Origin of the sequence: Pontibacter pamirensis (genome assembly GCF_010015475.1) — a bacterium.
GTDB lineage: Bacteria > Bacteroidota > Bacteroidia > Cytophagales > Hymenobacteraceae > Pontibacter > Pontibacter pamirensis.
This window is the reverse complement of record NZ_SSNI01000006.1, coordinates 115,343-210,524: the sequence shown is the minus strand read 5'-3', so window position 1 is coordinate 210,524 and position 95,182 is coordinate 115,343. Positions and strand designations below refer to the sequence as shown.

Below are 95,182 nucleotides of genomic sequence, written 5' to 3'. Positions count from 1 at the left end.
AACCCGCCCCAAGATGAGATCTCCCTTAAGGGCCGTGGGAGACTACCACGTCGATAGGCCGCAGGTGTAAAGTCAGAAATGGCACAGCCGAGCGGTACTAATTGCCCGAGCGCGTTCTCAGAGTGGAGACACTAGCCGTAAGAACGGCCCGCTGCTTTCATGCTCTCCCTCTTTCCCAAATCATGTTGATGAAACTACTAAAGCATCATTGCGGTCAGCATCGCAGAACGACAATGGTGGCTATGGCTCCGGTGAGCACCTCTTCCCATCCCGAACAGAGAAGTTAAGCCCGGACGCGCCGATGGTACTGGGGTCACACCCGGGAGAGTAGGTGGCCGCCAACCCTACAAAAAGACGCCCCCTGTTAGAGATAGCAGGGGGCGTTCTTGTGTTTGAGGAATACTAACTTTTGTAAATGTCTTGAGATTTTGAGCATCGATGCTTCTGAAATAATCTAACAGATCAACATGATATATCATATCATTCATGAATGGTAACAGAGCGAATAATTCTACCTGTAGCATTACTTGATCTGGCTAATAACGGTTGATTCTGCCCCTTCACCTTTAGGACTAGCATTGCGAAACTTGAGATTACTTCTACTTCTGTGAAAGTACAGTGGCCATAGCGCGGAATCAGGATTGGAATAAACTTTTCGCTGTTTCCCTGGCTGCTTGTCTTTTCCTGGTATAAGGGTAGATGCCAAATGAGTTGTACAGGGTCCTTTGTAGTTTGTATGCCCACTAAAGGTATAGCTAGTTTACCTGTTGTTTCATAATCTTCTTGAATATTCTGTAAAGCTGTTGGATCTGCTGAAAAACGTTGCACCTGTAGGTTCAGACGTGCATCTTCCAAGAAGTTTCCGGTTCCAAAGTAGACTTTTTTACGGTTATCAAATGGCTGCCCTCCCAGTATTTGCTTTGCGTTATTCATGTAATGTACATCGTAAGTCAACACATCTATCACTGTTGAATCAATTGTGCTGGTGTTACTTGGTTCATAAGGGGCTTGGGCCGTTCTAAGAAGCTTCAATGCAGCCTCCGGGTTCTTGTTGATGGCTTCTAAAACAGCAGGAACATAAACTGTTTTCCAGTTTTGAAACAGGTCATCTGGAATATTTACTGCATCTCCTGGCAGTATGCCCGGGAAAAAATAGTCAAATAAAACCCTAAAGTTTCCATAGTAGTTGATCTGCCCCTGAAAACTCCCGCAAGGGCTACAGAGTGCGAGGCCACCACTAAATGTGGGTATCGTTCGATGGCAAGTGTCGTAATAATGCCTCCCTGTGAAGCCCTGTTAAGTATATTTCCTTAGGTTCTCCAAACTGCTGAATATACAAGGTTCGCAAGTTGAGCATGTCGGCAATACCGCTTTGGATAGCTAAACCATTTTGAGCATAGCTGGTAGTGGCAAAGGCAAAACCTACGCTTGTGAAAATATTTTTATAAACATCGGCTTGATCAGGAAGGCTGAGTGGTTCAAATTCAGGAACATACCCATGTGCATACATGATTAACTCGCCGTTCCACTGAGCGGGTATACAGATTTGTATGATTTCTCCTGACGGTAATGTTTCCTGGCTGCATTCTACTTGTGTAACGGTTCCATCCATTGTTGTAATAGTATGCGTAGTGGAAGCCATTAAATCGGTGGCTTTTGGAGTGGCATCTGTTACTTGATTTGGCTCCTGATCTGTTAGAGTCTCGCAATGAGTAAATAATAGGAGCATACCTAGCAAGGCTGTAGTTGTACCTAATCGAAATGTAGTTTGGATGTATCGAAGGATATGCTTTTGTTTAAAGAAGCAGGTCGTTTTGCTATTTGTTTTGAGCCCTGTACCCTCAGCGTTGGAATTATGAGTTTGTAGTTTCATATGTATGAAAATCAAAAAGTTGGTTTAGAAGAGAAACTTATTACATTGGTATGGAAGAGATAGAGAATAAGCGAGCAGTGAAAACAAGTAAAGTGTAGGGTGCTTGTATGAAGTAGAAAGACCAAGAAGACTTCACGTCAGTAATTCAACATGTCAGATCAGCAGGAAATGTTGTATTCTTTACTTAATTAAGTAACCCGAATTATCTTTAAGTAATTTTAAATAATCTGTATTTCAACAATGACAGCTGTGCATTAACTGTAGGGTTTAGCTTTTTTCGAGCTGTAAGGCCTCAAATGCTCCACGATATTATGGGGTGTAGGCACGCTTAAGGGCTTGCGTGGCTTTGCATTGAATATGCTTTAGTAATAGGAAGTATCAAATAGTATACGGTATTGTATTGTATAAAGAAGTGTTTATTTTGTATTTAAATATGAGTGTTCAGTGATTTATAGTGTATGTGCAGAAACTGCTAGTGTACTGTTAAATCTTTGAGCGTTATCCATAATGAAGCTTACTGATTAAAGTACTGTTGTTTAACCACAACAACAGTCAAACTAGTTTTCGAGTATAGCAACAGACTAGTTGTTGTTTTTCAAGGCTTTCCTCTATAACTTGTCTTATGGCTTTTTTATACCCGTCTTTTCTTTTTGCGCTTGCTGCTATCGCTGTGCCTGTTGTGCTACATTTGGTGCAGCTGAGGCGGGCAAAGCGGGTTATATTCAGTAATGTCCGGTTTATTCAGGCTTCTAAAGACCTGACGGCCAGCCAGCGTAACCTAAAAGAACTGCTGATACTGCTGTGCCGTATTCTATTTGTCGTTTTCCTGGTGCTGGCTTTTGCGCAGCCTTTCCTGCCTGCTTCTAATGCCGTTGCTCCTGCGGATGCGTCCCAGGTGGCCATTATAGTGGATAATACCTACAGTATGCAGAATGTGCACGAGCAGCAGGATTTATCCCTCCTGAACGTGGCCTCCGACAGGGCGAAGGATATTGTGGGTATGTTTCCTGCGTCCACTGCTTTTAAAGTGGCCTCCAGTAACCGGGCAAAGCATGGTGCTGCGGTGCAGGCTTCGGAAGCCACAGGATACCTGGAGGAACTCGATTTTTCAGCTAAGCAATATTCGGCTGTTGTAGCCTCCGCTATTAGCCAACCGGCACATACGTTTGTTCTTTCCGATTTTCAAAGAAGCACGTTCCAGCTTTCGGAACTTGCGAAGTATGACAGCACCACACAGATTCACCTGGTGCCTATTGCTGCTGCAGCCACTGGAAACGTAGCCATCGACTCTGTTTATCTTGAAGACGAGTTTATCCGGCCATCAGCGGAGAATATCCTCCACGTGAGCCTTTTTAATGCCGGAGAAGAGGCTGTAGAGGGGGTTCCGGTAAAATTGATGATTGAAGACCAGCAGGTGGCGGCGCTAAGTGTTGATTTGCCGCCACAACAGGCAACAGAAGCCGTTATGAACTTTAGAGTAAATGGGGACGGTGCCAAAAAGGCTTATGTGTTGGTAGAGGATTACCCGGTGGAGTTCGATAATACTTATTATTTTGTTTTGTCTCCTTCCACGGAAGTAAATGTTACAGAAGTAGCGGAAAGCCCCGGTAGTTCACTTCAGCGCCTGTACCAGAATGAGTCTTTCTTTAGCTTTACTTCTTATAGTGCGGGCAACATCAATTATGCACAGGCGGGTACTTCTGATATTATCATCCTGAACGGCGTGTCTGACCTTTCTGCTGCCTTGGCTGCTACAGTTACTAACTTTGTGGAGGCAGGAGGTACGGTGGCCGTCATTCCTCCGGCAGGAGGCGAAGTGGCGGGCTATACTACCTTGTTTCAGAACCTGAACATACCTGCCAGTTTTACAGGAGCAACAGCGGCAAGCAGTAAAACAAGCCTGGCTGCTCCTGACCCGAATAATCCTTTTTTCCGGAGCATTTTTTCTGATTATGATCCTAAGATGCAGATGCCTGCTGCTGTTCGTAGTGTGGCCTGGAACAGAGCATCAGAAGATATTCTGAAATACAGGGGAGGGGCATCTTTTATGTCAAGGTTTGATAGGGGCAGCGGCCATGTATACCTGATGGCGGCGCCGCTTCAGGAAGATTATAATGCGCTGGCTAACCATGCCCTGTTTGTGCCCATCATGTATAAGTTGGCCATCAGTAGCTATAAGCAGCAACAAGCGCTGGCTTATACGTTGTCTGCCAACACCGTACAAGTGCCGGCCATCAGCAGAAGGCAGCAGGAAGGGGTATATGCCTTACAAAAAGATAGCCTTGCCTTTATACCGGAACAGCAGGTACGGGGCGGACGGCTATACTTTAACACACCCGCCGACATGGATGAAGCTGGTTTTTACACCTTGCAGCTTCAGGACTCCACTATCACGACGCTAGCCTTTAACTATGGCAAAGACGAGTCTTACCTGGCACAGTATACGCCGGATGAACTGAAGGCCTTAGTTGGTGCAGACCGCCAAAACGTGCATGTCTACGAAAGCGGGGACGCGTTTTCAGTGAAGGGCGAGTTCGAAAAAAGTTATTTTGGAGTAAAGCTTTGGAAATATTGCCTAATATTGTGTCTGTTTTTCCTGATGGCCGAAATAGCACTTATTAGATTCCTCTAAAATGAAAATACTTCTCCAAGCAGCAACAATCTACCACCCACAATCTGAACATCATCTACAAAAAAAGAATATCCTGATCCAGGATGGCATTATCACGTACATAGGCTCCGAAACGCAGGAAGCGGATGAGACCATTGCGACTGAAGGGCTGTGTGTGTCGGCAGGTTGGGTAGACATGTTTGCCTTCGTGGGAGAACCAGGGCTGGAGTATAAAGAAAATCTGCATTCCTTAGCTGCTGCTGCAGCGGCTGGTGGCTTCACGGAAATAGTGTGCCTGCCAAACACAGAGCCGGTTGTGCAGACGAAAGGAGCCGTGAATTATGTGAAAAGCATTGCACAACAATTGCCTGTGAGCCTTTTGCCTGCAGCGGCTATCACAGTAGATACCCATAGCAAAGACCTGACAGAAATGATAGATCTGCACCGGGCAGGAGCAGTGGCTTTCACAGATGGCACAAAGCCGCTGCAGGGGGCGGATGTACTGCTCAAAGCACTGCAGTATGTGCAACTGTTCGATGGCCTGCTAATGAATAAAGCCGAGCATACACGTCTGACAGAACACGGGCAAATGCACGAGGGCGAAGTAAGCACCCGCTTAGGGATGAAAGGCATTCCTGCGCTGGCAGAAGAAGTAATGGTAGCCCGCGACCTGCAGTTGCTTGCCTACACAGGAGGAAGGATGCACTTTTCACTTCTTTCTACGGCAGCGGCCATAGAGGCAGTCCGGAAAGCGAAAGCGGAAGGCCTGCACGTCACCTGTGATGTCGCCAGTTACCAGGCAGCTTTTACAGACGAGACAATTACTCCTTTTGATACAAACTATAAAGTAGCTCCGCCTTTCAGAGGCGAAACAGATGTGGCCGCTATAAAGCAAGGGCTGCAGGACGGAACCATCGATGCCCTTGTATCGGCGCACATGCCGCACGACACAGAAGCGAAGCGGCTGGAGTTTGACCTGGCTGATTTCGGCATCATCAACTTAGAAACTTCCTTTGCTGTGGCAAACAGCACCCTTTCAGGCGTATTATCGACGGAGCAATTGGTAGCGAAGTTTACCTCTGGCCCACGCCGGATTCTGCGCCTGGCCGAACCGCAGATAGAAGAAGGAGAGGCCGCCAACCTGACGCTCTTCAACCCGGATACCTCCTGGACGCCATCTGAAGCAGCTACAAAATCTAAGTCTAAAAACAGTCCTTTCTTTGGCCAAGAGCTAAAGGGGAGGGTTATCGGCACGATACACAAAGGGCAGGCAGTGCTTAATCAATATTTTTAATATATTTATACTTATATTGAGCTTGTGTTGGCAAAAGACCAGCAGGGGCGAATTAGCAAAATGCTGAATCAGACAATTATTAGGGTTGGAATACGCTACGGCGTACTGTGTAGTCTGGCTTGTTTCTTATTGGTGGTAGTCCTTTACTTTATGGGGTATAACCCCTTTGGTGGCGCAGGTCGCCTGACGTACCTGCCAATTCCCGTATTTATATTTCTTGCCATCCGCTACTTTAAGTTGTTCAACGACGGCAACATGAGCTTTGGCAAAGGCTTTAGAGTAGGGCTGTCAGTAGCATTCTATACTGCCATGACGACCGCCATGCTAATTTTTCTTTTCATTTACCTGGTAGGGCCAGAGGTGATACAGACCCATGTGGCGGAGATGAGGGCTTTACTCGAGGAGACGAGAGAAGAGCAGGTGAGAATGTTAGGGGAAAGCCTGTATGAAGAGGGGTATAAGGCACTGGATTCTTTAACGCCAAGTATGCTGGCAGCAGATGATTTTGTGCGGCGGATGTTTGTGGGAGGGCTTTTTTCATTGATAGCGGCCGTTTTCTTTCGTAAGTAAAAACGTAAACCTATAAACAGCTAACAACTATGACCACTATTGAAAAGCAACCCTCTGTAGCATCTGTAGCCCTTAAGTATGGCTTACTCTTTGGTTTGGTAGGTGTCGTCTATCAGGTTATCATCATGGTAACCGATTTAGGCGATAACCGTTGGCTTAGCAGCCTTGCGTATATCATTCTGATTGCGGGTATCGTGCTGGCCATGAAAAACTACAAGGAGCAGAACTTCGGCTACATGTCGTATGGGCAGGGGCTTGGAATCGGCACCTTGTTAGCAGCGGTTTTCGGCTTTATGACCGGCTTGTTCACCTGGGTATATACGGCATTTATAGACACCGAATACATGGCGCGCATGATGGAGAAGCAGCGTGTGCAGATGCTGGAGCAGGGCCTTTCAGATGAGCAGGTGGATGCAGGTATGGCGATGGCGGAGAACTTCCAGGGCCCGTTAACAATGGTTATTGGCGGGACTGTCATCACGTTAATTTTTGGCTTTATCTTTTCTTTGGTCATCTCAGCAATAATGAAGAATAGCCGTCCGGAGTTTGAGTAAAACATGCAGTATCCTTATGATATTTCAGTAGTGGTTCCCCTCTTTAATGAGGAGGAATCGTTGCCTGAACTTGTGCGGTGGATTAAACGTGTGATGCACGCGCACGAGTTTTCTTATGAAGTAATTTTAGTTGATGACGGCAGTACCGACCGCTCCTGGGACGTAGTGTGCAGTTTAGGTGCCGAAGACAACACGGTAAAGGGCATCAGCTTTAACCGCAACTATGGCAAATCGGCAGCCTTGAACGAAGGCTTCCGACGTTGCTCTGGTGAAGTGGTGATTACCATGGACGCTGACCTGCAGGACAGCCCGGAGGAGATCCCGGCGCTGTATGATATGATCAAGAACCAGCGCTATGACCTGGTGAGCGGCTGGAAAAAGAAACGCTTCGACCCACTGAGCAAAACAATCCCTACCAAATTTTTTAACGCCGCTACCCGCAAGTTGTCAGGCATCCAACTGCACGACTTTAACTGCGGCCTGAAAGCATACCGGCAGCTGGTGGTAAAAAGCATTGAGGTGCACGGAGAAATGCATCGTTATATACCTGTTATAGCGAAGTGGAACGGTTTTACCAGAATAGGGGAGAAGCCCGTGCAGCACCAGGAGCGCAAGTATGGCACCACCAAGTTTGGCCTGGAGCGCTTTGTTTATGGTTTCCTAGACCTGCTTTCTATCACGTTTGTCAGCCGCTTTAAGAAGCGCCCGATGCACTTCTTCGGTACCATGGGTACGCTTATGTTTGTGGTGGGTCTGGGAATTACTGTCTGGCTGATAGCCCAGAAAATGCTAGGCGTTTATTTGGGAGGCCGTGTGCGTGATATTGTGGACCAACCGCTGTTCTTTCTGGCATTGGTAGCTGTTGTACTGGGGGTGCAGCTGTTTCTGGCAGGGTTCCTGGCTGAAATGATCTCCATGGCCTCCAACAAACGCAACGAGTACCTTATCCGGGACAGGGTAGGAGCGCTCAGGAAATAAAAGAACATCAATAATGAGACAGCGGGTTGTTATAGTAGGGCCGGCACATCCGTTGCGGGGCGGTGGCATGGCTACTTTTAACGAGCGCCTGGCCTACGCCTTTCAGGAGGCAGGCGATGAGGTGGAGATTGTTACCTTTAGCCTGCAATACCCTTCCTTCCTGTTTCCGGGCAAAAGCCAATACACGGACGATCCTGTCCCGGAAGACCTCCAAATCAAAGTACTCATCAATTCAATCAATCCTGTCAGTTGGTGGCACACCGGCAACTACATCCGGAAACAGAAGCCAGACCTGGTTATCTTCCGCTATTGGCTTCCTTTTATGGGGCCTGCCCTTGGCACGATAGCCCGCATCATCCGCAGAAACAGGCACAGCCGCATACTGGCTATCACAGACAATGTGGTGCCACACGAGAAGCGGCCGGGGGATGTGCCTTTTACAAAATATTTCCTCAGTGCCTGCCACGGTTTTATCACGCTCTCACGTTCAGTGTTGCAGGACCTGAAGCGTTTTGAACCCGACAAGCCAGCAACATACCTGTCGCACCCGCTGTATGATAACTTTGGCGAAGCAGAAACTAAAGCAGCAGCCTGTGCCGCTTTAGACCTCGACCCGCAGTACAATTACCTCCTGTTCTTCGGTTTTATCCGGGCCTATAAAGGCCTAGACCTGCTACTGCAGGCCCTGGCGGAACCAATGCTGCAACAGCGCCCGGACATAAAGCTGATTGTGGCAGGTGAATTTTACGAGGATGCAGCTCCATACCACGCCCTCATTCAAAAACTGAACCTGCAGCACCGCCTGGTGCTGCACACTGATTTTATACCTAACGCAGCTGTACGCCACTATTTCTGTGCTGCTGACCTGGTGGTGCAACCTTATAAGCATGCCACGCAAAGCGGTGTAACGCAGGTTGCCTATCACTTCAATAAACCTATGGTGGTGACAAATGTAGGAGGACTACCGGAACTGGTGCCGGATGGGGAGGTGGGGCATGTTGTGGAGCCGCAGCCACAAGCAATAGCGCAGGCTATTCTTCAATTTTATACTTCAAAACAAGGAGAGGCATTTTCTCAGCACATACAAGTCTACAAAAAGCGCTTTAGCTGGTCCCTCTTTGTGCAGGCTATCTGGGAAATGGCAATTAAGCTGTAGCCCAATTAATGCACTCTCTGTTCTGTAAAATTTTATGAGGAGGCAAATGATGCTTTACCCATAAATGTGCCTTCCATTCTCTCTTTGGCTGTTTTTTAGCCAACTAAAATGCTCGTATGAATTTTGAAACAGAATATTTGTTATAACACTTGTCTATATTTTATAATGAACTTAACTTACTGAAGAATTCATTCAAATTATACAATATAGAAAATGCGGCCGGTAAAACTAAAGTGCCTGTTTCTGATGGGCATAGCGCTACAGCTTTCCTTTTTATTTACAGGCATCACGCATGCACAAAGTAGTCCGGTAGATACTGCGTTCCTGCAGAGTTCAGTGCAGCACGCGCTGGCAGCCTATGAGGAAGCTGTAGGTGTTCAGACGCATTTATATAACGGCACAGAGTATGTCGACTATAAAAAGCCTCATTTCGAAGGCGATCAGTTTTTTATTTCAAAGGCGGTAGTGCGGGGGAATGTATTTTACGATGGCGCCTGGTATAAGCAAGTACCTCTGCTGTATGATGTAGTAACCGATGAAGTGATACTGCCTCATAACAGCAGCGGCTTGATGTTGAAGCTCATCAACGGGAAAGTTGACACGTTTCAACTGCACGGGCACACATTTGTGCACCACAAAGCAGATAGTGCCGGCCAGAATATACTACAGCCCGGGTTCTACGATTTAATGTATAGCCAGGACACCCAATTCCTGGTGAAGAGAATAAAGGAGATGCAGGACAGAGCCACGCCGGACGGTATGGAGGGCGAGTTTAGGATGGTAGATAAATTTTACATCCGGAAAGACGGGCAATTCCATCAGGTGAACAGCAAGCGGTCTGTGTACAAGGTTTTCAAAGACAAAAAGAGACAACTGCAGAAATATGCTTCTGCGCAGCGCTTCAAATTCCGGAAACAGCGGGAAGAAGCCATACTTGCCTTAACCAGGTACTACGATAGCCTTTCTGATGAAGAGGCACAGAGCAGTGGTAAATAAGCCTGAGCTACTTCTTATACTTCCATACTTAAATTAACCCGGCAGAAGTGCCAGCTGTAACGAACAAACTTATGACCCACCTGTACCGCCCCATTTTATCTCTTCTTGTGGTTTTGTGTTGTGTAGCGCAGGGGCAGGCGCAGCAAACAGAAGCAGCCTTCATTAGCGGCAATTTTAAGTCAGCTACTTTTGAGGAGTTTGCCCGTGAGGTGGAGGCGCAGACTAATTATCAATTTTACTTTGACGCTACTGCTGTTGACAGCCTTTCCATCACGCTGCAGGTAAAGGAGCAGCCGCTTTCTAACGTACTTAGCCAGGTTTTCCGAAATACAGACTTACAGTTTGCCATAGACGCTGCGCAGCGGGTATTTGTCACGAGGGGCACGCAGCTTAGTGTAAGCCTGCCAAAGAATTTCTTCGAGCCTGTAGAAAACACAGGGGATAGCGCACCACAGGTAGCCGCTAACCGATTACAGGGCGAGGAGAAAGAAGTTAAAAAAGCGGGATCAGAGCTGAAGCTCTACGAGATAGGTGTAAAAAGAGAGGGTGCAACTGGTAAAGCGAACCTAGCCGGGCACCTGCGCGATTTTAAAACCGGCGAACCGATCATTGGAGCGGCAGTATACATTGAGTCCCCGCTGATAGGCACCACCTCCGACCAGTACGGCTACTACTCCCTCACGCTGCCTGTGGGCCGACACGAGCTGAAAGTAAAAGCCATCGGGCTGCAAAACACTAGGCGCCACATCATGCTGTACTCCGAAGGAAAACTGAACATTGACATAGCCGAAGATGTACGGACGCTGAAAGAGGTGCTGGTAGAGGCGGAAAAAGACAAAAACGTGTCGGGGCTGCAGATGGGTATGGAAAAGCTGGACATCCGCACCATCAAACAAGTACCCACGGCTTTCGGAGAAACCGACATTTTGCGTGTGGTGCTTACGCTGCCGGGGGTGAAGTCTGTGGGAGAGGGTAGCACCGGTATGAACGTGCGCGGAGGTAGTACCGACCAAAACCTGATTCTGTTTGACGATGCTACTATCTATAATCCATCGCACCTTTTTGGTTTCTTCTCAGCCTTCAACCCCGATATTCTGAAAACGGTGGAGCTCTATAAAAGCGGAATCCCGGCCAAGTATGGAGGTCGCCTGTCGTCGGTGCTGGAAGTGACGAGCCGCGACGGTAACAAAAAAGAGTTTGCCGGGTCTGGTGGCATCGGCTTGCTCACGAGCAGACTTACCCTAGAAGGACCCATTCAAAAAGACAAAACTTCCTTCCTCATCGGGGGCCGCAGCACATACTCCGATTGGCTGCTGAAAAAACTCCCGAACAAATCATTTAACGAAAGCTCAGCAGGCTTCTACGATATCAACGGGCACATCAGTCATGAAATAAACGAGAAGAACACATTATACCTGAACGGCTACCTGAGTAAAGACAGGTTTCAATTGGGCGCCGACACCCTGTTCCGCTTCAGCAACCAAGCGGCAAGCCTGAAGTGGAAGCACATCTTCCAGAACAAACTGTACGGCGTGCTCACAGGTGTATACAGCCACTATGATTACGACGTAACCAGCAAGAAAAATCCGGTGAATGCTTCCAGGCTTACCTTTGGTATAAACCAATCGAACCTGCAGGCCGACTTCAGTTATTTCCCTACGTCCAAGCATACCGTAGATTTTGGCGCAAGCTCTATCTTATACAATGTAAATCCCGGCACTCTGACGCCTAACAGCCCGGAGTCGCTGATTGCGCCGGACCGGCTACAGGCAGAGCGTGCCCTTGAAAGTGCCATCTATGCCTCCGACCGTTTCGATATCACCCGCCGTTTCTCAGTTTCTGTGGGTCTGCGTTACTCCTTCTTTAATGCCTTGGGGCCACGGTCAGTGAACACTTACGCTCCCGGAGCTCCTAAAACGGAGGGCACGATACAGGATACGGCTGTTTATAAATCAGGCGATGTGTTTGCTACCTATCACGGGCCAGAATATAGGCTGTCGGCAAGGCTTGGGCTAACAGATAACTCTTCGGTAAAGTTGAGCTTCAACCGCATGCGCCAGTACATTCATATGCTTTCTAATACCACATCCATGTCGCCCACGGATGTGTGGAAGCTGAGTGATGCGAACATCAGGCCACAGGTAGGCGACCAACTGGCATTGGGCTATTACAGAAACTTCAGGGCCAATACGATTGAGTTCTCTGTGGAAGGATACTACAAAAAGATGCAGGATTTCCTGGACTACAAGAGCAGTGCTACCCTGGTCATGAACCATCACATAGAAACGGATGTGGCTGGCGCAGAAGGCAAGGCCTATGGTGTGGAAGTGATGCTGCGAAAAGCAACCGGCAAAATGAATGGCTGGGTGAGCTATACCTATTCCCGCACGCTGGTGCGCCTGGATGACGCGGAGACCGGCGAAAAGATAAACAACGGCGAGTACTACCCCAGTAATTTTGACAAGCCGCACGATTTTACCCTTATCAGCAACTACCGTTTCAGCCAGCGTTTCAGCACCTCGGTTAACTTTACCTACAGCACCGGCCGGCCTATCACCCTGCCGCTTGCCAAATATACCCTGGGCAACAGCCAGCGCATTTATTACTCTGACAGAAACGCCTACCGGGTGCCAGACTATTACCGCCTGGACCTGGCGCTGAACATAGAAGGCAACCATAAAATTAAAAAACTGGCGCACAGCTCCTGGACGTTGGCTGTCTATAACCTGACCGGGCGACGAAACCCTTATTCCATTTACTTCAAAGCAGAGGAAGGCAGAATAAACGGGTATAAGATGTCCATCTTCGGCCAGCCTATCCCTACCATCACCTATAACTTTAGATTTTAATGCAGATGTATACCCGACGTTTTAAAAGTATAATTTGCTGCTGTTTACTGCTGCTGGGTGGTTGTGTGGAGCCCTATGCACCGGAGGTAATTGAAGGCCCGAATCATTATTTGGTGGTGGATGGCTTAATAAACGGAAACGGTATCACTACGGTAAAGCTGTCGCGCACGCAAAACATCTCAGAAGAGAGTATGCCTATGGCAGAGATGGGCGCTACACTACTGCTGGAAGAGGAGCAGGGGGCACAGTATCCGCTGCATGAGGCTGTTCCTGCCACATATGTCAGCAGCAGCCTTAACCTGGACCTCACCAAGAAGTACAGGCTCTACATCAGGTTGTCTACCGGCAGGGAGTATGCATCTGAATTTGTTGATGTAAAGCAAACGCCGCCCATTGAGAAGGTTGGCTGGGAGGCGCTGGATAACAGTCTGCAGCTATATGTCAGCAGCCGTGACCCGCAGAAGAATACGCAGTATTATCGCTGGGAGTATGAAGCCACCTGGGCCTATACGGCAGCCTTGAATTCAAATATAAAATACGATGAAGCCACCGGGACCATTGTTCCCCGCACCCGCAGCGACGAAAATATCTATAACTGCTGGAGAACAGACTACTCCACAGGTATAAAACTGGGCTCCTCCGCTAAGCTAAGCGAGGATGTTATTCATGAGTATCCCATCCTGACGCTGCCTGCTGCCTCGGAGGAACTGCGCATTAAGTACAGCATTCTGGTAAAACAGTATGCGCTCACGCAGGAGGCGTACCAGTACTGGGAGGCGCTCCGGAAAAACACCGAGAGCATTGGCACTTTGTTCGACCCGCTGCCCGCGCAGCTGACGGGGAATGTGCATAGCCTGGCAAACCCTGACGAGCCTGTGATTGGCTATGTAGGGGCCTCGTCGGTGCAGGAGGAGCGGCTTTTTGTGAGCCGGGAGGAGCTTCCGAAAGAGTGGCGGTACTTTTATCCTACCTGCCAGATGGACTCACTAATGCCAGCAGAAGGGCAGACTTTAGCAGATTTAGCGGAGCGTTTCAAATATGATGCTTACATGCCTGTCACTGAAATATATGCTCCTGATGGGCCTCCTGCTCCCATCGGCTATATGGGTGCGGTAAAAGGCTGCGTTGACTGCCGGACACGCGGCACCAACGTGAAGCCTGATTTTTGGGAGTAAAGCAACACCGACACATGAAAACAAACCAGATGAGAACGCTACATAGTATGGCACATACTGCTGCCAGGAGAGGCTTATATCTTTTACTAGGTGCTGTGCTTATGATAACTGCAACAGTCCCTGCACTTGCCCAAACCGAGACACTAAGGAGCTTGGTGCAGGACTTTGACGCCTACCGCAGCAAGGCTCTGCAGGAGAAATTGTACCTGCACCTCGACAGGCCCTTCTATGCATGCGGGGAAACCATGTGGTTTAAAGTCTACAATACAGACGGGACTTTGCACAAGCCGCTGGACCTGAGTAAAGTAGCTTACGTAGAGGTGCTGGATGAGGGCCTGAAACCGGTGCTGCAGGGGAAAATAGCCTTGAAAGACGGCACAGGCAATGGTTCTTTTGTGCTGCCAGTCTCGCTGACCTCTGGCAACTACAAAGTGCGGGCCTACACCAGTTGGATGAAGAACTTCGGGCCCGAGTTTTATTTTGAAACACCAGTTACCATTGTTAATTCCTTTACTAATCTTGGTTTTGCACCTGTGCAGGACTCAGCAGCTTACGCGGTCCAGTTTTTCCCGGAAGGCGGAAACCTGGTGCAGGGGATATCCGGCACAGTAGCTTTCCAGGGAGTAAACAAAAAAACAGGCAAGGGTGTAGACTTCGCCGGAAAAGTAGTAGACAACAATGGTGTGGAGGTGGCGCAGTTTCGCTCCCACAAGTTTGGCATCGGGCAGTTTACTTTTACACCAGCTGCCGCTGCCACGTATACGGCTATTATAGAACTCCCAAACAGGAAAGTGCTCCGGCAAAAACTGCCCCAGGTATACGAACAGGGGTATAGCCTGCACCTGGAGGAGTATAATGCAGACCAGCTACAGCTTACAGTTGCAGCCACCGGTCAGCAACCAGAGGCGGTGCACCTGCTAGGGCATGCCCGGCAAATAATAGGAGTGGCTGAAAGTGCGAGGCTGCAGCAAGGTGCCGCTACATTTGTGGTGGACAAAAACAAACTGGCAGAGGGTATAAATCATTTCACCGTTTTCAACAATCAGAAACAGCCGGTGTGTGAACGCTTATACTTTAAGCGCCCGACACAAAAGCTGCAGGTGGAGGCTAGTACAGACAAAGACCTTTACACAACAAGAGAAAAGGTAACCACTAGCCTCCTGACGCAGGCGCAGGCAGGGCAGGCGGTACCAGCTAACCTGTCAGTGTCTGTTTACAAACTGGATGCCTTACAGGGAGAAAGTGCAACCGATATCAATCCCTATCTATGGTTAACTTCTGACCTGAAGGGAACAGTGGAACAGCCGGGGTATTATTTCACAGCATCCGGGCCGGAGGTTGATGAAGCTGTAGACAACCTGATGCTCACACACGGCTGGAGCCGTTTCCGCTGGGAGGACGTGTTGCAGGAGCAAAGCACCAACTATAAATTTCTGCCGGAGTACAATGGCCACTTTATCAGGGGTAAGGTTACAGACGCTGAAACGGGTGCTATTGCCCCCAGTATTACCACCTACTTAGCTGCCCCTGGCAAACACGTGCGCTTCTACAGCGCCACTAGTGATAAAGAAGGGCTGATGCAATTTGAAGCAAAGGACTTTTACGGACCGAAGGAAATTGTGGTACAGTCAAACTTTCTGAAAGACAGCACCTATCATTTTGAGATTTTCAGTCCCTTTTCAGATAAGTATGCAGCCAGGCCATGGCCTGGTTTTGATATAGAAGAGCACCTGCAGCAGGAGTTGACACAGCGGCATATCGGGGTGCAGGTGCCCTATACCTATCACGAAAAGCACCTGAATGTATACCGGGCCCCGGGCATTGACAGCACGGCCTTTTATGGTAAAGCAAATGCCACTTACCTGCTGGACGACTATGTTCGCTTTAAGGTAATGGAAGAGGTAATGCGCGAGTATGTGCCGGGGGTGCAGGTGCGCCTGCGAAAAGGTAGTTTTCACTTCAATGTACTAAACTCTCCGCATTCTTCCCTTTTCTATACAAACCCGCTGGTGCTGCTGGATGGTGTTCCTGTGTTTGACATTGACAAAATTATGGCGTTCGACCCCCGAAAGGTTCGGAAGTTAGAGGTGTTTACCAGCAGGTACTTCCACGGGCCACACGTATACACCGGCCTTGTCAGCTACACTACCTACCAGGGCGACCTGGCAGGCTTTCAGCTGGACCCGCGCTCGCTGTTGATTGAGTACGAAGGCCTGCAACTACAGCGGGAGTTCTATGCACCTTCCTACGAAAGTGATGAGCAAAGGCAAAACCGCCTTCCTGATTTCCGAAACCTGCTTCACTGGTCTCCCAATGTAGTGACCAAAGCAGATGGTAAGGCAGCTCTAAACTTTTTCACCTCAGACGATGCTGGCAGGTATATAGTTGTAGTGCAGGGAATGACGAGGAGTGGCCTGGCAGGCAGCAAAACTTTTACATTTGAGGTAAGGCAGCAGGCACTTTAGAGACTGTTCCGCAATATCAGTCACAAAGTGTATCGTGACTGATTGTAGAGGCAACACTCAAATTGATGCTGTGAACTTTACCCTGGCCATGTAAAGTAAAAGGTGGTGCCCTGGCCAGTATCTGATTCTATCCAGACGCTACCGCCTTTGTCTTCTACTATTTTCTTTACAGTGGCGAGTCCGATACCAGATCCGTGCTTCTTGCTGGCATCCCGGAGCAGGCGCTCAAACATAGCAAAGACTCTCTCCTGGTGCTGCAGTGGAATACCCGGGCCATCATCCTTCACACAGAAGGTATAATAGTTCTTTGACTTCTTTTCTGCACTGATCCATAAGTTTCCTTTGCCTGTGTGATGATATTTAAAAGCGTTGGAGATAAGGTTTGCGAAAACCTGCTGTAACAGCACTTTCTCAGTGGTTAGTACCGGTAAGTCAGGCGAAATGTGCGTCTTCATTTCAGGGCCTCCGGAATGCTCCGCTACCAAGCCCTTTACCAGGCTTTGTACATCAACTTCCTCTTTCGGCAGGTCTTTTACCTGCGTCATGGAATACTGCAGGAGCCCCATCACCAGTTCTTCCATAGCTGCGGCGCTGTCTTTTATCAGGAGCAGGTTACTGGCCATATTGTTTAAGTCCTTTGCAGCTAAATCATCCTGCAGCCATTCTGTAATCGTGCTGATGTTCATGATAGGCTCTTTCAGGTCATGCGAAACCATGCGCACAAACTGTTCAAGCTTTACGTTTGCCGCCTTCAGCTGTAGCTTCTCTTTTTCCAGTTGCTCTTTTTTCAGGCGTAGCTCAAAACTAGCAACTACCTGCCGTGCCAGTGTATTTAAGGCTTTCCTTTGTATTTCCGTGAGCTGCCTTGGAACAGTGTCAAGTACACAGAGGCTGCCGAGATTATAGCCTTTTTGGGTAATAAGCTGTGCACCAGCATAAAACCTGATATGCGGAGGGTTGGTCACAAGAATATTTTCCCGGAAGCGCTCATCCTGCAGCGTATCCTCAATCTCTAAAATATTATTCTGAAGTATAGTATGTTGGCAAAATGAGATAGAGCGGGGTAACTCGCATACCTCTGTACCTACTTTGGATTTGAACCACTGTCTTTCTTCTGTAACCAGCGTAATAAGTGAGATGGGAGAATTACAGATATGTGCGGCAAGTGCCGTGATGTCATCAAATTCTTTTTCGGAAGGAGTGTCAAGAATATTATATGCTTTCAGCGCCCTCAGTCTTTCTACTTCCTGCTTTTCAATGATAGCCATTTTTAATTTCTCCTGTATAAATGTAATATCATACTAATTACATTTATATTTATATACGTAATTTTAAACATTTGTGTATAATAGGTATGTCTTTCGGAAAGGCAGAAGAGTGAAAGATGCCCCTGGTCAGGCATTCCAGATACATGACGATATTTTTATAACGTAGTAGAGGTGCATTAAATTATAGCTCAGGAAGCTTGTGAGCTACAAGTCAGAAAACGAAAAAGCCTCTGTGGGTATTCCACAGAGGCTTCCTGTATAAATAAATTCAAGTCTACAGCAGTGCTACACCTGTATAGTTGAAAGGAGATATTTGCTTCAGTTCTGCTTTAATCTGATCAGTTACCTGCAGTGTTTGAATGAAATCATGTATGCGCTGTTCTGTTATCTTCTCATTTTTCCGGGTCAGCTCTTTCAAAGCCTCGTACGGCTGCGGATAGCCTTCGCGGCGAAGCACTGTCTGAATACCCTCTGCCACAACAGCCCAGTTATCCTCCAGGTGCCTGCTCAGAGCGGCCTCGTTCAGTTCTAACTTTTCAATACCACGCTCCAGCGATTTAAGGGCAACGATAATATGCGCTAATGGCACCCCGACATTGCGAAGAACAGTAGAGTCCGTCAGGTCGCGTTGCAGGCGGGAGATAGGCAGTTTGGCGGACAGGTGTTCCAGCACGGCATTGGCAATGCCCAGATTTCCTTCGGCATTCTCAAAATCAATCGGGTTTACCTTGTGTGGCATTGCTGATGAGCCTACTTCACCTGCCTTAATCTTTTGTTTGAAGTAACCCATCGAGATGTACTGCCATATATCGCGGGAGAAGTCTGTCAGAATCGTATTCAGGCGCTTCAGACCATCAAAATAAGCGGCCAGGTTATCGTAGTGCTCAATCTGGGTAGTATACTGGCTGCGGTGCAGGCCCAAAGCCTCCTGCACAAAGCGGTTGCCGAACTCAGGCCAGTTAATGCCTGGGTAAGCTACATGATGCGCGTTAAAGTTACCTGTGGCTCCGCCAAACTTTGCCGAAAAGGGCACCTGCCGCAGCTGCGTCAGTTGCCCCTCCAGCCGCTCTGCAAATACCATAAACTCTTTGCCGAGGCGGGTAGGGGAGGCCGGCTGGCCGTGCGTATGTGCCAGCATCGGGATGTCTTTCCAGGCCTGTGCCAGCGTCGCCAGCGTCTGCTGCAGGTTCTGGTAAGCCGGTTGCAGTACCTGCTCATCTGCCTCGCGCAGGGAGAGTGGAATAGCAGTGTTGTTTACGTCCTGCGAAGTCAAACCAAAGTGGATGAACTCTTTGTACTCGCTCAGACCAAGGGCGTCAAACTTGTCTTTGATAAAGTACTCCACTGCTTTTACGTCGTGGTTCGTTACCTTTTCAGTCTCTTTTATAGTGAGGGCGTCTTCTTCTGAGAAGCTTTCGTAAATTGCGCGCAGCTCTGGAAAAAGGCTGCTGTCTACCTGCTGTAGCTGCGGCAGGGGCAGTTCGCACAACGCAATAAAATACTCCACCTCTACCAGCACCCGGTAGCGGATAAGCCCGAATTCTGAGAAATAAGCGGCAAGTTCAGTTGTATGGCGGCGATAGCGGCCATCCACCGGCGAAATAGCAGTAAGGGATGTCAGGTTCATACTGTAGAAAATTCTTTGTTCAAAGATACATAGCTTTGCCACAGGAAGCCAAAGGCATGCCAGCTGATTTAACGTTTAAGTTACTTTTTAAAGGAATTAGATACGCTAAGGGATTGTTAGCTATCTAGTTAAATAAACAGTAATTGTGCAGCTTTGGCATTATGCTTGTATAAAGGGCTTATAACATATATCTTAAGCTACATACACCCGTAATAGAGGAGGTTGTTGTAATATTGTAGCGCTGTATGTGTTCATCAGGGACAGCATACACTGTAGTAGAAACAAATTTATTTTAATTCGCATCAGAATATTTTGGACCATCGATTAAGAAACAGACTTACAGCCGTGTTTGGAGGTATCATTGCCTTCTTCCTGCTACTTATTGTACTTCTTTTTATTTTCAGAAGCAGAGTGTTAGAGTATACCATCAACCGTGTTGTTACGAAGGTGGAAAATAAATACCCTGTTGATTTTAACATAGGCAGTGCTGAGTTCACGGACTGGACCTCTGTGGTGCTTACTGATATCTCTTTTGTGCCGCATAGCCTCGATACGCTCTTTACTACAGATAGCGTCAATGCCACTGTCTCCTTCCGCTCTATTTTTGCCGGACGTGTTGTATTCAAGCGCCTGGAGGTGGCTAACAGTTACCTGACTGCCGTTAAAACCGGAGACGAAACCAACTTTGGCTTCCTGTTCAAAAAAGAGGAGCCCAAAGCGCCAGTAGATACAACCGGCGAGGGCCGCAACTATGGCGAATTGCTGAACCGCGTGATTGAAACGGCTTTCGAAAACGTGCCGGACCAGGTGGATTTCAGAAACCTGAATGCTTCGTACGTTTCTACGAACCGCACCATCGACTTAAAGATGCCGTACCTGCGCATGGATGACGGTGAAATAGACTCCCAGGTTTCTGTCCGCACAGATTCACTGGTGAACAACATGCGCGTGCACGGCACCATCAACCCGCGCGATTACCGTATTGCAGCTAGCCTGTACGGTTTTGATGACAGGGGAATACGGTTACCATATGTAAAAAATAAGTTCGATGCACAGGTGGCTTTCGATACGGCACATTTTAGCCTAGATAGCAAAGAGTTCAGAAACAACAGGCTGACGGTGCGCGGAAGTGCCATGGTGAACGACCTGATTCTGAACCACCAAAAACTGGCAGGCGAAGATGATATACATGTGGAAGAGAGCGCAGTGGACTATGTGGTTACACTGGGGCCGAACCTGTATGTGATAGACAGCCTGACGGAGGTACGTGTGAATAAGGCTAAGGCCAACATTTATGCCGCCTATCAGAATGAAGACTCCAAAATTATTGACCTGATGGTGAAGACAGAGCAGATTCCTGCCAATGACTTCTTCCAGTCTCTGCCGACAGGTTTGTTTGAGAACCTGGAAGGTATAAAAGCACAGGGCCAGCTGCAGTATGACATGAAGTTCCACGTAAACATGGATAGCCTGCGGCAGGTAGCCTTTGATTCTGACCTGGATGCCTCTGAAGATTTTAAGATTCTGGAGTGGGGTAATACGAATATTGAGAAGATTAACAGTACGTTTATGCACACGGTGTATGAGTACGGTAAACCCGTCCGCACCTTTCCGGTAGGCCCTTCCAATCCGTTTTATAGTCCTATTAACCAGATATCCCCTCATTTGCGCAATGCCATTCTTTCTGCCGAGGATGCCGGGTTTTACAGCCACGACGGCTTTCATGAGGAGGCATTCCGGCAAGCAATTGCGGAGAACCTGGAAGAGGGTGAATTTGCCCGTGGAGGCAGTACCATCTCTATGCAGCTGGTGAAGAATGTGTTCCTGTCCCGTAAAAAGACGGTGGCCAGAAAGGTAGAAGAGGCTATTATTGTGTGGCTGATAGAAAACCAGGATCTTGTTTCAAAGCACCGTATGTTCGAAGTATACCTCAATATTATTGAGTGGGGGCCTGATGTGTATGGTGCCAAGGATGCGTCCAGGTTCTACTTCGGAAAGCAACCCTCAGAGCTGAACGTGGCAGAAGCCATCTTCCTGACAAGCATCATTCCAAGCCCGAAACGATTCCGCGCCTCCTTCGACAGCTATGGCAACCTCCGAAGCCATAAGCACGGCTATTACAGGCTGATTGGCGGGCACATGCGCCGCCGTGGCCTTATTTCGCAGGAGGAGTACGAGAACCTGTACCCGAACGTGCGCCTCTATGGCCGCGCCCGCGATTTGATTGTAACAGCACAGGATACTTCTGTTGTGGAGGAAGACACCACACAGTATGAACTTGAAACAATAGACCTGCTGGATTTTTAAGCTTAACTGGCAACCTATACCTAACGGCCCCGCATTTAAACTGCGGGGCCGTTATTCATTTAGCGTGGCAAAGGATTTAGTTTTATACTTGCTGTATGAAAGAAGAGCAAAAGGTAGCAGAAGATGCTGTAGGCCTTATTCCCAGAGTGGGCGCTCTGGCTGCCCGCATAGGTCTGGATTGGTTTCTGCTGGCCCTGATAGGTATGATTGTGCTGGCTTACCTGTTCCCGCAGGCAGGCATAGACCGTGAGCCATTGTCCTTAGGCGACGTGGCAAACTACGGCGTGTCGGTGATTTTCTTATTCTATGGACTGCGTCTGAGCCCTGAGAAGCTGAAAGCTGGCCTCAGCAGCTGGCGACTGCATGTGGTGGTACAGCTTAGCACCTTTGTATTGTTTCCGCTGCTGATTTTGCCGCTGCATACGTTTTTTGAGGGTGGTGACAAAGAGATGCTTTGGCTAGGCACGTTTTACCTGGCTGCCTTACCCTCCACGGTTTCCTCTTCGGTGGTGATGGTGTCGATAGCGGGGGGGAATATTCCGGCAGCCATTTTCAACGCCAGCATCTCCAGCCTGCTGGGCATTTTTATCACGCCTCTCTGGATGGGCCTCTTCCTGACTGCAAGCACGGAGGGGTTTGATATCTGGAGTGTGATGGGAAAGCTGGTACTGCAGGTGCTGCTGCCGGTGGTGCTGGGCATTATACTGCACCGCTATTGGGGCAGCTTTGCGGAGCGTAACAAGAAGAAGCTCCGTATTTTTGACCAAATCATTATTTTGCTTATCGTATACACCTCCTTCTGTGAGTCCTTTGCCCGCAGAATGTTCAGTGGCTATAGCTTTACAGACCTGCTTCTACTTAGCGCAGCTATGATAGGGCTGTTCTTCCTGGTGTACGGCATCACAAGCGGTATCAGCCGCTTGTTAGGCTTTAACCGCGAGGACAGGATTACAGCTATCTTTTGCGGCTCTAAGAAATCACTTGTGCATGGCACGGTTATGTCGAAAGTGCTTTTTCCGAATGCCAAGATGGTGGGAATCATCCTGCTTCCGATTATGATGTACCATGCGCTGCAGCTCCTGGCAGCCAGCATCATTGCACAGGCTACCGCACGTAAAGCCGGGCTAGAGGTGCAGGGGGAGTAGGAGCAAGCCAACTGTTTTCAGGAGTTACCAATTAAAAAGAGCCTATCAGCAAATGAATGCTGATAGGCTCTTCTGTATGAATGATACCCTTACGCTACTTTCTTCTGCAGCAGCGCCTTCTCTTCTTCAGTGTGCAGCAGTTTCTTGTCCAGTATAAACGGACCAAACGGCAGCAAAGAAGCGATGACACCGGCTGCCACTTTCATGATAGACCAGCGGTGCACCAGCGTTACCTGTAGCAAGGCCACCATGTAAAGTATAAACAGCACGCCATGCGCCCAACCTACATACTTCACGACTTCAGGTATGCCAAACATGTATTTCAGCGGCATACCGATGCCTAAAAGAAGCAGGTAAGAAATACCTTCGTAAATGCCCACAGTCCGGAGCCGGGAAATAGGAGTTTTCATGAGATAATCAGGTTCTAAGTTTATGCTGCTACGCAACAGCGCAAAGGTAAAAAACGTGCCCTATGTCCCACAACAAAATAGGCTATTGACTAAGTCGGTTACTGCTTTTTTACTTAACGGCCTCTTTTTTAGGCGAAGTAGCAGCTGCGTTCATCACTTCGTTCTGCACACCGATGGAGTGCTGGTGGATAGCATCTAAGATAGCTCTGATGAAGCTCTCATCTACACCTACCTCGTTCGCCAGTCTTACTCTGTCTTCCACAAGTTCCTTCCAACGGCCTGCCTGAAAAATATCCAGTGCGTTTGCGCGCTTATACTCACCAATTCTCTTAGACACGTCAGAGCGAAGGAACAGCAAGTTGATAAGGTCGTGGTCCAGGCGGTCAATCAGGCTACGCAAATCTTTCAACTGCTCTGCACTTGCTATATGCTCGTGGTCAAGGTCTAAGGCATTTAGTAGATTCGTGAGTCCGTCTGGAGTTACCTGCTGCGATGCATCGCTCAGTGCTACATCGGGGTTGATGTGAGACTCTATCATCAGACCATCAACTCCTAAGTGCAGTGCCTGCTGGCTTACAGTCTCTAGCAGATCGCGGCGGCCTGCAATGTGGCTTGGGTCGCAGAACAATGGAATACCCGGTGCAAGGCTGCGGATTTGCTGAATGGTTTCCCATTTCGGGTGGTTGCGGTACGGCTTGTTGTTTGGTGTAGAGAAGCCCCTGTGTATCAAACCCAAGTCAGTAATACCGGCACGGTTCAGGCGCTCCAGAGCACCTAACCACAGCTGGATGTCGGGGTTAACCGGGTTCTTCACCAGCACAGGAATGTCAACGCCTGTTAGAGCGTCAGCCAACTCCTGCACCGAGAACGGGTTAACCGTGGTGCGTGCGCCAACCCACAAGATGTCTACGCCATACTCCAGCGCCTCTTCCACATGCTGCGCATTAGCTACTTCTACAGCCGTTGGCAAACCTGTTTCCTGCTTTACAGTGCGCAGCCACTCTAATCCAACTCTACCTACACCTTCGAACAGACCCGGACGGGTACGCGGCTTCCAGATACCTGCTCTGAATATGTGCACACGGTGGTCGTTTATCAACCCGCGGGCTGTCTGGAGCATCTGTTCTTCACTCTCGGCGCTGCAAGGGCCACTGATGAGCGTAGGTATTGTACTACTCTTCAATATTTTTGAGTCGGTAGTAATGTTTAGGTTTGAGTTATTTGAGCTCATGGCTAACTGTAAGTATAGTATGTTGTTTAATTCTTTTAATTGCTTCTTCTAACTGGCCCGCTGATACACAAAGCGATACGCGCAGATATCGTTCCCCCTGGGTGCCGAAAATTTTGCCTGGCGTGATAAAAACACCCGCTCCGTAAAGGATGTCATCGAGGTAAGCTTCCACATCGGCTATATGGTCCGGCACGCGCCCCCACACGAACATGCCTACGGTGTGCTTTCGATATTGGCACTCCAGCGTATCCAACAGCTGGTGCACGAGTACTTTACGTTTGGCATACTCCTCGTTGCGGGCTGTATGCCACTCATTATCATTTTGCAGCGCTTCTATGGCTGCCTGCTGTACAGGCAAAAACATGCCTGAATCCATGTTGCTCTTCACCGCCAGGATGGTTGAGAGGTATTCGGGGTGGCCCAGCACCATCCCTACACGCCAGCCAGCCATGTTATGCGACTTGCTCAGGGAATTCAGCTCTAGGCAGCACTCCTTCGCACCTGCTATGCTGAGCAGGCTGAGCGGCGACTGGTTTGGCAGCACAAGGCTGTATGGGTTATCATTAATCAGCAAAATCTGGTGCTGCCGGGCAAAGGCTACCAACCACTCGAACATGTTGGCGGTGGCTTCTGTGCCCGTAGGCATGTGGGGATAGTTTATCCACATCACCTTTACATTCCCCTCTTTTACTAACTGCAGCAATTCCTCCTCTTGTGGCAGCCAGCCATTATCCTCATCAAGGGTATAAGAAATAGGCTCAGCACCAGCCAGGCGGGCCGCAGCGGCATAGGCAGGATAACCGGGATTCGGCACCAGCACTTTGTCGCCGGGGTTCAGGAAAGCCATGGAGATATGGGCGATGCCTTCCTTCGAGCCCATCAGCGGCAGCACTTCTGCCTCTGTGAGAGCTACACTGTAGGCCTGCCCATACCAGGTGGCAATAGCCTCCCGCAACGATACGATCCCGTTGTAGGACTGGTAGCCGTGGCTTTGAGGCGCCTCCGCACTATTAGTGAGTGCTGCCACTGTAGCTGCGGAAGGCAACTGGTCGGGGTTGCCGATGCCCAAGTTGATAATCTGCTTCCCTTTGGCGGCAAGTGCCCGCACTTCGGCCAGTTTCCTGGCGAAGTAGTACTCCTGCACGTTCTGGAGGCGGTTTGCTTTCGGTATAATCATGATTTTACTGCTGTAGTAAGCTGTTTACCTTTTTCTTAGGGTTCGGGTGCTCCGGGTACTTTGTCTTCTGATAAAGCCCCAGTAACCGTTGGTATTCCACGAGTGGCTTCAACGTGTCAATTGTTTCCTGCAAGTTGTCGCTCGATGCTCCCTCCAGTTCGATGACCATATAATGTGCGTGGCTGCGAGCAGTAGCCGGTAGCGTCTGTATAAGCGCTACATGAATGCTGTGGGTATGCAGCTGCGAGAAAACATCTGCCAAAGACCCTTCGTGCGATACCTGCAGGAGGAGCGTAGCTTTGTTAACAAACGCCTCTCTTTCCTGTGGCTGCTTCCGGTTCACCACCAGGAAGCGGGTGAAGTTATCGCGCCGGTCTTCTATATTTTCTGCCAGCATCTCCAGGCCGTATAGGGCAGCGGCCTGCTTGCTGGCAATGGCTGCTACGCCTTTCAGGTCTTTCTCTCTTATCTCTTTTGCGCTATCAGCTGTATCGTGGCTTTCCTGCAGCTGCAGCTGTGGCTGTTGTGTCAGAAACTCCATGCACTGGTTCAGGGCCATCGGGTGCGTCACTACTTTTGTCAGGTCCTGCAGTTGCTGCCCCGGCAGCGCCATCAGGTTCTGCTCAATCGGCAGCCACAGCTCACCGGTCACAAACAGGTTAAACTGGTGCAGCAGGTTGTAGTTAGGCAGGATGCTGCCGGCCAGGGTGTTTTCCACGGCCATTACGGCCTGTTCGGCTTTTCCCTGCTCCAATAGCTCGCACAGCTGCCGGAACGACTGGCACGGCACACTCGCCACTTCATGTTGCGGAAAGTACTGCTGGGCGGCCACCTCGTGAAAAGAGGCCGGCCCTCCCTGAATCGCTACTTTTAGTTTCTGTGTCATATAAAGAAAAAGCCCCGCTTTAGGCGGGGCTCTCTGAGTTCTATACTTTGATGCACTTACGCAATAGCATATCTCTGGAGCCCCGGCGGAGTACCAAAAAAGTAATAGCTAAAGTAAAATGTAATGTGCTGAATCATGTCTTGTTCTAATTGCTGTGCTAAACTTACGCATCTAATTTTATAAAATCAAAACTAGAGTCAATATTTTTCTGATAAATTCGGAAAAAGTGGGGAGACTGCTTAATTCCCATGTAAAAAGAAGGCATTTTTTAAAAGCAAAAGCACCTTCCTTTCCTTTGTTGGTGGAGGCGCTTTTGCTTTTAAGCTACGGCAGATCCTAAACCACCGCTTTGGCTGTTATGCTGTTGCAGTGCACTTAGCACGGACAATACAAATCCTTTGTCTACGGCGTTCGGGTCAGCCTGCTGCAGCCAATCATTCATTTGCTTCTGCCATTTCTGCGTTATCTGCAGGTTTGGCTGCAGGTCGCCCATCCGGCGCTGACTTATCTTTTTGGAAACCTCAGTCCGGCGCAACAGCAGTTCCAGTAGCGCGTCGTCGAGGCTGCCTATCTGCTGGCTCAGCTCGTCGAGTTGCTCTACCAGTTCCGTAGTGCCTCCCAGTTTAGCATTGGAGACTACAGCATTTACGAGCAAATCAAGTTCCTGCGGCAACAACTGCTGCTGCGGGCTGCTCAACGCAGCAGCCGGGTTCATATGCGATTCAAACAGCAATCCATCTGTCCCTAAATCCACCGCCTTCTGGCTTACTGGGTAAAGCAGGCTGCGGCGACCAGCAATATGGGCCGCATCACACAGCACCGGAAGCTGTGGATACAACTCCTTAAGCTTCAGCATGTGGTCCCAACGCGGGTGGTTGCGGTACGGCGACTGCTCATCACTGGAGAAGCCTCTGTTTATCACCCCAAAATCAGTTAGTCCGGCATATTGCAGACGCTCCAGCGCCCCAATCCATAGTTCCAGGTTTGGGTATACCGGGTTATTTACCAGCACAGGGGTGTTCGTGCCTCTCAGTACAGCGGCTATTTCTTCTATGGCAAACGGATTTACGGTGGCTCTGCCGCTGATAGTCAATATATCGACTCCGTGCTTCAGGGCCTCTTCCGCGTGCTGAGCGTTGGCTACCTCGCAGGCAGTTTGCAGGCCTGTCTCTTTCTTTACCATCGCAAGCCACTGTAGTCCCACCGTGCCTACTCCCTTAAAGGAATCAGGGCGCGTGCGCGATTTCCAGATACCCGCCCTGAAGACTGACATACCCTGGATGCTCTTTAACTGCTGGGCAGTCTTTAGCATCTGCTCCTCGCTTTCGGCACTGCATGGGCCAGCAATCAGCACTAATTTACCGTCTGCGTTCCGAAAGCTGCTCTCTGGTGCTAAACTGATGGTGGTTCTAGTTGCTTTCATGGTTAGGTATGTTAATAATTTTACTTTCTGAGGCTTGTTGTGTAAAGAATTGATAAATGGTTTAAATAAAAAAGCCCTGCATTATGCGGGGCTTCCTAGGTGTTGTTAGTCCGAAAACTTTGTGCAACGCACTACCATGGGAGCCCCGCGTGGGGAACCTTAAACGAATTGGTGAGAATTTGCGCGACAAGCCTGTTCATATATTGCTTATTTTGAATCAAAGTAAATAAATATTTATTATGTATACAAGTAAATTTAAAATTTGTTGATTAATTTCTAATAAATTTTAATGATGTTTACTAAATTATTATTTATTACTCTTTTATAGGTGGTTCTGGCATCTCCTCCTCCGGCTTAGGATACAGAAGTGAGGCAGTAACTGAAATAGCCAGTATAGCACCTACCACCAGCAAAGCATAGCGCATGTCAATTTCCACAATGTCGCTTAGCAGCAGCTTGGCGCCTATAAACACTAAGATAGCTGACAAGCCATAGTGCAGGTAATGGAACAGCTGCATAATGCCTGCCAAGGCAAAGTACAGCGCCCGCAGCCCTAACAAGGCAAACACGTTAGAGGTGTATACAATAAAAGGGTCTTTCGAGATAGCCAGAATAGCCGGAATAGAATCGGCAGCAAATACCACATCCGTGCTTTCCACCATGATGAGCACCAGGAAAAGTGGTGTGGCGTAGATCTTGCCGTTACGTTTCGTGAAAAATTTGGCTCCATCCGGAGTTTTCGAAATGCGCATGTGCTTGCTTACCCAACGCACCAAGGGGTTGTCTTCAGGGTGTACCTCTTCAGCGCCGTGCGAGAAAAGCATCTTTACTCCTGTAAAAATCAGGAAAGCTCCCAGGATGTAGATGATAAAGTGAAACTTAGCGATAAGTGCTACACCTACCAGGATGAATATTCCCCGTAGCACCAGCGCCCCGATAATACCCCAGAAAAGGATCTTGTGCTGAAACTTGAGCGGTACTTTAAAGTAGCTGAAGATCATGATAAAAACGAAGAGGTTATCGACACTCAGGGATTTCTCAATCAGATAGCCTGTCAGGAACTCGAGGGCCGGGCCAGGGCCCTGCCAATAATAGATGACCACATTAAAGCCCAGGGAGAGCATAATCCAGAAAAGGCTCCAGAGCAGTGCCTCTTTTATCTTTACTTCGTGCTCTTTGCGGTGAAACACAAACAGGTCCAGCCCAAGGAGCAGGAGCACGAAAGCGTTAAATAAAATCCAGAAAAGGATATTGTTCATAATAGCGGGGTAAACAGGTGTTACTTCTAAAAACCAGAGGTACTGTTTTATTTTGTAACCCGTAAATTTAGTGGAAAAGGCTACAGTTCTAAAGAAAGAGGAAGAATTATAATTTGAACTGAAGACGAGCAGGAAAAGAGGCAGGTAGGTAATATGCTACTGATCAACAAGTAAGACAGGTACCCCAGAGGCACCTGCTGATGAACTGACGAAAGCACTGCAGGAAAACGTAATGACATGCCATTCATCGGCACAATCAAACCAGGGCAAAAGAAGAACGGAGGATATTATTTAGTACCTGTCGAAGTGGCGGAAATAGCTGTTGATTTTCATTTGCAGCACCCCCAGCACAGCCTCCTTAAAGATGCCGGACGACATTTTGGATACGCCTTTGGTGCGGTCTGTAAAAATGATAGGCACTTCCTTTATCTTGAAGCCGTATTTGTAAGTCAGGAACTTCATCTCTATCTGAAAGGCATAGCCCACAAAGCGGATATTATTCAGCTGTATAGTTTCGAGCACTTTGCGGCGGTAGCACTTAAAGCCTGCAGTTGTGTCGGCTATAGGCATACCGGTAACCATGCGCACGTAAGCGCTTGCAAAATAAGACATCAGCACACGGCTCATTGGCCAGTTTATCACGTTTACACCCTGTATGTAGCGGCTGCCGATGGCCATGTCGTAGCCGTCGACGGCGCAGGCATGGTAGAGGCGAATCAGGTCGTCAGGGTTGTGCGAGAAGTCGGCATCCATCTCAAAAATAAATTCATAGCCCCGGTGCAGGGCATATTTAAAGCCATGGATATAGGCCGTGCCTAGGCCTAACTTCCCTTTGCGGGTTTCGAGGTGCAGGCGCCCGGGGTACATGAACTGCATGTCCCGGACAAGGTCAGCTGTGCCGTCCGGTGAGCCATCGTCGACAATCAACAGGTCGAACGGGTGGGCCAACAGCATGACCTTCCGGATCATTGCCTCAATATTCTCACGCTCATTATAAGTTGGGATGATCACCAACGAGTCTTTCATACCTCAAATATAGGTAATCAGCTATTGAGGACATGAGGGCGCTTTAAATTAATTTTGTGAGCGAGCTCCTTTGCATAGTGAATGCAGTTTGCCACAGACACCCCCGATTGCCAGTTAGCAGAGATGAAAAGGCCTTCCTGCTCCAGGTCTTTGGCCGTTGTATGGGCGTCTTCTATGTGCATGTCGTATTGCGGAATAGAATGCTTCCAGAGGTAGGCGTGCTGGAAGTTCGGCTTATCGGCGGAAATACCATGGAGTGCCGACAGCTCCTCATGCACAGCCTGAAGCAGCTTCGGTCGCTCCATCAGCGCTTTCTCCGGCGCCTGGCTTCCACCTACAAAGGTCGTAAACAGCACTTCGTGCGGGCGGCAGCGCCCGTCAAATACAGAGCTGCTCCAGACAGAGCCTGTGGCAAAAGCGGGCTCTAACTTCGGGTGCAGGGCTCCAAATCCCATGGGAGAGTATGTGACATCTTTGCGGTTGTAAACCGTGTGCACCACTGCCAGGGGAGGGTAATGGATGTTCTGCATCGCTGCCGAAAAGCCAGGAAACGTGTACTGCAGGAGCTCTGCTGCCTGGTAGGCGGGAAGTGCAAGCACCAGCAGGTTGTACTCTTCGGTGTCGTAGTCGCCGGGGGAGGCGCAGGAAACAATATACTTACCCTGGCTGCGCGTAATCATCTCCACGCGGTGCTCGGTATGCAGCGAGATGAGCTTTTCGGCAATGGCTTTGGGCAAGGTGCGCATGCCTTTGGCAAACGAAAACGTCTTCTGCCGGGTATAGCTGTTTTTCTGCTGCACTAGCCCCTTCAGCACGGAGCCGTACCGCATCTCCAGTTCTTTCAGCTTGGGAAGCGCCTTCTTAATAAGCAACTTCTCCGGGTCTCCCGCATAGATGCCGGACATAGAAGGGCTGACGGTGTACGCTGCTGTTTTACCGCCGAATCGCCGCTCGAAGAACTGTGCTACTGTTTCATAGTCGATGTCGGCAGGCGGTACGTCCTTCTCCTTCAGAATACGGTACTTTGACTTCCAGGAGAAAAAATCGCTGGACAAAAGCGAAAAAGGGGAAGACGGCAGCCTGGTATAGGTGCCGGCGCGCAGAACATAGCGGTGATCACTTTCAGGGGCGGCATACATCACTTCCCGCTCCAGTTTCAGTTCCCGCACCAGGTCTTTCAACTCAGGCGTGCTTTGCAGCGAGTTAGGGCCCATCTCGAGCAGGTACTCGTGCACTTTCATTGTACGGATGTTGCCGCCCACGTGTGCGGTAGCCTCAAACAGATCATATGGGATACCCAGCTTCTGTAAGTAGTATGCCAACGCTAACCCCGATATACCAGCTCCTATTATTGCTACTCTCATTTCGAACTAAACTTGTAAATGTGCCTCCGTAGTATAACCAGTTAAAGTTTTACAGCTGCCTCTCAAACCTTGTGCCGCGTTGGCTGCTTTACCTAAACGTAATATTTTATAATTTAGCGCCTCAACCGTACCTGTTCACCCATGAAAAATAACAAATGTGTCTTCCTGGATCGCGATGGTGTTTTGAACCGCGAGCGGGGAGACTATACCTATAAGTTAGAGGAGTTCGAGGTGCTGCCACGTGTGCCGGAGGCCCTGGCGTTGCTGAAGGAAAACGGTTATTTGCTGATAGTGGTTACAAACCAGGCGGGCGTAGCCAAAGGATTGTACCAGCGAACCGATGTGCTTGCCTGCCACCAAAAGCTGCAGGAGTCATGTAATACACTGATTGACGCCATCTACTATGCTCCTCACCACCCCAATTACTCAGAGTCACTGTCGCGCAAGCCGGACAGCCTGATGTTTGAGAAGGCAATTGCTAAGTATAACATCGATGCAGGAGCGTCGTGGATGGTGGGAGACACGCTACGCGACCTGCAGGCCGCGGCCAAAGTAGGCGTAGCTTCTATTCTGGTGGGAGAGCAGCACCCTGCGCAGACACACCCTTGGCAGGCGCAGGACCTGTGGGAAGCTGCACAACTTATACTGCAGAAAACAAAAAAGCCGGCGTAGGCCGGCTTTTTATATGGAAAAGAATGTGGTTCAGTTTAGCTTTTAGCTACATCAGTTGCTTCGCCTGCAGGGGTGGTAGCCGTTACTTCTTGCTGTGCCGGTTTTTCAACAGTTGCATAGTTATAAGCCGGACAGTAAGTCTTGCAAGAGGCCATACCCAAAGCTAAGCACAGGGAGCCAAATAAAATAACTTTCTTCATGATAGTATACTTTTCAGAGGATTTCAAATCAAAAATAATTCAATTAGTTTAAAAGCCAAACAATTTTGCCATAATATTCCGTTCCTTTAATTTAGAATTTAGGCTTCTACTTCGTAGCCCAGAATTTTCAGCATAGATTCAGGCGTTTGCTCCGGAGCAAACTGCCAGTGCTTTAGCTCGCCGTTCTCATCGCGGTCCACCAGAATGTGCTGCGGCGAAGGAATCAGGCAGTGTTTGATGCCGCCGTAACCACTCAACTGCTCCTGGTAAGCCCCAGTATGGAAGAAACCAATGTAAAGCGGCTCATCCTTCGGTATCTTCGGCAGGAACACCTGGAATGAGTGCATCTCCGAGTTATAGTAGTCCTGGCTGTCGCAGGTCATGCCACCTAATTGAATTCTACGGTATTCTTTGTCCCAATGGTTTACTGACAGCAAAGGCCAGCGCTGGTTCAGTGCCCATGCGTCCGGCAGGTTTGTGATAAAAGAACCATCAATCATATACCATAGTTCCTTGTCGTTCTGCAGCTTTGCGTCCAAAACAGAGTAAATGTTCGCGGCGCTTTCGCCTACCGTAAAAATTCCGAACTCCGTAAAGATGTTTGGCTCCGGCACCCCCTCTTCGGCACAGATACGCTTGATAATGCGCAGAATCTCCTGTATCATATAGCCGTAGTCGTAGTCTACCTGAATAGAGGTTTTGATAGGAAAGCCTCCACCGATATCCACTGTGTCGAGTTCCGGGCACAGTTTCTTCAATTCACAGTACTTGCGCAGAAACCGGCTTAACTCAGACCAGTAGTAAGAGGTATCCTTGATGCCTGTGTTAATAAAGTAGTGGAGCATCTTTAGCTCAAACTTAGGGTTTGGCTTTATCTGCTGCTCATATAGCTGGTTCACATCTTCGTAGCGCACACCGAGGCGGGAGGTATAGAACTCAAACTTTGGCTCTTCGTCAGAAGCCAGCCGGATGCCTACCTTAGTCTTCACGTTCACGTTCTCCTTGTAATACTCTATTTCGCCCAGGTGATCGAGTATCGGCATGCAGTTTACGAAGCCATCATTCAGCAATTCTGAGATCCACTGGCGGTAGCGCTCACGCTTAAAGCCGTTACATATAATATATGTGTTCTTGTCTATCTTGCCCTTCCTGTGCAGCGCCCGCACAATCTGCATGTCGTAACCGGAAGAAGTCTCGATATGAACACCGTTTTTCAAAGCCTCTTCCATCACAAAAGAAAAATGAGAAGCTTTGGTGCAGTAGCAATAGGTGTAAGAGCCTTTATAGTCCAGTTTCTCTATATTCTCTGCGAACAAGCGCTTTGCCTTCTGAATCTGGGAACCGATTTTGGGTAGGTATGTTAATTTAAGAGGAGTGCCATATTCTTTGATGAGGTCCATCAGTGGAATACCGTTGAACTGCAGTTCATCATTTACTACCTGAAACTCATCTGTAGGGAAATCAAACGTCTGATGTATGAGGTCTGTGTATTTATCCATTTATAGGGGTCGTGATATAAGAAAAAATGCAATATTGACTGTTATTTACCATCTTTGCAAAAAGTTTGTTCAGATAATGTAAAACGCAGTCTGATATACTGTGATTCAAACAAAAAAGCTCATAAAATAAATTCACCGGCGTTTTGCATGTAGCAACGACAGCTTTTTGCAAAACAGGTGCCAGTGAAGAGCTAACGTGATAATATGAAGAAAATTAAACTGATAGAAGTAAGATCGGAGTTGGGTGCCGGAACGAGGGGGGCGAGTATGGGCATTGAGGCCTTGAAGGTGGCGTGCCTAGACAAGGGGTCTGACTATTTCAAGCGTTTCAACTCTGTCAGCGTTCCCGACCTCAACTACACCCTTTTTGACAAGGATGTCTTCCCCAACGCGCACCGTATTGATAGTATCCTGACGGTGCAGAAGAACATTGTGAATGCCGTAGAGCAAACTATTGGCATGGGCATGTTCCCGCTGGTGCTGGCAGGCGACCACTCGAACGCCCACGGCACGATAGCCGGCGTAAAAGCCGCTTACCCGGACAAAACGCTGGGCGTTATCTGGATTGATGCACACGCTGACATCCATTCGCCGTATACCTCTCCATCCGGCAACGTGCACGGTATGCCGCTGGCCATGGCCCTGAACATTGATAACCTGGAGCGCCAGATAAACGACCCTGCCCAAGAGACTGTTTTCTTTTGGAACTCGCTTAAGAAACTGGGGTATGAGGGACCAAAACTAAAGCCGGAGCACCTGGTATACATTGTAGTGCGCGACACGGAGGAGCCGGAAGACTACCTGATGGAGAAGCACGGCATCAAGAACTTTACCTATAAAGAGTTTGCGCAAAAAGGAGCCCAAAAGGTGGCCGAAGAAACGCTCGAGCGCCTGCGCGATTGTGATATTCTTTACGTGTCGTTCGACGTCGACAGCCTCGACTCCAAGTTCTCTAAAGGCACCGGAACCCCGGTAGAGGTTGGCTTAACTGTAGAGGAAGCACAGGAACTGAACTTCGCCCTGCTGCAGGACCCCCGCGTGGTATGCTACGAAATGACGGAGATAAACCCGACGCTGGATACGGAGAACACCATGGCCGAGAATGCCTTCGAGATTCTGGAGACGGCTACCACTGCTATTTTACACCGAGAGTTAAAAAGTACAACGATACATTAATGCAACTTCAAAACGTTCTTAGCCAAAGCATCAGTCAGGCGCTGCAAACTTTGTTCTCTATTTCTGTTGATGCCTCACAAATTGCCCTGCAGCCTACCCGCAAGGAGTTTGCCGGCACATTTACCTTTGTTACTTTCCCCTATACCAAGCAAGTAGGCAAAGGCCCGGAGCAGATTGGCCAGGCACTGGGAGAGCACCTGAAGGAAAACACGACGGAGGTAAAAAACTTCAACGTAGTGAAAGGTTTCCTGAACCTGGAGATAGAAGAGAAGGAGTGGCTGCGCTTGTTCAAAGGGCTAATGCAGGACGAAAACTACGGGCAGGGGGAGCCGAGCGGCCGGAACGTGATGGTGGAGTACTCCTCCCCCAACACGAATAAGCCTTTACACCTGGGCCACCTGCGCAACAACTTCCTGGGTTATTCCACAGCAGAAATACTGAAAGCGAACGGCCACGAGGTGATGAAGGTGAACCTTGTAAACGACCGGGGTATACACATCTGCAAGTCGATGCTGGCTTATGAGAAGTTTGGTAATGGCGAAACACCTGAGAGCAGCGGCATCAAAGGCGACCACCTGGTGGGCAAGTACTATGTGCTGTTCGACAAGGCTTATAAAGGGCAGGTAGACGAACTGGTGGCGCAGGGCATGGAGAAAGAGGAAGCCAAGAAAAAGGCTCCGCTCATGCTACAGGCACAGGAGATGCTGCTGAAGTGGGAGCAGGACGACAAAGCCGTGGTTGACCTCTGGAAACAGATGAACAGCTGGGTGTACGCTGGCTTCGACCAGACCTACCGCAACATTGGCGTTGATTTCGATAAATACTACTACGAGTCGCAGACCTATACCTTAGGCAAAGAAAGGGTAGAGGAAGGCCTGCAGAAAGAGGTTTTCTTTAAAAAGCCGGATGGTTCTGTGTGGGTAGACCTGACAGGTGAAGGGCTGGACGAGAAACTGCTGCTGCGCGCTGACGGCACCTCCGTATATATTACCCAAGACCTGGGCACAGCTGAGCTGAAGTATAACGACTTTCCATACAACCAATCGGTTTATGTGGTGGCGGATGAGCAGAACTACCATTTCCAGGTGCTGCAGGCTACGCTGAAGAAACTGGGCAAGCCCTACGCTGAAGGCATTTACCACTTGTCTTACGGCATGGTAGACCTGCCTTCCGGCAAAATGAAATCCAGAGAGGGCACGGTAGTAGACGCAGATGAACTGGTGCAGGAAATGATTGACACCGCGCGCCAGCAGACGGAAGAACTGGGGAAAATTGAAGGCTTCACCGATGAACAGGCAAAGGAACTTTACCATACCCTGGCGATGGGTGCCCTGAAATACTTCCTGCTGAAGGTAGACCCGAAGAAGCGCATGCTGTTCAACCCGCAGGAGTCCATTGACTTCCGGGGCAACACAGGTCCATTCATTCAATACTCACACGCACGTATTTCCGCTATACTTCGCAAGGCAGGCGAAATGGGTATAACCGTGGATGTTTCCGCTTTTGATAAAGTAGAAAGCCTGCACGAGACGGAGCAGGAGGTGATTGTGCAACTGGTGAATTATCCGGCTGTGGTCAAAGAAGCCGGGAACCTGTTTGCGCCGTCTGTAATTGCAAACTATGGATATGAGTTGGCGAAGGCATACAACCGCTTTTATCAGGAGGTGTCTATCTTCAACGAAACTGACGAGCAGGCGCGAAATTTCCGTATTGCACTGTCTGCCATGGTAGCCCGCTTTATCCGGCACAGCATGAGCCTGTTGGGTATTGAGGTGCCGGAGAGGATGTAAGATTTCTTGTTAATTATAAGGGTTAATTTGCCGCACATTTTACGAAACATGTGGCAGACTTTTCTGTTAGAAGAGCAGCTTAAGAGGTATTTTGTTAAATTTAGTCGTATAGCATGACCAGAACTTTTACTTTCATGTTACAGGCAGCAGCGTTAATGGGCCTGCTTGCTGTTTTTGTAGCTTGCCAGAACAGTGCAAGCCAGAACTTAACCTCAGATTCAGAAACGATGGCAACAGAAACTACCTCAAACCCGAATGCACAAACCAGCGATTTCTATGGTTTTCAGATGAAGACGCTGGATGGCAGAAACGTGAATTTTTCTGATTACAAAGGCAAAAAAGTGCTGCTGGTGAACACCGCCTCTGAATGCGGCTATACACCACAATATGCCGAGTTGCAGCAACTGCACGAAGCACATGGCAACGAGGTGGTGGTGCTCGGTTTCCCGGCAAATAACTTTGGCGGCCAGGAGCCAGGCAGTAACGAGGAGATTGCTTCTTTCTGCCAGAAGAACTATGGTGTTACATTCCCTATGTTCGAGAAAGTATCCGTGGTAGGCGAGGACAAGCACCCGCTCTTCACGTGGCTGCAGCAAAACGCCCCTAACAAGGAAGAGCCATCCTGGAACTTCAGCAAATACCTGATTGATGAGAACGGTAGCGTAGTAGCCTTTTACCCATCTAAAGTAAAGCCGATGGATAAGAAACTATTAGCCGCTATCAGACAATAATCATATAATGTGTGGAGGCATCAGGTTGCCCTCACTTTTCTGTTAATACAAGTTGAACAATACATCTCAACAAACCACTTCACCGAATCCAGGTCTGGCAAAGGCCTGGATTTCGGCTTTTAGGCCACGCACGCTTCCGCTGGCGCTTTCCTGTATCGGAATGGGAGGCTTTATGGCTGCCGCTCACAATACGTTCGACGCAACGATTGTCAGCCTCTGTGTACTGACTACCCTCTTTCTGCAAATACTCTCAAACCTTGCAAACGACTACGGCGACACCAAACATGGTGCCGATAGTGTGCATCGTGAGGGACCGAAGCGGGCAGTGCAGGCCGGGTATATAAAAGCGGAGCAGATGAAGAAGGGGATGCTGGTTTTCAGCCTGCTCTCACTGGTGTCAGGGCTGCTGTTGCTGTGGGTAGTATTCGGAACAGAGGGTATACTGCTGTTCCTGGTGTTCCTGGTGCTGGGGCTGGCCTCTATCTGGGCTGCCATCAACTATACCGCCGGCGACAAACCTTATGGCTATGCCGGCTTAGGCGATATTTTCGTGTTCATCTTCTTTGGCCTGGTGGGTGTGCTGGGAACCTACTTTCTGCAGGCGCAGGAACTGGAGGCGGTGGTGATACTTCCGGCGTTGGTCTGTGGTTTTTTCTCCACAGCCGTGCTCAATGTCAACAACATCCGCGATATTAAGTCTGACACCCTGGCCGGTAAAAACTCTATACCAGTGCGGCTGGGGCCAAAGCGGGCGCGCATCTACCACGTGCTGCTGCTGCTGGGTGGCGTGGCAAGTGCTTTTGCTTACGTATTAATGAATTACGAAAGCCCCTGGCAGTTCCTGTTCGTGTTGGCACTGCCGCTGGTGCTGGTGAACGGAGCAAATGTGTGGCGCAAGCAGACTTCCCAGGAACTGGACCCATACCTGAAGCAAATGGCCCTAACCACGTTGCTGTTCGTGTTGCTGTTCGGGATAGGTCAGGTGGTGTAGTTGGTACAGCTTTAAAAGGCTGCCAGTGTTTGTTTTAACTCATTCTGAAGCAGGTGCTCATGAAAGTGCATGGGTCAAACTGACTTATACCTTCAACTATCCTGCTTCAGAATGAGACAGTGCATAAAGCTTCTGTAGCAAGCATCGGCTTTAGACGCCCAGGTTGGTGGAGAACTGTAGCAATTTCTTCAAATCCTCCTCGTTGCTCAGATTAGGAGAATGTTCCTTTAAATAAGCGTTTATTTCTTTTCTGTGCTTAGGGAATAGCTTCAGGATACTCGGTTTAGTCACTTTATAGAACTGGTTTCTTTCGTCTACCAGAAAATAGGCTACCTTCTCTGAAAATACCACATCGCCTTTTTGCTGCAGCGCATAACTTTGGCTGTTGCTGCCTATTACCGTACTTGTATTTCTGATAGAGGAGGCTCCGGAAGCCTGACCATAAGCTCCTACCTTGTCGGCTCCGGCGAATTCAAGCTTTTGTTTCTTTCCCAGTTTTACGGCGTTAAAATCTGCCACAACTTCCAGAAATTCCTCTTCCTTGTTATGCAGATAGGTGCTTTCGCCTACCAAAACGGATACAAGCGAAGGTTCACCAGCTAGGGCCATGGTATCTCCTTTGGGAGTGATGAACTGCACCTCTCCAAGCAGATTACTATAATTGAATGTAGCCGCCGTAAAGTTGCCGTTCATGTAAGTTACCTTTCCCTTTTGAAAGGAAGGGTAGCGGTACTGAAGCTCAACCGGAATCACCTTGACGGGATCTTCCCCGGGTTTTACCCGGAAAGTTGAGGCAGCCTGCTGGGCCTGTACAAGGCTGCCGCCGCTTAACAACATACATATAACAATGCCCGTTCCTGTTCTTTTCATAGCTACACAATTAAGATTAATTAAGCGAACCTGTTTTAAATCAAATGTTTATGAATTTAGTTTTTTTTAGGAATAAATGATCTACAAACAGGTATAAATTTTAACTATTTAGCAGGTGCTGAATCTTCTCAGGTACTGGTGCAGGCAGGTGTTTTAGATTAAGGTATGGCTCTGCACCAGTTTGCCTCCTTTGCTTTCTATGTCTGCCTTCGCTTTGTCAAAACCTTCCGGACTGATGGCGCGTGTGGCATCTTCTATGACATAAGCTTTAAATCCTTCCTGTAGCGCGTCTTTCGCGGTAAAGTATACACAATAGTCAGCGGCCAGGCCGGCCAGGTATACCTCTGTTACTTCTTTGCTCCGTAGGTAATCTGTCAGTCCGGTGCTCTTGAGATGGCCGTTGTCGTAGAAGCCGCTGTACGAGTCAATTTCAGGGTTCATACCCTTCCGGAAGATGGCTTCCACTTTGCGCATATCTGCCGCTTCTGAAAATGCGGCACCGGTTGAACCCTGCAGGCAGTGGTCCGGCCAGAGTACCTGCTTCAGGCCCTGCAGCTCAATTACCTCAAAAGTTTTTTTGCCGGCGTGGTTAGAGGCAAAGCTTTTGTGGCCTTCTGGGTGCCAGTCCTGCGTCGCTATTACCAGGTCAAACTGCTCCTGCAACCTGTTTACAACCGGGATAATGGCGTCGCCTTCAGGCACAGCCAGTGCGCCACCCGGTAAGAAATCGTTTTGTATATCGATCAATAATAAAGCCTTCATATTTTTCAATTACTGTTTTACCTGCGTCAGTGAAGAGAGGTTTGTTCTGATTACAGAAGTGAGCGAGCAACCTTTGGTAACGCTATAAAACAGCCAGAGCCGCTTTATAGAGCGGCTCTGGCTGTCAATGTTTTGTTTACTTTACGATGCCGGCTGGTTTTCCTCTTTCGGCCCCTGACCTGATGCACCGCCCCCACGGTTGCGGTTTCGGTTGTTGCTTTTGCGCCTCTTGTCGCCGCTTCCTTCGCCTGATACAGCTGCCTTGTCTCCTCCTTCGGGGCGAGGACGAGGCGTATGGTTCGCAGCCTTTATGGGCCTGTTGTTGCCTTCGTCGAGACGCGGGCCTGCGGGCTTACTGCCTCCCCTGTGGTGCTTGCTGCGGTGGCCTTTATCGCTGCCTCCTGAACCAGGGCGGTTGCCACCCCGGTGGCGGGAGCTGCCACCATCATGGCGTTTGCCAGGGTCATATGCCGGGCCAGGACCGAAATCTTCCGGAAGTGGCAGCTTGGGCACTTCCCGCTCAATCAGGCGCTCCACTTTCTGCACGCGGTACATGTCTTTCTCGTTTACAAACGTGATGGCCATACCAGTAGAGGAGGCACGTGCCGTACGGCCCACGCGGTGCACATAATCCTCTGCATCCTGCGGCATGTCAAAGTTTACCACGTGGCTCAAGCTGTCGATATCGATGCCCCTGGAGAGGATGTCGGTGGCGACTACAATCTGGTATTGCTTGTTCTTAAAGCCCTGCAGTGCCTTTTCACGTTCGTCCTGCGTCATATCCGAGGAGATGCCCTCTGCAGTGAATCCCATCTTCAGCAGCGACCGCACAATCTGGTTCACATTCGATTTGCGGGAGGTGAAGATAATCATGCTCTGCACGTCCAGCTCACGCAGCAGGTGCTCCAGCAGGGGCAGCTTCTGGTTGTCGTAAGTCAGGTAGATGCGTTGGTCTATTCCCTCGGCTGGTTTTGCAACCGCCAGGTTTATCTCAGCGGGGTCTTGTAGAATCTGCTGCGCCAGGTCACGTATTTTGCGGGGCATGGTGGCCGAGAAAAGCAGCGTCTGGCGCTGCTTTGGCAGCTGGTTAATGATTTTCAGGAGGTCGTCCATAAAGCCCATGTCCAGCATTTTGTCTGCCTCATCCAGCACCAAGTGGTTCAGCTGGTCAAGCTTTACGTAGCCCATGGCAAGATGCGAGAGCAAGCGGCCTGGCGTGGCAATAATGATATCGGCACCTGTGGTGAGGGCGCGCTTCTGCTGATCCCAGTCATCTCCCTTATTGCCTCCGTAGATGGCAATAGAGCTCACAGAGGCAAAGTATCCGAAGCCTTCCACCTGCTCGTCTATCTGCTTGGCCAGCTCACGCGTTGGCACCAGAATCAGGGTGCTGGTGTGCTCAAAATTTCCATGAGATATTTTGTCGATAAGCGGAAGCAGGTAGGCTGCTGTTTTGCCGGTGCCTGTCTGGGCGCAGGCAATCATGTCTTTTTGGTCCAGTATAAGTGGAATAGCCTGTTCCTGCACGGGGGTGGGGCTGTTGTAGCCCATGGAGTTGATCCCCGTTAATACATCGTCGTGTAGGTTAAATGAACTAAAAGTCAAAATATGGGTGTGTTATGTTTCATCTAATTCCTCTTACATAAGTTTTATGTAGAGTGTCTGCATGGTAAAGATAACATAAATAAATATTTGTTGCTCTAAAGTGACATTGTAAACATTTTTTATCTAAAATATTTTAATTTAATACATAGTATTATATTTGTATAAATTATAACAATTATATAGTGTTTTTAAAATATTTAAAGCTTTAGTGCTGCTCCAGTGCCTGCCACAACGGGCTACGAGTAGATAATGTTTAACATTAATAAATATTAATACTTATATATTATAATATTTATTTAAAAAGTTATACGGGCTGCAACCTTGTTTCGGGGCAGGCGTAAAACTTCATGTATTACAAAACAAATACCATCTAATTTAATATATCTTAATTTATATATTTATGAAAAAGGTTATACAAGATTCACCTAACTTCTTTCTACTGTTAGGCGTGAACATTATCAATGCTATCTTTATGTTTATGCTATAAGCAGCGCCTATACATAAACCTATACTACTATATTCTACTGAAAGAGCAGCCTTGCCACAGCGCAGGGCTGCTCTTTTTATGCATCAGTAGGAATCTATACCTTATTTTGGGTTGTTCCTCCATAAGGAGGACGGTAAGTTCCACTCATCCAACAGATAACTCAGTATATGGCAGGACATAACAAATGGTCGCAGATAAAGCGCAAAAAAGGTGCTCTGGATGCAAAACGCTCTAAGATATTTACGAAACTGATAAAAGAGATAACAGTATCGGTAAAAACAGGAGGGCCTGACCCTGATGCCAATCCGCGCCTGCGCCTGGCTATACAGCAGTCTAAGGCTGCTAACATGCCGAAGGACAATATAGAGCGCGCCATATCGAAGGGGGAAGGCACAGACGGCGGTTATAGCGAGGTGACGTATGAAGGGTATGCTGTGAATGGCGTGGCTGTATTTATAGAATGCCTGACAGATAACATTAACCGTACGGTACAGAACCTGCGCACTATCTTTAACAAAGGGAACGGCAGCCTGGGTGTGAATGGATCTGTCGAGTTTTTGTTTGACAGGAAAGGTGTTTTTAGCGTGAAGCAGGACCCGGAGCACCCCGTGCAGGAAGAGGAACTGATGCTGGAACTGGCAGATGGCGGTGCCGAGGAACTAGAGTTCGAGGAAGATTATATCACGGTATATTGTGCTATGGAAGATTTCGGGGCGATGCAGAAGAAAATAGAAGAGCTGAACCTGGAAGTGGAAAATGCCGAACTGCAGCGAATACCCCAAACTATGGTAACAGTAGACGACCCTGAAGCTGTGCGTCAGATTCTGAGATTATTAGATGCCCTGGAAGACGATGACGACGTTCAGAAAGTGTACCACAACCTCGAATTAAGCGAAGAGGTGCTGGCCGAACTGGAGTAGGTTATAGGCATTTCGCTTATGATAAGACGGGGATATGATTTGTTTCCGTCTTTTTAGTTTTAGAACCCTGTCAGTTAGTTTCAAGGCGGCTTAGCCACGGACGGACACCACTAGCACCGCCCTTTAGATTGCGCCACCCTCTCTGTCTGGGGCATAACAGATAAATTATTATGTTTGTGAACAGTGGCAAACATATGCCATTAAGCGAATGCCTGAGATATAAGCAATCAAAATATGCAGAACCCGATATTCCAAGATATGCTGGTGCTGGAACTGGCAAGTGTGCTGGCAGGGCCAAGCGTGGGGCAGTTCTTTGCAGAACTGGGGGCCAGGGTCATTAAAATTGAGAATGCCGCCACGCAGGGGGATGTAACGCGCCGCTGGAAAGTCAGCACCGAACCGGCTGACACAGACACGCCTGCCTACTTCTGCGCTGCCAATTGGGGAAAGCAGTCGCTGCCACTGGACCTGACAAAGCAGGACGGCCTGAGGCAGCTATATGCCTTGGTAGAGCAGGCTGATGTCGTCATTGCCAGCTACAAACCCGGAGATGCCGAAAAGCTGAAAGTAGATTTTGGAACACTCTGTGATATAAACCCGCGCCTGATATATGGGCACATTACGGGTTATGGGGCTGAAGATAAACGGGCAGGCTACGATGCCGTGGTGCAGGCCGAGAGCGGCTTTATGTACCTGAACGGGGAACCTGACGGAGCACCCACCAAAATGCCGGTTGCGCTGATGGATATTCTCACGGCGCACCAGTTGAAGGAAGGTCTGCTGGTGGCGCTGCTGCACCGCGAGCGAAGCGGAAAGGGGCAGTTGGTGCAGGTGTCGTTGCTAGAGGCGGCGGTGTCGGCGCTTGCAAACCAGGGGACAGCGTACCTGGTTGCTGGCCACAACCCGCAGCGCCTGGGCTCCGGGCACCCCAGCATTGTGCCCTATGGCAACGCGTATACCACAAAAGACGGAAAGCAACTGGTGCTGGCTATCGGCGACGACCGGCAGTTCAGAAAGGTGTGTGCGGTGCTTGACGTGCCGGAAATTGCCGACAACCCAAAGTACAGCACCAACTACAATCGCGTGCAGCACCGTAACGAGGTAAGCCAGTTGCTGGGTAACCTAATACTGCAGCAGGAGCGGGAACACTTGCTGCAGAGGCTCCACCAGCAACAAGTGCCGGCAGGCGCTGTAAATACCATTCCTGAAGTATTTAAGCTGCCACAGGCACAGCACATGCTGTTGCATCATCCGGGAGTGAAGCCGGGAATACGACAGGTGGCGTTTCAGACGGCAGGGCAGGAGCGGAAAGAAGTCACGCCACCGCCCGGCTACGGTGAGAAACAGTAAAACAATTGGAAGACTACAAGGAAAAGGATTTTAGCTTGCTGTTGTTATTTACTGGCTGTCTTTGTTGTTATAAGTACTTAAACAAAGTACCCGTTTCAGGTGTAAATTATAGAGATCAACACGTTATTGGATACCGTATAATGAATTATGGAAGATAAATTAGATGATATTATAAATGGGCTGCATCAGAAGTCCAAGACGAAGCAGGCCATTTACCGCAATACCAAAGAAGTCTTTAACCGTATGAAGGAGATTTCGCAGGACTTGGTTGCGGAACTGACAGAGCGGATAACAAGGTTGGATGGCGACGTGCTTATCGAATACAAAAACATAGGAGAGCATGAGTTTCAAATAAAGTTCTCCGGTGACTTGCTTGTATTCGTGATGCACTCCAACATCATTACGTTTCCGGATGATTATGAAATCATGCGGAGCGACTATGTAGAGGAAGACTTCCGTCGCAGGTTCTTCGGGCATATTATGGCCTATAATTTTATGGCTGATACCATCAAGTACAACCGGTTGGATGACCCCGGTTACCTGGTCGGGCGCATGCTCATCAATATAGAAAAGCACTTTTGTATTGAGGGAGTGAGACAGCTGGACTTGCCGAAAGATAAAATCTCCAATATGGAAGCAAACAGAATCAGCGATAAGGCGCTGCGGACTATAGTGGAAAGCGCGATGATTGCAGCCGTAAACAATGACCTGATGGGGCAGGATGTAAGCGATATCGAACGCACCACGCTGAAGCAGAAACTTGATAACTCACAACTGACAAAACCGCGCAAACTCGGTTTCCAAATCAGTCACGAACTGACACACTAAGCAAACCAGCCAAGAAAGGAGCCCGGTTCATTGCATCGGGCTTCATTCTTATGCCACACTCTCCTGTCAACTGGTTGCCAGCTTTTGTTACAGGGCTAAATCTAATTTGAGATATCAAATGCCTTTATTTCTATATTATTCGTATATAGAATTAGATGTAATACAGCTATAGGCATACCTAAACTGCTATCGTGATGGGGTTTTGGGCTTCCATGAAGGACGTAGAAAGAGTTGTCAGATCCGGTGCAAAGCTGTGTATAGCAGCATTGGCAGTGCTGATGAGTTGCGCGTCGCCTCAGCCAGCCACCAAATCACTCCAAAGTGAACCGCTACGAACAGAGAATGTAATTATCGTGGTGATTGACGGCCCGCGCTATTCCGAAACCTGGGCTGCTACGCCCGGGCTTATCCCCAACATGTCTGGGAAGCTCAAAGGCAAAGGAGGCTTTCTACAAAATTTTTACAACGATGCCTACACATACACCAACTCCGGACACGCGGCTATCACAACTGGCGTAAACCAACCTATAGACAACTACGGAGAGGAACTCCCTGCCAACCCATCTATTTTTCAGTATTTTCTAAAGCAATCCGGTAAGCCCGCCACTGCTGCCTGGATTGTCTCCAGCAAGGATAAACTGCATATACTTACCGATACCCAAAGGCCCGACTGGCAGGGTACTTACCAGCCATCCTTCAACGGTGGTATAAGTGGCCCTGGCTCAGGTTACCGCATGGACTCCCTTACCCTGGAGGCTGCGATAAGTATACTGGCCACGCATAAGCCCAACCTGATGCTTATCAATTTTATGGAGCCCGATGGCTATGCCCACGCAGGTAATTCAGAGAACTACCTAAGGGGTATTTCCAGGACCGACAGGTATGTAAAAGAGCTATGGGACTTTGTAAGCAGGAATTCATTTTACAGGAAAAAAACGACGCTTATCATCACCAACGACCATGGACGCCATCTAGACGGAGTAGACGGTGGTTGGATGGAGCATGGTGACAACTGTGAAGGATGCCAGAAGATTAGTTTACTGGCACTGGGGCCCGATTTCAAAAAAGGCAGAGAGGTAGAGGCCAGGTATACGTTAGTTGATATTGCCCCTACAGTGGCCCATTTGCTTGGATTTAAAATGGACCCGGCCGTACTAGTGCCAAAGCCTGACACCACGATGGTAGAGTTTGCTGTAGACTCTACACTGGCAACGCCAGGAATGAACGCCGCACGCATAACGGTTAAAATGGAACCGGCAGTGTTAGAGGGGCAGGTAATAAAAGAGCTGTTTAAGTGAGGCTGTATAGCCAAAAGTAAAAGCAGCCTGCCACAGGTATAAAGAGTGCTTGTAATCCTAAACAGGCTGTGGCCACCTCCGACTTAGCATGACTTTACACAATCTCATTTTCTATCCTGCCGGATAAGTAACACCGGGGAGCATACCTGGTAATTATAAGCAGCAGATATGAAAAATTACTTCTTATATTTCCTTGTTAGTTTATTGTTGCTTGTTCCCCTGCAGCCTCAGGCACAGATACAAACAGACACACTTCCTGTTGCTAGTTCAGTATCTATTGATCAGCAGGAAAACCCTTTGTTTAAAAACGAAGAGGTGCTTCAGTTCAGAATTACAATGGATATGAAGACAGTGCTGAAAGATAGGGGGGAGGAGAGAGGATATCACCCGGCTGTTATCTCCTACAAAGATAAAGGCGGCACGGAGGTTTTAGTGCCGTTTAAGATAATGGTGCGGGGTAATCGCCGCCGCGACCCAACAATATGCGGTTTTCCGCCCCTGATGCTGAACTTCTCCCGAAAAACAGTGGAGAAAACGGTGTTTGGGAAAGTTAATAAACTGAAACTGGTGACGCACTGCAACGGGCATGAGTACGTGTTGCGTGAATACCTGGTTTATAAGCTTTATAACACGATTACAGACCACAGCTTTCGGGCCAGGCTTTGTAAGATTGAATATGTAGACCAGGCAGGTAAAAGGAAAACAGAGAGCCAGTATGGTTTCCTTTTAGAGGATGATGTTGATATGGCCAGAAGAAACAAAGGTGAGATTGTAAAGAAAGAGTTGGCGTTAAAAATGGATGAGACAAATAAGCTTGCTATGGCAAAGGTGGCTATGTTTCAGTACATGATTGGTAACACAGATTGGTCTGTGCCCTATCGCCACAACATAAGGCTGCTGTCCCTCGACTCTCTGCAGGCTCCCTTTCCGGTACCATATGACTTTGATTATTCAGGGATAGTGTCAACGCCTTATGCGGTGCCTCCTCCTGAGTTGGGTATCACCTCTGTGCGACATCGCTTGTTCAGGGGCTACAGTTTTCCGGATGAGACTTACAAAGAAGTTATCAATACTTTTAACAGGCACAAAACAAACTTTTATACTATCTATCAGCAAAACAGCCTTATTGATGAAAGATACCGGAAGCAGACGCTTAAGTTCTTAGACGAATTCTATGAAACCATCAATGACCCAAAGTCTTTTCATAAGAAAATTGTACGTGTAGGGGAGCAGAACAGCAAAGGCACGGTTGTGATCACAGGACTAAAATAAAATGGCCTGAGAAGCTTCTGTTGCTTCTCAGGCCATGTGGTGTTACTGCATTCGCATATCCTGAAACCTACATTATTTCAGAAAGCTCCAGCCAGCGTAATTCTTTCTCTTCTAAGGAATTGTTTATGTTCTCCAGTTCAGTGGCCCAGGCGGTAAGCTGCTCATGGTCGGTGGTGGTGCCAGCGGTCATGGTCTCGGTTAGCTCGGCTTTTCGACTCTCCAGTTGCGCAATGTCTTTTTCCAGCTGCTCATACTCCTTCTGCTCTGCATAAGAGGCTTTGCGTTTGCTGTTGTTGCCTGTCTCTTCTTTTTTTACTGCCGGTGTTGCCACTGCAGGCGCGGCAGCGGCCTGTTTGGCTTCTTCCCGTTCCTGCTCTTTCTGCCACTCACGGTAATCGGTGTAATTGCCCGGGAAGTTGCGGATCTCGCCTTCGCCTTCAAAAACAAAAAGGTGTTCCACCAGCCGGTCCATAAAGTAGCGGTCGTGGCTCACAATAAGCAGGCAGCCCCCGAAATTGAGGAGGAAATCTTCCAGAATATTCAGCGTGATGATGTCCAGGTCGTTTGTCGGCTCATCGAGAATCAGGAAGTTCGGGTTCTTGATAAGGACGCGCAGCAACTGCAGCCGGCGCTTCTCGCCTCCGCTTAGCTTGCTTACAAAGGTGTACTGCTGCGCCGGAGGGAACTGAAAGTGCTGGAGAAACTGGCTGGCTGTGATTACTTCGCCGTTTGCCATTTCCACAACCTCAGCAATGTCCTTTACAATATCAATCACACGCTGGTCTTCCCGGAAAGTAAGTTCATCCTGCGTATAATAACCAAAGACAGTGGTTTGACCAGGGTCTATGAAGCCGGAATCAGGCTGTAGCTTACCTGTGAGCATATTCAGAAACGTCGATTTACCAGCTCCGTTAGGGCCAACAACGCCTATTCTGTCTTTCTTCTTGAACACATAGGTAAAGTCGTCCACAATCTTCTTTTCACCGAAAGACTTCGAGATGTGCTCTACCTCAATGATTTTACCGCCTTGCCGCGTGGTTTTAACAGAAAGCTCCAATTGAGGACCGGTTGTTTTCTTAGCGGCTTTTTCCTTAAGTTCCTCAAAGGCATCTACCCGATATTTCGCTTTGGTGCCGCGCGCCTTCGGCATACGCCGGATCCACTCCAGTTCTTTGCGCATCAGGTTGCGGGCCTTCTCTGTTTCGGCTACGGCAGCTTCCTCGCGCTCTGCCTTTTTCTCTATAAAGTAGCTGTAGTTGCCTTTGTAGGTATAAATTTCTCCGTTGTCGAGTTCCGCAATCTCGTTGGCTACTTTATCCAGGAAATAGCGGTCGTGGGTCACCATCAGCAGTGTAGTGTTCTGCGTCGACAGCATTCCTTCCAGCCATTCAATGGTATCAAGGTCTAGGTGGTTGGTAGGTTCGTCCATGATTAGCAGATCAGGTTCCTCTATCAGTACACGGGCCATGGCCACACGCTTGCGTTGCCCACCGGATAGGTTCTTGATAACTGCATCCAAGTTGTTGATGCCCAATTTGGAGAGCACCTGCTTTACCTTTACTTCAAAGTCCCAGGCCTGTAGCTCATCCATGCGCTCCATCAGTTCCTGCATTTTCTCGCCGGTCGTGTCTGGGTTTGCCATAGCGGCTTCATAGTCCCGTATCAGGTCCAGCGTCTCACTCTGGCCGGAAAAGATATTCTGGTGTACGGTCAGTTCCTCATCAAACACAGGATTCTGGCCCAGATAGCCGATGGAGACTTCTTTTCGCACACTCACACTTCCTTCATCAGGAGGCAGATGGCCGGCGAGTACATTCAGTAGAGTTGTTTTGCCGGAGCCATTCACACCCACTAAAACGATGCGCTGGCCCTGGCTGATGCCGAAGTTCAGGTTTTTGAAAAGCCAGCGTTCGCTGAAGCTTTTGGATATGTTGTCTGCTGATAGGTAATTCATACTGCAAATTTAGCTATTTATCTGCACAGGTGCAGGCAAAATAAAACAGGCCAGCCATTTGGCCAGCCTGCTTCTGTAATAGAGTATCTTACTATTTAACGCGCTCTTTCTTCCTGCGCATGCTCTCTTCTATATGATTCGCTTGGTACACGGTGTGTAGTAAGCGAAGCCAGAATAGCGAATATACCGAAGATCAAATGCGGCGTGTACACTTCATCAGCAAACCCAAACATCCATGGTGTTAGCGCTAATATAACACCAATACCAAAGTCAAGCATCAGGTGGGTTTTCATTGGTATCTTCTTTATGATACCTACTTCATAATCGGTCATAACAGTCTGCACTGTAAGTGCTATACCTATTATCACAGCCGTCCATGTAGCGTAGCTAACATCGCTGAAACCGAATAACCATGGTGATACAATTAACAATGGTCCGTAAATATAATCTAATATCCCGTGAAAACGGGTGGGAATAAATCTCATAATCCTCCTCCTTCCAGTTTGTTACAATACACGTTTATACGGCTGGCTGAAAAAAGTGAGGCAAAAGAATCCAATTTTTTGGTGAATGGATGGTTAGTCTGTTACAACTACTGTGCGCGAAAGGTAGTCGTGCAGTGTTTGCTTGCGACGCGTGGAAAGCAACAGCAGGAAACCGAGGCAAAGCGGTATAACAGAGAGGAATTTAGAGAAATAGCGAAGGTTTGCCCTTGCAAAACTGATACGCTTTCCCCGTAGGTCGGTTACCCGCAGCCCCAAAGTATATTTGCCGATGGTTGCCTGCTTAAGCGAAGAATGCAGCACCGTGAAATAGAGCCAGTGCATGACCAGGAAGTACGGGTTGAGGAACAGAAGTTTACTTAAGCTAAACAACTCCTCCAGGTTTACGCCATTCCGGAAGATATCCTGCCAGGTATATGCCTGCTGTGGAGCGTCACTGATGCCATAGAGCACGAAAGAGTAAGAAAACACAAGGAGTGTGGTATCTACCAGAAAAGCTATGAGGCGCGCAGTTAGGTTGCCATATAAAGCAGCTTTTCTTACTGTAGGTGCCGGAAGCGTAAAAGTTCTCTGCATAGCAATATTTATATTTTAATTGTCAGGCTGCCTTGCTTTCTGCTTTGTATTTCTTCGTCAAATGATGTCTCCTCTGAACCAAGCCCTCAGAACGACTCTGTTGTTGAGCTTATTCAGTTCTAAATTAGAGGTATTGTTTTAAAGCAACAAATATTTAAACATAATTAATTTTGCTGCCGCTATCGTGGTACCTGTGGTCTTTATAGTTTAACTTTTCTGATGAGGAATTGATTTCCAGGGAAGGTTGGAAAGAAGTAAACAAACCTATTTTATTAGGCAAAGTGGCATTTACTGGCTTTTTAATTAAATTCGCTCATTATGATTCAGGATAAAAAAGAGAGGCCTATCGGCATTTTTGACAGCGGAATTGGCGGCCTTACAGTTGCGCAGGCCATTATCAATGTATTACCGAACGAGCGCCTAATATACTTCGGCGACACCGCCCATTTGCCTTATGGTGATAAGTCTACAGCCGCTATACAGTCGTATGCTGTTAAAATCTGCGATTTACTCATAAAACAGCACTGCAAGCTCATTCTGATTGCCTGTAATTCAGCTTCAGCGGCAGCTTACGAGCTGGTGAAGGAGTATGTTGGGAGCAAAGCGAAGGTGCTGAACGTAATTGACCCCATTGTGCAGCACATTGGGCAGACATATCCAAACAAAACAATTGGCCTGATCGGCACCAAACAGACGGTGAACTCTAATGTGTACCGTAAAAAGGTGGACGAACTGGATGCGGCTATCAACCTGAAGTCGCATGCCACGCCTTTGCTGGCTGCTATGATAGAAGAGGGCTTTTTCAACGATTCTATATCGGAGAGTGTCATCCACACCTATTTATCCGATCCGGGTTTGGAGGGCATAGAGGCGCTTATACTCGGCTGCACACATTATCCGCTTATCAAAAAGCAGATTGAGAACTTTTATGAAGGAGAGGTAGATGTGCTGGACGCCAGCCAGATTGTAGCGCAGCATGTAAAAGCTTACCTGGAGCAGCTTGATATGGCCTCTGAGAAACTGGTGGGAGACCATAAATTTTACGTCTCTGACTTTACCCGCTCTTTTGAAGAAAGCACCCGCATTTTCTTTAAGCGCCAGGTACACCTGGAGCATTATCCGCTGTGGGAGTAAGTACTTTTATAGAGTATGGCCGGTTGATGATGTCTGGAACCTGATGTAAATGGTGGAGAACAGGTGAAAACCATGAATATTTCCGCTCAAAAGTTACAAGTACAGCATAATTTCCGTAGAATAGAATACCTTGAACCACACCCTAGTATAACAGATGAAAAAAAGATACCTCTCTATTGGCGATTTCAAGCGGAATGCCTTTATAGTGGCTGCCGCCGCTTGCATGGGCCTCTCCAGCTGTGGAAACAGTGGCAGCCAGGACGAATGGAATGCAGATAGTGAAGTAGCCGTGCCGGATGGCATAGTAACCGAACTGACGGAGGAGGCCCCGGACCAATGGAAAATAACAGATGAACGTACCACAGCTCCCGGCCAGAGCATGGCTATACTGAAGCACAAAGACGGTCGTGTAGACACGCTGCAGGGGCTGGAACTGGAGAACCAGATGAAGGCAATCTCAGACAATCAGCAAACTTACCAGCAGGGTGGCTTTGGTTTGGGCAGTGTGCTTTGGTGGAGCGGCATGGGCTTTATGGCCGGCCGCATGATGTCACCCCGCCCCGCTTACTATGCCAACCCTAACCTGATTAACCGTACAGATTCCTGGCGACAGAACGTGCAGAGCTACAGGCAACGCGCCACTGCGCCAGCCTCAGGCAGAAGCGGCTTCTTCAGAGGCCGCAGCGGCGGAGCCGGGGCATAAATTTTACGCGACATAAAAATACACGATTGACTATGGGAAACAAAACCGTACGCCTGGCCAAACATACAGGCGACGTGGAAACGGCTGTGCGCGGCCTGGGCTGGGAATGGTGTGTGGAAGACGGTTGTGCGAACTACGTGCCTGGTGAGGCTGTGATAATCGTCGAGAAAGAGGCGGATGCTTTGCTGGATGCCGCCGACACACTTTACAATATGCTTGTGCAGGCAGTGCCGGACGATTTGCCCGATGCTTTTCTGAACATAATAGGTATACCCGAGAACCTGTGGCCGCTGGTGCGGCAGTCTTGGAACGACGAGCGGCACTGGCACCTGTACGGCCGCTTTGACTTGGCACAAACGCCGGAAGGGCCAAAGCTGATAGAGTTCAATGCTGATACGGCTACGTCAATACCTGAAACTGCTGTGGTGCAGTGGGCGAGCCTGGCTGCTGCCGGTAAAAATGATGCAAACCAGTACTCCGGCTTATACGAGGCACTGGTAGAGCAGCTTAAAACCTGGCGCATGCTCAACGAAGACCTCCCGCCTGCTTTATTATTAACCTATATCGGGGGCAGTGATGAAGACGAGACAAACTGCGCCGTGATTGCCCAGGCTGCCCGCGAGGCAGGCTTTGACACCCACCTTTGCCCGATTGAGGAAGTGACTGTTTCCACGGAGGGCGCTGAGAAAGGCTTATGGGCACAGGTAGAAGCGGAGCAGTGGCAGCAGTTTCCTTTCCTGTTTAAGCTACTGCCCTGGGAGCAGATTGCCTGGGAAGAGCCGGAGCTACTCGAGAGCCTGACGCTGCTTTCCCGTACCCGCAATGTAGTAATAGCCAACCCTGCTTATACCTTGCTTTTCCAGAGCAAAGGCATGCTGGCCTGGCTCTGGAAAGCTTTCCCTTACCATCCGCTGCTCTTGGAGGCTGATTTAGAACCTCTGAGTGGCAAGTATATCCGCAAACCTTACTTTGGCCGCGAGGGGCAGAGCGTGGAAGTGGTGGACAGAGTGCGTGTCACGAAAATGGAAGGAGAGTATGATGGCCAGAAGCAAGTGTACCAGCGCTGGTGCGACCTCCCGGAGGACGTAAACAACTACCAGTATCAGGCAGGTGTGTTCTGGGCAGGAGAGGGCTGTGCCATTGGTTTCCGCCGCGAGAAAGGCATCATCACCAACTTATCGCAGTTCGTGCCGCATCTGGTGGAGGGATAGTGATGAAGATAGTCATTGCCCCGGATTCATATAAAGGTAGCTTGTCCGCAAAGGAGGTCGGTAACACTATCAGGGAAGCCTTTACGCTTGAAATGCCTGAGGCAGAAGTGGTCGTCATACCCATGGCCGATGGAGGGGAAGGCACATTGGATTCCCTGCTCTTTTCTACGAACGGAGAAAGAGTGGATACTGTAGCCACTGGTCCATTAGGAGAGCAAACCCATACCTGCTACGGAATATTAGGAGACGGAGAAACGGCAGTCATAGAAATGGCCCTAGTGGCGGGTCTACCGATGGTACCGGAGGAGAAGCAAAATCCTATGCTGACCACCACCTTCGGACTGGGCGAGCTAATAGTAGAGGCTATAAACAAAGGGCTACAGAAATTCATCATTGGTTTAGGAGGAAGTGCCACAAACGATGGAGGCCTCGGGATGCTACAGGCCTTAGGCGCGACTTTTCTAGATGAAAACAGTAAGGATGTAGCGCCGGTTGGCGCGTCGCTGCAGAAAATTGTAAAAGTGGATTTCTCTAATCTCCACCCGAAGCTGAAAGCGTGCAGGTTCAGGATTGCCAGCGATGTGGAGAATCCGCTATGCGGGGAAAACGGCGCCTCCTACGTTTTTGGCCCGCAGAAAGGGGCAACAGCAGAACAGTTACGGATTCTGGATGAAGGTATGAGGAATTATGCCAACCTGTTAGAGGAACATCTCAAAACAAAATTTCAAACCATACCTGGTGCAGGCGCCGCAGGAGGCCTGGGGTTTGGCTTTCTGGCTTTGGGAGCCGAAATCGTATCGGGTTCACAGGTAGTAGCTGAAGCAGCAGGACTGGAAAATCATATCAGAGTAGCGGACTGGGTGATAACGGGCGAAGGACAGAGTGATTATCAGACACTCTATGGCAAAGCACCCTTCTATGTGGCGGGTTTAGCGAAGAAATATGGTGTAGGCGCTATTTTGATTTCAGGAGGACTGGGAAAAGGACATGAGCAATTGCTGGAGCATTTTGTGAGCTGTCATTCCATCGTCAATGCCCCGATAACACTAGAGCAAGCTATCGCGCAAGCGCAGCCTCTTTTGTTTTCCTGTGCTCGAAACATTGCCCGTTTAATCTACAGATCGTCTCAACCCAAATAAAGGCTTTCGGTAACATGAGCAAGGCCACTTATGTTGTGCTTCTCCTGCACTTTTGCTGTCTCTTCACATTCTCACAATCTCAATTACCACACCTGCTTATTAGCACATTCGCATATTAACTCCTAACTTTGCTTTCTTAACACAACCAGAATGCCTATGATCGCTTTCCTGCTGACACTTATGCTCTTACTCGGAGTGGTAATTGTGCTGGCGTATGCAGAGCGGAAGGTGGCGGCCTTTATGCAGGACCGTCTGGGACCAACCGAGGCGGGTCCGTATGGCTCGCTGCAGGCGGTGCTGGATGTGCTCAAGCTGCTGCAGAAAGAAGATATTGTGCCTGCCCTGGCTGATAAAGGCCTTTTTAAACTGGCACCCATTCTTATTTTTGCTGCTGTTTTCGCTGGCTTTGCAGTGATACCTATCTCACCTACCTTGGTGCCTGCGGGTATTGGCATCGGTGTGTTTTACCTGCTGGCTATCATTTCGCTGGATGTGATTGGGTTGCTGATGGCAGGCTGGGGCTCAAATAACAAGTATGCCATGCTGGGGGCGATGCGCTCCGTGGCGCAGATTGTGTCTTATGAAATTCCGGCTGGCCTTGCTATTCTGTCGGCTGTCATGGTATGCCAGTCACTGGATTTCCAGGAAATCAGTTACCAGCAGGGCGTGCTCATGAACGCGTTTCCGGGAATGGGCTACGAAACGAACTGGCTGTTCGGAATTCAAGCATTGGGCATTGATACGACCAACATCGGAGGCATCACTACCTGGAACATTTTCCGGGCTCCCATGCTGTTAGTGGCTTTTGTGATATACTTTATTGCATCGCTGGCAGAGAGTAACCGGGCTCCCTTTGATATACCAGAGGCAGAGTCGGAACTGGTGGCGGGTTTCCACGTGGAATACTCCGGCTTCCGCTTTGCGGTGCTGTTCCTGGCAGAATATAGTATGATGGTATTGGTAAGCCTGGTGGCAGTTATCCTTTTCCTGGGCAGTTGGAACACACCTTTACCGAACATTGGCTCTATAGCCCTTGCTAACTGGACTACCGGCACGATAGGTGAAATTTCCGGGAACCTGTGGGCAGCCTTCTGGTTAATTTCCAAAACTTTTGTGCTGCTATTCGTGCAACTTTGGGCCCGCTGGACATACCCGCGCCTTCGCGTGGACCAACTCATGCACCTGTGCTGGAAAGTACTCACACCGGTAGCCCTGGTAATTGTGCTGCTAGCAGGTATATGGCGGTTACTGATGATATAGTATGTGTTAGAAAGTTAGAGGGTTAAAGAGTTGAAATAGATGGAGCTAGCATAAATAATTTTTTTCTCATCTCAGCCGCAGGATTTCATCTTGTGGTTTTAGATGATGCAGGTTTTCAACTTGCGTTGCTGTAGTATAAAAGTAAGATTTCACATATGAAAGCTTACTTATTTTCCGACAAGGTGACATCTTGCGGTAGAAGTATATGGAAACAATAAAGAAAGAAGCATATAAACATAAAACCGGATTCTGGCAGGCCGTGAAGTCGCTGGTGAGTGGTGCACGCCTGACGTTACGCCACCTTGCAAACGCAAACAAACGCCGCAAACCGGTATATGTGACGGACGACAGTTACTTTAAGCAGCCGGATGGCCTGGCCACGCTCACGTATCCGTACGAAGCGCTGCCCGTGCCAGACAACGGCCGTTACCGCCTGCACAACGAGATAGAGGATTGCATTGTATGTGACCTTTGCGCCAAAGTATGCCCGGTCAACTGCATCACTATTGAGTCGGTGAAAGCAACAGAAGACATTGGTGTGACCTCAGACGGAACAAAAAAGCGCCTGTATGCGCCGGTATTCGACATCGACATGGCCAAGTGCTGCTACTGCGGCCTCTGCACCACCGTTTGCCCGACCGACTGCCTCACCATGACGCCGGTATATGATTTCAGCGAAGTGAATATTAAGAACATGATTTACCACTTCACTGACTTATCTCCGGAGCAGGCACAGGAGAAGCAGCTACTGTTTGAAAAGCAACAAGAGGAAATGGCAGCGGCGAAGGCGGCTGCATTGGCCGCAAGAAAACAGCAGGGATAGACGCAAAGACCTCACAGCGTCTTCCAGACCTGTGAGTGTCTTATTTGCTACGAAGCAACCAGACGCTCACAGGAGCTGCGCACACTGCGAGGTCTTTGGAGCAATTTGTAATTAAACTTTATACTGGTCTTAATCCAAGTTAACTGATAATTAAACAGCATGCTTTTCTACATTTTCGCCTTACTGGCGGTACTTTCAGGGGCATATATGGTGCTGACGCGGAACCTGCTGTATGCTGGCTTTTCGCTGCTGGTGACATTGCTGAGCGTAGCCGGTATATATGTGCTGCTGTACGCTGATTTCGTGGCAGTCACACAACTGATGGTTTATGTGGGGGGCGTGCTGGTGCTGATTCTGTTTGGTGTCATGCTGAGCAGCCGCGTGCACGACCAGTCGGTAATGTCGGAGAGTGTGAACAAGGTGTGGGGTACGGTGATTACGTTTTTGTTGATTGTTGGCCTGTGCTATACCATTTTGCATGCGAACCTCCACATGCTCCCCTGGCTGCAAACGGCTGATGCGGATGTGCTGGGGCCGGAGAAAAGCACGGTACATACCATCGGTATCAAGCTGATGACGGATTTTGTGGTGCCTTTTGAAGTTGCCTCGCTGCTCCTGCTCATTGCTCTGATGGGTGCCGCTTATATTGCCACTGATAAACAGAAAGTATAGAAATGGAGGGAGTACCCTTAGAACATATCCTGATTTTGAGCGCCCTGCTTTTCAGCCTGGGTGTACTGGCCGTTATCACAAAGCGGCATGCGGTGGTGGTGCTGATGGGAATAGAACTTATTTTCAACGCCGCCAACCTGAACCTGGTTGCTTTCAGCCGCTTTGACCCACTGCTTCTGCAGGGGCAGTTGTTTTCGCTGTTTGTGATGGTGGTGGCTGCCGCCGAGGCTGCTGTCGCCCTGGCTATTGTGCTGCGGGTGTACCAGCTCTTTAAAACGGCCAACCTGAATCAAGTTAATCACCTAAGCAAATAAAGGGACACGTTGGAGCTAACCTCACTTCTAAACCCACTGCCGGGCACAGCGCAAACCACGCTCGCACTAGCGGTGCTCCTGCTGCCCCTGTTGGCTTTCCTTGTTCTGTTCTTCTTCGGCAGGCGCCTGCCCCGCCGCGGCGACTGGCTGGCAGTAGGTATTTCTGCGCTTTCCTTTGCCTTGTCGGTGTGGCTCTTCACGCAGACCTGGAACACCGCCACCTTCCATAGCCGCACCGTGTGGTTTAGTATGGCGTCGGTAGGCGGTACTTTGGCTGATTTTACGGCAGGCATATTAATAGATAACCTCACCGTGCTGATGTTGGTTGTCGTCACGTTTATCTCCACGCTGGTGCAGCTGTTCTCTATAGGCTACATGCACGGCGACAGGGGCTACAGCCGATACTTTGCTTACCTGGGGTTGTTCACGTTCAGCATGCTGGGCATAGTGTTGGTGGATAACCTGCTGCTGCTTTTCATGTTCTGGGAACTAGTGGGCCTGTCTTCTTACCTGCTGATTGGTTTCTGGTTTACCCGGCCTGCCGCCACTGCGGCAAACAAAAAGGCTTTTCTGGTGAATAGGGTAGGAGACATCGGCTTATTGCTGGGACTCTTCGCTTTCTACACCTACTTCCGTACTTTCGACTTAGAGGCCTTGCGTGCTCTAATAGGCGCAGGCAACTGGACAGAAGAATACTTTGCGGTTTCTTACATCCTGAACGGACAGCAGTGGCGGGTAGAGATGGGGCCGGCGCTGCTGACGCTCGCTGGTTTAGGCTTGTTTATGGGCTGTGTGGGCAAATCGGCGCAGTTTCCGCTGCAGGTATGGTTGCCGGATGCCATGCAGGGCCCTACACCTGTTTCTGCCCTCATCCACGCCGCCACCATGGTAGCGGCTGGTGTATACCTGCTGGCCCGCTGCTACGCCTTTTTTACTGTAGAAGCGCTCACTGTTATTGCTATCATAGGTGCTATCACCGCTTTGCTGGGCGCTGTTGCAGCCTTCACGCAATATGATATCAAAGGGGTGCTGGCGTTCTCTACCATCTCGCAGTTAGGGTATATGGTGATGGGTATGGGCACGGGCGCACACGATGCCTCGCTCTTCCACCTCACCACACACGCTTTTTTCAAAGCAGCACTTTTTCTCAACGCCGGTATTATTATACATGCCATGCACCGCGGCCTGCACCACACGCATCAGCCGAAAAGTATAGACCCGCAGGATATTCGGAACATGGGCGGCCTGCGGAAAGTAATGCCGCTGACATTTTATACCTACCTGCTGGCTGCTGCAGCCCTGGTAGGTTTGCCGCTGTTCTCCGGCTTTCTTTCCAAAGATGCTATTCTGTCCGGTAGTTGGGCCTGGGCACAGGCCATGAGCGCCAATGGCAGCAACTTCTATTACATCGTCCCGGTTATCGGTTTTACGGTGGTGTTGCTGACGGCTTATTACATGGGCCGGCACATGTGGTTTATGTTCTTCGGGAGTTTCAGACTGCCGTTCGATGTGCGGGAACTGCGGGTATCGGCGGGGCAGGAGCTGGAGCGCGTGCTGGCTGTGCCGGTGGTGTTATTGGCGATACTTTCTCTAGGCGTTTTCTTTTCCCTGAACCCGTTCAGCTTCAGCAGCAGCTGGGTGATGCAGGGCATCGGCCTGGAAAGACTTACAACAGGTGGCGCCTTGCTGGCAGATAACCTGCTGCAGGCAGTAGTAGCACAGGACGAGGCAAATCATACTGCCCATTTAGTGATTGGTGTGCTCTCTGCACTGTTAGGGGTGGCTGGTATAGGGCTGGCTATTGGCAGGTACAGAAACAAATCAGACGAGGATTTGCTGCAGGAGCATCCGCAGCGTGCTTTTGCCAGGATGTCTTACAACCACTTTTACCTCGACCAGTTCTATGCCAATGCTTTTGTGAAGCCAACCTTGCTACTGGCCCGCAGCCTGTACCGGATAGATAAACGTGTGATAGACTATACCCTGAACTATGGCAGTAAATGGCTGGTGGTGTTTGCAAAAGTGATAGCAGGCTTCGACAGGTTTGTGGTGGATGGCCTGGTATGGCTGGTGGGTGCCGCCTCCAAATTACTTGGCAGTGTTGGGCGTGGCTTGCAAAATGGAAAGGTGCAGTCTTACTACGCTTACTCTCTCTTCGGATTTATTTTATTTATACTATACATCCTCGTGTTTTGATGGTTAATTTCGCGAGTGCAATACAAGGAGGAGCTTAACAGATTTTAGAAATATAAGGATGCTGATTGTCTTACATCCTGCATCTTAATACAAGTGTCTATACATATTGATGGATTTTATACTCAGTAGTCTCATTTTTACACCTTTGCTGGCGGCGCTAGTTGTGCTGGTGATGCCTGCGCACCTGCACAGGCCGATAAAGGCAGTAGCGCTTTTGGGGACTTTGGTGCAGATGGGGCTGGCTGTTTTTTTATACCTCCGTTTTGATGGTGTTGCCTTCGCAAATGGGCAGCAGGGATACCAGTTTGTGGAAAAGCTCAACTGGATTGGCTTTGCACTCGGCAACCTGGGCCTCTTTCAGATTGAGTATTTCTTAGGGGTAGACGGCATCAGCATCAGTATGGTGCTGCTCACTGGCATTGTCGGGGTTATTGGTATTATCTCCTCCTGGACAATTACCAGCAAAGTAAAAGGATATTTCCTGCTTTACCTGCTGTTGCTTACCAGCGTGATGGGGTGTTTTTTGGCCCTAGATTTTTTCCTGTTCTACCTCTTTTTTGAATTTATGCTGCTGCCGATGTACTTCCTTATCGGTATCTGGGGTGGCCCCAGGCGGGAATATGCAGCCATTAAGTTCTTTATTTATACCTTGGTTGGCTCCCTTTTTATCCTGATAGTTATGATTGGGTTGTATACTTCGGTGATTGACCCGGCTGCGACAGCAAGGCAGTTGGGGCTGCTGGAGCGTGGTATGGCTGCCTCCCCTGAAGTAATACGGCAGGTGCAGCAGATGCTGCAGCAAAACACCATCAGCACACAGCAAATGGTACACACCTTCAGTATTCCGGCCATGATGGAGGCCGCTAATTTTCTGCCTGACAGTCTCCTGCATGTTATGTCGCGGATAACGCTGTGGGACCTGCCGGTACGTTTTATCGCTTTCCTGCTGTTGCTGGCCGGTTTTGCCATCAAAGTGCCGGTGGTGCCGGTGCATACGTGGCTACCCGATGCACACGTAGAGGCGCCAACGCCTATTTCTGTACTGCTGGCTGCTATACTACTAAAAGTAGGTGGATACGGCCTTATCCGCATTGTATACCCAGTCTTCCCAGATGCCGCAACTTATTTCTCGGTGCTGGTGGGCGGTCTGGGAGTGCTGTCCATCATCTATGGTGCCCTCAACGCCCTGGCCATGAACGACCTGAAAAAGCTGATTGCCTATTCGTCGGTGTCGCACATGGGCTTTGTGCTGCTGGGCCTGGCCTCACTCACAACAGAGGGGGTGAATGGCGCTGTTTACATGATGTTTAGCCACGGTATTATCTCTGCAATGCTCTTCCTGGTGGTAGGGGTGATATATGACCGGGCGCATGACCGTATGATACAAAATTTCAGAGGCTTAGCTAACGTGATGCCTGCCTATACTACGTTTGTAGTTATCGCTTTTTTTGCCTCTTTGGGTTTGCCGGGCTTTTCCGGGTTTATAGCCGAGCTACTGGTATTGATAGGAGGATTTAGTGCACCTGAGGCTACGGGCATGCTGCCCCGCTGGCTCACTATTGTTGCCGTGTTTGGCTTATTATTAGCAGCGGCGTATTACCTGTGGGCGCTGCAGCGCATGTTCTTCGGCAAGTTCTGGATGTTCCCAGAGTTGCGCGAAAGCGCCGTTATTACTGATCTAAATACCCGGGAGTACCTGATGCTTGTGCCCCTAACACTGCTGGCCCTGCTCTTCGGTATTTTCCCTCACCTTCTCCTGGACAAAATAGGTATAGCTGTGAATGGCTTTTCGGAGTTAGTATTGCAAAACGGGCAGGAGCAACTGAATATCGTTTTATCTACCATTGTACCTTAAGTGAACGAGCAGGCAGTCTATCTATCCGAAACTATTGATGCCATTGTAGCGGGTGCAGGTTCCTTGCTGCCCGAGCTGCTGCTGGCCATCTTCTTTCTGCTGCTCGTTACCCTGGATTTGTTTAAGTCTCCAACTATAAAGCGACTGCTGCCGTGGCTGGCCCTCTCCGGTTTGTTCGCTTCGTTGCTGCTGCAAATTTTAGGGGGCTATACTTCCGGCGACGAACCCTTTCTGAACCTGCTCCTTTCTGACGGGTTGGCGCGTTATGCAGGTATACTTTTTAGTACAGCAGGTATATTTACTATCCTGCTTTCCCTGCAGAACAGGCCGCTGGAGCGTTTGCAACAAGGCAAAGGAGAATATTATGCCCTCATCCTGATGCTGGTGCTGGGGCTGAACCTGATGGGCAAATCCGTTAACCTGCTCATGGTCTTCCTGGCTATTGAAACCGTTTCTATTGCCTCCTATATCCTCACCCTCACCCTAAAACATGAAAAGCGTGCGGTAGAGGCAGGCCTGAAGTATATTTTGTACGGTGCGCTTTCGGCAGGAGTGATGTTGTATGGCATGTCTTTTTTCTACGGCCTGACAGGCACGCTTAACTATTCTTCCGAAGTATTCAGAATCGGGCTGTTGCAGGCGAACACCCTGCTGGTAACGGTGGCGGCAGTACTTGTCTTCGCCGGGTTCTTCTTTAAAATATCAGCGGCGCCTTTTCATTTTTGGGTTTCCGATGTGTACCAGGGCGCGCCGCTCCCTGTTGTGGCGCTGTTCTCTACCGGGCCTAAGATGGCGGGTATTATTGTGATACTTCGCTTTGTAAAGCCTTTTGAAAACCAGCTGGCTTATGCTGATGTGCAGTTGTTTCTGGGTATTGCAGCCATCGCCACGCTTGTGATTGGTAACTTTACAGCTCTCTGGCAAAACACACCCCGCAGGTTGCTCGCTTATTCCTCCGTATCGCATGCCGGTTTTCTGCTGACGGGACTGCTGGCTTTTAACACCGATTATACAGTGAGCGTGCTGTTTTACCTCACAGTGCTGCTGTTTATGAATTTTGGTATTTTCCTGTTTCTGCAATTGTCGGAGAATACTTTCAAGGTTCAGAAGTTGGAGGACTTTGCCGGTCTTGGCCGCGCCTATCCTTTTATAGGCGTTATGGCGCTGCTGTACCTGCTGTCGCTGACTGGTTTGCCGCCCCTGGCAGGCTTTATGGGGAAACTGCTCATCTTCAGTAATGTTTGGGAGGCTTACACACTGGGTGGAAATACCCTCCTGCTGACCTTATTGATCATCGGAGTTTTACTGACGGGAGTGGCGCTATTCTATTATATCAAGATACCATACTACCTTTTCTTTAAAGGGAATTTTAGAGAAGAAAATTTAGTTACTTCACTGTCAGATAAACTGCTGCTTGCGCTGTTTGCCTTGCCGCTGCTGGTCCTGTTTTTTAAACCCGACTTGCTGCTAAACTGGATGAAACAACTGCTGGCCCAGACACTTTAAAATTTAATAGCACCCATGAGCGACGCTATAAAGCATGAATGTGGTATTGCCTTGATCAGGCTCAGAAAGCCTATCGATTATTACGTAGAGAAGTATGGTACTCCTATGTACGGGATTAACAAGCTGTACCTGCTGATGCAGAAGCAGCACAACCGGGGGCAGGACGGTGCCGGCGTAGCTAGCATTAAAATTAATGCCCTACCCGGAATCGAGTACATCAGCCGCTTCCGATCAGTTAAAACACGGGCCATCGACAGCATTTTCGGGAAAATAGGGAAGGAGTATAAGAACCTGAAGGAGGATTATCCTGACAGAGCCGATGATACCGCATGGATCTGGGAGAACACGCCCTTCTTGGGGGATGTGTACCTGGGCCACCTGCGCTACGGCACGCACGGTATAAACAGCGTGGATAACTGCCATCCGATGGTGCGCGAGAACAACTGGCGCAGCCGCAGCCTGGCTGTTGCGGGTAACTTCAACATGACGAACGTGGATGAGCAGTTTGAGAAGTTACTTGAGCTAGGGCAGCATCCAAAGCAGAAGTCTGACACAATTACGGTATTAGAGAAAATTGGCCATTTTCTGGATGAGGAAAACCAGGTGAAGTTTAACCACTTCAAAAAAGGCGATCACACCAACAAAGAAATTACGCAGCTGATTGAGGAAAACTTGGATCTGCAGCGTGTACTGCGCCGCGCCAGCCGCGACTTCGACGGTGGCTATGCCATGGCGGGCCTTACAGGCTACGGTGCCTCTTTCGTATTGCGCGACCCTAATGGTATTCGTCCTGCTTACTACTACATGGATGATGAAGTAGTGGTGGTGGCATCTGAAAAGCCAGCCATCAAGACAGCTTTTGACATAGAATACAGCGATATCAAGGAAATCAAACCGGGGTACGCGCTGATTGTGGACAAAGCCGGCAACCCACAGCATGTAGAAGTGGTGGAGCCTCGTGAGAAACTTTCCTGCAGCTTCGAGCGCATTTACTTCTCCAGAGGCAATGACCCTGAGATATATAACGAGCGCAAGAACATGGGCAAACTGCTGTGCCCGCAGATTTTGGATGCCATCAATTACGACCTCAAGAATACCGTGTTCTCTTATATCCCTAACACTGCGGAGTCTTCGTGGCTGGGGATGATGAAAGGTATTGAAAACCACCTGCGGGAGTACCGCAAAAGAGCTATCCTGAACCAGGAACTAACAGAAGAGCAGTTGGATGAAATTCTGCAGTTTAAACCGCGCGCCGAGAAACTGGTGATAAAGGATGTGAAGCTGCGTACATTTATCACAGACAACGACAGCCGAGACGACCTTGTGACGCACGTATATGACACGACCTATGAGGTGGTGAAGAAAGGAATCGATACCCTTGTGGTATTGGATGATTCGATTGTGCGCGGTACAACGTTGGAGAAAAGCATCATCAAGATGCTGGATAAACTGGAGCCGAAGAAGATCATTATCGTTTCCTGCGCTCCGCAAATCCGCTACCCGGACTGCTATGGCATTGATATGTCGCGCATGAAGGAGTTTGTAGCCTTCAGAGCACTGTTGGCTCTGTTGAAAGACCGCAATCTATACTTTAAGGCAGAGGAAGTATATGATAAATGCGTCGCGCTAGCAGGTACACCGGCATTCAGAGAGGCAAATTATGTGCAGGAACTGTATGATATGTTTACAGCAGATGAAATATCCGAAAAAGTTTCCGAGATAGTGAAAGCACCGGATGTAGACGCCGAGGTGCAGGTAATTTACCAGCGCATTGAAGATTTGCACCTCGCTTGCCCGAACCACAAAGGCGACTGGTACTTCACCGGTAACTACCCGACTCCGGGTGGAACAGGCGTTGTAAACAGAGCCTTCATGAACTTTATGGAGAACAAATTAGCGCGAGCTTATTAACATAGATTGCACAATAGCAGCTGTAATATAATTCGGCTTAAAAGGGTGGGTGTTCTGGTTAGCCAGAACACCCTTTTTGCTTTAGGTATGTATAGCGCAATAAAATAATTATAATTAGTTGAACTTTATAAAGCAGGTTCAGGTTGGGTTTCTATTATTGCATCAAAATTTGTGCAATTTATTCTTAGATAAAACCTTGCCTACTTCGTAAAGTATGATTAAAAAACTTACCCTCCTTCGCCAGACGTGCCTGGCGTTCACCTGCTTCGCTGCTTTTTTTAAACCTGATTCGGCTGTTGCTCAGATAAGTATGGAAAGAAGCCAAACAAACTATACGCAAGACTTTAATTCGCTACCTGCTGTGAGTGACGGCATCTGGGAAAACGGCACCAGTTATATGGAAAACTGGTTTGTGCAGCGCACGAAGCAAACCAATACCGTTGTTGTAAATCATGGTAACCAAGTTGCAGGCAACCTTTACAGTTTCGGCTCTATCGGATCAGTAGATCGTGCTTTGGGCTCACAAAGTTCTCTTCTTGCAGGAGAGTATGCATGGGGAGTGCTTTTGCAGAATAATACCGGCGATACGATTAACTTCGTTGATATCAGCTTTTATGGAGAGCAGTGGCGTGTCTCTAACAGAACGGCCGGTGAACATAAAATCGATTTTTCTTATGCTATCAACCCAGATAAAGCGACTTTCAAGTTATCGCCTAAATCTGATGCGGGCTGGATACAGTACCCTGACCTGAATTTTAAAAGCCCGCACTTTTACACTGAGGGAAAGGCTCTGAATGGAAACGCTGCGGCGAACCGGAAATTGATGTCAGCGGTGCTGGCTGTAAACATACCGGACGGGCACTACCTGATGCTGCGCTGGAAGGATGCGGATGAGTATGAGGCCGATCATGGCCTGGCCATAGATGATTTCAGTATTAGCTGGAGCGTAAAGCCTGAAGAGCCTATTGTGGTATTGCCTGTTGAGTTAGCGCGCTTCACTGCCAAGGCTAGTGGCTCTGTGGTACAGCTGCAGTGGCTAACTGCTTCAGAAATGCAGAATGATTATTTCTCCGTGGAGAGAAGCTCAGATGGTCAGGCTTTCGAAAGTATTGGCAGAGTGGCTGGTCACGGAACTACCACTATCGGCGCTGCCTATAGCTTTGCTGATAACCATCCTCTGGTTGGAATTTTGTACTACAGGTTAAAGCAGGTGGATGAAGACGGTAGCCACGCCTACTCAGCTGTTGTAGCCGTAACTCGCGCTGCTGGCTTAAAAGTAGCTAAAGTTTATCCTACTATTACAACTGATAAACTGCAGGTAAGTATTGAACAAACTGGTGTTATGCAGCAGGTGTTGGTGTTGGACATGCTGGGAAAGCAGTGGCTTTTGAAAGGGCTTGACAATACTGCCCTTCATCATACCATAGATGTAAGCACTTTAAGAGGTGGCAGTTATGTGCTTGTACTGCTGGACGAACAGGGGCAACGCTATACAACCCGATTTATAAAAAACTAAAGATTGTCTTCCCTTTATAACTAAGAAGGCCTTGCTATCAATAGCAAGGCCTTCTTAGTTATAAAGGGAATAACTTATACAGAGAAGCTATCTCCGCAGCCGCAGGTGCGGGTAGCATTCGGGTTGTTGAAGTAAAAGCCTTTACCGTTCAGGCCGTCGGAGAAATCAAGCTCCGTGCCTGCCAGGTATAGGAAACTTTTCATATCTACCACTACCTTCACGCCTTTATCTTCAAACTCCTGATCCATCGGCTTCACTTCATCATCGAAGTCAAGATTGTAGGAAAGGCCGGAGCAACCACCACCTGCAACAGAAGCGCGTAAACGGTACGTATCGTCTAACTGAGCATCCTGCTTCAGTTTTACTACCTTTTCTTTTGCTTTATCTGAAACTGTGATCATAACATTGTTATTTTTAGGAGACAGGATTCAGCACCACGCTAAATACGGTGATGGTGTTCATGTCTCGGCCATAGTATAATTTATCGAGTGCCTCATACATATTACGTGCCCGGAAATAAGAAGTGTTCAACTCCTTGATGTCGCGGGATATCCACTGCACCGTGTAGGAACCTTCCTCATCGCGGTAATTCTGTACGTATGCCAGCATCTTGCGCAGCACGTCCACCCGGTCATACCCCACTTCAGAATGAAACAGGAACGATTGGTGGTGGCGCGGGTTTACTGTAATCAGGTCGAGGCGCTCTTTGTTGTCGATGTGCCTGAATTCAAAAAGCAGACTGTTGCCGCTTATGCCTAAGTGGTTTTCAATCTGCTTTTGAATGCGTGCACTTTCAACATGCACATCAGTGTTCTTTGACTCCATTGAGTCCGTGGCTTAGTGGTGCGTCTTGGCTAACTCCAATGCTGGTAAGCCATTCTTTACTCTGTAATCGTTGATAGCAGATTTAATGGCATCCTCAGCCAATACAGAGCAGTGAATTTTTACCGGCGGTAATGCCAGTTCTTCTACAATCGCCATATTGTCAATCGCCAGTGCCTCGTCTACTGATTTACCTTTGAGCCACTCTGTGGCCAGAGAAGAAGAAGCGATAGCAGAACCACAACCAAACGTCTTAAACTTTGCGTCTGTAATAACCTGATTCTCGTCCACTTCAATTTGAAGACGCATTACGTCACCGCACTCCGGAGCACCTACAAGGCCGGTACCCACACTTGCTTTAGATTTATCTAGCGTACCTACGTTACGTGGGTTGCTATAATGATCAATAACTTTATCTGAATAAGCCATAGCTTTATTTAATTACGAATTAAAAATTATGAATTATGAATCAGAAACTACGAACAATTTGTAATTCGTAATTTCTGATTCATCATTTATTTCTTAGTGTTCTGCCCACTCAATTGAGTCAAGGTCTATACCTTCTTTAAACATCTCCCATAGCGGGGATAGTTCACGAAGCTTAGAAACGGCTTCTTTCACGTGACCAATGGCATAGTCAATTTCCTCGTCCTTTGTGAAGCGGCTCAGGCCGAAACGCAGGGAAGAATGTGCAAGGTCATCGCTCAAGCCTAGTGCTTTTAGTACGTAAGAAGGCTCCAATGAGGCTGAAGTACAGGCAGATCCGGAAGATACCGCCAGGTCTTTCACACCCATCATCAAACCTTCACCTTCTACATATTTGAAAGAGATGTTCGATACGTGTGGCAGACGATGCTCGCGGGAACCATTTACATAAGATTCTTCAATGGTAGTCAGCTCTTTTTCCAAGCGGTCGCGCATGGCAGAAATACGGGCCGTATCGGATTCCATGTCCTGCTTTGCTATTTCGGCAGCTTTACCAAGGCCTACAATTCCAGGCACATTCAGCGTACCGGAACGCATGCCGCGCTCGTGGCCGCCGCCATCCATCTGAGCAGTTACTTTTACACGTGGGTTCTTACGACGCACGTACAAAGCACCAACGCCTTTCGGGCCGTACATTTTGTGAGCAGAGAAAGCCATCAGGTCAATACCGTCAGCCTCTACGTCAACCGGAATTTTACCTACTGCCTGCGTAGCATCTGTAAAGAACAGGATGCCGTGCTTCTTGGCAATAGCAGAAATTTCACGGACTGATTGTATCACACCAACTTCGTTGTTGGCATACATGATAGAGATAAGGATAGTTTTGTCAGTAATAGCCTCCTCCAGTTCTTTCAGGTCAATAAGACCTTCTGAGTTTACCTGCAGGTAAGTTACTTTACCGCCAATTTTCTCGATGTGCTTGCAAGTGTCCAGTACGGCTTTGTGTTCTGTCGTAACAGAAATAACGTGATTGCCTTTAGAGGCGTACATTTCGTAAACGCCTTTGATGGCCAGGTTATCAGACTCTGTAGCACCAGAAGTAAAAATTATTTCTTTTGGAGAACAGTTGATGAGCGCAGCGATTTGCTCGCGGGCATAGTCAACAGCCTCTTCCGCCTGCCAGCCAAACGCATGGTTACGGGAAGCAGCGTTTCCGAACATGTTTGTCATGTAAGGCAACATCGCTTCCAGTACACGCGGGTCTAGCGGTGTAGTGGCATTGTTATCCAGGTATATAGGTAGTGTTAGCATAGCACTGTTTTTTTCTATTTATTGTCTGTTTTATAAACAGTTGAAAGAAATTATTAGTTTTGATTTCCATGCAAAATTACTAAAAAAAGCTTACTTAGACTAATTACATATTCAAAATGCGCAACGTAGAACACATAGGGATAGCTGTGAAGGATTTTAGCGAGGCAAATGCTTTGTACTTTAAACTTTTGGGAGTAGAACCCTATAAGACTGAATTTGTTTCATCTGAAAATGTGAATACTTCCTTCTTTAAAGTTGGCGATACGAAGATAGAACTACTGGAAGGAACGACAGAGGACAGTGCCATTACAAAGTTCATTCAAAAGCGTGGAGAAGGCATCCACCATATCGCTTTCGAGGTAGACGATATACTAAATGAAATGGAGCGCCTGAAGCAGGAGGGGTTTACCCTGTTAAACGAAACACCGAAAAAAGGAGCTGATAACAAACTGGTGTGTTTTGTGCACCCCAAGAGCGCCAACGGTGTGCTGATAGAACTAACGCAGGAGATAAAGTAAATTGCTGAATGGCTGCATGGTTACATTGTTGACTAAGGGAAAGCCACAGCCATACAACCAATTAACAATTTAGCCATTTAACAATTCAACAATTAGAAAAAATGAGCCAGTTAATAAAAGCCGTACAGGCAGCAGAAGACGAACTGCTGGTGGGGAACGTAATACTTTATCCCACGGATACTGTGTGGGGAATCGGTTGTGATGCAGAGAATGGAACTGCCGTAAAGAAAGTCGTTAAAATAAAAGAGCGCGATGCTTCCAAAGCGATGATCCTGTTGGTGGCCGACCAGCAGATGCTGCTGCGCTATATAGCGTCGCTGCCTGCTGATTTTCAGCAATTCGTTCAGGAGCAGGAGCGGCCTACCACCTATGTTTTTTCGAATCCCCAGAATTTACCCGAAGAAGTGCTGGCCGATGACGGCACCGTAGCCATCCGAATAGTGAAAGACGAGTTCTGCCATCGCCTGTTAAGGCAGATTGGCCGGCCTCTTGTTTCTACCTCCGCCAACATAAGCGGAGAGCCTGCACCCAAGACCTTTGCGGATGTTTCCGAAGAAATAAAGAAACGCGTGGATTTAATAGTGCACTGGCGGCAGGAGGAGCCTATGGAATCAAAGCCATCGCGCATCGTGAAAATCAACCCGGACGGTAGCCAGAAAGTACTGCGTGATTAAATACGAATACCCCTCCTGATAGAAAGGTGGCATTGGCAATTCGAAACACGTAATTCGTAATTAACAGGGTAATCCTTAATTTTGCACCTCAGGCCGCGCCACCGTTGCCTGAGGTTTTTGATTTTTAGAAATGGATAAAGCAGAACTACCGAATCACCCGATTTTTAATGTTGTAGCCGATGCGGCCGCTGAGCTGAGCACCGATGCTTACGTAATCGGAGGCTTTGTACGCGACCTGGTGCTGAAGCGGCCGTCTAAGGATATAGATATTGTGTGTGTAGGTGATGGTATTGCCCTGGCTGCCATGGTAGCGCAGAAACTGCCACATAAACCCAAAGTATCTATCTTCAAAAACTTCGGGACAGCCATGCTGCGTGCGGATGAATGGGAGGTAGAGTTTGTTGGGGCCCGAAAGGAATCTTATAGGGAGCATTCCCGCAAGCCGGAGGTGGAGCAGGGTACGCTGGATGATGACCTGAAACGCCGCGACTTTACCATAAATGCACTTGGCATCAGCCTGAATAAACAGAATTATGGTGAGCTGATAGATGAATTTGATGGTATAAAGGACATGAAGCGCAAGGTTATCCGGACGCCATTGGAGCCGGGTATTACTTTTTCAGATGATCCGCTGCGTATGATGCGTGCCATCCGTTTCGCTTCCCAACTTGGCTTTGATATTGATCCCGATACCTTTGATGCCATCTCGGATAATAAAGAGCGCATCAAAATTGTATCGCAGGAGCGTATTACGGACGAACTGAACAAAATTATTCTGTCGCCTACGCCCTCTTATGGTTTCAAGCTTCTGTTTGTGTCTGGGCTACTGGAAATCATCTTTCCGAAGATGACGGAGCTGCAGGGCGTAGAAACTATCAACGGCAACTCACACAAAGACAACTTCTATCATACCCTTCAGGTGCTCGATAATGTGGCGGAGGTGTCGGACGACCTGTGGCTGCGCTGGGCAGCTATTATGCATGACATCGCCAAACCCGACACCAAACGCTATTCACCCAAAGTAGGCTGGACCTTTCACGGCCATGAAGACCGAGGTGCCCGTATGGTGCCCAAGCTCTTCAAAGACCTGAAACTGCCCCTGAACGAGCATATGAAGTTTGTGCAGAAGTTGGTGAAACTGCACCTGCGGCCTATTGCCCTGGTAAAAGAAACCGTTACGGATTCTGCCATACGCCGTCTGCTCTTTGAAGCTGGTGATGATGTGGAGGCGCTCATGGCGCTGTGCCGTGCCGATATCACCTCAAAGAACGACAACAAAGTAAAGCGCTACCTGCAGAATTTCGATAAGGTGGAGAAGCGGCTGGTGGAGGTAGAGGAAAGCGATAAACTGCGCAACTTCCAGCCAGTAATTACAGGGGAAGTAATAATGGAAACTTTCGGGCTGAAGCCATCCAAAACGGTAGGAGAGTTGAAGGAGGTGCTGACAGAGGCGATTCTGGAAGGGAAGGTAAGAAATGAGTTTGACGAAGCCTTCGCCTTCCTGTTAGAAAAAGGGAAGGAGAGGGGACTTCGCCAAGGGCACTCATCAAACAACAACTAAACTTATTTACTTTTATGATAACGCAAATATCATGCTTTATTATATGGTTCTACCTTATACTTCTTGCCTGTATCTTTCAAAGAGTATTTTATGTCCAGTTTCAAGTACTCTTTCAGTTGCAGATTTTTTACCTGGTAGTGAGGTGCTGCATTGCCGGGGTTTCTTTCCAGTTCAGATAGGAGACTAATTTCCCGTCGCAGGCTGTAGCGTTTCTATTCTGGGCCATGGCTTCAGGAGAAATGGCTAAGACCGCAGTAAAGGCAGTTAACAGAAGGAAAGGCTTATTTTTTAACATAGTTTTAGATTGTACTAGTGGCAGGTTAATAGGGCGGGTTGAGGCACCTCAACCCGCTGTTTCTCATAGTTTAAAGGCCGGTTTGCTTTCCTAGTGGCGCTTCACGCTGCTTGGGCCGTTGCTGTCGATGGTGGTGTCGGTGGGGTTGCCTTTGTAGGTGATCCGGCTGGCGCCGGATGCTTGGGCGCGGAGCCTGTTGGTGGCATATACCTGTGCCGCACTGGCACCTGTTACGTCAGCATCCACTGAGGCTGCCTGAAGTCCCTCCGCATCCACAACACCGGCTCCCGTAGCATCCAACTCAAAGCTTTCGGCGCGGCCTGTAAACTTGCTGATGGAAGCACCGGCAATATCTACTTTCAGGTTGCGCACATTCACATCAGCGGTAGACCTTATAGCTCCTGCAAAGTTCATCTGGAGGTCGTCAGAACTAATTCGGCCAATATCTGCTTTGATGGCTCCACTCAGGTCGATGTTCCTATAATCCGGTGCTACAATTTGTATCAGCACTGGGTTACGGTCATCGAAAAGATTAAAGTTCTCCTCAGCATAGCGGATGCGCAGCTCCTGGCCACTCTTTTCAATTGACAATAACCTGAGTTCTTTGTCCTCGCCCCGCACCCGGATGCTATAGTTGCTGCCCTGCTGAATTTGCACATGGTAAGGGCCGCTCACAGTTACCTCACTAAAATCGTCAAAGTCAAAGGTTCTTGCATTGCTGCTGTATTCGTCCTCATCCAGCAGTACGCTTCCACTTATACTAGTCGTAAAACCTGTGTTGGTGCTATTATCAGTGCTGAACTCTTCTGTATCCAAGGTGTCAGCGGCACAGGTAAGGCACTCCAGTTGGTCGCCGCTTGCCTGCCAGGTGTTGCGCACAATCTTGTCCACGCTGTAACTTTGGGCGAAGGTGGCGCTGGGCAATAGGTGCGTAAATGCGCGGGTAAGGCGCAGGGGCTTGTTTTGCGGAAGCATGACCGTAACACTTAGTTCCTGGTCGCGGTAGGCAGCTTTTTCTTTAAACTCATATCTGTTATCGAAGCGGAGCACTGAGTCCTGCTGCACTACGCGGTATGTGATCATGCTGGCATTCTGCTTCGCCTCCTCTTCTGTTCTGCCTTTTGCCTCGGCGCGCTGTATAATCTCGACATTTTCGCTGTTGTGAGCACGTACATCGATGTAGACTTTATCATAGTTTGTGTTTGTGTCATATGCGTCCAGCGTAAGGGTGCCGAAATTTGCTACAGGAATGGTTTTAGAGGTAATCACCTCGCCAGTACGGCGGAAGTTGGTGCTATGCATCGCGATAGTTGCAATCATAGTGAAAAGACTCACGAGCCACACTGCAAACAAAGACCAGCCTACAAAAGGGCGTAGAAAAGTACGTTTCACCAGAAGGCTCACGCTCAGTATAATCAACAGCAGAAGCGGAATTAAGCCTACAAAAAAGCCTGCCACCAGTCCGAGCCTGGGAAAGCCCCCGAGAAACACGGAGGCCGGAAAATCACCAGGAAAAATTAATTGGGGGTCATCTACTAAACCAAGAGAAACAAAAAACGTGGAGAAGAGGGCGATGGTCAGGCCGATGGACACTACCAGCAGTATAATACCGGCACCTATGCGGATGAGCGTGATCAGGAAGGCGAAGATAGGGCCGAGGGCCTTTCCGAGCCAGTTAAAAAGCTGGGAGATAAGGCGGAAAGGCATCAGGATGACTTTAGCCAGCTGGCTTTCCTCGCCGTTGCTGTCCTTCATGTTCAGGTTGTCCTTCAGCGTTTTCTCTATACCCGCCAGCGTTACGGGGTCACCCTGCATCTGCAGGCGCTCGGACAGGGTGACGGCTTCGGGCATGGCAACCCAAAGCACGATATAGGCAATAATACCAAAGCCGCCTGCAAAGATAAGTGCAATGAACAGAACGCGGACCACAGCTGTATCAATACCGAAATATTTGGCAATACCACTGGCTACACCCGCCAGTTTCTTGTCTTCAGGATCGCGGAACAGCTTTCTAGCCGTTGTCTCCGGCAGTTGGTCGTTTTCCGGCATGGCAATCCAAAGCACCACATACAGGATTATACCCGTTGCGGCTGATATGCCCGCTGATACAATACCAAGTAAAACCAGTAGCACAAAGAACAGCCTCACCCAGAGCGGGTCTGCGTTCAGGTAATTGGCTAAACCAGCAGACACCCCTGCAATAACTTTGCGGTTAACATCCCTGAAAAGCTTTTTGGGACCTGCTGTGTAGGCGCCGGAAGCGCTATGCGTTCCGGTGGCTCCTTCATATGATCCATCGTATGCTCCTTCGTAGACAGTCAGGTCTTGCTGTGGCTGTGGGATTCCTTCCTCTATTGGGTCCAGCACCTCAAAATCTGTCACACTGCCCATGCGCCCGATTAGGTACTCCACATCTTCCTGAGAGATTACCTGTTTGCCCGGAGAAAGCCGCGCGGAGAAAATCTCGGCAATGCGCGCCTCAATGTCGGCAACAATTTCCTCATGTCCCTCATAGTTAGAAAAGTACGTTCTGATGGAGGCAAGGTATCTGCTGAGCTGCTCATAACCATCCTCTTCTATATGGAAGATGATGCCTTGCAAGTTGATGCTTATATTCTTTTTCATAGTTGCTGAGCTTTCTTGTTTTGGATAATGTAATCTGTGGAGGCAACTAAGTCTGTCCAGGTTAGCCGGAGCTGTTCCAGAAAGTTACGTCCTGTTTCAGTAAGGGTGTAGTATTTGCGGGGCGGCCCTGAAGTTGACTCTACCCAGTTGTAGTCGAGAAGCGATGCGTTCTTGAGGCGGGTGAGCAAAGGGTAGAGTGTGCCCTCCACAACGATCATTCTGGCCGCTGTCAGCTCTTCCAACATATCGGACGCATATACTTCACCACGAGAGATTATCTCCAGGATGCAGAACTCCAGAATTCCCTTCCTCATCTGCACTTGTGTGTTTTCTACTTTCATGATGATATTGCTATAATGTTGAAGTAAAGATAATGAAAGGTACTATGTAACGCAAGGTACTGTATAAAAATAATTACGGAAGTTTTTTTTATTAGTTATCCGGTTCTCGGTTTATCTTGAATATTCAGTATTTTTGATTAAAATTAAATTGCGTCGGAAACAACTAAAAAGGCTTAGGCTGTGTTGCTGAGGGAATTCCTGAGGCCAGTATTGGTAGGAAACATTGTTGAAAGAATGCAGTAATATTTTTGCTTTTGAGCTAACTATACCCTTATACATGATCAGATTCACCCTTCGCTGTTTCATGGCTGCTCTGTTTTTTATAGCATGTTCAGCTGCCACAGCACAAGTGTCCGCTCCCAAATACAGCAATGAGTTCCTTAACATAGGGGTAGGAGGGCGTGCGCTCGGCATGGGCAACGTGCAGGCAGCTGTTGCCAACGATGCCAACGCGGGATATTGGAATCCGGCCGGTTTGCTGCGCCTCCAGAACAGGTATAATGTGAGCCTGATGCACTCAGAGCTTTTTGCAGGCATTGCCAAGAATGATTTCGCCAGCTTCGCCATGCCCCTCGACACAAACAGCGCCCTTGCTGTATCCGTTATCCGACTGGCCGTGGATGATATCGCAGATACCCGCCGGCTACAGAACGAGTACGGCTACATTCAGTACGACAGCATCCGGTTTTTCTCAGTCGCCGATTATGCCATGCTTTTGTCCTATGCCCGCCGCAGTAACCTGGTAGAGGGGTTGATGCTGGGTGCCAACGCAAAAATCATATACCGGAATGTAGGCGCCTTTGCCAATGCCTATGGCTTTGGAGTGGATGTGGGCGCGCAGCTGCAACGCGACAACTGGCAGTTTGGCCTGATGGCAAAAGACATTACCACCACCTTTACCGCCTGGACGCACAATACTGAAGAACTGGAGGAGGCATACCAGCAAACTGGTAACGACCTTCCACAAAGCACTGCTGAGCTAACCCTGCCGAGAGTAGTGCTAGGTGTTGGCCGCTCGTTTCAGTTCAATGATAAATTCTCGGCTCTTATCGCAGCAGATCTTGATTTCACCTTCGACGGAAAGCGCAATGTGCTCCTGAAGTCAGATGTCGTGTCAATGGATCCGCATATGGGTCTTGAGCTGGCTTATGCTAACTCAGTTTTTGTAAGAGGGGGTATCAACAACTACCAGGAAACAACAAATTTTGACGGGGGCACCACTAAACGCCTGCAGCCCAACTTCGGGATAGGCGTGAAAACCGGAGGCCTTCTCCTGGACCTTGCTCTTTCCCGTGTCAACAACAGCGAGAGCAATGCCATAGGCGGTGCAAATACCTCTTCTGTCATTGTTTCCCTCGGTTACTCTTTTGATAAATAAAATTTTTGCTTTACCAGGCAGAAAACAGATAAGCAATACATGATGAAGCAACTTTTAGCCGCACTTTTATTCCTGATTACTTGCATTGGAGCAGGTGCTGCGCAAGCGCAGGAAGTGTACGGAAACGAGTGGATTGATTACTCTAAGACTTACTACAAAATAAGTGTCGTCAACACAGGCCTGCACCGCTTAGATTATGATTTCCTGGAGAGCCTGGGCCTGAGGGAGGTAAACCCGCAGCACCTGCAGCTTTTCCGCAGGGGCAAGGAGGTATCTATTTATATAGCCGGTGAGGCCGATGGTAAGCTAGATACGCAGGATTATGTGGAGTTTTATGGTGAGCGTAATGATGGTGCTTTGGACAGTGAGTTATATAAGAATCCGGCTCACCAGGTGCACCAGTTCTATAGTTTATATACCGATACAGCAGCCTATTTTCTTACTATAAATGCAGCAGGAGGTAAGCGCATGCGGGAGTCTAACCCTGCCATTGCCGGCCTCACGCCGGAGCCGTATCATTTGCAGAAGGCGGTGACATGGCAAGTAGGTGACTTCTATAGGGGGAAAGCTCATGATCCCAGCCTGAACATGGTGCTGATGCCTTGGTTTGATCAAGGGCAGGGACGTGTTACTAGCACATCAAGGAGGGAGAAGGCATATACAATTAATAATGTTGTTAATGTAGAGCCTGCTGGTCCAAAACCTGTATTATATTATTCTGCTTTCGCATGGAGGAATATCAAACACAGATTTTCCATTAGAGTAGCCGACGCAAATAATGTGGTAAGAGAAATTGCACGTCATCAAATTGATGGAGATGGACATTTATATGCTAAATATACAGCGGAATTCTCTGATATTTCTCCACAAGGAAACTTTACAGTGAAATCTTTACCAGATTTGTTGCCTCCTTTGCCGAATGGAAGTGAGGATACAAGAAACCAGATAAGTATTCCTTTTGCTATTCTGACTTTTCCTCAGAGAAGTGTTTTTCAAGGTAGTTCCATGTACTTCTATACAGACTCTACACGTACTGACAACCCTTACTTTGAGTTCAGTGGCGCTCCTGCCACAGCCGTTGCCTACGATATAACTGATCAGTTTAACATTACTCGTATAGCTGGAAGAGAGACTGCTGGTAGAAAAGGATATGTAACAGATGCGGCGGATGGCAGAAGCCATAAGTTCTTTCTAGCAGATGCAACTATGTTCAGCAGGCCTGCCGCGGTAAAGCGCATCCAGTTCAGAAACATCGCACCGGATGCCTTCAACTACATTGTTCTGACTAACAAGAGGCTGATGGTAAAGGTGGGTAATGCTGCGCATCCTGCTCCTAAAGAGTATGCGACTTATCGTGCATCAGCGGCAGGAGGGGGATATGATACCTTGTTAGTGTTTGTAGATGACCTGGTGAACCAGTTTCATTACGGAGAGTTTTCTTCCATTGCTATCCGCCATTTCACAAGGCTGATGGGTAGTTCTGCTGTTAAAAAGCAGATGGTGATTCTTGGGAAAGGAGTCGAAATTGACAGAATAAACTATAGAGATGTAAACTCAAGAGCGCTGGATATTGTGCCAACCGGAGGCGTTCCGGCATCTGACCTTCTTTTTTCAGCTGACTTCAGGAATAGCCAGTATATTCCGACGGTGCCTACAGGCCGTGTGGCTGCCACTTCACCAGAGGCCATTATGGCTTATCTGAATAAAGTGAAGGAGTATGAGGTAGCCAAAGAGGGGGAGCCATGGCGGAAGAACATATTGCAGCTCGGAGGCGGCAAACTAATTTCTGAAATAAACCAGATTACGAACTACCTGAGAAGCTATGCGGCCATAGCAGAGGGGCCCCTGTTAGGAGCTACTGTTATAGAAAGGTACAGACAGAATGTTAGTGAGGTAACAGAGTTTATTAACGTGTCGGAGCAGGTTAACAAAGGTTTGTCTCTGATAACTTTCTTCGGGCACAGTTCTACCAGCACCAACGATTTGGATATAGGGTATGTCTCACAGGCTGTTAATAACTATCAGAACAAAGGGAAGTATCCAATTCTTTTGATGAATGGGTGTAATTTAGGACATAGTTATGTTCCCAATAATACCACATTCGGTGAAGACTGGTTGCTTACTCCTGATAAAGGTGCCGTTGCCTTGATCGCCCACATAGATGCAGGCGGCTTACCTTACCTGAATACTTACTCCTCTAACTTCTATAAGGTGGCTTTTCAAGATCCGGCATTCTATGGCACAACGCTGGGTACGGTTCAGCAGGAAACTATAAAGCGTGTGATGCGGGAAACAGCCAGTCCCTGGGCAATAGCCATGGTGTTAGAAATGGCCCTTCAGGGAGATCCTGCCTTGAAGCCGTACAACCCAAGCAAACCCGATTATGTAATAAAAGAGAGTAACTTTAATGTAACCGGATTGGATGGAGGTGCAGTAACGGCTTCTGCTGATTCATTTATGGTGGCTTTTGATGTGGATAATTTGGGAAAAGCCATAACCGAACCCATCTATGTTTCTATCAAAAGAACCTTGTCTGATAACAGTGTTGTCTTTCAGGAGCCTATCCTGATTGACCCAATTATACAGGGGAGAAGAGTCATGCTCAAACTGCCTAACAAAGATGTGATGGCAGTGGGAGTGAACTCCTTTGAGATAACTCTGGATAGTCCGAATGCTGTGGAAGAGCTGAATGAAGAAAATAACACAGCTGTGTTCCAGCACTTTTTCCCCATCAGTGGTATCGTAACTGTTTACCCATCAAACTACAGCATCGTCGGAACAGATAAGGTGAAACTGGCAGTGCAGGCAACTACTTTAAGCGAAAATCAAGGTTTTTATTTTGAAATTGACACCACCAAGACCTTCAGTAGTCCATTGCGCCAGTCTCAGACAGTAGCCAATGCTGAAATACCTGTATGGGAGGTTTCCCTGCCTGCACCCAGAAGCGACAGTGCGGTTTACTACTGGCGCGCCCGCTTTACAAACTATGAGGCAGGAGAAGACACTGTCTGGGCAAGTAGCTCCTTCAGACATATAGCCGATGTTAAAGGCGGCTGGTCTCAGAGCCATTACGGGCAGTTCCAAGATGCTCAGGTTGTAGGTTTCGATTCTCTATCAGAGAGCAACAGGACCTGGCAGTATAAAAACATCCAGAAGTTTATCGAGATTAAAACTGTGGGAGGAGATACCAGGTTCACTTTTTCAAACCATGGTATATTTATGAATGGAGCGCAGGAGTTGAGTGGCTCATGTGGTGATCCCCAGGGTTCTTCAGCAGCGCGAATGTATTTTATCGTGGTTAATAATATCACGCTGGAAAATGTTACGGCTTTGCCGGGGCAAACCTTCTGCGCGGCTGTGCCTTACCTGTTTGACACAGGGAACCTGGCTCAGGCTGCGAATGTGGCCAAGATAAAAACTTTCCTGGATGCTGTGCCGGCAGGGTATTATGTGGTAGCTATAAGCATCAATAAAGTGCCTTTTCATACATTTTCTACCGAGGTGAAGGTAGCTTTTAATAGCATAGGCTCGAGCCTGATCAATACTTTTCCTGCCAATGTGCCCTTTGCCATTGTAGGGCAGAAGGGAGCAGCGGTTGGTGATGCAGAGGAAATGACGGCGTCGGCAGATGATGCGACACCTGCTACTTCTCAAGCCATAGCGCTGAATACTACCTTAAGGTCAACAAGGGCAACCGGTTCTGTCACTTCTGTACTGGTTGGGCCTGCTTTGCAATGGGAAACATTGCACCACAATATAGAGAAGTACAAGGGCGGTGACGATACATATACTTTTAGTGTAATCGGTATTGATACAACAGGGCAGGAAGAAGTGCTGGTGGAAAAAGTGCAGAGCAAAGTGTTGGATATCTCCTCTATTGATGCCAAGCTGTACCCTAACCTGAAGCTTACGGCTTTCTTATCAGATTCTACAGCCCGAACGGCACCACAGCTAAAGCAGTGGTTTGTGCTTTATGAAGGCGTTCCAGAAGGTGTTATCAGGCCGGATTTGGTGAAGGTGAGTCCTGCGCTTTTGTCTGAGCAGGCAAGCGGAGGACGCATAACGGCTCCCATGGCCTTCGAAAATATTTCGCATACCGCCTTTCGTGATTCTGTATTGGTGGAGGTAACACTTTCAGGTGATGGTATTCAACCAACTGTCTCGCGGTTTAAAATAAAGCCTGTAGCAGCCGGAGAGACGGTTACTTTCAATTTCACGACATTAACACAGGAATTGGAGGGGAATTACAAACTGAGCATGTATGTGAATCCGCGCCTGCAACTGGAGCAGCATTATTTCAACAACATTTATGAAGTAAATTTTAGTGTAAAACCGAAGCTGCACCCGATCATGGACGTAGCCTTTGATGGTGTTCATATCCTGGATGGTGATTTTGTCTCGCCAAGCCCAGTCATCAGTGTTACGCTGAAAGATGAGAACCGCCATGTATTCCTGCAGGATCCATCTGCTATGTCTATCATCCTAATAGATTCGGATGGGCAGGAACAGGAGGTTTCGCTCGTGAATAACCCTCAGGAGGTGACGTATGTTGCTGCTACCGAGGAGAACGACTTTAGACTGGAGTACAAGCCAACCAAGCTACTAGATGATAAGTATACCATGGAAGTGCGGGCGCGTGATGCTGCAGGTAAAGCCTCTGGTATATCACCCTATAGAATCGGCTTTGAAGTAGTGAGTGAGGCGGGGGTAACAAACTTTTATCCATTCCCGAATCCTTTCTCCTCTAAAACCAACTTTATTTTCACGCTTACAGGCAGCACGATACCGGAGCACATCAAAATTCAGATATTAACCGTGACAGGTAAAGTGGTGAAGGAGATTATGAAAGAAGAACTGGGGCCGCTGCGCATAGGCAACAACAAAACGGAATATGCCTGGAATGGCACCGACATGTATGGTGACAAGCTCGCAAATGGGGTATACCTGTATAGAGTGGTGATGAGCAGAATGGAGGAAGAAATGAAACACCGCAATACCTTCGGCGATAAAGCTTTTAAGAATGGTTATGGTAAACTATATATTCTGAGATAAACTAAACCGGCACACTATAAAAGCAGGAGGGGCAGCTACAATAGCTGCCCCTCCTGCTTTTTGCTTCAACCTCGTTATACCTTTTATCCAAGGAGGCGGCCAGTTGTCTTTATTTACGCTTCAAAGTCAGGAAGCTGTAACTGTACTTGTTCTTCTCATCCGATTCATGATGCTCCTGCTCCACCGTTTCCCATTCCTCCTCCTTCATTTTAGGAAAGGAAACATCTCCTTCAAAGGTGTGGTGGATGCGGGTGAGGTAAATAACATCTGTCAGGGGCAGTGCCTGCCTGTAGATTTCTGCGCCGCCAATAATGCAAATCTCTTGGTCGAGCTGCTTTGCCTTCTCAATCGCCTCCTGCACAGAGTGGGTTACGACACACCCTTCTGCTGCATAATCCTTTTGAGTAGTAATGATGATTGACGTACGGCCGGGTAAGGGCTTGCCAATTGACTCAAATGTTTTACGGCCCATCAGGATGGGATGCCCCATCGTAATTTGCTTGAAGTGGCGCAGGTCAGCCGGGAGGTGCCAGATTAATCCGTTGTCTTTTCCGATGACGTTGTTTTCGGCGGCGGCTACAACTATAGCTATCATTTATCTATACATTAAAGGTGTAACCTCTCAATAAATCCTGAATTGGCATACGTTTCTTCCCTTCCATTTGCAGGTCAAGCACCGAAAGGACACCAGCAGCAGTCTGGACATGCAGAAACGTTTTGTTGTCCGTTTTCAGCTGTCCTGGTGCTAAGCCAAACTCCGCGTTTTCTAAAGCCTCTGTTTTGAAAATCTTAAAGGTTTTGTCGTTAAAGCGGGTCCAGGCGGCAGGGTAGGGACTAAGGCCGCGGATAAAGTTTCGCACCTGCCTGGCAGGCTGATTCCAGTTAATCTCGCAGGTCTCTTTGTATATCTTGGGTGCATGCTTGGTTTCAGCAGAGGTAACCTGCGGCTGCGGCTGCACCTCCTCGCGCTCAATGGCCTGTACGGTACGCAGCGCAAGTTTTGCTCCCTCATATTTCAGTTTCTCATACACAGAGCCAAAGTCATCTTCCTCTAGAATGGGTACGCGCTTCTGGAAAATAAGGTCTCCGGTGTCTATCTCGTGTTTCAGGAAAAAGGAAGTGACACCTGTTTCTTTCTCACCGTTGATAATAGCCCAATTGATGGGGGCAGCACCACGGTACTGCGGCAGCAGCGAGCCATGTATATTAAAAGAACCTAATTCCGGCATCGCCCACACCACCTCCGGCAGCATCCGGAACGCTACAATGATCTGCAGATTGGCCTGATAGCTTCGTAACTCTTCCAGAAAAGCCTCGGATTTAAGGTTTGTTGGCTGCAGTACCGGAATGTTCTGCGACACGGCGTACTCCTTCACCGGTGACTGGTGAAGCTTCTGCCCCCGGCCAGCCGGTCTATCCGGCGCTGTAATCACGGCTACTACATTATAATGATGCTCCACCAGTGTTTGCAGGGTAGGCACGGCAAAATCCGGGGTACCCATAAACACAATGCTTAAATCTCTTGTCATCGTTAGTTATTTTCAGGGTATAGCAGGTACTGCTCTCGGAGGGTCTTATACTCTGCAAGCGCAGGCTCCCAACTGGCGCGTATTTCCGCCTCAGTTTTGCCGGCTTTTATCTGCTCCCGCAGCTGGCTGGTGCCTGCCAGTTTCTCAAAGAAGTTATTGAAGAACTTGTCTTTCTGCGTTGAGTGCTGGTACATCTCCTGCAGGTAAGCCAGCGTGAATGGCTGTGCTTTGGCCGGATCTGTTAAATCCATACCGTAGCAGGCTTGTCCTTTGTGCGGCGGATTGGTGGCTCCTGCCGTGCTTTCGGGTGTAAACTTGAAGGTCCTATCAGTGTAATAGGGGCTGCCAATTACCTGAAACGGCGCAGGCGTGCCGCGGCCAACGCTCACGTTCGTGCCCTCGAAAAGGCAGATTGACGGGTATAGCGTAATGGCCTGTGCGTTCGGAAGGTTCGGCGACGGCTTGACAGGCAGTATATAAGCGGTGTTGTGGGTATAGTTTGCCACCGGAACCACCGTCAGGTCTGCCTGCCGCTGCCCCTCCAGCCATTTCTCTCCGTTTATCATCTCGGCCAGTTCCCCCACCGTCAGGCCATGCACAATTGGGATGGGGTGCATGCCCACAAACGACTGTTGCTCCTTCTCCAGCACCGGTCCGTCTACATAATGGCCGTTCGGGTTAGGGCGGTCCAGCACCAGCACAGGCTTGTTGTTTTCGGCTGCGGCCTCCATTACATAGTGCATGGTGCTTATGTAAGTATAGAAGCGGGCGCCTACATCCTGAATATCAAAAACCAGCACATCCAGGTTCTTTACCTGTTCCGCCGATGGCTTTTTGTTTTTGCCGTAGAGCGATATGATAGGCAGGCCAGTGCGGATGTCTTTGGCGTCTTTCACGTATGCACCAGCATCAGCTTCGCCCCGGAAGCCGTGTTCCGGTGCGAAAATTGTCACCACGTCCACGCCCCGGCTCAATAAGGTATCAACTAAATGCGTTTGGCCAACAACCGACGTTTGGTTTACCACGAGGCCCACACGCTTGCCCTGCAACTGGGGCAGGTACAGTTCCAGTTGTTCTGCGCCTGTCTGCAAAGGCTTGGACTGTGGCTCTGGTGCAGGTTCAGCAGTAATTGTTTGCTCAGTAGGCTGAGGCTGTGGTATTGTGGCAGGCGCTTGTTTCGGGGCGCAGTTTCCGAGAGCTAGCAGAAACGAAGTGTATAGTATAAGCATGGGCTGTGTCATAGTCATAAGGTAGAAGTCAAAATTCATACCTATCTTTAAAGCTGTTAAGAAATAAGGCGAGTGAATATCTCCAAATATATATCTGATAAAATATCAGAAGTACAAACCGGCTCATTTACGTCGTCGGTTACAAAAATAGCAATAATCAGCATAGCTGCAGGCATTGCCATCATGATCGTATCTTTTGCTATTCTCGAAGGCTTCCAGTACGAGATCAGGCAAAAGATTTTTTCCTTCGGGGCACACCTGCAGGTGAGCAAATACGACACCAATAATTCGCTGGAAGGGGCACCCATCAGCAGGAACATCGGGGTGGCAGATTCCGTGGCAGGTATCCAGCGGATTCAGGCTTTTGCCCGCAAAACAGCCATTATTAAGACAGACGATGAAGTACTCGGGGTAGTGCTGAAAGGAGTGGGAGAAGACTATGACATGAACTCCATGCAGCAGAACCTCAGATCTGGCGAGCTGATTTCGTATACTGATACGGCATCGTCAAAAGAAGTGCTCATCAGCCAGAGCGTGGCAAGTAAGCTGAGTCTGGAAGTAGGCGATGAGGCCATTTTTTATTTTATACAAAATCCGCCACGTGCCCGGAAATTACAGGTAAAAGGCATTTTTAATACAGGCTTAGAAGAATTTGACGAGGTTTTCGTTATCGGTGATATTCAGTTGATACGGGAGCTGAACAACTGGCCAGATACACTGGTGGGAGGTATCGAAATTGTGCTCAAAGACTTTGAGCAAATAGACCAGGCGGCAGACCAGGTGTTTGAGCAAATGAACTATGATTTGCAACTGGAGAAAATCACAGATCGGCACGCGCAGCTGTTCGACTGGCTCAAACTGCTGCGTAAAAACGTTGTTATCTTTCTGGTGCTTATTATTTTCGTGGCTTCATTTAACATGGTTTCCACGGTTTTTATCATGATTATAGAGCGCATAAATATGATAGGGGTGCTGAAGGCGGTAGGTGCTACCGATGCGCAGATACGGGAAGTCTTTTACTTTCGCGGTCTGAAACTTACCATTAAAGGGTTGATATGGGGGAACATAATCGGCCTTGGTTTCTGCGCTATACAGTATTACTTCAAAATCATCCCGCTCGACCCGGAGAACTACTACATGGACACTGTTCCTATCAGTTGGAATGCCGGTATTATCATTGGGCTTAATGTTATTACCCTCCTGCTCACCATGCTGGCTATCCTTATACCTGCTGCCATGGTTTCGCGGATCAGGCCGGTGAAGGCGATTAAATTCGATTAAGACAGTTGCAGAATAGGCGGTTGTTGAATCAATAAATCCATTCTTCTATAAGTTGAAAGCCCCACGTAACGGCGGGGCTTTCAACTTATACTGATAACTTCAAAAAGCTTTAAGCCTTGTTGTGCTGCTGCACGGTAACCATCTCGCGCTTTTGGATAGGTGCTGGCGCCTTCACAACGTTTTCTTCAAAGGCTATTTTCACACGTTCGTTCATCTCCCAGTTCAGCGGCCAGAACTCTTCTTTTTTAGCCCAGAGGCGCATACTGATGGTGAGGGAATACTCGGTAAAAGCGGTTACAGCAATTACCGGAGCAGGCTCAGAGAGTATGCGCGGATCTGTTTCAATGAGCTCCTGGAGTAAACGTTTTACAGTCACCAAATTGTTTTCCGGGCTGATGACCAGGTTGAGTTCCATACGGCGTGTTGGCTCCACAGAGTAGTTGATTACCACACTTGATGCCAGCGGGCCGTTTGGCATATAGATGACCTGGTTATTACCTGTTTTAATAACTGTGTTGAAGATGTTAATCAGATGTACCGTACCCATTTGCCCCTGCGCCTCAATAAAGTCGCCTACCCTGAACGGCTTAATAGTGAGAATGAGGACGCCCCCGGCAAAGTTAGAAAGGCTGCCCTGCAGTGCCAGGCCAATTGCCAGGCCGGCAGAACCAAGTACGGCAATAAAAGAAGTCATCTCAAGGCCCAATTGCGCCACCACCAGCACAATTAGCAATACCCACAACGCGATATTGATGATACTACCCAGAAATGGCCGCAGAGACTCATCCACGCCTTTGCGCAGCATCAGGTTTTGCAGCAGCCGGTTCATGCGCCTGACGACCCAGGAGCCTATAATCAAAATCAGTATAGCCACCACAAGCCTGAAGCCATACACCATGGCTAAGTTTAATACCATCTCGCGAATGGAATCGACATCCAGCACCATCTCTTAATACAATTTGATGTTTAAAAAAAAGACGCTGCCAGCTAAAGCAGCGCCAAAAGGTGGCAATTTTACTTAAAATTTAAAGGCTTTGCAAGGTTATGCCAGGTGGCGGCACTGCAGTATCAGGTTCGGGTTGGGGCAAAGAATCTGATATTTAGCTCTTTCTGAAGTTGTAGCCACGCCCGGATAATCCCCTTGTTTGCCCTCCATAGAAGCCATTACCTGAAAGTGTAGGTGTGGAGGCCAGTGGCCGTTTTCCGGGTAAGGGCCGACTTCGGCAATCTTATCGCCCTTAGAAAATGGCTGACCTGTTTGCAGTTCCTGCAGCGAGGTACGGGTCAGGTGGCCGTAAAGGGTATAGAAGGGGACGCCCTCCAGTTCGTGCTGCAGGATGATAGTAGGGCCGTAGTCGCCGAAGTTATCGTTGTCCGCAAAAGAATGTACCACGGCGTCCAAAGGAGTGAAGACTGCGGTGCCTGCCTCCAGCCATACATCCACCCCCAGGTGCAGGTTGCGGCTTTCGGAGGCTACATCAAAATGCTGGCTGCGGCGGTATATAAATCGGTCTTCCAAATAGCCGCCCACGCCTACGGCGGCACTTTGCGCCTGCAGCATTTGCTGCACTGCCGCGTTGAAAGCTGCAGTGTCCTGTAAATCTGTTTGTTGCAGCAGGGTGTTGGCAGCCGTGAAATCTAAGGTGCAGACATTGTCAGCATTCAGGTCAGCGGCCAGTACAGGGGCAAAGGCATGGCTGTGCCTGCTTAGTATTTCGCTAAGGTGAGTTGGTTGTTGCATAAATAAGAGGAGGGTGAAAAGAACCTCCTGCAAGTATAAGCAGAAATTAACTTACCGCCTCTTCCTCTACATGCTTCGTGAGGGTTTTAAGGCTTTTTGTCTTGCCGAAAAGCTCTTCGGATTTCTTGCTGTAGGCTGAGGCTGCTTCCTGTAGCGTCTCAAAGGTGCCCAGGTTAATGCGCTGCTTGTTAAAGTGAATGATGGCCCGATACTTTTGCGCCTCCTTGTGCACCCCGCGCACGCCCAGCTTGTTCCCTGTTTTGGAGGTGTTACGTACAATCTTACAAAGCGGTGCCCACTCCAGGTTTTCGAGGCGGCAGTCTAGTTTATTACCGTTCTTGAAGTGTACATAGAGCTTCAGGTCACTTTCTGGCTTCTTGAGCAGCTGCTCACCAATCATTTTATGCAGGTAAATTGTCTCGTTGCGGTACTTGCCGTTTTTGAGAGGCCAGTTCTTCTGAAAGAAGGCATAGCCGTTGGAGTGGATGCGCAAATGCTTCAGAAATTCTATCTGTTGCAGGTACACGTTTTTCTGTATGTATTCGTAGGTTCTGTCGTCTACGACTACCGTTTTTTCACAGTTTTTGAGGGTTAGTTTGTACAGCATGTTGTTTTCATTAATACAAGGACCAGGTAAGAGGCATAGGCAGTTGGCATTTTGCCGTACTACTGACGCAGCGTGCTGTAAAGTTGCAGCTTTTTTTATATCTATTACAACTAATATTCATAAAAAATGTTATTCTTTTTATGGATTACTTCCTGTATCGCCAATTTCTATACGCATATTTCTCAGAACAGTCCGGATTCTTGTAACTTTCAGCTTTGTATGTAGTTCTTAAGCAAGATAATTTAGCGATAACATAGTACAAACATGAGTATTCCTTACCTCAACCTGAAGGTTGTAGCTATCACAAGAGAAACACCAGATGCCATTACCATACATTTTGAGCATCCTGAAAAGAAAAGCATCACCTATAAACCCGGCCAGTTCCTGACGCTGATTTTGCCCATTGATGGCAAGGAAGTACGCCGTTCCTATTCCCTGAGCAGCACGCCACATGAGGCCCCACGCCTTGCCGTAACGGTGAAGCGCGTAGATGGAGGCCTCGTGTCAAATTATTTGATAGAGCGCCTGCAGGTAGGGCAGGAGGTAAAAGTGATGGAGCCAGTCGGCAACTTCTGCCTTACCTGCGCCCCTACAAACCAGCGCCAGGTCCTTCTGTTTGGTGCCGGTAGCGGCATTACGCCACTCATGTCAATATTAAAGGCAGTATTGGCAGAAGAGCCAAGCAGCAAGGTGACGTTACTGTATGGTAACCGCGACGAAAACGCTGTCATTTTCAGAGAGCAGCTACAGCAGTTAAAAGCCGCTAACCCCGGCCGCCTGCACGTGGAGTATATTTACAGCCAGCCGAAGCATGACTGCGAGCACCGCGGCCGCATGAACCAAAGCCTTATCCTGAAGATTCTGGAGCGCCTGCAGTTAAGCAGACTTCAGGAGGCTGTGTACTATGTGTGTGGCCCGGAAGGTATGATGCAGGAGGTGCGGCATGCGCTGGAGGTGTTGCATGTGCCGGCAGAGCGTATTTTCCGGGAGAGTTTTGTGAGCAGCAAGCAGGCAGGGCAGGAGGAAGAGCAACCGCAGCATGGCACTGTGGGCACTTCAGATGATGACGGAGAAATTACAACGCAAACCATTACTATTATTTACGAAGGCGCCGAATATGCTGTAAAGGTGGAGCCTGACCAGACGATACTGGAGGCGGCCCTGGAACAGGATATTGACCTGCCGTACTCCTGCCAGGCAGGCCTGTGCACTGCCTGCCGGGGCAAATGCCTGAGTGGAAAAGTGCACCTGGAGGAGAGTGACGGCTTATCTGATGCTGAGATAGAAGAAGGCTATGTGCTGAACTGTGTGGGGCATCCTGTAACAAGTAATGTTATAATAGAAATCGGGTAAGCGCTTTATAACGTATACAAAGGCAGCGCAACTTAAAATATTTATTTGTGGCGCTGCCTTTTTTTTGTACTTTCGTAAGAAGTCAATATATTGTGTTTTCAAAATATTTATTGCCATAATAACAATGCAGACAACCGAGCTGGCAATTCCGAAACGGAAGCCAAGGGTATACCTATCAGAGGATTTTAAAATAGAATCCTGGCAGACTTTGCAGCCATACTTTGATGAGCTGAAAGCGCGCGAAATAAATTCAGTAGAGGAAATGGAGAAGTGGATGCAAGACCGAAGCGAGCTGGAAAGTGTGCTGTCTGAGGACCTTGGCTGGCGCTACATCCGGATGACCTGCGACACACAAAATGATGAAACCACAAAGGCGTTCCAGTATTTTGTCTCCGAGATTGAGCCTCAGATTGCACCCTACGACCATGAGCTTAATCTGAAGCTGATGCATTCACCTTACGTGAATGGCCTCGACAAGGAAAAGTATAAAATCTATTTGCGCGGGGTGGAGCGCGCATTGGAAATTTTCCGGGAAGAGAACATTCCGTTGCAAACCGAGATAAGCACAAAGCAGCAGCAGTATGCCGCCATAACTGGAGCCATGACCGTGACGCTGGACGGTGAGGAAATGACGCTGCAGCGTGCCGCCGACCGGCTGAAGAAAACAGACCGTGCCGTGCGCGAGGAAGCATGGCGTGCCATACATGATCGCCGATTTGAGGACCGCGGGAAACTGGACAGCCTTTTCGATGAGCTGTTGCAACTGCGAAACCAGCTTGCCCTGAACGCCGACTTCACCAACTTCCGGGACTATATGTTTGCCGCCCTTGGCCGCTTCGATTATACACCACAAGACTGTTTTGACTTTCATCAATCCATACAGGAGACGATTGTGCCTTTGCTCACAAAAATAGATGAGGAGCGCAAGTTAAAGCTAGGCTTAGAGCAACTGCGGCCATGGGATTTAGACGTGGACCCAAGCGGCAAAAAACCCTTAGAACCTTTCCGGAAAGGCGAAGAACTGCTGGAGAAAACAGTGCAGGTATTTTATAAGTTAGATACTTTCCTGGGCGACTGCCTTGCTACCATGCGGGAGATGGGTCACCTGGACCTAGAGTCGAGAAAAGGGAAAGCGCCTGGCGGGTATAACTATCCGCTGGATGAAATAGGGGTGCCCTTTATCTTTATGAATGCTACCTCCAGCCTCCGCGATGTTATCACGATGCTGCACGAAGGTGGCCACGCCGTACACTCCTTCCTGACGCGGGAGATGAGCCTGAACGCCTTTAAGCATCCGCCTTCTGAGGTGGCCGAGCTGGCCTCCATGTCAATGGAACTCATTTCGATGGATTACTGGGACACCTTTTTCAAGGACGAAGACGAACTGCGTCGTGCCAAGCGCACCCATCTGGAGAGTGTACTGGAGACATTTCCGTGGGTGGCTACGGTAGATAAATTTCAGCACTGGATTTACGAGCACCCGGAGCAGACCCCGGAGCAGCGCCATCAGGAGTGGATTAGTATTTTTGAGAAATTTAACCACAAGTTGGTTAGTTGGGATGGGCTGGAGCAGTATAAGCCTTTTACCTGGCAGAAACAGCTGCATATATATGAGGTGCCGTTCTATTATATAGAGTATGCCATGGCGCAGTTAGGCGCTATCGCCGTCTGGAAGAACTACAAAGAAAATCCTGCCGAAGGGCTGGCCGCTTACAAGCGTGCCCTGAGCCTGGGCTATACCGTCTCCATCGGGGAGGTATACGAGGCTGCCGGTATAAAATTCGACTTCAGCACAGACTATATCAAGAGCCTGGCAGATTTTGTACAGGAAGAGATGGAGAAGATTTAACTTTCTTCTGTATACCCATACAAGAAGCCTCGCAATTTAATGCGGGGCTTCTTATTTTTAGATAAGATTGGCGTGTGGAACTGCTTAATATGAACAGCACGGGAGCGAAGGTCGTACAAAGCAGTATGAAAACAATCAATAAGAGTATTTATATAGGGCTGCTGTTATGGGTATCGGCTGCCTGTACAACCAATCCAATTAACAACACAGCAGCAACTACTGTATCCTCCGGACCTTTAGAACCCTCCGGGCCTCTAGATATAGGTCCTGTAGATGTGGGTGTGGGGGGAGGTTTATTGCCGAACAGCATGCCTTACGTGGTAGGCACCTGGCATGGGGTAATTCCTTGTATCAACTGCCCCGGCATTACGTATGACCTCCTGCTGAATGAAGATAACACTTTCGAAGAGACACGGGTTTATCAGAATAGAGACACAGGAGCAACTATCCGGACTGGTACCTGGCGAATAACGGAGGAGGGTGTGCTGGAGTTAAACAACAGGGATGCTGAACCGACAAGGTTTGATTTGTCTACTGCCGGAGAATTGAACATGCTGGACGAAAGCGGCAATCCCATCGAAACACCGATTGCGGACATGTACCGGTTAAGGAGAGAGCCTGAGTTGACAGAAACAGATACGCAACTATGGACTGGGAGAGTGGGGGTTGACTTTGTTGCGACAGGGAATGAACCAGGCTGGTTGCTGGAGATAGACTTAGAAGAAGGCATGTATTTTAAAACGCGTCCTTCCGAGACTGTTTCATTAAGCGCTCCTTTGCCAGCGCCTGCCACAGAAGGAAGCACAACGAGGTATTTTGCCCAAACAGAAGATGGCGAACTGGTGGTAGAACTGACAGAGACGCCATGCACAGATTCCATGTCTGGCAGCATGCTACCTTATACCGTTCAGGTCGTAGCGAAGGGAGAGCGCTTTGTGGGCTGTGGAAAATACCTTGGGGAGGCAGGTCGTTAAGAGTAAGTAAAACTAAAGAACAGAGGCCCTGGCTATAGGTATAGCCAGGGCCTCTGTTTAATGCTGCCGTCCATCTCTGTCCCGGCAGGTTAAGCTTGTTTTTTAAGGTGTTGTAAGGTGAGATTTAGGTAAAGTAGTGTCTGTTTTAGTTTTCAAGCCCATTAGCAGCATAAGAGATAAATTGTCGGCGATTTCTGCCGGCGTCATTTTGCCTTCCGGCTTATACCAGGTATGAATCCAGTTCAGGCCGGAAAGTATGGTTAGAGCCGCGAATTTCTCATCCGGCACCATAAACTCTTCATTCTTGATACCAGTCTTTATTATTCCACGGAAGCGCGCCTCATACGTGTCGCGCAGGGACAGAAACTGGCTGTGATAAGGCTCGCTCAGGTGGCGCCACTCGTGCAGGAATACAGCGGAGGCCTCTGTGTTATTAGTAAGTACCTGTACATGGGCAGTAATTGCATGCTGCAGCCGCTCCGTAGCCGTGCCTCCTGTTGCCTCTGCGGCATCTATGGCCTCAAAAAACTCATCTGCCATCCTAAAACACACCCGCTGCAGAATCTCTTCCTTCGATTTAATATGAGAATAAATACTGGCAGCCTCTATGCCCAAGGCGTTTGCCAAGTCACGCATGGATGTAGCAGAAAAACCCTTTGACTTAAAAAGCGCTGTGGCCGTCTGCTCTATTTGTTTTTTTCTGCTCAATACTACCGCTGTTTGTTCTTACCAAAGATAGCAAGCCTAACAACCGTTAGCAAATTTGTTTTTTATTAACTGTTGTTTGGCGCACATATTGGCAATAAGGGTGTTAGCAGGCACCTCTGATGTACAGCAGCTGTAAAAGGTGGATTGTTTTTTGCTCTTATGAAGAATAAGATACAAGGTGTATTCTTGCCGGGGCCTCAGCTTATTTTCTAAAGCTTTTGAATAGGCTTGCGTATTTGTGTAACCTTGTCTATCTTTTTTAAGCTATACCTGTTATAGATATGGAGAATGAAATTATGGCTGACCTGACAAATACAATAGAAAAGCAAACGATGGAGTTTGTGCATTACGAAGTGAAAGAGCGGGTAGGGTATATTACCCTTGCCCGTGCAGAGAAACGTAATGCACTTAACTTTGAGGTGGTACTGGAACTGAAGCGCGCTTTTGCCAGGGCTGAGGATGATGAGACCTGTAAGGTAATTGTGCTGCGCGCGGAAGGGAAAGTGTTCTGTGCCGGAGCTGATTTGGAATACATCCAACACCTGCAGGAAAACGATTACCACGACAACCTGCTAGACTCTACTCATCTGATGGAGCTGTTTCGCATGATTTATACCTTAAAGAAGGTTGTGATTGCCCAAATCCACGGGCATGCTATAGCCGGTGGCTGTGGGCTTGCGGCTATCTGCGATTTTGGCTTTACCGTGCCTGAAGCAAAATTCGGCTATACGGAGGTAAAGATTGGCTTTATCCCTGCTATTGTAAAGGTGTTCCTGCTGCGTAAGATCGGTGAGTCAAGAGCCAAGCAACTACTGCTTACCGGCGATCTGATTTCAGCAGGAGATGCAGAACGGTACGGACTGGTACACTATGTAGTGCCGGCAGCCGAGCTGGAAGAGCATGTTTTTGCCTTTGCTCAAAAACTTTGTAATGAGAATTCCCGTCAGTCGATGGAGGTTACCAAAGAGATGATAGCCCGCGTGCAGTCAATGGGCCTGGAAGAAGGCCTGCAGTATGCTTCGGAAATGAACGCAGTGGCCCGAAGCAGCGCAGATTGCCAGCGCGGCATTGCTGCTTTTCTGAAAAAGGAGCCGATTAATTGGTAAGCTTCTGTTTAATTTTTTAAACTATTTGTTAAACTTGCTGTTCTTTGGGTATGCTGACTGGTATCTGGATCATGTTAGTGACTTTTGTAGCAATGGAAGGCGTGGCCTGGGTCATGCATAAACATGTGCTGCACGGGTTTTTATGGTTCCTGCACAAGTCACATCACACGCGTCATAATCATGCTTTTGAGCTCAATGACCTGTTTTTTGCCTATTATGGCACTTTGGCGATGCTGTTCTTTATTTTTGGCAGCGACCCGATTGATTACAGGTTCTGGATTGGGGCGGGAGTAACACTTTATGGCGTAGCCTACTTTCTTATTCATGATGTGTTTATACATCGGCGCATTAAACTTTTCGGGAATACGTCTAACGTTTACCTGAAAGCGTTAAACATGGCGCATAAGGTGCATCATAAAAAAAAGGGTAAGTAT

At 48.6% G+C, this 95,182-nt stretch carries 79 protein-coding genes and 2 rRNA genes (1 of these 81 only partly in view); 48 read left to right on the top strand and 33 right to left on the bottom strand.

What is annotated here, in order from left to right; translation table 11 throughout:
* Together E1919_RS07975 and rrf are read left to right on the top strand one after the other, a co-directional pair.
* A 23S ribosomal RNA gene (locus E1919_RS07975) occupies positions 1 to 122 on the top strand; the annotation flags it as partial.
* A gap of 110 nt (positions 123 to 232) precedes the next feature.
* A 5S ribosomal RNA gene (gene rrf, locus E1919_RS07970) occupies positions 233 to 344 on the top strand.
* Positions 345 to 480: 136 nt separating this feature from the next.
* Here rrf and E1919_RS07965 read toward each other — a convergent pair.
* Both E1919_RS07965 and E1919_RS07960 read right to left on the bottom strand, forming a co-directional pair.
* Complete coding sequence (locus E1919_RS07965; protein ID WP_162052815.1) at positions 481 to 933, bottom strand: hypothetical protein; 453 nt, start codon at positions 931 to 933, stop codon at positions 481 to 483.
* A 304-nt stretch (positions 934 to 1,237) separates the two neighbouring features.
* On the bottom strand, positions 1,238 to 1,873 hold the full coding sequence (locus E1919_RS07960; protein WP_162052814.1) for a hypothetical protein: 636 nt from the start codon (positions 1,871 to 1,873) through the stop codon (positions 1,238 to 1,240).
* A gap of 622 nt (positions 1,874 to 2,495) precedes the next feature.
* Between E1919_RS07960 and E1919_RS07955 the strand changes: the two genes are divergently transcribed.
* From E1919_RS07955 to E1919_RS07910, 10 genes are all read left to right on the top strand, one after another.
* Positions 2,496 to 4,505 (top strand): BatA domain-containing protein, encoded by a 2,010-nt coding sequence (locus E1919_RS07955; RefSeq protein WP_162052813.1) that lies wholly within the window; start codon positions 2,496 to 2,498, stop codon positions 4,503 to 4,505.
* A gap of 1 nt (position 4,506) precedes the next feature.
* Positions 4,507 to 5,778, top strand: coding sequence for a dihydroorotase (locus E1919_RS07950; RefSeq protein WP_162052812.1), 1,272 nt, complete (start codon positions 4,507 to 4,509; stop codon positions 5,776 to 5,778).
* A gap of 60 nt (positions 5,779 to 5,838) precedes the next feature.
* Positions 5,839 to 6,348 carry a DUF4199 domain-containing protein gene (locus tag E1919_RS07945; RefSeq protein WP_162052811.1) on the top strand — a complete coding sequence of 170 codons (510 nt, stop codon included), beginning with the start codon at positions 5,839 to 5,841 and terminating at the stop codon, positions 6,346 to 6,348.
* A 29-nt stretch (positions 6,349 to 6,377) separates the two neighbouring features.
* Positions 6,378 to 6,902 (top strand): DUF4199 domain-containing protein, encoded by a 525-nt coding sequence (locus E1919_RS07940; RefSeq protein WP_162052810.1) that lies wholly within the window; start codon positions 6,378 to 6,380, stop codon positions 6,900 to 6,902.
* 3 nt (positions 6,903 to 6,905) lie between these two features.
* Complete coding sequence (locus tag E1919_RS07935; RefSeq protein WP_162052809.1) at positions 6,906 to 7,880, top strand: glycosyltransferase family 2 protein; 975 nt, start codon at positions 6,906 to 6,908, stop codon at positions 7,878 to 7,880.
* A 13-nt stretch (positions 7,881 to 7,893) separates the two neighbouring features.
* Positions 7,894 to 9,036: a glycosyltransferase gene (locus tag E1919_RS07930; RefSeq protein WP_202915879.1), complete on the top strand. Its 1,143-nt coding sequence runs from the start codon at positions 7,894 to 7,896 to the stop codon at positions 9,034 to 9,036.
* A gap of 213 nt (positions 9,037 to 9,249) precedes the next feature.
* Positions 9,250 to 10,032 carry a hypothetical protein gene (locus E1919_RS07925; RefSeq protein WP_162052808.1) on the top strand — a complete coding sequence of 261 codons (783 nt, stop codon included), beginning with the start codon at positions 9,250 to 9,252 and terminating at the stop codon, positions 10,030 to 10,032.
* 71 nt (positions 10,033 to 10,103) lie between these two features.
* Positions 10,104 to 12,881: a TonB-dependent receptor gene (locus E1919_RS07920; RefSeq protein WP_162052807.1), complete on the top strand. Its 2,778-nt coding sequence runs from the start codon at positions 10,104 to 10,106 to the stop codon at positions 12,879 to 12,881.
* A complete protein-coding gene (locus E1919_RS07915) occupies positions 12,881 to 14,056 on the top strand; it encodes a DUF4249 domain-containing protein (RefSeq protein WP_162052806.1) in 1,176 nt (391 codons plus the stop codon). The genes E1919_RS07920 and E1919_RS07915 overlap by 1 nt, the downstream gene beginning before the upstream one ends.
* Before the next feature lie 14 nt (positions 14,057 to 14,070).
* On the top strand, positions 14,071 to 16,521 hold the full coding sequence (locus E1919_RS07910) for a hypothetical protein (RefSeq protein ID WP_162052805.1): 2,451 nt from the start codon (positions 14,071 to 14,073) through the stop codon (positions 16,519 to 16,521).
* Positions 16,522 to 16,598: 77 nt separating this feature from the next.
* Here the strand turns inward: E1919_RS07910 and E1919_RS07905 are convergent, their stop codons facing one another.
* Both E1919_RS07905 and purB read right to left on the bottom strand, forming a co-directional pair.
* Positions 16,599 to 17,789 carry a sensor histidine kinase gene (locus tag E1919_RS07905; RefSeq protein WP_162052804.1) on the bottom strand — a complete coding sequence of 397 codons (1,191 nt, stop codon included), beginning with the start codon at positions 17,787 to 17,789 and terminating at the stop codon, positions 16,599 to 16,601.
* Positions 17,790 to 18,063: 274 nt separating this feature from the next.
* Positions 18,064 to 19,416 (bottom strand): adenylosuccinate lyase, encoded by a 1,353-nt coding sequence (gene purB / locus E1919_RS07900; RefSeq protein WP_162052803.1) that lies wholly within the window; start codon positions 19,414 to 19,416, stop codon positions 18,064 to 18,066.
* 312 nt (positions 19,417 to 19,728) lie between these two features.
* On the opposite strand from purB, the gene E1919_RS07895 reads away from it, so the two are divergent.
* Positions 19,729 to 21,723: a biosynthetic peptidoglycan transglycosylase gene (locus E1919_RS07895; RefSeq protein ID WP_237144134.1), complete on the top strand. Its 1,995-nt coding sequence runs from the start codon at positions 19,729 to 19,731 to the stop codon at positions 21,721 to 21,723.
* A gap of 95 nt (positions 21,724 to 21,818) precedes the next feature.
* Complete coding sequence (locus E1919_RS07890; protein ID WP_202915878.1) at positions 21,819 to 22,868, top strand: bile acid:sodium symporter family protein; 1,050 nt, start codon at positions 21,819 to 21,821, stop codon at positions 22,866 to 22,868.
* 89 nt (positions 22,869 to 22,957) lie between these two features.
* Here E1919_RS07890 and E1919_RS07885 read toward each other — a convergent pair whose 3' ends face one another.
* From E1919_RS07885 to hemG, 8 genes are all read right to left on the bottom strand, one after another.
* Positions 22,958 to 23,278 carry a DUF3817 domain-containing protein gene (locus E1919_RS07885; RefSeq protein ID WP_162052802.1) on the bottom strand — a complete coding sequence of 107 codons (321 nt, stop codon included), beginning with the start codon at positions 23,276 to 23,278 and terminating at the stop codon, positions 22,958 to 22,960.
* Between the two features lie 109 nt (positions 23,279 to 23,387).
* Positions 23,388 to 24,461, bottom strand: coding sequence for a chorismate mutase (locus E1919_RS07880; RefSeq protein ID WP_237144132.1), 1,074 nt, complete (start codon positions 24,459 to 24,461; stop codon positions 23,388 to 23,390).
* A gap of 34 nt (positions 24,462 to 24,495) precedes the next feature.
* Positions 24,496 to 25,686 carry a pyridoxal phosphate-dependent aminotransferase gene (locus E1919_RS07875; RefSeq protein WP_162052800.1) on the bottom strand — a complete coding sequence of 397 codons (1,191 nt, stop codon included), beginning with the start codon at positions 25,684 to 25,686 and terminating at the stop codon, positions 24,496 to 24,498.
* A 4-nt stretch (positions 25,687 to 25,690) separates the two neighbouring features.
* The gene (locus E1919_RS07870; RefSeq protein ID WP_162052799.1) at positions 25,691 to 26,572 is read right to left on the bottom strand and encodes a prephenate dehydratase; all 882 of its coding nucleotides are present in this window, start codon (positions 26,570 to 26,572) and stop codon (positions 25,691 to 25,693) included.
* A gap of 319 nt (positions 26,573 to 26,891) precedes the next feature.
* Positions 26,892 to 27,995 carry a 3-deoxy-7-phosphoheptulonate synthase gene (locus tag E1919_RS07865; protein ID WP_162052798.1) on the bottom strand — a complete coding sequence of 368 codons (1,104 nt, stop codon included), beginning with the start codon at positions 27,993 to 27,995 and terminating at the stop codon, positions 26,892 to 26,894.
* Positions 27,996 to 28,309: 314 nt separating this feature from the next.
* Entirely contained in the window at positions 28,310 to 29,254 is a 945-nt protein-coding gene (locus E1919_RS07860) for a TerC family protein (RefSeq protein ID WP_162052797.1), read from the bottom strand.
* Positions 29,255 to 29,545: 291 nt separating this feature from the next.
* Positions 29,546 to 30,280 carry a polyprenol monophosphomannose synthase gene (locus tag E1919_RS07855; protein ID WP_162052796.1) on the bottom strand — a complete coding sequence of 245 codons (735 nt, stop codon included), beginning with the start codon at positions 30,278 to 30,280 and terminating at the stop codon, positions 29,546 to 29,548.
* Between the two features lie 17 nt (positions 30,281 to 30,297).
* The gene (gene hemG / locus E1919_RS07850; RefSeq protein WP_162052795.1) at positions 30,298 to 31,644 is read right to left on the bottom strand and encodes a protoporphyrinogen oxidase; all 1,347 of its coding nucleotides are present in this window, start codon (positions 31,642 to 31,644) and stop codon (positions 30,298 to 30,300) included.
* A gap of 141 nt (positions 31,645 to 31,785) precedes the next feature.
* On the opposite strand from hemG, the gene E1919_RS07845 reads away from it, so the two are divergent.
* Positions 31,786 to 32,316 (top strand): D-glycero-alpha-D-manno-heptose-1,7-bisphosphate 7-phosphatase, encoded by a 531-nt coding sequence (locus tag E1919_RS07845; protein ID WP_162052794.1) that lies wholly within the window; start codon positions 31,786 to 31,788, stop codon positions 32,314 to 32,316.
* Positions 32,317 to 32,351: 35 nt separating this feature from the next.
* Here E1919_RS07845 and E1919_RS27325 read toward each other — a convergent pair whose 3' ends face one another.
* Both E1919_RS27325 and E1919_RS07840 read right to left on the bottom strand, forming a co-directional pair.
* Positions 32,352 to 32,516: a hypothetical protein gene (locus tag E1919_RS27325; RefSeq protein WP_202915877.1), complete on the bottom strand. Its 165-nt coding sequence runs from the start codon at positions 32,514 to 32,516 to the stop codon at positions 32,352 to 32,354.
* A gap of 98 nt (positions 32,517 to 32,614) precedes the next feature.
* Positions 32,615 to 34,015 (bottom strand): type III PLP-dependent enzyme domain-containing protein, encoded by a 1,401-nt coding sequence (locus E1919_RS07840; RefSeq protein WP_162052793.1) that lies wholly within the window; start codon positions 34,013 to 34,015, stop codon positions 32,615 to 32,617.
* Between the two features lie 204 nt (positions 34,016 to 34,219).
* On the opposite strand from E1919_RS07840, the gene rocF reads away from it, so the two are divergent.
* The 4 genes from rocF to E1919_RS07820 all read left to right on the top strand — a co-directional run bounded on the left by rocF (position 34,220) and on the right by E1919_RS07820 (position 38,703).
* Positions 34,220 to 35,191, top strand: coding sequence for an arginase (gene rocF / locus E1919_RS07835; RefSeq protein WP_162052792.1), 972 nt, complete (start codon positions 34,220 to 34,222; stop codon positions 35,189 to 35,191).
* On the top strand, positions 35,191 to 36,981 hold the full coding sequence (argS, locus tag E1919_RS07830) for an arginine--tRNA ligase (protein WP_162052791.1): 1,791 nt from the start codon (positions 35,191 to 35,193) through the stop codon (positions 36,979 to 36,981). The genes rocF and argS overlap by 1 nt, the downstream gene beginning before the upstream one ends.
* Before the next feature lie 113 nt (positions 36,982 to 37,094).
* Positions 37,095 to 37,712, top strand: coding sequence for a glutathione peroxidase (locus E1919_RS07825; RefSeq protein WP_162052790.1), 618 nt, complete (start codon positions 37,095 to 37,097; stop codon positions 37,710 to 37,712).
* A 52-nt stretch (positions 37,713 to 37,764) separates the two neighbouring features.
* Positions 37,765 to 38,703 carry a 1,4-dihydroxy-2-naphthoate polyprenyltransferase gene (locus E1919_RS07820; protein ID WP_237144130.1) on the top strand — a complete coding sequence of 313 codons (939 nt, stop codon included), beginning with the start codon at positions 37,765 to 37,767 and terminating at the stop codon, positions 38,701 to 38,703.
* Between the two features lie 150 nt (positions 38,704 to 38,853).
* Here E1919_RS07820 and E1919_RS07815 read toward each other — a convergent pair whose 3' ends face one another.
* The 3 genes from E1919_RS07815 to E1919_RS07805 form a co-directional block, all read right to left on the bottom strand.
* The gene (locus E1919_RS07815; RefSeq protein ID WP_162052789.1) at positions 38,854 to 39,573 is read right to left on the bottom strand and encodes a hypothetical protein; all 720 of its coding nucleotides are present in this window, start codon (positions 39,571 to 39,573) and stop codon (positions 38,854 to 38,856) included.
* A gap of 153 nt (positions 39,574 to 39,726) precedes the next feature.
* Positions 39,727 to 40,335: a bifunctional nicotinamidase/pyrazinamidase gene (gene pncA / locus E1919_RS07810; RefSeq protein ID WP_162052788.1), complete on the bottom strand. Its 609-nt coding sequence runs from the start codon at positions 40,333 to 40,335 to the stop codon at positions 39,727 to 39,729.
* 141 nt (positions 40,336 to 40,476) lie between these two features.
* On the bottom strand, positions 40,477 to 41,940 hold the full coding sequence (locus E1919_RS07805) for a DEAD/DEAH box helicase (protein ID WP_394351750.1): 1,464 nt from the start codon (positions 41,938 to 41,940) through the stop codon (positions 40,477 to 40,479).
* Positions 41,941 to 42,594: 654 nt separating this feature from the next.
* Here E1919_RS07805 and E1919_RS07800 point away from each other — a divergent pair.
* From E1919_RS07800 to E1919_RS07780, 5 genes are all read left to right on the top strand, one after another.
* A complete protein-coding gene (locus tag E1919_RS07800; RefSeq protein WP_162052787.1) occupies positions 42,595 to 43,347 on the top strand; it encodes a YebC/PmpR family DNA-binding transcriptional regulator in 753 nt (250 codons plus the stop codon).
* 234 nt (positions 43,348 to 43,581) lie between these two features.
* Complete coding sequence (locus E1919_RS07795) at positions 43,582 to 44,697, top strand: CaiB/BaiF CoA transferase family protein (protein ID WP_162052786.1); 1,116 nt, start codon at positions 43,582 to 43,584, stop codon at positions 44,695 to 44,697.
* A gap of 147 nt (positions 44,698 to 44,844) precedes the next feature.
* On the top strand, positions 44,845 to 45,525 hold the full coding sequence (locus tag E1919_RS07790) for a hypothetical protein (protein WP_162052785.1): 681 nt from the start codon (positions 44,845 to 44,847) through the stop codon (positions 45,523 to 45,525).
* Between the two features lie 194 nt (positions 45,526 to 45,719).
* Entirely contained in the window at positions 45,720 to 46,823 is a 1,104-nt protein-coding gene (locus E1919_RS07785) for a sulfatase-like hydrolase/transferase (RefSeq protein WP_237144136.1), read from the top strand.
* Positions 46,824 to 46,991: 168 nt separating this feature from the next.
* On the top strand, positions 46,992 to 48,095 hold the full coding sequence (locus E1919_RS07780; RefSeq protein WP_237144129.1) for a hypothetical protein: 1,104 nt from the start codon (positions 46,992 to 46,994) through the stop codon (positions 48,093 to 48,095).
* Between the two features lie 67 nt (positions 48,096 to 48,162).
* Here the strand turns inward: E1919_RS07780 and E1919_RS07775 are convergent, their stop codons facing one another.
* The 3 genes from E1919_RS07775 to E1919_RS07765 form a co-directional block, all read right to left on the bottom strand.
* Complete coding sequence (locus E1919_RS07775; RefSeq protein ID WP_162052784.1) at positions 48,163 to 50,049, bottom strand: ABC-F family ATP-binding cassette domain-containing protein; 1,887 nt, start codon at positions 50,047 to 50,049, stop codon at positions 48,163 to 48,165.
* A 95-nt stretch (positions 50,050 to 50,144) separates the two neighbouring features.
* The gene (locus tag E1919_RS28250; RefSeq protein WP_162052783.1) at positions 50,145 to 50,534 is read right to left on the bottom strand and encodes an SPW repeat protein; all 390 of its coding nucleotides are present in this window, start codon (positions 50,532 to 50,534) and stop codon (positions 50,145 to 50,147) included.
* 93 nt (positions 50,535 to 50,627) lie between these two features.
* A complete protein-coding gene (locus E1919_RS07765; RefSeq protein WP_162052782.1) occupies positions 50,628 to 51,128 on the bottom strand; it encodes an RDD family protein in 501 nt (166 codons plus the stop codon).
* 318 nt (positions 51,129 to 51,446) lie between these two features.
* On the opposite strand from E1919_RS07765, the gene murI reads away from it, so the two are divergent.
* From murI to E1919_RS07700, 13 genes are all read left to right on the top strand, one after another.
* Positions 51,447 to 52,262: a glutamate racemase gene (gene murI / locus E1919_RS07760; RefSeq protein ID WP_162052781.1), complete on the top strand. Its 816-nt coding sequence runs from the start codon at positions 51,447 to 51,449 to the stop codon at positions 52,260 to 52,262.
* Positions 52,263 to 52,416: 154 nt separating this feature from the next.
* Positions 52,417 to 52,965 carry a Cj0371 family chemotaxis-regulating polar lipoprotein gene (locus E1919_RS07755; RefSeq protein ID WP_162052780.1) on the top strand — a complete coding sequence of 183 codons (549 nt, stop codon included), beginning with the start codon at positions 52,417 to 52,419 and terminating at the stop codon, positions 52,963 to 52,965.
* Between the two features lie 32 nt (positions 52,966 to 52,997).
* Positions 52,998 to 54,176 carry a glutathionylspermidine synthase family protein gene (locus tag E1919_RS07750; protein ID WP_202915876.1) on the top strand — a complete coding sequence of 393 codons (1,179 nt, stop codon included), beginning with the start codon at positions 52,998 to 53,000 and terminating at the stop codon, positions 54,174 to 54,176.
* 2 nt (positions 54,177 to 54,178) lie between these two features.
* Positions 54,179 to 55,315, top strand: coding sequence for a glycerate kinase (locus E1919_RS07745; RefSeq protein ID WP_162052778.1), 1,137 nt, complete (start codon positions 54,179 to 54,181; stop codon positions 55,313 to 55,315).
* Between the two features lie 156 nt (positions 55,316 to 55,471).
* Positions 55,472 to 56,575: a complex I subunit 1/NuoH family protein gene (locus E1919_RS07740; RefSeq protein ID WP_162052777.1), complete on the top strand. Its 1,104-nt coding sequence runs from the start codon at positions 55,472 to 55,474 to the stop codon at positions 56,573 to 56,575.
* 205 nt (positions 56,576 to 56,780) lie between these two features.
* Positions 56,781 to 57,398 carry a NuoI/complex I 23 kDa subunit family protein gene (locus E1919_RS07735; RefSeq protein ID WP_162052776.1) on the top strand — a complete coding sequence of 206 codons (618 nt, stop codon included), beginning with the start codon at positions 56,781 to 56,783 and terminating at the stop codon, positions 57,396 to 57,398.
* A 159-nt stretch (positions 57,399 to 57,557) separates the two neighbouring features.
* Complete coding sequence (locus E1919_RS07730) at positions 57,558 to 58,070, top strand: NADH-quinone oxidoreductase subunit J family protein (protein ID WP_162052775.1); 513 nt, start codon at positions 57,558 to 57,560, stop codon at positions 58,068 to 58,070.
* Positions 58,071 to 58,072: 2 nt separating this feature from the next.
* Positions 58,073 to 58,384 (top strand): NADH-quinone oxidoreductase subunit NuoK, encoded by a 312-nt coding sequence (gene nuoK, locus E1919_RS07725; protein ID WP_162052774.1) that lies wholly within the window; start codon positions 58,073 to 58,075, stop codon positions 58,382 to 58,384.
* Positions 58,385 to 58,393: 9 nt separating this feature from the next.
* Positions 58,394 to 60,580: an NADH-quinone oxidoreductase subunit L gene (nuoL, locus tag E1919_RS07720; RefSeq protein WP_237144127.1), complete on the top strand. Its 2,187-nt coding sequence runs from the start codon at positions 58,394 to 58,396 to the stop codon at positions 60,578 to 60,580.
* Positions 60,581 to 60,689: 109 nt separating this feature from the next.
* The gene (locus tag E1919_RS07715; protein WP_162052773.1) at positions 60,690 to 62,435 is read left to right on the top strand and encodes a complex I subunit 4 family protein; all 1,746 of its coding nucleotides are present in this window, start codon (positions 60,690 to 60,692) and stop codon (positions 62,433 to 62,435) included.
* Positions 62,436 to 63,941, top strand: coding sequence for an NADH-quinone oxidoreductase subunit N (locus tag E1919_RS07710; RefSeq protein ID WP_162052772.1), 1,506 nt, complete (start codon positions 62,436 to 62,438; stop codon positions 63,939 to 63,941).
* 15 nt (positions 63,942 to 63,956) lie between these two features.
* Entirely contained in the window at positions 63,957 to 65,852 is a 1,896-nt protein-coding gene (locus E1919_RS07705; RefSeq protein WP_162052771.1) for an amidophosphoribosyltransferase, read from the top strand.
* A gap of 214 nt (positions 65,853 to 66,066) precedes the next feature.
* Positions 66,067 to 67,368 carry a T9SS type A sorting domain-containing protein gene (locus tag E1919_RS07700; protein WP_162052770.1) on the top strand — a complete coding sequence of 434 codons (1,302 nt, stop codon included), beginning with the start codon at positions 66,067 to 66,069 and terminating at the stop codon, positions 67,366 to 67,368.
* 74 nt (positions 67,369 to 67,442) lie between these two features.
* Here the strand turns inward: E1919_RS07700 and E1919_RS07695 are convergent, their stop codons facing one another.
* From E1919_RS07695 to E1919_RS07680, 4 genes are all read right to left on the bottom strand, one after another.
* The gene (locus E1919_RS07695) at positions 67,443 to 67,769 is read right to left on the bottom strand and encodes a HesB/IscA family protein (RefSeq protein WP_162052769.1); all 327 of its coding nucleotides are present in this window, start codon (positions 67,767 to 67,769) and stop codon (positions 67,443 to 67,445) included.
* Positions 67,770 to 67,782: 13 nt separating this feature from the next.
* Entirely contained in the window at positions 67,783 to 68,193 is a 411-nt protein-coding gene (locus E1919_RS07690) for a hypothetical protein (protein ID WP_162052768.1), read from the bottom strand.
* Between the two features lie 12 nt (positions 68,194 to 68,205).
* Positions 68,206 to 68,619, bottom strand: a complete 414-nt coding sequence (iscU, locus tag E1919_RS07685; RefSeq protein ID WP_162052767.1) for a Fe-S cluster assembly scaffold IscU — start codon at positions 68,617 to 68,619, stop codon at positions 68,206 to 68,208.
* Positions 68,620 to 68,712: 93 nt separating this feature from the next.
* A complete protein-coding gene (locus tag E1919_RS07680; RefSeq protein ID WP_162052766.1) occupies positions 68,713 to 69,927 on the bottom strand; it encodes an IscS subfamily cysteine desulfurase in 1,215 nt (404 codons plus the stop codon).
* A 116-nt stretch (positions 69,928 to 70,043) separates the two neighbouring features.
* On the opposite strand from E1919_RS07680, the gene mce reads away from it, so the two are divergent.
* The 3 genes from mce to E1919_RS07665 all read left to right on the top strand — a co-directional run bounded on the left by mce (position 70,044) and on the right by E1919_RS07665 (position 72,680).
* Positions 70,044 to 70,445: a methylmalonyl-CoA epimerase gene (mce, locus tag E1919_RS07675; protein WP_115564821.1), complete on the top strand. Its 402-nt coding sequence runs from the start codon at positions 70,044 to 70,046 to the stop codon at positions 70,443 to 70,445.
* Between the two features lie 101 nt (positions 70,446 to 70,546).
* Positions 70,547 to 71,119, top strand: coding sequence for an L-threonylcarbamoyladenylate synthase (locus tag E1919_RS07670; RefSeq protein WP_162052765.1), 573 nt, complete (start codon positions 70,547 to 70,549; stop codon positions 71,117 to 71,119).
* A gap of 130 nt (positions 71,120 to 71,249) precedes the next feature.
* Positions 71,250 to 72,680 (top strand): CCA tRNA nucleotidyltransferase, encoded by a 1,431-nt coding sequence (locus E1919_RS07665; protein WP_162052764.1) that lies wholly within the window; start codon positions 71,250 to 71,252, stop codon positions 72,678 to 72,680.
* 385 nt (positions 72,681 to 73,065) lie between these two features.
* On the opposite strand, the gene E1919_RS07660 is transcribed toward E1919_RS07665, so the two are convergent.
* Both E1919_RS07660 and E1919_RS07655 read right to left on the bottom strand, forming a co-directional pair.
* The gene (locus tag E1919_RS07660; RefSeq protein WP_162052763.1) at positions 73,066 to 75,600 is read right to left on the bottom strand and encodes a PspC domain-containing protein; all 2,535 of its coding nucleotides are present in this window, start codon (positions 75,598 to 75,600) and stop codon (positions 73,066 to 73,068) included.
* Positions 75,597 to 75,941, bottom strand: coding sequence for a PadR family transcriptional regulator (locus E1919_RS07655; protein ID WP_162052762.1), 345 nt, complete (start codon positions 75,939 to 75,941; stop codon positions 75,597 to 75,599). The genes E1919_RS07660 and E1919_RS07655 overlap by 4 nt, the downstream gene beginning before the upstream one ends.
* A gap of 277 nt (positions 75,942 to 76,218) precedes the next feature.
* Between E1919_RS07655 and E1919_RS07650 the strand changes: the two genes are divergently transcribed.
* Together E1919_RS07650 and porU2 are read left to right on the top strand one after the other, a co-directional pair.
* Positions 76,219 to 77,319 (top strand): putative type IX sorting system protein PorV2, encoded by a 1,101-nt coding sequence (locus E1919_RS07650; protein ID WP_449422723.1) that lies wholly within the window; start codon positions 76,219 to 76,221, stop codon positions 77,317 to 77,319.
* A gap of 39 nt (positions 77,320 to 77,358) precedes the next feature.
* On the top strand, positions 77,359 to 82,371 hold the full coding sequence (gene porU2 / locus E1919_RS07645) for a putative type IX secretion system sortase PorU2 (protein WP_162052760.1): 5,013 nt from the start codon (positions 77,359 to 77,361) through the stop codon (positions 82,369 to 82,371).
* Positions 82,372 to 82,480: 109 nt separating this feature from the next.
* Here porU2 and E1919_RS07640 read toward each other — a convergent pair whose 3' ends face one another.
* From E1919_RS07640 to E1919_RS07630, 3 genes are read right to left on the bottom strand one after another with little or no spacing between them, the layout of a single operon-like run.
* Positions 82,481 to 82,966 (bottom strand): dihydrofolate reductase, encoded by a 486-nt coding sequence (locus tag E1919_RS07640; RefSeq protein ID WP_162052759.1) that lies wholly within the window; start codon positions 82,964 to 82,966, stop codon positions 82,481 to 82,483.
* A gap of 4 nt (positions 82,967 to 82,970) precedes the next feature.
* Positions 82,971 to 83,900 (bottom strand): methionyl-tRNA formyltransferase, encoded by a 930-nt coding sequence (fmt, locus tag E1919_RS07635; RefSeq protein ID WP_162052758.1) that lies wholly within the window; start codon positions 83,898 to 83,900, stop codon positions 82,971 to 82,973.
* A 2-nt stretch (positions 83,901 to 83,902) separates the two neighbouring features.
* Entirely contained in the window at positions 83,903 to 85,129 is a 1,227-nt protein-coding gene (locus E1919_RS07630; RefSeq protein ID WP_237144125.1) for an exo-beta-N-acetylmuramidase NamZ family protein, read from the bottom strand.
* Positions 85,130 to 85,201: 72 nt separating this feature from the next.
* Between E1919_RS07630 and E1919_RS07625 the strand changes: the two genes are divergently transcribed.
* On the top strand, positions 85,202 to 86,410 hold the full coding sequence (locus E1919_RS07625) for an ABC transporter permease (RefSeq protein WP_162052757.1): 1,209 nt from the start codon (positions 85,202 to 85,204) through the stop codon (positions 86,408 to 86,410).
* A gap of 109 nt (positions 86,411 to 86,519) precedes the next feature.
* Here the strand turns inward: E1919_RS07625 and E1919_RS07620 are convergent, their stop codons facing one another.
* From E1919_RS07620 to E1919_RS07610, 3 genes are all read right to left on the bottom strand, one after another.
* Positions 86,520 to 87,356, bottom strand: a complete 837-nt coding sequence (locus E1919_RS07620; protein WP_162052756.1) for a mechanosensitive ion channel family protein — start codon at positions 87,354 to 87,356, stop codon at positions 86,520 to 86,522.
* Positions 87,357 to 87,452: 96 nt separating this feature from the next.
* Positions 87,453 to 88,151 (bottom strand): peptidoglycan DD-metalloendopeptidase family protein, encoded by a 699-nt coding sequence (locus E1919_RS07615; protein ID WP_162052755.1) that lies wholly within the window; start codon positions 88,149 to 88,151, stop codon positions 87,453 to 87,455.
* A 46-nt stretch (positions 88,152 to 88,197) separates the two neighbouring features.
* A complete protein-coding gene (locus E1919_RS07610; protein WP_162052754.1) occupies positions 88,198 to 88,758 on the bottom strand; it encodes an HNH endonuclease in 561 nt (186 codons plus the stop codon).
* A gap of 264 nt (positions 88,759 to 89,022) precedes the next feature.
* Here E1919_RS07610 and E1919_RS07605 point away from each other — a divergent pair, with 264 nt between their 5' ends.
* From E1919_RS07605 to E1919_RS07595, 3 genes are all read left to right on the top strand, one after another.
* Positions 89,023 to 90,111: a 2Fe-2S iron-sulfur cluster-binding protein gene (locus E1919_RS07605; RefSeq protein WP_162052753.1), complete on the top strand. Its 1,089-nt coding sequence runs from the start codon at positions 89,023 to 89,025 to the stop codon at positions 90,109 to 90,111.
* A 124-nt stretch (positions 90,112 to 90,235) separates the two neighbouring features.
* Positions 90,236 to 91,960: a M3 family oligoendopeptidase gene (locus E1919_RS07600; RefSeq protein ID WP_162052752.1), complete on the top strand. Its 1,725-nt coding sequence runs from the start codon at positions 90,236 to 90,238 to the stop codon at positions 91,958 to 91,960.
* Positions 91,961 to 92,085: 125 nt separating this feature from the next.
* Positions 92,086 to 92,934 carry a copper resistance protein NlpE N-terminal domain-containing protein gene (locus tag E1919_RS07595; RefSeq protein WP_162052751.1) on the top strand — a complete coding sequence of 283 codons (849 nt, stop codon included), beginning with the start codon at positions 92,086 to 92,088 and terminating at the stop codon, positions 92,932 to 92,934.
* Between the two features lie 102 nt (positions 92,935 to 93,036).
* On the opposite strand, the gene E1919_RS07590 is transcribed toward E1919_RS07595, so the two are convergent.
* A complete protein-coding gene (locus E1919_RS07590) occupies positions 93,037 to 93,642 on the bottom strand; it encodes a TetR/AcrR family transcriptional regulator (RefSeq protein WP_162052750.1) in 606 nt (201 codons plus the stop codon).
* Between the two features lie 332 nt (positions 93,643 to 93,974).
* On the opposite strand from E1919_RS07590, the gene E1919_RS07585 reads away from it, so the two are divergent.
* Positions 93,975 to 94,748, top strand: coding sequence for an enoyl-CoA hydratase/isomerase family protein (locus E1919_RS07585; RefSeq protein ID WP_162052825.1), 774 nt, complete (start codon positions 93,975 to 93,977; stop codon positions 94,746 to 94,748).
* Positions 94,749 to 94,798: 50 nt separating this feature from the next.
* Positions 94,799 to 95,182: the 5' portion of a sterol desaturase family protein gene (locus E1919_RS07580; protein ID WP_162052824.1), read on the top strand. 111 nt of this gene lie beyond the right edge of the window; only the first 384 of its 495 coding nucleotides appear in the window; it begins with the start codon at positions 94,799 to 94,801; its stop codon lies beyond the right edge, outside the window.

What these genes read in the sequence shown, in the direction of transcription:
- E1919_RS07965 (WP_162052815.1), bottom strand. Translation starts at nt 933, where the DNA reads ATGAATAACGCAAAGCAAATACTGGGAGGGCAGCCATTTGATAACCGT.
- E1919_RS07960 (WP_162052814.1), bottom strand. Translation starts at nt 1,873, where the DNA reads ATGAAACTACAAACTCATAATTCCAACGCTGAGGGTACAGGGCTCAAA.
- E1919_RS07955 (WP_162052813.1), top strand. Translation starts at nt 2,496, where the DNA reads ATGGCTTTTTTATACCCGTCTTTTCTTTTTGCGCTTGCTGCTATCGCT.
- E1919_RS07950 (WP_162052812.1), top strand. Translation starts at nt 4,507, where the DNA reads ATGAAAATACTTCTCCAAGCAGCAACAATCTACCACCCACAATCTGAA.
- E1919_RS07945 (WP_162052811.1), top strand. Translation starts at nt 5,839, where the DNA reads ATGCTGAATCAGACAATTATTAGGGTTGGAATACGCTACGGCGTACTG.
- E1919_RS07940 (WP_162052810.1), top strand. Translation starts at nt 6,378, where the DNA reads ATGACCACTATTGAAAAGCAACCCTCTGTAGCATCTGTAGCCCTTAAG.
- E1919_RS07935 (WP_162052809.1), top strand. Translation starts at nt 6,906, where the DNA reads ATGCAGTATCCTTATGATATTTCAGTAGTGGTTCCCCTCTTTAATGAG.
- E1919_RS07930 (WP_202915879.1), top strand. Translation starts at nt 7,894, where the DNA reads ATGAGACAGCGGGTTGTTATAGTAGGGCCGGCACATCCGTTGCGGGGC.
- E1919_RS07925 (WP_162052808.1), top strand. Translation starts at nt 9,250, where the DNA reads ATGCGGCCGGTAAAACTAAAGTGCCTGTTTCTGATGGGCATAGCGCTA.
- E1919_RS07920 (WP_162052807.1), top strand. Translation starts at nt 10,104, where the DNA reads ATGACCCACCTGTACCGCCCCATTTTATCTCTTCTTGTGGTTTTGTGT.
- E1919_RS07915 (WP_162052806.1), top strand. Translation starts at nt 12,881, where the DNA reads ATGCAGATGTATACCCGACGTTTTAAAAGTATAATTTGCTGCTGTTTA.
- E1919_RS07910 (WP_162052805.1), top strand. Translation starts at nt 14,071, where the DNA reads ATGAAAACAAACCAGATGAGAACGCTACATAGTATGGCACATACTGCT.
- E1919_RS07905 (WP_162052804.1), bottom strand. Translation starts at nt 17,789, where the DNA reads ATGGCTATCATTGAAAAGCAGGAAGTAGAAAGACTGAGGGCGCTGAAA.
- purB (WP_162052803.1), bottom strand. Translation starts at nt 19,416, where the DNA reads ATGAACCTGACATCCCTTACTGCTATTTCGCCGGTGGATGGCCGCTAT.
- E1919_RS07890 (WP_202915878.1), top strand. Translation starts at nt 21,819, where the DNA reads ATGAAAGAAGAGCAAAAGGTAGCAGAAGATGCTGTAGGCCTTATTCCC.
- E1919_RS07885 (WP_162052802.1), bottom strand. Translation starts at nt 23,278, where the DNA reads ATGAAAACTCCTATTTCCCGGCTCCGGACTGTGGGCATTTACGAAGGT.
- E1919_RS07875 (WP_162052800.1), bottom strand. Translation starts at nt 25,686, where the DNA reads ATGATTATACCGAAAGCAAACCGCCTCCAGAACGTGCAGGAGTACTAC.
- E1919_RS07870 (WP_162052799.1), bottom strand. Translation starts at nt 26,572, where the DNA reads ATGACACAGAAACTAAAAGTAGCGATTCAGGGAGGGCCGGCCTCTTTT.
- E1919_RS07865 (WP_162052798.1), bottom strand. Translation starts at nt 27,995, where the DNA reads ATGAAAGCAACTAGAACCACCATCAGTTTAGCACCAGAGAGCAGCTTT.
- E1919_RS07860 (WP_162052797.1), bottom strand. Translation starts at nt 29,254, where the DNA reads ATGAACAATATCCTTTTCTGGATTTTATTTAACGCTTTCGTGCTCCTG.
- E1919_RS07855 (WP_162052796.1), bottom strand. Translation starts at nt 30,280, where the DNA reads ATGAAAGACTCGTTGGTGATCATCCCAACTTATAATGAGCGTGAGAAT.
- hemG (WP_162052795.1), bottom strand. Translation starts at nt 31,644, where the DNA reads ATGAGAGTAGCAATAATAGGAGCTGGTATATCGGGGTTAGCGTTGGCA.
- E1919_RS07845 (WP_162052794.1), top strand. Translation starts at nt 31,786, where the DNA reads ATGAAAAATAACAAATGTGTCTTCCTGGATCGCGATGGTGTTTTGAAC.
- E1919_RS27325 (WP_202915877.1), bottom strand. Translation starts at nt 32,516, where the DNA reads ATGAAGAAAGTTATTTTATTTGGCTCCCTGTGCTTAGCTTTGGGTATG.
- E1919_RS07840 (WP_162052793.1), bottom strand. Translation starts at nt 34,015, where the DNA reads ATGGATAAATACACAGACCTCATACATCAGACGTTTGATTTCCCTACA.
- rocF (WP_162052792.1), top strand. Translation starts at nt 34,220, where the DNA reads ATGAAGAAAATTAAACTGATAGAAGTAAGATCGGAGTTGGGTGCCGGA.
- argS (WP_162052791.1), top strand. Translation starts at nt 35,191, where the DNA reads ATGCAACTTCAAAACGTTCTTAGCCAAAGCATCAGTCAGGCGCTGCAA.
- E1919_RS07825 (WP_162052790.1), top strand. Translation starts at nt 37,095, where the DNA reads ATGACCAGAACTTTTACTTTCATGTTACAGGCAGCAGCGTTAATGGGC.
- E1919_RS07815 (WP_162052789.1), bottom strand. Translation starts at nt 39,573, where the DNA reads ATGAAAAGAACAGGAACGGGCATTGTTATATGTATGTTGTTAAGCGGC.
- pncA (WP_162052788.1), bottom strand. Translation starts at nt 40,335, where the DNA reads ATGAAGGCTTTATTATTGATCGATATACAAAACGATTTCTTACCGGGT.
- E1919_RS07800 (WP_162052787.1), top strand. Translation starts at nt 42,595, where the DNA reads ATGGCAGGACATAACAAATGGTCGCAGATAAAGCGCAAAAAAGGTGCT.
- E1919_RS07795 (WP_162052786.1), top strand. Translation starts at nt 43,582, where the DNA reads ATGCAGAACCCGATATTCCAAGATATGCTGGTGCTGGAACTGGCAAGT.
- E1919_RS07790 (WP_162052785.1), top strand. Translation starts at nt 44,845, where the DNA reads ATGGAAGATAAATTAGATGATATTATAAATGGGCTGCATCAGAAGTCC.
- E1919_RS07785 (WP_237144136.1), top strand. Translation starts at nt 45,720, where the DNA reads ATGGGGTTTTGGGCTTCCATGAAGGACGTAGAAAGAGTTGTCAGATCC.
- E1919_RS07780 (WP_237144129.1), top strand. Translation starts at nt 46,992, where the DNA reads ATGAAAAATTACTTCTTATATTTCCTTGTTAGTTTATTGTTGCTTGTT.
- E1919_RS07775 (WP_162052784.1), bottom strand. Translation starts at nt 50,049, where the DNA reads ATGAATTACCTATCAGCAGACAACATATCCAAAAGCTTCAGCGAACGC.
- E1919_RS28250 (WP_162052783.1), bottom strand. Translation starts at nt 50,534, where the DNA reads ATGAGATTTATTCCCACCCGTTTTCACGGGATATTAGATTATATTTAC.
- E1919_RS07765 (WP_162052782.1), bottom strand. Translation starts at nt 51,128, where the DNA reads ATGCAGAGAACTTTTACGCTTCCGGCACCTACAGTAAGAAAAGCTGCT.
- murI (WP_162052781.1), top strand. Translation starts at nt 51,447, where the DNA reads ATGATTCAGGATAAAAAAGAGAGGCCTATCGGCATTTTTGACAGCGGA.
- E1919_RS07755 (WP_162052780.1), top strand. Translation starts at nt 52,417, where the DNA reads ATGAAAAAAAGATACCTCTCTATTGGCGATTTCAAGCGGAATGCCTTT.
- E1919_RS07750 (WP_202915876.1), top strand. Translation starts at nt 52,998, where the DNA reads ATGGGAAACAAAACCGTACGCCTGGCCAAACATACAGGCGACGTGGAA.
- E1919_RS07745 (WP_162052778.1), top strand. Translation starts at nt 54,179, where the DNA reads ATGAAGATAGTCATTGCCCCGGATTCATATAAAGGTAGCTTGTCCGCA.
- E1919_RS07740 (WP_162052777.1), top strand. Translation starts at nt 55,472, where the DNA reads ATGATCGCTTTCCTGCTGACACTTATGCTCTTACTCGGAGTGGTAATT.
- E1919_RS07735 (WP_162052776.1), top strand. Translation starts at nt 56,781, where the DNA reads ATGGAAACAATAAAGAAAGAAGCATATAAACATAAAACCGGATTCTGG.
- E1919_RS07730 (WP_162052775.1), top strand. Translation starts at nt 57,558, where the DNA reads ATGCTTTTCTACATTTTCGCCTTACTGGCGGTACTTTCAGGGGCATAT.
- nuoK (WP_162052774.1), top strand. Translation starts at nt 58,073, where the DNA reads ATGGAGGGAGTACCCTTAGAACATATCCTGATTTTGAGCGCCCTGCTT.
- E1919_RS07715 (WP_162052773.1), top strand. Translation starts at nt 60,690, where the DNA reads ATGGATTTTATACTCAGTAGTCTCATTTTTACACCTTTGCTGGCGGCG.
- E1919_RS07705 (WP_162052771.1), top strand. Translation starts at nt 63,957, where the DNA reads ATGAGCGACGCTATAAAGCATGAATGTGGTATTGCCTTGATCAGGCTC.
- E1919_RS07700 (WP_162052770.1), top strand. Translation starts at nt 66,067, where the DNA reads ATGATTAAAAAACTTACCCTCCTTCGCCAGACGTGCCTGGCGTTCACC.
- E1919_RS07695 (WP_162052769.1), bottom strand. Translation starts at nt 67,769, where the DNA reads ATGATCACAGTTTCAGATAAAGCAAAAGAAAAGGTAGTAAAACTGAAG.
- E1919_RS07690 (WP_162052768.1), bottom strand. Translation starts at nt 68,193, where the DNA reads ATGGAGTCAAAGAACACTGATGTGCATGTTGAAAGTGCACGCATTCAA.
- iscU (WP_162052767.1), bottom strand. Translation starts at nt 68,619, where the DNA reads ATGGCTTATTCAGATAAAGTTATTGATCATTATAGCAACCCACGTAAC.
- E1919_RS07680 (WP_162052766.1), bottom strand. Translation starts at nt 69,927, where the DNA reads ATGCTAACACTACCTATATACCTGGATAACAATGCCACTACACCGCTA.
- mce (WP_115564821.1), top strand. Translation starts at nt 70,044, where the DNA reads ATGCGCAACGTAGAACACATAGGGATAGCTGTGAAGGATTTTAGCGAG.
- E1919_RS07670 (WP_162052765.1), top strand. Translation starts at nt 70,547, where the DNA reads ATGAGCCAGTTAATAAAAGCCGTACAGGCAGCAGAAGACGAACTGCTG.
- E1919_RS07665 (WP_162052764.1), top strand. Translation starts at nt 71,250, where the DNA reads ATGGATAAAGCAGAACTACCGAATCACCCGATTTTTAATGTTGTAGCC.
- E1919_RS07660 (WP_162052763.1), bottom strand. Translation starts at nt 75,600, where the DNA reads ATGAAAAAGAATATAAGCATCAACTTGCAAGGCATCATCTTCCATATA.
- E1919_RS07655 (WP_162052762.1), bottom strand. Translation starts at nt 75,941, where the DNA reads ATGAAAGTAGAAAACACACAAGTGCAGATGAGGAAGGGAATTCTGGAG.
- E1919_RS07650 (WP_449422723.1), top strand. Translation starts at nt 76,219, where the DNA reads ATGATCAGATTCACCCTTCGCTGTTTCATGGCTGCTCTGTTTTTTATA.
- porU2 (WP_162052760.1), top strand. Translation starts at nt 77,359, where the DNA reads ATGATGAAGCAACTTTTAGCCGCACTTTTATTCCTGATTACTTGCATT.
- E1919_RS07640 (WP_162052759.1), bottom strand. Translation starts at nt 82,966, where the DNA reads ATGATAGCTATAGTTGTAGCCGCCGCCGAAAACAACGTCATCGGAAAA.
- fmt (WP_162052758.1), bottom strand. Translation starts at nt 83,900, where the DNA reads ATGACAAGAGATTTAAGCATTGTGTTTATGGGTACCCCGGATTTTGCC.
- E1919_RS07630 (WP_237144125.1), bottom strand. Translation starts at nt 85,129, where the DNA reads ATGCTTATACTATACACTTCGTTTCTGCTAGCTCTCGGAAACTGCGCC.
- E1919_RS07620 (WP_162052756.1), bottom strand. Translation starts at nt 87,356, where the DNA reads ATGGTGCTGGATGTCGATTCCATTCGCGAGATGGTATTAAACTTAGCC.
- E1919_RS07615 (WP_162052755.1), bottom strand. Translation starts at nt 88,151, where the DNA reads ATGCAACAACCAACTCACCTTAGCGAAATACTAAGCAGGCACAGCCAT.
- E1919_RS07610 (WP_162052754.1), bottom strand. Translation starts at nt 88,758, where the DNA reads ATGCTGTACAAACTAACCCTCAAAAACTGTGAAAAAACGGTAGTCGTA.
- E1919_RS07605 (WP_162052753.1), top strand. Translation starts at nt 89,023, where the DNA reads ATGAGTATTCCTTACCTCAACCTGAAGGTTGTAGCTATCACAAGAGAA.
- E1919_RS07600 (WP_162052752.1), top strand. Translation starts at nt 90,236, where the DNA reads ATGCAGACAACCGAGCTGGCAATTCCGAAACGGAAGCCAAGGGTATAC.
- E1919_RS07595 (WP_162052751.1), top strand. Translation starts at nt 92,086, where the DNA reads ATGAAAACAATCAATAAGAGTATTTATATAGGGCTGCTGTTATGGGTA.
- E1919_RS07585 (WP_162052825.1), top strand. Translation starts at nt 93,975, where the DNA reads ATGGAGTTTGTGCATTACGAAGTGAAAGAGCGGGTAGGGTATATTACC.